Origin of the sequence: Nonomuraea terrae (assembly GCF_044465245.1) — a bacterium.
GTDB lineage: Bacteria > Actinomycetota > Actinomycetes > Streptosporangiales > Streptosporangiaceae > Nonomuraea > Nonomuraea terrae.
This window is the reverse complement of the sequence record NZ_JBITLL010000001.1, coordinates 846,943-959,430: the sequence shown is the minus strand read 5'-3', so window position 1 is coordinate 959,430 and position 112,488 is coordinate 846,943. Positions and strand designations below refer to the sequence as shown.

Below are 112,488 nucleotides of genomic sequence, written 5' to 3'. Positions count from 1 at the left end.
CGGCACGCCGTAGAACTCGTCCAGCTCACGCGCGTAACAGAAGTCGAAGACCCGCCGGTCCAGCACGCCGAAGTCGGCCCCGTCCCAGGAGAGCGACAGCGCGAACGTCCAGCCGGGTGCGTGCGGGCCCACCCACAGGATGGGGGTGGGCGAGCCCACACCCATCCAGCGCAGCGCGGTGGTCAGGTCGCACTCGAGTGTCGTGGTGGGGTCGACGTGGAGCTCGGCGGCGATCGCGTCGCGGTCGTCGCCCTCGATCCACGCGGCCTGGAAGTCGTTCCGCAGGCCTGCGGCGGTCAGCAGCTCCCACTGACTCTCTTCGGGCAACAAAGGCATTGATCGGATATATCAGGATTCAGTCGTCGGTGTAGCCGTACGGCGGGGTGATCGGTCTGCCTTCGGCGAAGCGGTTCGGGGTGAAGGCGGAGACGTCCACCGTCTGCGGCTCGCCCAGGGCCATCTCGGCGAGCGCACGGCCGACCGCCGGGCAGATCTTGAAGCCCATGCCGGAGAAGCCCGCCGCGACGATCAGCCCGTCGATACCGGCGACCGGGCCCAGCAACGGCCGCGCGTCGGGCGACATGTCGTAGATGCCGGTCACGCCGCGGGCGATGCCGGCCTCGGCGAGCGCCGGGATCCGGTGCGCGGCCCGCTCGACCATCGCCATCACGCTCGGCTCGCCGGGGTTCTGAGGGAAGTCGTCGGGGTCGATCCCGTCGCGCGGGCCGACGAACTCGCCCAGCAGCAGCCCGCCGCCCTCGGGGCGGAAATAGGTGCCGGTGACCGAGTCGATGCACGCCGTACGGGCGAGCGGTCCGTCCGGACCGTCCCGCATGACGACGACCTCGTGGTACTCGGCCTCGATCGGCAGGTCCACGCCCAGCGCGGCGACCAGCGGCCTGGTCCACACCCCGGTCGCCAGGATGACGAGGTCGGCCGTCAGCTCGCCCTCGTCGGTGAGCACGCCGCGCACCCGGCCCCCGTCGTGGAGCAGGCCGCGGACGGGCGTGTTGGGCCGGTAGGCGACGCCCAGCTCCCGCGCCCGCGACAGGAAGTCGCCCGCCACGACGGCGCCGTCGCCGTAACCGGCGCGCGGCTCGTAGGCGGCGGCCACCACGTCGCCGGCATACCACCCCGGCTCCAGCTTCCGTAGGTCGTCGGCCGTGATGACCTCGGCCTCCGCGCCGCACGCCCGCTGCATCTCGACGTTCTTGCGCAGCAGGTCGGCCTCGCCGGGGCTCACGATCCGCACGAATTCGCACGCGCGGAAGACCGGGGGCCGCCCGACCCGTTCCGGCCAGTCGCGGAAGTAGGCGAGGCTGTCGACCGCCAGGCGCACTTCTGGCTCGAACGTGTAGTGCATCCGGACGAGCGCGGACGAGCGGCTGCTCATCCCCTCGCCGGCGCGGCGCGCGTCCACGACGGTGACGGAACGCGCGCCCCGTTCGGCGAGATGGAACGCGGTGGACGCTCCCATGACGCCGGCGCCGACGATGATGACCTCGGGCACTGCTGACGACCTCCAATGACCAGAAAAGGGATTACGCGAGGACCTTGGACAGGAACGCCCTGGTGCGCTCCTCCTTCGGGTCCACCAGGCATTCGGCGGGCGGACCTGACTCGATGATCACGCCGCCGTCGAGCATGGCGACGTTGTCGGCGACCTCCTTGGCGAACCCGATCTCGTGGGTGGCCACGATCATGGTCATGCCGCGCCTGGCCAGGTCCTTCATGACGTCGAGCACCTCGCCCACCAGCTCGGGGTCGAGTGCCGAGGTCGGCTCGTCGAACAACATCAGGTGCGGCTTCATCGCCAGGGCACGCGCGATGGCCACCCGCTGCTGCTGGCCTCCGGACAGCTGCCCCGGGTAGGCGTCGAGCTTGTCGCGCAGGCCGACCCGGGTCAGCAGCTGCTCGGCCTCCGCCTCGGCCTGCGCGCGGGACAGGCCGAGCACGCGCCGCGGGCCGAGCATGACGTTCTCGATGGCCGTCATGTGCGGGAACAGGTTGAAGCGCTGGAACACCATGCCGATGCGCACCCGCTGCCGGCACAGCTCGCGCTCGGTCAGCTCGTGCAGCCGGCCGTCGTGCTCGCGCAGCCCGACCCGCGCGCCGTCCACCTCCAGCACGCCGGAGTCGATCCGCTCCAGGGCGTTGACGCAGCGCAGCAGGGTCGACTTGCCGCTGCCGGACGGCCCGAGCAGGACGAGCGTCTGCCGCGGGTGGACGGCGATGTCGACGCCCTTGAGCACGTCGGTGGCGCCGAACCACTTCCACACCTGCTCGGCCCGCACCATCGGCTCGCCGTCGGGACGGGCGGGCTCCGGCATGTCCTCGGCGGACGCCGCGACCGGCCTGGCCTTCGCCCGGTTCGCCGCCCGGCGGGCCATGCGCCGCTCCGCGGCGGCGGTGTGCCGGCTGCCGAATCCGCGGCCGAAGTACCGTTCGACGTAGTGCTGGCCGACCGTCAGCAGCGAGGTCAGCAGCAGGTACCACAACGACGCCACGACCAGCAGCGGCATGATCTTGAAGTTCTGCTGGTAGATCTGCTGGACGCTGGTCATCAGGTCCAGCCCGGAGATGACCGACACCAGCGAGGTCATCTTGAGCATCGAGATGACCTCGTTGCCGAGCATCGGGATCAGCACCCGCATGGCCTGCGGCAGGATGACGAACCTCATGCGCTTGCCCGAGGGCATGCCGAGCGACTGGGCCGCCTCGCGCTGCCCCGAGTCGACCGAGATGATCGCCGCGCGTACGAGCTCGGCGCAGTAGGCCGCCTCGTTCGTGGCCAGCGCCAGCACGGCCGCGGTCGCCGCCCCGATGACCGCGCTCGTGGGCACGGACCCGAAGACGACACCGGTCAGCGGGATCCCGAGGAAGAGGTTCGGGTAGAGCGCGCCCAGGAACCCCCAGAAGATGATCTGGACCAGCAGCGGCGTGCCGCGGAAGAACCAGATGTAGCCCCAGGCGACCGCCGACAGCACCGGGTTGGCCGACAGCCGCATCAGCGCGAGCAGCACGCCACCGACGAGGCCGGCGACCATCGCGATGACGGTCAGCTCGATCGTGACGGCGAGGCCGTGCATGATCGAGGGCGCGAACAGGTACTGCCGGATCGTCGCCAGGTCGAGGTTGGGGTTGTGCCACAACGACCAGCCGAGCGCGAACAGCAGGTACGCGACGAGCGCCGCCGCGACCCAGCGGCCGTACCGGCGGACCGGCACCACGGCGAGGCGGTCCGGCCGCGCGCGGGTGCGGGGGGAGGTGGTGTCGGCGGGTGCCACGGAGCTCACAGCGCCTTTCTTCTCTCGCGGCCGTCAGCGGCCCTACTCGGTCCCCTGGTTGATCTCGGCCTTGGTCAGCGCGATGTCCTCGACGCCGTACTTGGCGAGGATCTTCAGGTATGTCCCGTCGTCCATCAGCGCCTGCAGCGCCTGCTGCAGCGCCGTCCTGAGCTCGCCGTCGGACTTCGCGACGCCGATGCCCTCGATGCCGCCGCCGAACTGCTCGGTGACCGACGGCGCGTTGACCAGCTCGAACGCGTTGCCGTTGTCGAACGTCTTGACGGCGTACGCGGCGGCTGAGGTGGCCTGCACGCGCGCGACCGCCTTGCCACTCTTGATCGCCAGGAACGCCTCGCTGTCACCGGGGAAGCGCAGCACCGTGACGCCGGGCTTGCCCTCGGACTCGAAGCGCTTGCTCAGCTTGTCGAGCGAGGCCTCCTCCGAGGTGGAGCTCTGCACCGCGACGGTCTTGCCGGACAGGTCGGCGACGTCCTTCAGGCCCTCGGGGTTGCCCTTGGCGACGAGCATCGAGTAGCCGTCCTCGGCGTAGTCGACGAAGTCCAGCGACTGCCGCCGCTTGGGGGTGTCGAAGAGCCCCGCCATGACGATGTCGGCCTTGCCCGCCTGGATCGCGGGGATCATGCCGTCGAAGGACATGTGGTCGAACGAGGCGCGTACGCCGAGCTTGGCGCCCAGCGCCTGGGAGAGGTCGTAGTCGATGCCGGTGGGCTGCTGCCCGCCGGCGGTCGTGTACATCTCCCACGGCGGATACGGGATGTTCGTCGCCACCCGGATCACGCCGGCCGACCTGATCCGCTCCGGCAGCAGGTCGTGCAGGGCGCTGTCGGCCGCCACCGAGGGCTCGGCCGCCGCGGTGCTGCTCGCCTGTCCGGCGGCGGAGGCGGTGGTGGTCGTCGGCGGTTCGGAGGTCAGGGCGCACGCGCCGAGCGAGAGGATCGCGATCACTGTTGTCAGGAACGGTGCCGCCTTCATGCAGGTGCTCCTTGCTCACTAGGCACCGGGATCAGGGAGGACGCCAGGTCCCGTACGAGGACGGAGCTGTCGTCGGCGGAGGCCACGTTCGCCAGGGCGTCCAGCAGCCGTGGGACCGACGAGGACGCCAGGTGGCCGGAGGCCAGCCAGGCGAATTTGCCGTGCATCTCCTCGCGAGTCCACCCGGGCTCCGGGTAGAGGACGTGGTCGACGCGGCCCGACGACAGGACGGTGCCGTCGGTGAGCGTGACGGTGACCACGGCGGAGTCGCTGCCCTCGGGGTCGTTGACCTCCGAGAGGTAGTAGCGGCGGGTCATCTCCTCCGACACCACGACGTCGATGCGTTCGCACAGCGCGACGATCTCGGCCGAGCCGAGGCGGGCGTCGGCCACCTGCTCGGGCCCGACGCGGCCGTCGACCAGCATCGCGGCCACCGGCCAGGCCAGGTTGAACTGCGCCTCCTCGGTCGTCGCGGGAAGGCGGGTGCCCAGGCGGGCGGCGTCGGGGTAGGTCTCGATGACGACGCGGTCGATGTCCGCGGCGGGCAGCGGGTGCCGGGTGCGCAACTCCTCGATCGCGAGCAGCGCCGGGTGCGTCCAGGCGCAGCTGGAGAACCGCTTCCAGGTGATGCCGTGCGGCAGGTAGTAGTCGCGTCCGAGGTCCTCGACGAACGGGCGGAACTGCTTGGAGTCGACGCCGGGCATGATCCCGGTGAACCCGCGCCGCGCCAGGTCGGCCGAGAGCAGGCCGGTCAGCGCGCCGAACCCGACGCCGTGCTTGACCATGCCGGGTGTGTCGATGGCGCGCATCATCGGCAGGTCGGGCGAGTCGTACTCCGCGATGCCGAGCGCGTGGCGGGTGGTCGCCTCGTCGAGCCCGTGGACGTGGCAGGCCATCGCGGCGCAGGCCACGGCGCCCCATGACCCGCAGGCCCGGTAGGTGCGCTCCGCGGAGTGGATCGTGCTCTGCTCGTGGTTGACGCAGCGGCCGGCGCGGAAGGCGACCTCGTACCCGACCACGATCGCGGTGATCAGCTCGCGGCCGGTGAGGCGCCGTTCCTCGGCGAGAGCGAGCGCGGTGGGGATGACCTGGGCGCCGGGGTGGCCCCAGGTGTAGATGCCGCAGTCGTCGATGTCCACGGCGTTCGCCGCGACCGCGTTGGCGAACGCGGCGCCCGGGGCGGCGAGCCGGTCGCCGGTGACGATCGACGTCGCCGGGCCGGACGGCCACCAGGCGTGCGCGAGGTCGGCGGCGGCGCGGGCGGATCGGGCCGTCCGGCCGGCGAGCATGGCGGCGAGCGTGTCGGTCAGGCACATGACGGCCCGCTCGATCACCTCGGCGGGCAACTGGTCCCACGTGAGGCGGGTGATGAACTCCGCCGCCGGGGAGCCGCCGCTCAGCCAGGCCGTCCCGGCATCACTGTCCGTGCGCACGGGCGCCCTCTCCCCGGCGAGAACGGCGAAACAGGTTCGTCATTTATTTCACCGATGTTTCTAGAGGTATATCTTTGATGCGGAGAACAATCCCATTCGCCAAGATGTCCTGTCAAGGAATGATTTACCTTGCATTTACCGAGAGTCGGAGACGTGAACATACCTGCAGAAGCAAGTAAGGGCCGACCGGCTCAGGACGCCCGCCGCGAAGAGGCCGCACTGGCGCTGTTCTGGACCGTCGTCCACGCCCCCGACGGCGCCACCTCGTTCTGCCGCAGGTGCGCGGCGCAGCGTACGTTCCACCGGATCTCGCGGCGGCGGGCGTACGCGTGCGACAGCTGCGGCGCGCACGTCTACCCGGCCTCGGCCACGCCCTTCGCGGGCTCGCCGGTGCCGCTCGCGGCCTGGCTGGACGCCGTCGTGACCGTCATGGAATCACCCGGCAAGGCCCGGCCGAAGCAGGTGGCCAGGGCGCTCGGCGTCGACTACCGGCGCGCCTGGCGGATGACGCGGCGCATCGACGAGATCGTCCAGGCCGGGGGCGACGACGCGGAGCTGCTGCGCCGGCTCGCCGGCCGCTGGACGGACCAGGGCCACAGCCGCGCCGAGCGCACCCCCGACCCGGGCAGCCCTGAGGACCGCATCCGCATCGCGGCCTGCCGCATCATGGCCGAGCGCGGCATCGAGGCGACGCGCATCTCCGACATCGCCCGCGAGGCGGGCGTCTCGAACGCGAGCATCCACTATTACTTCAGGAGCAAGGACGAGGCGCTGCTGGCCGCGTTCCGCTGGGCGGGCGACCAGCTGCACGCGACCCTGCAGCACCTGCGCGACGAACGCCTGGGCACCGTCGAACGGGTCCGCCGCCTGCTGGAGCTCAGCATCCCGAGCGACCAGGGCACCTTCGAGGAATACCTGTTGTGGCTGGAGGTGTGGGGGCGGGTCAGGCGCCATCCCGCCTTCCTCGACGAATGCGTCCGCATGTCGAGACGCTGGGCGGACGCGGTGCTGGAGGTGTTCGGCCGCGGCGTCGAGGACGGGACGCTCACGCCGGTCGCCCCGCTGCCCGAGGTGTGCGAGCGATACGTCGCCATCTCCGAGAGCCTGGCCCTGCGCACCACCCTCGGCTACAGCGACATGTCGGCGCCGACGGCCCGCCGCGTGCTCGCCCGCTTCACCGCCGAGCAGCTCGGCGTGCCGGTCGGCCGGCTTTTCCCCGACCGTACTTGGCTCAACGGTCATTCGCCGGACGGCGAATGACACGGCGATTGACAGCGATTCTCGGACGTGGCGACAATCCCTGATCGCCGCCAGCGGAAGGAAACCCCATGCCCGTTCCCGCCGACACCGTCGTCCTCGACGCCTCCGTGCTCACCATGGATCCCGCACGCCCGCACGCGGCGGCGCTGGCCATGAACGACGGCGTGATCAGCCACGTCGGCGGCCGGGTCGAGATCGTCCAGCGCATCGGCCCGGACACCGAGGTCATCGAGGCGGGCGGGCGGATCGCCGCTCCCGGATTCGTCGACATCCACACGCACACCGATCTCGACCTTTTCCGGGATCCGGAATACCTGCTTTTCAAGAACTATTTGATGCAGGGGATCACGACCGTTCTCGCGGGCAATTGCGGAATGGCGCAGACGGAGCCCGGAGATCTCCTTTCCCGGCTGGAACAGCGGCCTCCCGCGGTGAATTTCGGCATCCTCGTGGGCCACGGGTTCGTCCGCACGTCCTGCGGAATTCCGGCCGATCAGGAAATCCTCTCCGGCGAGCAGGTCGAGGCCATGAAGGGCGTGATCGGCAAGGCGATGGCCGACGGCGCGTTCGGCATGTCGACGGGGCTCGAATACGTTCCGGGGCTCTCGTCCCGTACCGAGGAGCTGATCGCGTGCGCCACGGTCGTGGCGGAGCACGGCGGCTTCTACGCCAGCCACATGCGCAGCGAGGGTGACCACCTGCTCGCCGCGGTCGAGGAGGCGATCAGGATCGGCCGCGACTCGGGCGCGCGGATCCAGCTCTCCCACCTCAAGTCGGACGGCGCCTGCAACTGGTGGAAGACCGAGGCGGTGATCAGCGCGATCGAGGCGGCGCGGGCCGACGGCATCGACGTGGCCGGCGACCAGTACCCGTACCCCTACTTCGGGTGGAACCCGTCCATCTTCATCCCCGGCGAGCACCTCGCGGCGGGCAAGGCGACCTTGATCGGCACGTACCTGCGCGACCCCGACCGCCGCGGGCGGATGAAGGCGGGGATCGTCGACCGAATCACCCGCTACCACGGCGGCGACGGCGACCTGGTCGTGGTGTTCGACTGGACCGACGGCCAGGGGCGCAACTGGCGCGGTATGTCGCTGGCGGAGATCCTCACCGAGCGCGGCGCCGCCCCGACCCCCGAGGCGGTGGCGGAACTGATCCTGGAGATGCTGCCCGACGAACGCGACGACGCCGTCATGGGCACGGATGTGAGCAGCAGCGACGACGCCGTCCGCCGCTACCTGTCCCTGCCGTACGTCGCGGTCTGCACCGACGGGTTCAACCAGCCGTGGCTGGCCCCGTGCCACCCGCGCAGCTACGGCGCCTTCCCGAAGGTCCTCGGCGAGTACGTACGGGAGAAGCGCGCCCTGCCCCTGGAGGACGCCCTGCGCAAGATGACCTCCGTGCCCGCCGCCCTGATCGGCCTGCCCGACCGCGGGATCCTGCGGCCGGGCATGCGCGCCGACGTCGTCGTGTTCGACGAGGCGACCGTCGGCGAGCACGCGACGTTCGACGCGCCCGCCGCGCCCGGCGGCATCGAGGTCGTGCTCGTCAACGGGGTGGTCGCCGTCGACCGCCGCACGGCGGACGGCGACGGCTTCCGGCTCGCCGCCGGGACGGACGGCCCCGGCATGGTGCTGCGGCGACCCTGACGGGCGGCTACTCCACCTCCGTCACCGCCTCGGCGAACTGGGCGGAGTACAGCCGGGCGTAGGCGCCGTCCGCCGCCAGCAGCGACTCGTGCGTGCCCTGCTCGACGATGCGGCCGTTCTCCATGACCAGGATCATGCTGGCGTCGCGGATGGTGGACAGCCGGTGGGCGATCACGAAGCTCGTGCGCCCCTCGCGCAGCGAGCTCATCGCCCGCTGGATGAGCACCTCCGTCCGGGTGTCGACCGAGCTGGTCGCCTCGTCCAGGATCAGGATCGCCGGCTCGGACAGGAACGCCCGGGCGATCGTGATGAGCTGCTTCTCGCCCGAGCTGACCGTCGCGCCCTCCTCGTCGATCACGGTGTCGTAGCCGTCGGGCAGCGTGTGGGCGACGCGGTCCACGTGGGCCGCCGCCGCGGCGGCCTCGACGCGCTCGCGGGTGGCGCCCTCGGCGCCGTAGGCGATGTTCTCCGCGATCGTGCCGCCGAACAGCCAGGTGTCCTGCAGCACCATGCCGATGTTGGCGCGCAGCTCCTCTCGCGACATCTCGGCGATGTCGACGCCGTCGAGCGTGATGCGCCCGCCGGTCACCTCGTAGAAGCGCATGATCAGGTTGACCAGCGTCGTCTTGCCGGCCCCGGTGGGGCCGACGATGGCGACGGTCTGGCCGGGCTCCACGGTGAGCGACAGGTCCTCGATCAGCGGCCGGTCCTCCGTGTAGCGGAACGAGACGTTCTCGAACGCCACCCGGCCCCTGACCCGCTCGGGCCGCGCCGGCTCGGCGGGCTCGGGAGACTGCTCCGGGGCGTCCAGCAGCTCGAAGACCCGCTCGGCCGAGGCGACGCCCGACTGCACCAGGCTCGCCATGCCGGCCACCTGGGTCAGCGGCTGGCTGAACTGCCGGGAGTACTGGATGAACGCCTGCACGTCGCCCAGCGAGATCGAGCCCGAGGCGACCTTGAGCCCGCCCACCACGGCGACCAGCACGTAGTTGAGGTTGCCGATGAACATCATCGCCGGCTGGATGGTGCCGGAGATGAACATGGCGCGGAAGCTCGAGTCGAACAGCGCCCGGTTGTGCTCGGCGAAGGTGTCGGCCGCCTCCTGCTGCCGGCCGAACACCTTGACCAGCGTGTGGCCGCCGTACATCTCCTCGATGTGGCCGTTGAGCTTGCCCGTCGACGCCCACTGCTTGATGAACTGCGGCTGCGACCGCTTGCCGATGGCGGCGGTCACGACGATCGACACCGGCACGGTGACCAGCGCGATGAGCGCCAGCACCGGCGAGATCCAGAACATCATCACCAGCACCGCCACGACCGTCAGCACCGACGTGATGAGCTGACTCAGCGTCTGCTGCAACGTCTGGGCGATGTTGTCGGTGTCGTTGGTGGCGCGGCTGAGGATCTCGCCGCGCGGCTGGCCGTCGAAGTAGCTCAGCGGCAGCCGCGCCAGCTTGGCCTCGATCCGCTCGCGCAGCCGGGACGCCGCCCGCTGCACGACGACCGTGGTCAGCCGGAACTGCGCGATGCCGAGCGCCGCCGCCACCAGGTAGATCGCCAGCACCCAGGCCAGCACCTGGGCCAGCTCCGTGAAGTCGATGCCCTGGCCGGGCACGACGTCCATCGCGGCGACCATGTCGGCGAACGTGGCGTCGCCGCCGGCGCGCAGCCCCGCCACGGCCTGCTCCTTGGTGACCCCGGCGGGCAGCTGGGCGCCGATGATGCCGGAGAAGATCACGTCGGTGGCGTAGCCCAGGATCTTGGGCCCGATGACGGTCAGCGCGACGCTGGCCGTGCCGAGCACCAGCACGACGATCAGCAGCGCGCGCTCGGGGCGCAGCAGGTGGAGCAGCTTGCGCAGCGTGCCGCCGAAGTCGTGGGGCTTCTCCACGGGCGCGCCCATCATCCTGCCCGGGCCCGGCCCGGCCGGGGGACGGCGCTCGGTAGCCTGCGCGCTCATGCCGCGGCCTCCTGTTCGGTGAGCTGGGACAGCACGATCTCCCGATAGGTCGGGCACGTGGTCATGAGCTCGGCGTGGGTGCCGCTGCCGACCACGCGGCCCTCGTCGAGCACGAGGATGCGGTCGGCGTCGCGGATGGTGTTGACCCGCTGGGCCACGATGACGATCGTGGCGTCGGCGATGTCCTCGGCCAGCGCGGCGCGCAGCCGGGCGTCGGTGGCGTAGTCGAGGGCGGAGAAGGAGTCGTCGAACAGGTAGATCTCGGGCCGGTGCACCAGCGCCCTGGCGATGGCCAGACGCTGACGCTGACCGCCGGAGACGTTCGTGCCGCCCTGGGAGATCGGCTCCTCCAGGCCGCCGGGCATCGCCTCGACGAACTCGCGCGCCTGGGCGATCTCCAGGGCCCGCCAGAGCTCGTCGTCGGTCGCGTCCGGCCGGCCGTAGCGCAGGTTGGAGGCGACGGTGCCGGAGAAGAGGTAGGGCTGCTGCGGCACCAGGCCGACCGCGCGGGAGAGCACCCCCGGGTCGAGCTCGCGTACGTCGACGCCGTCGACCAGCACCTCGCCGGCGGTCGCGTCGAACAGCCGCGGGATGAGGTTGAGCAGCGTCGTCTTGCCGCTGCCCGTGCTGCCGATGATCGCGGTCGTCCGGCCGGGCCGCGCGGTGAAGGTCACGTCGCTCAGCACCGGCTCCTCGGCGCCCGGATAGCGGAAGCCCACCGAACGCAGCTCCAGCTCGCCGATGCGGCGTTCCGGGGTGACGGGCTTCACGGGCAGGATCACGGTCGGCTCGGTGTCGAGCACCTCCCGGATGCGCTCGGCGCAGACCTCGGCGCGCGGGATCATCATGAACATGAACATCGCCATCATCACCGACATGAGGATCTGCATCAGGTAGGAGATGACGGCGGTCAGCGCGCCCACCTCCATGGCCCCGTCGGCGATGCGGTGGCCGCCGAACCACACGACGGCGACGCTGGAGACGTTCACCACGAGCATGACCGTGGGGAACATCAGCGCCATCAGCCGCCCGACCTTCAGCGACACGTCGGTCAGCTGCTCGTTGGCCACGGCGAACCGCTCGCGCTCGTGCCGGTCGCGGACGAACGCCCTGATGACGCGGATGCCGGTGATCTGCTCGCGCAGCACCTGGTTGATCCGGTCGATGCGCTCCTGCATCGTGCGGAAGTGGGGGCGCATCCGCATCACGATCGCGCCCACGATGACGATCATCACGGGCAGCACGACGAGCAGCAGCGACGACAGCGCCGCGTCCTGGCGCAGCGCGAGCACGATGCCGCCGACGCACATGATCGGCGCCGCCACCATCAGCGTGAACGTCATCAGCACGAGCAGCTGGATCTGCTGCACGTCGTTGGTGGTGCGAGTGATCAGCGACGGCGCCCCGAACTTGTTGACCTCCTGGGCGGAGAAGTCCTGCACCCGGTGGAAGATCGCGGCCCGCAGGTCGCTGCCGAGCGCCATCGAGGTGCGGGCGCCGTAGTAGACGGCCACGACCGAGCAGATGATCTGGACGAGCGTCACACCGAGCATCACCAGCCCGACGCGGACGATGTAACCGGTGTCGCCGGTGACGACGCCGTGGTCGATGATGTCGGCGTTGAGCGTGGGGAGATAGAGCGTGGCCAGCGTCTGCACGAACTGGAAGAGGACGACGAGCGTGATCTCTTTCCCGTACGGTCTCAGCTGGCCCCGCAGGAGGCGGAGCAGCATCAGGGGGAGCTTTCTGTGAAGGGGGCGGGGGCGGGCCGCACGAGCAGCCCGTCGAGCAGGACGGAGACGATCTCCTCGTCGTCCATGTCGCCGAAGTCGCCGCCTTCGCCGAACCCGCGGTGCACGCTCACGGCGACGAGCATGAGCAGCAGCTGCGCCACGGCCTCAGGAGAGCGGCGCATGCGGTCGCGGTCGGGGGCGACCACGGCGGCGACCGCGACGGCGATGCGGCGACGGGAGTCCATCAACCACTCGAGGAACCCTGGGTCGGTGGCGATCGGATCTTTGGGCAGGCCCATGAGGGTGGCGTTGTCGGTCATCCGGGCTCGCAGCACCGCGGCGGCCTCGCGCAGCCGTACGCGAACGTCGAGCTCGGCGGGGATGGCGGCCAGGGCCTCTTCGGCGGGCCCCGGGTCGAAGGCGTGCATCAGCGTGGCCCGCAGCAGCGAGGCCTTGTCGGGGAAGACGCCGAAGATCGTGCCCTCGGCGACGCCGGCGGCCTCGGCGATCTGACGGGTGCTCACGGCGGTGCCGTGCTCGCGCAGGAGGGGAAGCGTGGCGCTGATGAGCGCGGCCCGCCGGTCTTCCGGCGCCATGGCCGGCACTCTACGCCTTTTACCCATGTCGGGCAGCCTACTGAGCGAGCACTCACTCGTTCAAATGGTTTTTCCACGACCGTGAGGGATAGGCGGCTGTCACCTCCCATGGACAGCCCAACTTTTCTCCAGTTACTTTGAGTAGTAAGTCAAATGCAAAGCGTGACAGATCTTGGGAATTCACCATGCGCCGCGTCTCCCGTCCGCTGATCGTCGCCGCTCTGGCAGGCGGTCTCCTCGCCCTGTCCGCACCCGCCGCGTCCGCCAACCCCGACGACCACCGTCCCCACGGCAAGGGTTTCCACTCGGGCCTCGACGCCGGCTTCGGCGCGGGCGCCGACCACGCCGGCATCGGCCTGGGCGGCGGCCTCCGCGGGGGCCTCGGCCTCTAGGAACCGGCCACGACCCCGCGGCCTCCCCCGGGGTCGTGGCGTTCTCCTCGGGGCGGCGGCTCAGCCGCGCAGGTCCATCGTCATCGTGCAGCCCCATGGAGCGCGCCGCGCCTCCTGGAAGCCCATGGCCAGGTAGAAGGCGAAGGCCCGGGGATTGCCGCTGCCGACGCCCAGGTGCAGGCCGGGCACGCCCCGGGCGCGCAGGGCCTCGATCAGGGTCGTCATGAGGCGGCGTCCCAGCCCCGCGCCCTGGCCCCGGGGCAGGAGGTCGATGTGCAGATGAGCGGGGTGGGCGTGGAGCATGTCGGCAGGGGTGCGCGGCGGATCGTGCAGGTGGGCGACGCGCCGCCAGTCCTGTGTGCCGTCGCCCGGGTCGGCGGCCAGCCGCCGTGAATACCGTGCGCGCAGCCCCGGCCACCACGCCTCCTCCAGCCACTCCTCGAACGCGGCCGTGTCGGCGGTGGCGACGACGTATCCGAGCAGCCCCTGGTCGTCGTACGCGACCCAGGTGAGCCCGGGATCGGCCATCGGGTACGGCCCCGCGTAGACGTGCCCGAGCAGCTCGGGGTCGCGGTACAACCGGGTGGCGTCCCGCCCGGAGTCTCCCGTCTCCAGGCACACGCGGTACATCCCGGCCAGGTCGAACGGCTCGAAGGGACGTATCACCGCATCGCTGACACCGCTAGCAGGAACCAGGCGCTGTGCGGGATCCACTGCTCGGCCCACCTCCAGGACTCTCCGCCGGCGCGGTGCGCCGGCGGCATGAACGCGATGTCGTGCTCGTCGTCGAAACCACTGGTGATCCCGTTCAGGATGCCACCGGGAACGTTCTGGAAGGCCGTGGAGTACTCCACGTTGTTCCTGCCCCGCCCCTGGAGCATGGACGCGTCGAAGGGGTTGAGCCCGATGATCCACTGCACCTGGTCCTCGGCCAGCACGTGCAGCCGGTCGCGCAGGCTGGGCGGGCAGCCGGGCAGCCCGGCGGCGAGCAGCGCGGCGTACGCGGTCGAGCTGATGCCCGCGTTCTCCCCCTGCCACCAGTAGCCGGTCTCGTTGTCGTGCGGGTAGAAGAAGCTCGTCCTGGGCGACGCGCCGAGCGGCTGGGTGTACTGGCGGGGATAGCCGAAGGGGTTGTGCACCTCGTCGGTCATGGTGACCGCGTCCCGCAGCAGGGTGAGGGCCAGGTCGCGGGCCCGTCCCGCCTCCGGGGACGCCGGGAGCACCTCGGCGAAGCGCATGAGCGCCACCGCGGGCAGCCCGGGCTCGGCCGCGTGGAAGAACGGCCGGTCCGCCACGTCGCCCCGCAGGTGGCCGAACCCCTGCCCGGAATCGGTGTACCGGGCGGCCAGCGAGGCGGCCCGGCGCTCGGCCGCCGCGATATACACCGGCAGGTGTTCCGCGCCGAACCCGTGCCGGGCGGCGCCGGCGAGTTCGGTGGCGGCCATCAGGGCGCAGTAGTCGTCGATGACGGACTCGTGGCCGTCGTAGAGGTAGTCGGCGTTGTGCCGTTCCAGGTGCGTGAACCCCCGGTGGGCGGCCGCGAAGTAGTCCTCCGGCGCGAAGTCGCCGTGGGCGTCCTGGACGGCGGCCCTGGCCAGGGCGGCGATGGCCATGCCGCCGCCCTGGCGGTAGGCGGCCTGCCAGCGGGTGGTGCGCACGCTGTTCTGCAGCGGCGCGTTGATCACCCGTTCGTCGAGCTTCTTGGTGAGCGCGTCGAAGACGGCCGTGTAGAAGTACCCCTCCTCGGACTGGAAGCGCACCAGGAAGTCCGCGCCGTAAAGCCCTTCGTCGCGCATCCTGGCGCCGAGCGCGCGGGACAGCTCCGGGTGCGCCGCGCGCAGGTGGTCGCGGGCGGCCAGGAACGCCCACGCGCACAGCGGGGTCTGCTGCGGGTTCATCATCCGGGTGTAGTTGAGGTGGCTGAGGAACTTGCTGTGGTCGCCCGAGGCGTCGAGCCAGCCGCCGCTTGCGTCGACCGTGCGGCCGGAGTCGTCGAGGTGGAACCGGGCGTGCCGGTCCTTGCGCTCGATCTCGCCGCTGGAGCGCACGGCCTTGAAGTAGTACAGGACGTCGGAGAGCGTCTGGTGGTGGACGCGGCGCTCGGCCACCTCGAACGGCGCCGAGCGGACGCCGTCGACCTCCACGTGGTAGGTGCCCGCCGCCCGCACGTGGTCGAAGTCCAGCCGGGCGAACCGGCCGAGCGACCACCCGTCGACCCGGTGGAGCGGGCCGGGGGCCAGCTCGGCCCTGGCGCCGTCGGCGGCGACCAGGCACGCCGACCGGATCTCGGCGGGCCCGCGGGCGAGCACCACGGCCTTCTTCGACCCGGCCGTGTTGTAGCCGAGGTGGCTCGTCAGGACGCTGATCACCGTGGCGCCTTCTCGGCCGCGATGCGCTCGGCGTAGTAGCGGGCCGAGCGCTTCGGGATGCGTTGTTGCGTCGCGTAGTCCACCCGGACGATGCCGAACCTGCGGTCGTAGCCGTAGGCCCACTCGAAGTTGTCCAGCAGCGACCAGGCGAAATAGCCCCGCAGGTCGACGCCCTGCGCTCGGGCCGCGAGCGCGGCGTCGATGTGGGTGCGCAGGTAGCGCTCACGGTCGGCGTCGTCCACGTAGCCGTGCTCGTCGGCCACGTCGGGATAGGCGGCGCCGTTCTCCGTGATGTACCAGACCGTGCCCGGATAGTCGCGCTCCAGGCGCAGCAGCAGGTCGGTGAGCGTCTCCGGGGTGACCTCCCAGTCCATCGCGGTGCGCTCGACGTCGCGCGCGACCGTGGCGGACGCCGGCCAGCCGTTGTCCCCGGTCGGCGCGGCGCGTACGACCCGGGAGGTGTAGTAGTTGACCCCGAGTACGTCGACCGGCTGGCCGATCAGTTCCAGGTCGCCGTCCCGCACGGGGAGCGGGCACCCCAGCTCGGCCAGCTTGCCCGCGATGTCGTCGGGGTAGCGTCCGCGCAGCAGCGGGTCGAGGTAGAGCCGGTTGCTCATGCCGTCGTCCCAGTGGGCCGCGGCCAGGTCGGCGGGCGAGTCACTGGCGGGGATCTTGTGCGACAGGTTGAGCGTGATGCCGACCTCCAGGCCGTCGGCGCGCCCGGCGGCGGCCGCCCGGTCGCGGATGACCTTCGTGGCCAGGCCGTGCCCGAGCAGGAGGTGGTGGACGGCGGCCATGCCGGCGCGGGCGTCCTTGCGGCCGGGCGCGTGCTGGCCGTGGACGTAGCCGAGCATGGCCGAGCACCACGGCTCGTTCATGGTGGTCCACTGACTCACCCGGTCGCCGAGCGCGTCGTAGGCGATCGCGGCGTAGTCGGCGAACCGGTGGGCGGTGTCACGGGCCGGCCAGCCGCCGGCGTCCTCCAGCTCCTGGGGCAGGTCCCAGTGGTACAGGGTGATCCACGGCAGGATGCCGGCCGCGAGCAGTTCGTCCACCAGTCGGTCGTAGAACGCGATCCCCGCCGGATTGCCCGGGCCCTTGCCGCCGGGCTGGATGCGCGGCCAGGCCAGCGAGAACCGGTAGACGTCCACCCCCAGTTCCTTCATGAGCGCGACGTCCTGCGGCATGCGGTGATAGTGGTCGCACGCGACCGCGCCGGTGTCGCCCGCGAACACGGCGCCCGGGGTGGCGCAGAAGGTGTCCCAGATGGACGGCGTGCGCCCGTCCTCGTCCACGGCTCCCTCGATCTGGTACGACGAGGTGGCCACGCCCCAGAGGAACTTCTGTGTCATCGGTTGTGCACTCCTAGATCGGTGAAGGGTCACGGCTCGCGAGAGATCGACTCGACCCACTTCTTCGTCTCCTCGATCCGCCCGGGGCCGGAGCGCCGCCAGACACCCGTGCCACCGGTCTGCCAGGGGCGGGGCCCGCCGAGCGGACGATATTCCACGCCGAGGGCGTCCAACCGGGTCAGGTGCGCCCGCAGGCGGCTCTCGAACTCAGCGAGGTCGTCGACGCCGCCCCGCCACAGCACCTCGGCGAGGGCGCAGGCCCGCGGGAAGGCCAGGTGGTCCAGGTGCCGCTCGTGGGGAACCCACTCGCTCCACACCTGCCACTGGCCGCCGAGCACCCGCGAGCGCCGCTCGTCCGGCCATCCGGGCGGCGCCGGGGTGAACGCGGCCACGTCGGCCAGGGTGATCGGACCGCCTTCCGAACGCCGCTCCTCCGGCAGGTCCGACTGGTCGAAGTTGAAGTAGGTGGGAAAGAGCGGGGCGCGGACCACGTCATGGGTACGCGCGGCGCGCTCGGCGACCTGGTGGCCGCGCCAGGCCATGACGATCGTGTCGGGCAGCACGCCGCCGGTGACGAAGGCCTCGTCCCACACCACCATGCGCACGCCGCGGCCGGCGAGGAAGCCGCCGAGCTCGCGCAGGAAGTGGCCGTGCATCTGGCGCGGCTCGGTGTATCCGTGCGCCGCCATCTCCGCCGCGATCGCCGGGTCTCCGGCCCACCAGCTCATGTCGCACTCGTCGCCGCCGAGATGGACGTACGGAGCGGCGGTCGCGTCGAGGATCTCGCCGAGCACGTCCCGCAGGAAGGCCACCACCGGCTGGGTCGGGCTGATCGAGGAGCCGCCCGCCCAGACGGTGTCCAGGACGGCCTGCTCCTCCCCCGGCCGGCCCAGCTCGGGGTAGGCCGCGCGCAGCGCGGAGGTGTGCCCGGGAACGTCGATCTCCGGCACCACGACGATGCCGTGGGAGCGTGCGTAGGCCGAGATCTCCGCGAGGTCGTCGAGGCTGTAGTAGCCGCCGTGCGGGGTTCCGTCCGGCACGCCGTCGGGGCCGAGCCGGGTGGACGGCCGCCAGGCGCCGATCTCGTGCAGGCGCGGGTGGCGGCGGCTCTCGACCCGCCAGCCCTGGTCGTCGGACAGGTGCAGGTGCAGCCGGTTGTAGCGGTGGGCGGCCAGCAGGTCGACGTAGCGCAGCACGGTGCTCTTGGGGAAGAAGTGCCGGGCCACGTCGAGCATCGCGCCGCGCCAGCCGTACGCCGGGGCGTCGGTGACCCTGCCGCACGGCACCGTCCAGCCGCCGGGCGGCGCGCCGGCGCTGCGCCAGGTCTCGGCCGGAAGGAGCTGGCGCAGGGTGGTCAGGGCCCCGGACACGCCTTCGAGATCGCCCGCCTCGACGGTGAGCCCTCGCTCGGCGATCCGCAGCTCGTAGCCGCCGGCCGGCATCTCCTCACGGACGCGTACGGCGAACCGTGTGGTCTCAGTGGTATTGCGTGGCTCGCCTCCCGCCGTGAACGGGGCCGGGCGCAGGCCGGCCAGGAACCGCCGGGCGAGCGCCGCCACCTCCTCCGGGCCGTCGACCACGAGCGGCATTTCCCCAGTTAAACGACACATTCCGGGGTGAGGCTCGACCGTCGCCGGGCGCGGGAGCAAGGAGGACCAGCCGTTCACCGCACATTCACCCCATCAAATCGAAAGACCGACTTATCACGGGCGAAGGTACTGGTTGTCTTACTTTGGTGCAAGTGGTATCTTCCCGGTACTTCACTGGTATTTCGCCCTGGTCGGGGACGTCTTCCGCGGTACCCCGGCCCATGAAGAGGTGATCATGGCGGTCAATCAGACCCTGCCTCGAGTGAACCCACCACCCGAGAACAAGCTCCCCGCCCAGCGGAAAATGCCCTTCCTGAGCCGGCTCTGGCGCGACTCGCCCTTGCTCGTCATGGTCGCGCCCGCCGTGATCATCCTGCTGCTCTTCACCTACATCCCGTTGCTGGGCAGCGTGATCGCGTTCATGGACTACGTCCCCTTCCTGGGCTTCACCGGGTCGGAGTGGGTGGGCTGGGCCAACTTCAGCTCGCTCTTCTCCGACTCGGCGTTCTGGAACGCGCTGTGGAACACCGCGCAGATCACCTTCCTGCAGATCGTGCTCTTCTTCCCGGTGCCGATCGTGCTGGCGGTCCTGCTGAACACGGTCGCGATGCCGCTGGCCAAGCGGTTCGTGCAGTCGGTGATCTACCTGCCGCACTTCCTGTCGTGGGTGATCATCGTCGCGCTGTTCCAGCAGATCCTCGGCGGGAACGGCGTGCTGAACCGCTTCCTGATCACGCACGGGATGACGCCGCTCGAGATCATGTCCAACCCCGACACCTTCAAGCTGCTGCTCACCACGCAGGCCATCTGGAAGGACGCCGGCTGGGGGACGATCATCTTCCTGGCCGCCATCGCGGCCATCAACCCCGGCCTCTACGAGGCCGCCACCATCGACGGCGCGGGAGCCTGGCAGCGCTTCTGGCACGTCACGCTGCCCGGGATGCGGCCGATCATCGTGCTGATGCTGATCCTGCGACTCGGCGACGCCCTGACCGTCGGCTTCGAGCAGATCCTGCTCCAGCGGGACGCGGTCGGCCCCGGAGCGGCCGAGGTGCTGGACACCTTCACCTACTTCAACGGGGTGGTCGACGGGAGCTGGGGCACCGCGACCGCCGCCGGCCTGCTCAAGGGCGTCGTCAGCCTCCTGCTCGTGCTCGCCGCCAACAAACTCGCCCACCGGCTCGGAGAGGAGGGCGTCTACCGGCGATGAACTCCCGTCCCGTATGGCTGGGCAAACCCAAGCCGATCGCCATCGCCCTGAAGGCCCTCGCGCTCGCGCTCATCTGCGCGGTGGTCATCTTCCCCTTCCTCGTCGTGATCTCCACCAGCCTGGCCACCAAGCAGCAGATCGACGCCAACGGCGGCTACGTCATCTGGCCCACGGAGATCTCGTTCGAGGCCTACAAGCAGATCTTCAACGGCACGCAGGTCTCGCGCTCGATCGTGATCAGCGTGGGCGTGACGGCGGTCGGCACCGCCTTCAGCCTGGCCTGCACCGTGCTGGCGGCCTACGGGCTGAGCCGCAGGCAGTCGCTCTTCCAGCGCGGCCTGCTGTCGTTCGTGCTCGTCACGCTGCTGTTCGCGCCGGGCATGATCCCGGTGTACCTGATGGTCAAGCAGCTGGGCATGCTCAACACGTACTGGTCGCTGATCATCCCGACCGCGGTGAGCGCGTTCAACATCGTCATCGTCCGCGGTTTCATCCAGGCGATACCGCACGAGCTGTTCGACGCGGCGCGCATGGACGGGGCCGGCGAATGGCGCATTCTCCGGTCCGTCGTGCTGCCCAATTCCAAAGCGGTCGTCGCGGTCGTGGGGCTTTTCATCGCGGTCGGCTACTGGAACAACTATTTCGGCCCGCTGCTGTATTTGAACGATACGGAGATGTGGCCGCTCCAGCTCGTCATGCGCACGTTCGTGCTGGAGAACAACGTCACCACCACCGCACAGGCCATTCCCGGATACGTGGCGCCCCCCGCGCAGTCCGTGCAGATGGCACTCGTGGCGATCGCCACGCTGCCGATCCTGTGCGTCTATCCCTTCCTGACCAAGCACATGTCCAAGGGAATGCTCACCGGGGCCATCAAGGGTTAACGGATCACCGTAAAGGAAGACATCATGGCTAGCAGAATCCCCGGCGAAGGGCTCACCCGCAGGTCGCTGCTGCGGAACGCGGGTCTGGCCGCGGCGCTCGTCCCCATCGGCGGCGTGCTCGCCGCGTGCGGCTCCGGCTCTTCAGGCGGGAGCACAGGCGGCGCGGCGGGCGGTGGCGAGATGGCGCCGATGCCGGCGTACGTGCCGCCGAACAAGCCCAAGCCGCTGCTGGAGGGCAACGCCCAGGGCGTCATGGACGTCTACGAGTCCTTCCCCATGGACGGGCCGAGGACGGTGACCGGGACGATCGGCGACGGCGGCGACTTCAACGTCATGATCATGACGTACGGGCAGCCGGCCCCGCCGCTGAACGAGAACGTCTACTGGCAGCTGCTGAACAAGGAGCTCAACCTCAACGTCAAGCCGTTGCAGGTGCCCTTCGCCGACTTCCAGACGAAGTTCCCGGCGCTGGTCGCCGGCGACGACCTGCCGGAGTTCGTCTCCGTACCGATATTTCAGAACATCTCCCGGCTGCCGCAGCTCGCCGAGGCGCAGTTCACCGACCTGAGCGAGTTCCTGTCCGGCGACGCGGTGAAGAAGTATCCGAACCTGGCGGGCATCCAGGAGGCGGGCTGGCTCAACGGCTATCTCAACGGCCGGATCTACGGCGTCCCCCGCTCCGACCCCATCTTCACCACGCAGATCTACACCAAGACCGACGTGATCGAGGCGGCCGGGGCCGACCCCCAGCCGAAGAACCTCCAGGAGTTCCGCGACCTGGCCAAGGCGGTCACCGACCCCAAGGCGGGGGTGTACGCCTTCGGCGGCAACATCGCCGACTTCCTGATGATGATGTTCGGCGTCCCGAACGAGTGGACGCGCAAGAGCGACGGCACGTTCGTCTCCGCCTACGAGCACGAGGCGTTCGTCCCCGCCATCGCGGAGCTGGCCGCGCTGTACAAGAGCGGCGTCTTCCACCCGGACACGGCCACGCTGATCAACAACAAGACGCAGCGCGACGCGCTCTTCCGGTCGGGCAAGCTCGCCATGGTGCACGACGGCAACCGGGCGTTCGGCATCGTCGCCGACGACAGGAACCTCGTGTTCGACATCATGACGCCGTTCGGCAAGGACGGCGGGAACGCCGTGCACTGGACCGGCAACGGCGCCTACGCGATCACGATGATCAAGAAGACGACCGACAAGAAGAGGATCGACATGTTCCTCAAGGTCCTCGACTACATCGCGGCCCCGTTCGGCTCCAGGGAGTCGTTCGTGATCAACCACGGCGTCGAGGGCGAGGACTACACGGTCAAGGACGGCGTGGCCGTGCTGACCACCCGCGGGCAGCGCGAGCAGGACCTCGGCCTGGCCTACATCGCGGGCGGCCCCCAGGTGCTGTGCAACCCGCAGGGCGCGCCGGGCGTGGACAAGCTGAACTACGAGTGGCAGCAGAAGGTGGTGCCGACCCTGCTGGACAACCCGGCCGCACATCTGTACTCGCAGACCTTCAACACCAAGGGCGCCGCCCTGGAGAAGCAGATGCAGGACGCGATCGTCGCGGTGTTCCTCGGCCGCGAGCCCGCCTCCAGCCTGACCTCCGCGGTCCGGAAGTGGAAGTCCGGCGGCGGCGACCAGATGGCCAGAGAGTACGCCGAGGCCCGCTGACCCGGGAAAGGAAGTCATCCGGAATGAAACTCAGGAACGGGCCCTCGGCGCTGGTCGTCGTCGAGGGCACCGACCTCCACCACGATCTGCTGGGCGCGGCGCTGGCCCTGCAGGAGATCGTGGTCGAAGGCGGGCTGCCCGCGGCCCGCGCCGTCGGCCTCGACCGGTTCGTCGACCCGATGCCGGCCACCGCCGAGGCGGACGTCTACGTGCTGTACCGCTCGTCGGTCACCTTCGACCCCGCGCAGCAGGAGGGGCTGTCGGCGCTGGTGGCGGCGGGCAAGGGGCTGGTCGCGGTGCACGCGAGCAACCTGTTCGGCTTCGGGCCGGGCGGCCTGGACGCCGACCGGGCGGCGTACGAGCTGGTCGGATCGCGCTACGTCTCGCACGGCGACGCGGGGTCGGAGGGCCGGATCGAGGTCTCGGTGCGCGACGGCCACCCCGTGACCGCGTACCTGGACGGCTTCGCCATCGACGACGAGTACTACGTGCTGGAGTACGCCCCGGACGTCCAGGTGCTGGCCGAGCGAGGCGCAGGAGAGGGCACCGAGCCGGTCGCCTACGTGCGCGAGCACGGCGCGGGCCGGGTGTTCTACACCTCTCTCGGCCACGACGCGCGGGCCTGGGGCAACCCGTGGTTCCGGCAGCTCGTCCGGCAGGCCACGTTGTGGGCGGCGGGGGTCGGCGACGAGCTGATCGAGTCGTGGTCCACCCGCTGGCCGCTGGGCAACGCGCGGTTCATCGGCGGCCGGGCATGAGCGATCGACTGGCGCCGCCCATCGCCGCCCAGCTCTGGTCGCTGCACGAGGACGCCGCCCAGGACCTGCTCGGCGTGCTGGAACGCGTCGCGGAGATCGGTTACACCGCGGTCGAGCCCATCAGCCTGTACGGCCACGCGCCGTCGGCCGTACGGGCCGCTCTCGACCGGCTGGCCCTCGGCGTGTGCAGCATGCACGTCCCGTTCCCGTCCGGCGAGGACGCCCCGGCCATCCTGGACGCCTGCCAGGAGCTGGGCGTCGAGACGCTGGTGTGGAGCCTGGAGCCGGAGGAGTTCGGCACGCTCGACGGCGTCCTGGCGGGGGCCCGGCGGATCAACCGGGCGGCGGCCAACGCGGCGGCGCGCGGCATGCGGATCGCCTACCACAACCACTTCGCCGAGTTCGTCAACGTCTTCGACGGCCGCCGGGCCTACGACATCCTGCTCGCCGAGCTGGATCCCGCGGTGGTCGTCGAGCTGGACGCCTACTGGGTGGCCGTGGCGGGGCTGGACCCCGTGCCGGTGGCCGCCGGGCTCGGCGACCGGCTGGAGTTCACGCACCTCAAGGACGGTCCGGCCACCGGCATGGACGACTACATGGTGCCGTTCGGCGAGGGCACGGTCGACGTGGCGGCCGTCGCGCGGGCCAACCCGGCGGTCAGGTGGCCCATCGTCGAGGCCGACCGCTCCCACCAGGACATGTACGCGCTGCTGCGCGCCTGCTACGACTTCCTCGTCGGCGCGGGCCTGGCGGCCGGACGCCGTCCCGTGGACGCCGGGGGTGCGTCATGAGCGGGCTCCGGGTGCTCATGCTCGGGGGCACCGGGGTGATCAGCGCCGCCTGCGCACGCCGGTTCGCCTCCGAGGGGTTCGACGTCACCGTCCTGACCAGGGGACGCACCACCGTGCGGCCGCTGCCGGAGGGCGTGCGCCGCCTGACCGCCGACGTGCACGACGACGCGTCGATGCGCGCCGCGCTGGGCGGCGAGACCTTCGACGCGGTCGTCAACTTCGTCGGCTACGTCCCCGCCGACATCACCGCGGACGTGGCCAGGTACGCCGGCCGCACCGGGCAGTACGTGTTCATCTCGACCGGTTCGGTGTACGCCCGCCCCGTGCCGGACCTGCCGGTCACGGAGTCGTCGGCGCGGCGCGCGGGGGACTTCGACTACCCGGCGCAGAAGCTGCGCTGCGAGGAGGAACTGGAGCGGGCCTTCCGCTACGAGGGGTTCCCCGCGACGATCGTGCGGGCCGCGCACGTCTACGACGAGACGGTGTTCCCCACGCTGGCCGGCTGGACGGTGATCGACCGCTGGCGGCGCGGCAGACCGGCCATCGTGCACGGGGACGGCACCTCGTTGTGGAACCTCACCCACGCGAGCGACTTCGCCGCCGGCCTGGCCGGTGTCGTCGCCCGTCGCGCCGCCGTGGGGGAAAGCGTGCACATCACCTCCGACGAGATGCTGACCTGGGACGGAATCCACCACTGCCTGGCCAGGGCCGCCGGTGTGGAGCCGAGGATCGCGCACCGGTCCAGCACGGACATCGGCCGGGAAATCGGCTGGATGGGCACCGTTCTGCAGGAAGATTTCCGGCATTCGATGATTTATGACAATTCCAAGATTAAACGGCTTGTTCCGGGTTTCTCGGCCCGTGTGCCATTCGAGAGGGGCGCCCGCGAGATTCTCCGATGGTTCGACGCGGATCCGTCCCGGCAGCAGGTCGACGCCGAGCTGGACGCGGCCTTCGACCGCCTTGCCGGAGATTGTGATGGATAATGGTATCCGGCACGGGTCCAGGGCGAGAATGCCGCTAGGTTCGGCGAGGAAACAGAAGCTGGGGACAGGAAAAGACATGGACGCGGTGAACACGTCGCCTCACAGGCCCCTCATCGCGCCGGAGAATCCCGAGCCCTTGTGGGCGCAGGCCGCCGAGCTGATCGAGCGGCAGGTGCGCGAAGGCGTCCTTCCCGCCGGCAGCCGGCTGCCCGCCGAGCGGGAGCTGTGCACCCAGCTCGGCATCAGCCGGGTGACGCTCCGGCGCGCCCTGCAGCACCTGGTCGAGCGCGGTGTCATGCGGTCCTCGCACGGTCGCGGGTGGTACGTCGCGGCCCGTTCCGACCGTGAATGGCCGAACTCCCTGGAGTCGTTCACCGAGACGGCCCGCCGCAAGGGCCTGGTGCCGACGTCGCGCGTGCTGCGCGCCGAGATCAAGCAGGCGTCCCTCGACGAGGCGGAGGAGTTCGGCGTGGCGGCCGGGGCCGATCTGTTCCTCCTGGAGCGGGTGCGCATGCTGGACGGCGTGCCGATCGCGGTCGACTCCTCCCGCGTGGTGGCGAACCTCGTGCCCGGGCTCTCCTCGGTCGACTTCACCCGGGCGTCGCTGCTGGAGGAGCTGGCGGCGGCGGGGGCCGAACCGGTCGTGGCCGAGTCCACCATCGAGTCCCGGGGCTGCGCGGAGGATCTCGCCGAGCCGCTGGAGCTCAAGCCGGGCGATCCGGTCCTGATCATGACCCAGACCATGCTGGACGCCGCGGACCGCGTCGTGCTCGTCTCGGTCATCACCTACCGGGGCGACCGCTACCGGCTGCGTACGTCGTTCGTGCGCGGTTCCTGACGCCGGACACCCTCCCACTCCATCCACGGTCTCGCATGGCCTTCTGTGGTATTATGTGGTCTTAAGATTGATTTAAGTGATTTCTTACTGGTACGCCCCCGAGAGGAAACCACCGATATGACCGGGGTGAGAATCCCCTATCTGGAAGGACGAGCGCGCCAACCGGCCGCGCTGGAGCGGATCGCGGCCAGGGTCGCGGCTCAGCTCCCCGCGCTGGGCGGAGTGCTCGCCCCGGCCGAACGGCCGGTGTTCGTCGGCATCGGGGCCAGCTACGCCGCCCTGACCCTGCCGGTCGGACTCCTCGCCGAAGGCGGGATCCTCGCCCGCAGGGAGCTCGCCGGCGAGCTCGGCCCCGGTCTGGCCCTCACCGACGCCGACCTGATGCTCGCCGTCTCGCAGTCGGGACGCAGCACGGAGACCCTGGAGTCGTTGTCCCTGATGCCGGGCGGCCGCCGGGCGGCGGTGGTCAACGTCGTGCCCTCGCTGCTCAGCCAGGCCGTCGACCACTGCGTCGACCTCGGCAACGAGCCTGACAGCTACGCCTCCACCATCGGCTACACCGGCACGCTGGTCGCGCTGGCCATGATCGCTCGCACGCTGCTCGGCACGACGGCGGCCGAGGCCGCCGAGGAGTGGGACGGGATCGGCGCCCTGCTGGAGCGGCACGAGTCGGCACTGGCCCCGGTGGTGGACGAGGTGGCCCGCCGGGCCGCCGGCGTGGCGGCCGCCGACGTCGTCTCCTCCGGAGCCTTCCGCGCCGTCTCCGAGTCCGGCGCGCTGCTGCTGCGCGAGGTGTGCCGGGTGCCCGCCTCCGCGCTGGTCACCCGTAACTACCTGCACGGCGAGATGGAGTCGGCCGGGGACACCCTGCACGTCATCATCGGCGACGGCCGGGAGCTGGAGCTGGCCGGGAGCCTGGCGGCGGCCCGTCACCACACCCTCTGCGTGACCTCGGCCGACCTCTCCCCCACCGAGCACCTGCACGTGGTGCCGATCCCGGCCGCGGCCTCCCTCCCCGTACGCGTCGTCCTCGCCGCCGCCGTGCTGCAGCGCCTGGCGGGCTCGCTGGCGCAGGCACGCGGGGTGGAGATCGAGGACTTCGTCTTCCACAACAGCGACACCAAGATCGAGGAACCGGTCTGATGAACCGGGTCGTGGCCGGCGTCGACGTCGGCGGCACGAAGACGCGGATCCGGCTGCTCGACCTGGCCGCCGGCGAGGTCGTCGCCGACCGTACGGTGCCGAGCACCGACTGGCAGACCCGGTCGCTGCCCGCGGCCGCCACCTGGCTGGCCGAGCGGCTGGCCACCTTGCCCCGCCCCGGCGACGAGGTGGTGCGGGTGGTGGCCGGAGCGCACGGTTGCGAGACGCCCGAGCAGTGCGACCGGCTGGGGCGCGAGCTGGAGACGTCCCTCGGCGTGCCGGCCACGGTGGTGAACGACGCCCAGTTGCTCGTCCCCGCGGCGGGGCTGAGCGCGGGGATCGGGCTGGTGGTGGGCACCGGCTCGATCGCCGTGGGCAGGCACCGCGACACCGGAGCCCATCTGTCGGCCGGCGGCTGGGGCTGGGTGCTCGGCGACGAGGGCTCCGGCTCGGCGCTCGTACGCGACGCCGCCCGCGCGGTGCTCGCCCGAGCCGACGACGGCGCGCCGCTGGAAGCGCTCGGCCGGGCCCTGCTGCGCTCCTACGGCGTGTCCGGCCTGCCCGAGCTGGCCGCCGCGATGAGCTGGGACGGCGGCGTGGAGACGTGGGCCGAGCACGCGCCCGCCGTGTTCGCCGCCACGGCCGAGGGCTCCGCCCTGGCGGTCGACGTCATCCGCCAGGGCGGAGCGGCGCTGGCGAAGCTGGTGGCGCGGCTGGCCGGGCGCGGCGCGCAGACCGACGCCGTGGTCGCGGCGGGCGGCGTGATCCTCGGCCAGCCGTCGCTGTTCGCGGCGTTCGAGGAGGAGCTGGCGTCCCTGCTGCCGGGGGTGACCGCGACGTTGCTGCGTGAGCCGCCGGTCGCCGGGGCGGTCGAACTGGCCCGCCGCCTGGCGGCCTGAGCCCCGCATGAGTTGAGGAGGACGCGTGAGATACGCGCAAGTGGTCTCGGCCGGTCACTCGGAGATCGTCGAGGCCGCCGACACGCCGCCGGGGGCCGGTGAGGTACGGGTACGGACCCTGGCCTCCGGAATCTGCTCCTCGGAGGCGCCCGCGTGGGCCCGCCACGAGGGCGCGCCCCTGCGGCTGGGACACGAGCTCACCGGCGAGATCGAGGCCGTCGGGCCCGGGGTGTACGGCTGGTCGGCGGGCGACCGGGTGACCGGATTCGCCTCGCCGGCCTTCGCCGACGTGGTGAACACCCCCGCCGCGGCGCTCCTGCCGGTGCCGGCCAACGTGCCGGCCGTGGCGGCCCTCGGGGAGCCGCTCGCCTGCGTCGTCGAGGCGCTCACCCGCTGTCCCAGCGCCGCGGGGCGGCGGGTCGCCGTGGTCGGGCTCGGCTTCATGGGGCTCATCGCGGTGCAGGCCGTGGCCGAGGCGGGACCCGTCCGGCTGATCGGCGTCGACCCGCTGCCCCACGTACGCGACCTGGCCCTGGCTCTGGGGGCCGGGGAGGTGTGCACGCCGGAGGAGGCGGCCGGGCTCGCCGGGAGCTTCGACGTGGTCGTCGAGTTCACCGGCAAGGCCGCCGGCCTCAAGCTGGCGGGCGACCTGGTGACCCGGCACGGCACGCTCTGCGTGGCCGGCTACCACCACGACGGCCCCCGGGAGCTGGACGTCGAGCTGTGGTATCGCGGAGTGACCATCGTCAACGGGTTCAGCGGCGAGCGCCGGCGGACCATGGCGGCGCTGCGCGAGGGCCTGCGGCTGATGGCCGACCGGCGGCTCACCCTCGAACCGCTGATCACCCACACCGTCTCTCTCGACGACGTCGACCGCGGCTTCGGCTACCTCGCCGACCGGCCGGCGGGCTTCGTCAAGTGCGTCGTCACGCCGGAGTGAGCGCAAAACATGCACGACATGCATGTTTGCCCAATGTGCACGGTTGGGTAGTGTGGTCGGCGACCGACGGCCTGTGGCAGAGGATGTGGCGATGACGGCTTCCGACCAGCAGCGCACGACGACCGAATCACCCACCGCGATGCGGCGGCTGTTGCCGGCGGACATGGTGGAGCGGGGCGGGTGCCCGTTCGATCCGCCGGCCGGGTTGCGGGAGCGGCGCGGCGAGGGGGCGGTGCAGCCGCTGAGGCTGGCCAACGGCGCTTCGACCTGGCTGGTCACCGGCCTGGAGGAGGCCAGGGCGGTGCTGAGCGACCTGCGCTTCAGCTCCGACCGCGTGCGCCACCCCGACGCCACCCAGCTGCAGGCGCACGAGGTCGAGCAGCTGGCCGCCGGTGGCGGTGCGGCGCCGAACGTGGAGAGCCGTACCGACGGGATGTTCGTCTTCATGGACCCGCCGGAGCACACGCGCCTGCGGCGCCTGCTGACCGGCCAGTTCACCGTCCGGCGGATGAAGGCGCTGGAGTCGCACATCCGCGAGATCGCCGTGGAGCACATCGAGGCGATGCGGGCGGCGGGCACCGAGGCGGACCTCGTGCCCGCGTACGCGCTGCCGATCCCCTCGCTGGTGATCTGCGAGATGCTCGGGGTCGACTACGCCGACCGCGCCCGGTTCCAGGAGAACACCCGCATCTCGCTCGACTCCACCAGCGGCGACGACGAGCGGGCGCGTGCCGGCCTCGAGCTGTACGGCTTCATCCAGGAGCTGGTGGCGGCCAAGCGGGCCGAGCCGGCCGACGACATGTTGTCCGGGCTCATCCACGACGCCGACCCGCCGCTGACCGACGCGCAGCTGGTCGACATGGCGCTCGTGCTGCTCGGCGCCGGCCACGAGACGACGGCGAACATGCTGGGCCTGGGCATGTTCGCGCTGCTGGAGCACCCCGACCAGCTCGCCGCGCTGCGCGACGACCCGGCCCTGCTCGACAACGCGATCGAGGAGCTGCTGCGCTATCTGTCCATCATCCAGATGGGCGTCAGCCGGGTGGCCACCGAGACCGTCACGGTGGGCGGCGTGGAGATCCCCGCGGGCTCCACCGTGATCATCGCGACGCCCGAGGTCAACCGCGACCCCCGCCACTGGGGCGAGCCGGACCGGCTGGACGTGCGCCGGCCCCGCGCCTCCCACCTGGCCTTCGGGCACGGCGTGCACCAGTGCATCGGCCAGCAGCTGGCCCGGGTGGAGATGCAGGTCGGCCTGGGGGAGCTGGTGACCCGGATGCCGGACCTGCGCCTGGCCGTCCCGGCCGAGCAGGTGCCGCTGCGCAACGAGATGCTGATCTTCGGGGTCCACTCCCTGCCGGTCACCTGGGCGTGACGGAACGTGCTGACGGGCGCCTGAACGGCAGGCGCCCGTCAGGACAAAACGGATGTTCCGGTATAAGGGACTTTCGTGGCTCGTTCCCAACACCTTCTCGATGTGCTCATGGCGGAGTTCGGGCCGTCCATCGAGCGTGACCCCGCGGCGTTCCGGCGCAAGTTCCGCAAGATGGCGGCCTCGCCGTTCGCGTTCTACCGCGGCAGCGCGTGCGTGTTCTACGCCGACTTGACCGGCGCGTTCGCCGACGACGCCTACCTGGACGCGCAGACCGGCCGGGTGTGGATCCACGGCGACCTGCACGCCGAGAACTTCGGCACGTACATGAACGCCACCGGCGAGCTGGTCTTCAACGTCAACGACTTCGACGAGGCCTACGTCGGGCCGTACATCTGGGACCTCAAGCGGCTGGTGGCCAGCCTGGCGCTGATCGGCTACGCCAAGGCGCTGTCCGACGACGCGATCACCGCCCTGGTACGCGAGTTCGCCGAGGCGTACCTGGCCGAGCTGGCGGCCATCGTGCACGGCGGCGACGACGCGATCGGCTCGCTCACGCTGGCGACCACCACCGGCGTGCTCCACCACGTGCTGCAGCGGGCGCGGCTCAACACCCGGGTGGCGCTGCTCGACCTGGAGACGACGATCGAGAACTTCGACCGCCGCTTCGGCGTGATGGAGGGCCGTTTCCCGGTCGACGAGCCCACCCGGCGCCTGGTCGAGGCGGCCTTCGACGGCTACCTCGGCACGCTGCCGCAGGTCTCCGGCATCGAGTACGAGATCAAGGACATCGCGCTGCGCACCGGGGTGGGGATCGGCTCGGCGGGGCTGCCGTCGTACAACCTGCTGCTGGAGGGCCACACGCAGGCGCTGGAGAACGACGTCATCCTGTACATGAAGCAGGCCCAGACGCCCGCGGTCGCGCGGCACATCGACGACGAGCGGGTGCGGTCGTACTTCCGCCACCAGGGCCACCGCACGGCCGAGTCGCAGCGGGCGCTGCAGGCCTACGCCGACCCGTGGCTCGGCTACACCGAGCTGAACGGCGTGGGCCAGCTCGTCGCCGAGGTCTCGCCGTACGCGGCGGACCTGGACTGGGACGACGTCAACGAGCCGGAGGAGTTCGCCTCCGTGGTGCGCCACCTCGGCGTCGCGGCGGCCCGCATGCACGCGGTGGCCGACGACGAGTCCGCCCACGACCTCGTCGACTTCTCCACCGAGGACGCCATCGCCGCGGTCATCGGCGACGACCGGGCCGGGTTCGTCCAGGCCCTGGTGGACTTCGCCCACGCCTACGGCGCCCGCGCCCGGGCCGACCACCAGCTGTTCGTCGACCTGTTCCGCAACGGCCGGCTGATGCCCGGGCTGTAGGTCAGGCGTCCAGGACGGCGGTCGCGACGGCCTCCGGCGTCATCGGGATCCGGTCGAGCGCGGCAGCGGCGGCGGGCCCCACGGCGTCCCTGATGGCCGCGGCGATCGCGGCCGGCGCCGACAGCAGCGGCGGCTCCCCCACCCCGGTCAGCCCGTACGGCGAGTCCGGCCGCGGCAGTTCGAGGATGTCGAGCACGGTCGGCGGCATGTCCATCGTGGTCGGGATCAGGTAGTCGGTGAACGACGGGTTGAGGATCCGGCCGTCCCGGAGCCTGATCTCCTCCATCACGGCCAGCCCGAGCCCCTGCGCGATGCCGCCGTGCATCTGGCCCTCGACCGCCACCGGGTTGATCGCCCTGCCGACGTCCTGGGCGCAGGCGATCTCCACCACGCGCACCGATCCGAGCTCCGGGTCCACGTCCACGACGGCCCGGTGCGTGGCGAAGGCGTAGGCCACGTGGGCGTCGCCCTGCCCGGTCGCCGGGTCGAGCGCCTCAGTGGTTCGGTGACGGAAGACGGCCGTCTCGTCCACGTCGCCCTCTGCCAGCAACTCCACGAGCGGGACGGACCGGGCGGACGACGTCACCGCGCCGCCGCCGATGGTGAGCGCGCCGGCGGGCTCGCCGAGCAGCGCGGCCGCGCGTTCCAGCAGCCGGGCGCGGACGGCCAGGCACGCGGCGCGCACGGCGCCGCCGGACATCCAGGTCTGCCGCGAGGCCGACGAGGTGCCGGCGTCGCCGACCTCCGTGTCGGCGGGCAGGATCGTGACGCGCGCGACCTCCAGCTCGGTCCGCGCGATCTGCGCCTGCACGGTGACGAGCCCCTGGCCGACCTCGGCGGCGGCGGTGTGCACCTCGGCGACCGCCTCGCCCTCGTGGGCGAACAGGCGCACCCGGGCGGTGCCGTAGTCGTCGTACCCGGCGGACTTGCAGATGTTCTTCACCGACAGCCCGTAGCCGACGCCGCGTACGAGCCGGTCGGCGCGCGTGGAGTTGGAGGTGCCGCCCGGCAGCAGCCGGGGATCGTCCGCGGCGGGCGGCGGCAGGGGTCTGTCCGCGACGCGGCGCAGCAGCTCGGCCACGGGGGCCGGCCCCTCGACGCGCTGCCCGGTCGCCATCGTCGAGCCGGTGCTCACGGCGTTGCGCAGCCGCAGCTCGACCGGGTCCATGCCGAGCGCGGCGGCCAGCTTGTCCATCTGCGACTCGTGCCCGAAGCAGACCTGGACGGCGCCGAAGCCGCGCATCGCCCCGGCGGGCGGGTTGTTGGTGTAGACGGAGCGGCAGTCGATCTCGACGGCCGGCACCTCGTACGGTCCGGTCGCGAAGCAGGCCGCGTTCCCGGTCACGGCGGCCGACGTGGAGGCGTACGCGCCGCCGTCGAGCAGGATGTCGGCCTTGACGTAGAGCAGCCTCCCGTCGCGGGTGGCGCCGTGCTCGTAGCGCATGCGGGCCGGATGGCGGTGCACGTGACCGGCGAACGACTCCTCGCGCCCGTAGCTCATCTTCACCGGCCGGCCCAGCCGCAGAGCCAGCAGGCAGGCGTGGGCCTGGACGCTGAGGTCCTCCCTGCCGCCGAACGCGCCGCCCACGCCGGAGAGCGTGAGCCGTACGCGCTCCTTCGGCAGGGCGAGGCAGCCGGCGAGCTGGTCCTGGTCGACGTGCAGCCACTGCGTCGAGCAGTAGAGCTCGACGCCCTCCCCGGCGGGCACGGCCAGGCAGGACTCGGGGCCGAGGAAGGCCTGGTCCTGCATGCCGACCTCGTACTCGCCGGTCACCACCACGTCGGCCCGCGCCGGGGCGCCGCGGCGGATGCGCACGTGGCGCACGAGGTTGCCGCCGTCGTGCAGGGCGGGGCTCTCCAGCGCGCGCTCGGGCTCGGTCAGCGCGGGCAGCGGCTCGTACGCGACCTCGACGAGCCCGGCCGCGTGGCGGGCCAGTTCGGGGGTGTCGGCGGCGACCACGGCGACGGGCTCGCCGGCGTAGCGGACGACGTCCTCCGCCAGCACCGGCTGGTCGCGCTTCTCCAGCCCGTACCGGTTGACGCCGGGCACGTCGGCGGCGGTGAGCGCGGCGTGCACGCCGGGCAGCGCGAGCGCCGCGGACGCGTCCACGGACACGACGCGCGCGTGCGGGTGCGGGCTGCGGACGGTCGCGCCCCACACCATCGCGTCGTGCCACAGATCGGAGGAGTACGCGAAGTCGCCGCGCACCTTCGCGTCCGCGTCGGGGCGGCGGGCCGAGGCGCCCACGCCGTCGGCCGTGAGCGGCTGCGTCATGGTCATCGCGACCGCCCCGCGGCCAGGCGTACGGCGTCGAAGATCTTCTCGTAGCCGGTGCAGCGGCACAGGTTCCCGGCCAGGGCCTCGCGGATCTGCGGCTCGTCCGGGTCGTCACACCGGGCGAGCAGATCGTGCACGGCCACCAGCAGGCCGGGGGTGCAGAACCCGCACTGCACGGCGCCCGCCTCGACGAACGCCTCCTGCACCGGATGCAGCTCGTCCCCGTCGGCCAGCCCCTCCACGGTCACCACCTCGCAGCCCTGCGCCTGCCCGGCGGCCACCAGGCAGGCGCACACCGGCGTCCCGTCGAGGTAGACCGTGCACGAGCCGCATTCGCCCTGCTCGCAGGCGTTCTTGGCGCCGGGCAGCCCCACCCGCTCGCGCAGCAGGAAGAGCAGGCTCTCGCCGGCCTCCACATCGTCGAGGCTCCGGGGAGCCCCGTTCACCCGCAGATCGACCCTCACCTGTTCAGCTCCTCCACAGTTCCTGCCAGGCCCACGTCAGCGTGCGCCGGGCGAGCACGGCGACGGCGTGCCGGCGGTAGCCGGCGCTGCCCCGCACGTCGTCGATGGGCGACGTGGCCCCCGCCACGAGCTCGCCGAATCGGGCGAGCACCGGCGCGGGCAGCTCGCCGCCGGTCCAGTCCAGCTCGGCGGCGGCGAACTCCTCGGCCTCGGCCGCGGCGACCGGCGTCGGGGCCGCCGAGCCGGCCGAGCAGCCGACGCGGCGGTGTCCCGGATCGAGCGTGAGCGCCACGGACGCGACGGCGATCACCATGGCGTTGCGCGGCCCGAGCTTGGCGAACTGCTGCGGGCCCGCGGCCACCGGCAGCCGCACCGCCGTCACGATCTCGTCCGCCTCCAGCGCCGAGCGCCCGGGGCCGGTGAAGAACTCCCTGGCCGGGACCGCGCGTGTGCCCCGCGATGAGGCGACCTCGACCGACGCCCGGGCGGCCAGCAGCGGCGGCAGCGCGTCGCCGGCGGGCGAGGCGGTGCCGAGGTTGCCGCCCACGGTCGCCCGGTTGCGGATCTGCGCGGAGCCGATCGTCCGCGCGGCCCGCGCCAGGCCCGGCAGCTCGCCGCCGAGCTCCTCGACGATCCGCGTGTACGGCACGCCCGCGCCGAGCCTGACCGTGTCGCCGTCACGCGACCACTCCCGCAGCTCGGCCACCCGCGAGATGTCGATCAGCCTGGACTCCTGGCGGTGCCCGAAGTTGAGCCCGACCATGACGTCCGTGCCGCCGGCGATCAGCGTGGCCTCGGGGTGGGCGGCCTTGAGCTCGATGGCGTGCCGCAGGTCCGCGGCGGAGAGGAACTCCGTCACGCCGGCGCCCCCTCCATCGCCGGTTCGACGCCGGCCCGCTCGGTCAGGAACAGCGCGGCCACCGTCCCGACGACGCCGGCCGCGGTCATGTAGAGGGCGATGGCGGTCCAGGAGCCGGTGCCGTCGTACAGCCAGGTGGCGATGATCGGTGCCAGGCCGCTGCCGAACACCGTGCCGAGCGTGTAGCCGACCGACATGCCGGTGTAGCGCACGGCCGGCGGGAAGACGTGGGCGAAGAACGCCGGCATGGTGCCGTAGTTGGCGGCGTACGGGATGAACAGGATCACGAAGCCGAGCAGCATCAGGCCGAACGAGCCGCTGTCGAAGAGGGAGAACCACACGTACGGCAGCGCCGCCATCGCCACGATGCTGACCCAGAAGATGCGCTTGCGGTCCACCCGGTCCGACAGCCAGCCGAAGAACGGGATGGCGACGATGGTGAACACGTTGATCAGCAGCACGAGCTGCAGGATCATGTCGCGGTCCATGCCGAGCTGCTTCTCGCCGTAGCTGAGGGAGTAGACGGTCGCGATGTAGAACGTGATGCCGGCCGGGATGTAGGCCAGGCACATCAGCAGCACCCGCGGCCAGTGCTTCGTCAGCACCTCGGCGAGCGGGGCCTTGCGCACCTCGCCGCTCGCCTTGACCCGCTCGAAGTCGGGGCTCTCGGCCAGCTTGAGCCGGATGAGCAGGCCCAGCCCGACCAGGACCGCGCTCAGCAGGAACGGCACCCGCCAGCCCCAGGCCATGAAGGACTCGTCGGACATCTGCGAGGTGAGCAGGAACACCAGGTTGGCGAGCAGCATGCCCCAGCCGGCGCCGGTGTTGACCAGCGCGCCGAAGAAGCCGCGCCTGCCGGGGCCGGCGTGCTCGACGCTCATCAGCACCGCGCCGCCGTACTCGCCGCCCAGCGACATGCCCTGCAGCACACGCAGCAGCACCAGTAGGATCGGCGCGGCCACGCCGATCGTCTCGTACGTCGGCAGCAGGCCGATGCAGAGCGTGGCGCCGCCCATCAGGGTGAGCGTGACGACCAGCATGGACTTGCGGCCGAGCCGGTCACCGAAGTGCCCGAACAGCGCGCCGCCGATGGGCCTGGCCACGAACGCCAGGGCGAACGTCGACAGCGACAGCAGGGTGCCGACCAGGGCGTCGTAGCTGGGGAAGAAGAGCTGGTCGAACACCAGCGCGGCGGCGGTGCCGTAGATGAAGAACTCGTACCACTCGATCGTGGTCCCGGCCAGGCTGGCCAGGACGACCCGGGTGGAGCTGGACCGTGGTGCGGCGTGTGCGGCTTTGGCGGGTTGCGGCATGGTGGTTACTTCCTCAGGAAGCGGGTGACGGTGTCACGAAGCACGGCGGCTTCGTCGCGTACGGCGGACAGCCGTACGAAGTCGTCGCCGAGGAGGTCGCCCTCGGCGGGTACCCCGAACATGACGGTGGGGATGCCGCGCTCTGACGGCCCGCCCGCGTCGAAAGAACCCCCGTAGACGCCGTGCCGGGGGTCGCCGAGGCGCTCCCTGATCGCGGCGTCGAGCGCGCCCAGCACCTCGCGGCGCTCGGGCGGCAGATAGGCCGGCAGCATGGTGACGCCCGGCCTGACCTCGCAGCCCTCCAGGCCCTCCAGCGCCGCGGCGATCTCCGCGGCGGCCTGCGCCGGGTCGGTGCCCGGCAGCAGCCGCCGGTCCACGACGATCCGCGCGGAGGCGGGCAGCGTGTGCGGGGCCAGCGGCTCGTAGCTGACGAGGTACGGCACGACCTGCTCGCGGCCGAGCGCGGGATGCTCGGCGCGGGCCCGTACGACCGCGTCGAGCTCGCGCAGCCGCACGACCGCGTCCGCGACGACGTCGATGACCCTGCCCCCGTCCGGCGGGTTCGACGAGTGCGCGGCCGTGCCGTGGACGTCGACGATCACGTCGATCCTGCCCCGGTTGCCGATCGACACCTCGAACCCGGTGCAGAACAGCTGGATGACCAGGTCGGGGCGGTACGGGAGGGCGTCGAGGATGGCGCGGGAGCAGTCGTGGCTGCTGCGGCCCTCGTTGTTGACGCACAGCAGCAGCGTGCCGTGCAGCTCGACCCGCTCGGAGACGATCCACCGGGCCAGGTCCAGCAGGCACGCCTGGTGCGCCTTGTTCTGCGAGACGCCCTGGCCGAACAGGCACGGCTCGTCCACGCCCAGCTCCATGGGTGTGCGGACGCGGCCGGACCACGGGTCGGCCATGAGGTTGTGGTGCTGGGTCGGCGTGTACGCCATGAGCGCCAGCGTGGGCCCGTCGCCGTCGCCGAACCGCACGGCGAACTGGTTGGCCGGCAGGTCGATGACGTCCGTCGCGCCCGTCGCCAGGAACGCCGGCCGCAGGTGGTCCTGGACGTAGCGCACGAGCGTCGGGTGGTCGGGCTCGATGAGCGTCCGCGCGCCCAGCGGCACGGCGGACGGCACGCGCGCCAGGGCGGCCAGCGTGTCGACCAGGTACTCGCTCATCGGAGCTCCCGCAGCCGCGGCAGCACGTCGCCGCCGAAGCTCTCGATCAGCTCGCTCGGCAGCGTGTAGTTGCCGACGTGGCGCAGGTAGAAGCCGGTCGCGCCCAGCTCGACCGCCCGCCTCGCGCGCTCCACGATGTCGTCCACGGTGCCGAACAGGCAGAACGTCCGGGCGAACTTGACCGCCATCTCGTCGGTGACCCACTTGGAGGCGTGCCGGATGGCCAGCTTCCAGTCCTCGGCGTGCACCATGTCGGGGTAGACCTCGGGCACGTGCGGCGGCGGCGCCAGCTCGATGCCGGCGATGCGCAGGAAGTCCTGGCCGCCGATGGTCGCCATGTGCAGGCAGATCGGCTTGAGCACGGCCGCGTCGCGTTCGAGGTCGTCGGTGACCTTGCAGAACGCGCCGACCGTGAACTCGAAGGGCCGATCCGATCCGTCCAGGCCCTTGCGCACGGCCTTCGTGGTCTGGTCGAGCGTCTCGGGCGAGATGCCGGCCAGGGTGACCACGCCGTCGGCGATCTCCCCGGCCAGCTCCAGCGTGCGCGGGCCGCTGGCGGCGATGTGCACGGGCACGGCGCCGCCGGCGTCACGCAGGCGCAGCCGCCGTTCGCCGTACTCCCACTCGCCGCCGCCCTGCAGCGCGCGGATCTGCTCGATGGCCGCCCGCAGCTCTGCCCGCTTGGACGGGCGGATGCCCATGGGCTTCACCGAGCTGTCGCCGCTGCCCACGCCGAGGATGACGCGTCCCGGAGCCAGCTCCGCCACCGTGTTGACGGCCGAGGCGACCACGGTCGGGTGGCGGGTGACGACGTTCGTCACCGCGGTGGCCAGCTCGATGCGCTCGGTCCGGGTGGCGGCCACGGCCATGACCGCGTACACGTCGCGCCAGAGCAGTTGCGAGTCGGCGATCCAGGCGACGTCGAACCCGTACCGCTCGGCGCGGCGCACCTCTTCGGCGATCTGGTCCGCTCTGGTCGCCGGGGGGAAACGGACACCTACTTTGATCAAGGAGATCACCTTCTTCGGTATTAATCCGGACAAGCTAGTCTGTTGTCTGACATCAGTCAACGGGTGTGGCAGAATGTCCCGGTGAATACGGAGCAGACGCGTGCCCCCGTCCAGTACGAGCCGCTCGCTCGCACGCCCCTCCCGGACGTCATCGCCGAGCAGTTGCTGGCCGAGATCGACTCCGGCGCCCTCCGGCCGGGTGACCGGCTGCCTTCCGAGCCCGAGCTGGCCCGGCAGCTGCAGGTCGGCCGCAGCTCGCTGCGCGAGGCCATCCGCAAGCTGCACACACTGGGCGTGGTCGAGGTCGTCCGGGGGCGCGGCACGTACGTCCGGCACCGCACGGAGCCGGAGCCGACCCCGCAGTTCGTCAACTGGAGCGCCGACCAGGGGCCGGCCGTCGCCGAGTTGCTGGAGGTCCGCATCGGGCTGGAGCTGGCCGCGGCGGGGCTGGCCTGCGTACGCGCCACCCAGGCCGACATCGACGAGCTGGCGGCGCGCTGCCGCGAACACGAGGCCGCCCGGCGCAAGGGTGATCTGGCCGTGCTCGTGCGCACCGACGAGCAGGTCCACGAGGGTCTGATCCGGGCCGCGCACAACGACCTGCTGCTGCAGGTCTATCTCGCGCTGGTGCCGGAGATGGCGGAGTTCCGCGAGCACACGCTGGCGCTCCGGCGCGCCGACGAGCGCTTCGACCCGCACCACCGATCCATGCTGACCGCGCTGGTCGAACGCGACGCGGCGGGCGTGCGCAAGGCCGTGCTGCAGCACGTGGCGGCGCTCTACGGCGAGGTCAAGGCGGCGGGCACCGCGAAGACGGGCCGGCCGCCCGCGGGCCGGATGCTCGACTACGCCACGATCGTGGCGACCTTCAGCTGAAGGCCCCGCCCCCGTGAGGGGACGGAGCCCGATCGGGTCATCGCAGGGCGAAGGCCCGCTTGATCGTCTGCTCGACCGTGCCGCCGGAGCGGTCCCAGGCCGTGACCTTCAGCGACACGTGGCCGGTGCGGCCTCGGTGGTCGGTCTTGACGCGGTACGCGTCCTTGTGCCGGCTCACCTTCGCCTGCGTCCAGCTCACGCCGTCGTCGTACGACACGTACGCCGTGGCCCCTGCCGCCCGTGCGGGGGCCGCGCCGTGGGGCGTCCTGACGGAGAACGCGAACGTGTGCTGACCGCGCGCCGGCACGCCGCCGCGCAGGTCCACGCCGAGGTCGTAGTCGATCGTGAGCAGCGGCAGCACCTCCCGACCGACGGTGCGGGCCGAGGTGAACGTCCACGTCGTGGCCGTCTCGGTGGCGGTGCCCCACCACGGCGCGGTACGCAGGGCGCGCAGGTCGAGTCGGTAGAAGGCCCGTTCGGCGGGAAGCGCGAACGTCTGGTTGTACAGCTCCGCCCCCGACGCGATCACCTCGTCCCCGCGGGACAGCGCGAACGACGCCTCGTCGCCCAGAGCGTGGACGAAGCCGAAGTGGTCGGGGTCGGAGTCGCCGAACGCGGGCGCCGTGATCCGCAGCGCGTCGCCGGTGCGCTGCGCCGGCAGGCCGAACTCGGCGTACGCGCTGGACGGGTCGCGCGGCTGGCCGGGCCCGCCGGCCGCGAACCAGTGCTCGGCGACCCGCTGTCCTGCCCGGTAGGAGCGGTCAGCGCTGATCAGCTCGGCCCCGTCGACGGACCGCTGGAACTTGGCCCGCACGACCAGGTCACCGGGAGTCGCCCACTCCACCCGCCGCATCGCGCCGACGATCGGCGACGGCTTGAGCATGATGCCGCCGACGTCCGGCAGGAAGCTGGCGCGCGTGCCGTAGCCGGCCTCGTCCGTGGTGCCGTGGTAGCTGGCGTCGATGCGGGCCATGGTCCGCGGTGAGACCTCGTAACGCAGGTTCCGCGGCACGGCGTCGTGCCAGCGCAGCACGTCGTACCAGTACGGGCTCACCGAGCTGCCCTGGAGGCGCACCCGGCCCGCCGCGCGCAGCGCCGCCGCGTCGTCGAAGCCGGTGGTGAAGGCGGGCGTGCGCAGGCCGCTGCCCCAGTAGGCCAGGGTGCCGTCCGGGTCGTGCGCCGCCACCACGACGACGGGGGCGCCGGCCGCGCCCGCGCTCTCGACGGTGGCGAGCATGTCGGCCCCGGGCCGGTAGGTGAGCAGCGCCAGCTTGCCGCGCAGGTCGAGACCGGTGAGGTCCTCGCGGGTGCCGGCGTCGTACACCTGCAGGTCGAGCCGCCCGTCGAAGGCCGGCCCGTAGTCCATGAGGACCAGCCGCACGTCCTCGCCCCTGGCGTCGACGGCGGCGAACGGCCGGTACAGGTCCCAGTGGTGGTACATCCGGAACACGCCCGTCTCCGCCGCGGCGATGGGCGTCACGTAGGCGCGTTCGGTCGCGGCGGTCATCGTCCACGACGAGTGCAGGCCGGGCGCGTCCGTGTCGCCGTAGCGTACGTGGCCGATCGTGATCTTCGTGTGGTCGGCGTCCTTCTCCGCGGTGTCCAGGTCGATGCGGGCGGCGGAGCGGGCGTCGAGCGGGACCGTCGCCGGGCCGGTGATCTCGACGTCGGCGTCGCCGGCGAGGACGACCTCGGCGGCGCCCAGGGTCGGATCAGTGCGGTCGAAGAGCGTGGCCATCATGGAGTAGCGGCCGGCGGGCAGGTCGGCGACGAGCCTGCCGTCCTCCGGCACCGCCAGGTCGCGGAACTCTCCCGTGTCCAGGTCGAGCACGTCCACGCTGGACGAGCTCCCGGGAGCGCCGCCGTCGCGGTAGGTCACGGGGATCTCCACGCGGTGCAGGGTCGGACTGATCGTCTGCACGACGGCGACCGTCACCTCGACGCCCGGCCCTGTCGCGCGCAGCCGTCCGGTGTAGCGGCCCCGCTCACCCTTGCGCGGGTCGACGGTCACGGCGACGCGCGCCGTGCCGCCCGCGGGCAGCTCGACGCGGCTCGTGCCGAGGGTGAACATGCCGCCGGGGGCCGGCTCGCCGCGCCGGTCGCGCACGTCGAGGGCCAGGTCGAGCCGGACGGGCGCGTCGCCCGCGTTGACCAGGTCGACGGCCGAGGTGCCGGGCTCGGCGTCGGCGGAAGCGGTGGCGCCGTTGATCGCCGGCGGGCTGGCGTACACCTGCTGGGTCACCGCGCGGCCGGCGTCCAGGCGGCCCGCGCCGATCCCGTCCAGGTCGCCCTCGACCGGCTTCGCGGTGGAGACGAGGGCGGCCTTGAGCTGCTGGGCGCTCCAGTCGGGGTGGCGCTGGGCGAGCAGCGCCGCGGCTCCCGCGACGTGCGGGGTGGCCATGGAGGTGCCGTTCAGCGAGCTGTAGCGGTCGTCCACGGGCGTGCCGATCGACGTGCCCGCGGCGCGCGCGGCCACGATGGCCACGCCGGGGGCGCTGATCTCCGGCTTCAGCGCGTCGTCGCCCTGCCGGGGCCCGCGCGAGGAGAACGACGCGATCTCGTCCGCCTTGCTGACGGCGCCGACCGTCAGGGCGGCGTCGGCGGCTCCGGGCGCGGAGACGGTGCCCGGCTCGGGGCCGGAGTTGCCCGCCGCTACCACGAACAGGGTGCCCGTCTGGGCGGACAGGGTGTTGAGCGCCTGGCTCACCGGATCCTGACCGTCGGAGAAGCCGTCGGTGCCCAGGCTCAGGTTGACGACGTCCGCCTCCTGGGCCGCCGCCCATTCCATGCCGGCGACGATCCACGACAGGTAGCCCTGGCCGTTGTCGCCGAGCACCTTGCCGACGTACAGGGAGGCGCCGGGGGCGACGCCCTTGTGCCTGCCGCCGCCGGCCGCGCCGCTGCCCGCGATCGTGGCGGCCACGTGCGTGCCGTGCCCGTTGCGGTCCACGGTGTCGCCGGACCCGGAGAAGTCGGCGCTCCCGGCGATGCGGCCTTCGAGGTCGGGGTGGGCGGGATCGGCGCCGGTGTCGAGCACGGCGACCTTCACGCCCTTGCCGTCATAGCCGGCCTGCCAGGCGGCCGGCGCGCCGATCAGCGGCACGCTGGTCTCCAGCGTCGCCCGCACCGGGCGGTCGAGCCAGATCTTCTGGTACGGCGCCGCGGCCGAGATCGTCTTCTCCGCCGGGCGGAGCGCGTTCCAGAAGGCCGCGGCCTGGGCACGCGGGCGCTCGACCGCGGCGGCGCCCGCGCTGGCGAGCACCCGGGTCCTGCGCGCGCCCGCCGGCACCGGCCGGGCGGACGGCGCGCTCCTGGCCGCCTGGCCGTAGCTGACGATCAGCGGCAGCGAGGCGCGGCCGGCGTCGTCGTAGCCGGCCTCGATGAGGGTGGTGACGTTGAACAGCTCCGTGTCCAGCCGGTTCGCGGCCAGCAGCGGGCGAGCCGTCTCCGGGATGACGTACAGGTCGCCGTCGCGCTCCACGGTCTTGAACGCGGGCTGCGTCCGGCCCGGGGACGGGCGCGGGGTCACGGCGCGGCGGCCGTCGGGGTAGGTCTGGACGTCGATGACGTCGCCGGTGATCAGCGTCAGCGCGTGCGCGGCCGGCGGCCCAGCTGGTGGGGCGCTCGACGGAACGCTCGGTGGGGTCGGCGGCGGGTCGCCGGCGGCGGCGCTCGCGGGGACGGCCGGCCCGAAGGCGAGCACGGCCGCGGCGAGGACCGCTCCGAGGGCACGGTGGGGTGGGGGCATCCTGGGGCTTCCTTCGAGGGGTCCGCGCACGTCACGGGTCCGCGCACGTCAGAGGTCCGCGCGGTGATCATCACGCGCAGGACAACCTGTCAGGAAGCCGGCAGGGGAAGCAAGAGATCTACGAGGCGTAGGTACGCCACGTCGTGTTTCCGCCACCCATGATCACGATCAGCCGAACGCCGGCATGATCCGGTCGTGGATCAGCCTGAGCTGGGTGTCCACGTCGGCGACCTCGGGCAGCTCCCTGCCCATGAACTGCTTGACCAGGGTCGCGTCGGTGACGGCCAGGATCATGTGGTTGACGCCCGCGGGCTCGATCTCCCGCTTGATCTTCTCCACGCACTCCTCGGGCGTCCCGGCGATCGACAGGCGCTCGCCCAGCTCGGGCGCGGTGAGCTCGATCGCCCTGCCCAGATCTCCGGCCCCCAGGGCGTCCACGACGGGCTTCATGGCCGACGGCTCGACCCCGTTGCGTTCCAGCTGCTCCGCGGGCATCGAGGACGCGTACAGCCCGACCATGCTCCGCGCCGCCTCCTTCGCCACGGCGGAGTCGGGCCCGGTCGCGAAGACCACCCACGCGCCGATGTCCATGGAGGCCCAGTCCTTGCCCGCCCGCTCGGCGCCGATCCGGAAGTTGCGCACCGCGTAGTCGTACGCCTCGCGGGTGTAGCTGAGCGCGTGGTGGACGCCGTCGGACAGCTCGCCGGCCGCCTGGAAGGACTTCGGGCCGCGCATCGCGCCCAGCTTCACCGGCACCCGCTCCTGCACCGGGCGGGCGAAGGTGAACAGCCCGTCGTAGGTGAAGAACTCGCCCTCGTACGTGATCGCCCCTTCGTCGAGCAGCGTGCGTACGACGTGGGCGGCCTCCTTGACCCTGGACAGCGGCTTGGTGGTGGTCCAGTCGATGGCGTACTGCGCCAGCAACCCGAAGTTGCCGCTGGACAGCACGACCTCGGCGCGGCCGCCGCTGAGCTCGTCGAGGGTCGCCGTCGCCTGTGCGATCAGCGACGGCTCGCGCAGCACCACGGAGGAGACGCTGGGCCCGAACCTGATCCTGTCGGTCTGCAGCGACGCGGCGGCGAACAGCAGCCACAGATCCTTGTGCCAGGTCTCGTCGGCCGCGTAGCAGGCGTAGAAGCCCAGCTCGTCGGCCAGCCTGATCGAGGCGAGGGAGTCGCGCAGGGGGTAGTCGGGGAGCATCACGTAGCTGAACTTCATCGTTCCTCCTGGGGGTGCCCGCCCCACGCTATGACGTGCCATGTCGAAGGGCAATACAGAGCCTGTCAACGGGCATCACGCCCTTCAGCGGACATTCCGGACGGAGCGGAGTCGCGCACGAGACAGGTCAAGCCGGGGTTCGCCGGGCCGGAATGAACATTAAAGATTTTTCATGTGCGGCTCATCTCCAGGCACCGCATCGAGCCCGACACTAAGACCATGAACATTCTGCGACGCATTGCGGTTCTGGGTGGGATCGTCGCATTCCCCTTGGGGATTGCCGCCATCAGTCACGCCTTGTCCGATACTTCGGGGCGGCCTGAGACGCCGGCGAGCGTCTCGCCGGCCAGCGTGCAGGTCAGCACCCAGCCGGCCACCCCCAGCGGCACGCCCACGGGCGCCCGCCCCTCGGTGAGCGAGACCCCGTCCGCCACGCCCAGCGCCGCCCCTTCCGGCACACCCGCGCCGGCCCGCGTGGCCACACCCTCCGCTCCCACGGCGGACGAGGACGACGACGACCTCGACACCGAGACGGACACGGAGACGGACACCGACACCGACGACGAGCGCGACTCCGAGCGCGACGACGACTGAGGCGGCCCGTCATCCCGGGCGTTTACGACGCTCCGGACAAAAAGGGGGAAATTCGCCGTCGCGACGGTGTCAAGTCGTTCGCGGATATCGGGCGGCCCGCATTTCACATCCTTTTCTGTACGAGGGTGAGGCCGGCCGCCCATGCGGTTCCGAAGATGAAAGTTCTCTCATAGAGGGTTCATTTTCGCCTAACCACCCGTCCCCACCCTGGACACGGTCACCCAAACCGTGCGAGTCGATAGGGGTTCCGTGGCAGAGGCGAAAACTGCGGCAAGTTCCACCTCACCCGAGGAGCGATCCGGCGGTCCGGGCGGAAAGGACCGATCGGCGGCCAGAAGCACCCGGCGGCGCGTGCTGCTCGGCTGCGCCGCCGTCGCGGCCTGCGCCGCCATCGGGCTCGGCGCCACCGACCTGGCGATGGGCGGGCGCATCACCCTGGCGGTCTTCGTCGTGGCCACGCTGCTGTGGATGTTCACCTCGGTCGACGACACGTTCATCGCCCTGGGCGCGGGCCTCGTGCTGGTGGTCACCGGGGTCCTGGAGGTCGAGGTGCTCTTCGGCAGCCTCGGCGATCCGACGATCTGGCTGCTCATCTTCTCGTTCGTGATCGCGGCGGGGGTCTCCAGGTCGGGGCTCGCCACCCGGGCCGGCGCGTTCCTCGTCTCCGGCGCCAGGACGGTCCGTCAGCTCACCCACCTGACGACCGCCGCGCTGGTGATGACCGCGTTCGCGATCCCGGCGACCTCGGGGCGGGCGGCGCTGGCGCTGCCGATCTTCCTCGCGCTCGCGCGGGCGCTCGGGGATCGCCGCCGGGTCATCCTCGCGATGGCCCTGATCTTCCCCACGGTGATCCTGCTGTCCGCCGTCGCCACGCTGATCGGGGCGGGCGCCCACCTCATCACGGCCGAGATGCTGGCCCGGACCACGGGGCACCAGATCGACTTCGTGCAGTGGCTGGTGCTGGGCGTGCCGCTGGCGATCGTCTCCTCCCACCTCGCGGCCGAGCTGGTGCTGATGCTCACCACCCGCCGCGCGGACCGCAGGGAGCCGGTGCGCATCACCGCCGAGTCGATCGGCGAGGCCACGAAGACGTCGGTCACCGGGCGGATGAGCGAGGCCCAGACCCGCTCCGCCACGCTGCTCGCCGTGATCGTCGTCCTGTGGTGCAGCGAGCCCCTGCACGGCGTCTCCCCCGCGGTGGTCGCCTGTGTCGGCGCCCTCGTCACCGCCTCCCCCGGGCTCGGCACCATCCGGCTGAAAGACTCCTTCTCCACCGTTCCGTGGCCGATGTTGCTCTTCATGGCCGCCACGATGGCGATGGGCGTGGCGCTGACCACGTCAGGCGCGGCGGCGTGGATCACCGGCCGCCTGTTCGGGCCCGGGCAGGGCCCGGCGCTGCCGGCCTGGCTGTTCCTGGGCGTCGTCATCGCCCTGAGCACCGCGGCCCATCTGGTGCTGCAGTCCCGCTCGGCCCGCTCCAGCGTGCTCGTGCCGCTGGTGATCGCCGCCGCGTCGGGCACGGGCGTCTCGCCTGCCGCCGCCGCGTTCGCCTCCACCGCGGCCGCCGGGTTCTGCCAGACGCTCCCGTCGTCGGCCAAGCCGGTGGCGCTCTTCCACCAGGTCGACGGCGTCACCACCTACACCCCGCGCCATCTGCTGCGCGTGGCGGCCGTGCTGGCTCCGCTCTCGGCCGGGCTCGTCCTGCTCTTCTCTCTCATGGTGTGGCCGTACCTCGGCCTGCCGGTCCACTGAATCCCTCCAGTGCGGTTCAAAGGAGAATCATGCTGCGCATCGTCGTCGCCCCGAGCGGTTTCAAGGAGTCACTTTCGGCCGAGGAGGTCGCGGAGGCCATCGCCGGCGGAGTACGCCGCGTCGTTCCCGACGCGGCGATCGACACGGTCCCGCTCATCGACGGCGGCGAGGGCACGGCCGAGTCCCTCGCCCGCACCACCGGCGGCCGTCTCGTGCCGCGCGTCACCACCGGGCCCACGGGAAAGCCGGTGCGCTCGCACTTCGCCATCACCGGCGGGTCCGGGCCGCGCACGGCCGTGGTCGAGATGGCGGCCACCGCCGGCTTACGCCTGGTGCCGGGTGACGAACGCGACCCGGGCCGTACGACCACGTACGGCGTGGGCGAGCTCATCACGGCGGCGCTCGACGCGGGGGCCCGCCGGATCCTCGTGGGGTGCGGCGACTCCGGCACCTCCGACGGCGGCGCGGGCGCCCTGCAGGCGCTCGGGGCCAGGCTGCTCGACGCCGGCGGCGACGAACTCCCGCGCGGTGGCGCCGCGCTGGCCCGGCTGCACCGCATCGACCCGACCGGGCTCGACCCGCGGCTGCCCGAGACCGAGATCCTCGTCGCCTGCAACCCCTTCAACGTGTTGTGCGGCGAGAGCGGGGTGGCCCGGGTGTTCGGGCCGCAGAAGGGCGCCACGCCCGAGCAGGTGGAGCTGCTCGACCAGGCGTTGTCGCGATGGGCCGACGTTCTGGAACGTGACATGGGCGTGCAGGACATCGACATCCGCACGGGCCCCGGCACGGGCGCGTCGGGCGGCCTCGGGGCGGGCCTCGCGGCGCTCGGCGCCCGGCTGCTCCCCCGTTTCGACGTGCTTCTCGACTACGTCGATCTCGACCGGCTGCTGGCCCGTTGCGACCTGGTGTTCACCGCGGAGGGTGCGATCGACTTCCAGACCTCGCGCGGCAAGATCCCCGCCGAGGTGGCCCGGCGGGCCAAGCGCTACGACAAGCCGGTGCTCGCGCTGGCCGGCACCATCGGCGTGAACGCCCACCTGGCCTACGACTGCGGCATCGACGCCTTCACCAGCATCCTGCCCGCGCCGGTGGCGCTGGCCGAGGCGATGTCGCGCGGCGCGGAGTTCCTCAGCGACGGCGCCGAACGCGCCCTGCGGGTGCTGCTCCTCGGCACGTCACTGACCTTGGCCGCCCGCGAGCGCCTGGCGCACTGGCCGGGCCGGCGGGTGGCCCTCGACCTCTGACCTCGCGCGGGTCCGGCCGGCTCTTGATCGTGTCGCGTGCACACGAGGCAACCTGTTATACAGGTCAGCGCCCTGTCATATAGGTTGCGAGGAGCCATCAGGTGACCGTACGAGGATCCGAGACCGGCTACGACGTGGTGCTGGTGGGCGGCGGGATCATGAGCGCCACCCTCGGCGTGCTGCTGCGCCGCGCACAACCGGACTGGTCAATCCTCGTGCTGGAACGGCTCGACGGCCTCGGCCTGGAGAGCTCGTCGGCCTGGAACAACGCCGGCACCGGCCACGCCGGGCTCTGCGAGTTCAACTACACGCCGCTCACCGGCGCCGGCTCGATCGACGTCGGCAGCGCCATCGCGGTCAACGAGCAGTTCCAGCTGTCGCGGCAGTTGTGGGCGCGGCTGGTCGAGCAGGGCACGCTCGGCGACCCGGCGGGGTTCATCCGGCCGGTGCCCCACTTCGGCTTCGCCCACGGGGCGGCCGGGGTGGAGCACCTCCGCCTGCGGTACGAGGCGCTGCGGGAGCATCCGCTGTTCGACGGGATGGAGTTCACCCGCGACCGGGAGGTCATGGCGCGGTGGCTGCCGCTGATGTTCGGCGGCCGGCGCGACGGCGAGCAGGTCGCCGTCTGCCGCACCCGCGGCGGCACGGACGTCGACTACGGGGTGCTCACCCGGCGGCTGTTCGCCGCTCTGGAGCGTGACGGCGTCGAGGTGCGGACCGGCCACGACGTGCGCGCCCTCAGGCACGACCGGAAGTCGTGGCGCCTGCGGGTGCGTGACCTGGCCGGATCGCGTGACTACGTCGTAGGCGGTTCGTTCGTGTTCCTCGGGGCGGGCGGAGGCACGCTCGCGCTGCTCCAGAGCGCCGGCGTACCGGAGACACGGGACTACGGCGGCTTTCCGATCAGCGGGCAGTTCCTCCGCACGGCCGACCCCGAGCTGATCGCCCGCCACCACGCGAAGGTGTACAGCCATGCGGAGCCAGGTGCGCCGTCGCTGTCGGTGCCGCACCTCGACACCCGTGTCGTGGACGGTCGTACGTACCTGATGTTCGGGCCGTTCGCCGCCTTCTCGCCGCGGTTCCTCAAGCGTGGCCGCCTCACCGACCTGCCGCGGTCGGTGAACAGCCGCAACGTCGGGACGCTGCTGGGCGCGGCGCGCACCAACGCCGACATGTTGCGCTACCTCGTCGGGCAGCTGGCGCAGACCCGCGGCGGCCGGTTCCGGGCGCTGCGGCGGTTCGTCCCGGACGCGCGGCCGGGCGACTGGGACGTCATCACCGCCGGCCAGCGGGTGCAGGTGGTCAAGCGGGTGAACGGCCGAGGGGCGATCGCCGGTTTCGGCACCGAGGTCGTGACGTCCGCCCACGGCGGCCTGGCCGCCCTGCTCGGCGCCTCTCCCGGCGCCTCCGCCTCAGTGGGAATCATGCTGGACGTGCTCGAACGCGGTTTCCCCGACCGCCTGCCGGCCTGGCGCCCCGCGCTCCAGAGCCTGGTCCCCGGCTACGGCGCGCCGCTGTCCGGACGCCCGGACCTGCTGGCGGAGCTGACCCGGCGCAGCGCCGCCGCGCTGGGCCTGGACGACGCCGCCAGCCACGGAGCCGGCCGGGTTGACGAGCATGGGTGACGGCATGGGCGACGGCATGGGCGACGGCATGGGCGACCAGCATGGGTGACCAGCACGGCGCGAGCCTGGCCGACCGGGTGGAGGACGAGCTGCGGCGCGGCATCGGGCACGGCGCCTGGCAGCCCGGCGACCTGTTGCCCTCCGAGGGAGAGCTCGCCACCCGGTTCGAGGTCAGCCGCACCGTCGTACGCGAGGCCATGTCGCGGTTGCGCGCGGCGGGCCTGGTCGAGACGCGGCGAGGACGCGGGTCGTTCGTGCTGACGAGGCCGGCGGCGCAGGACTTCGCCCACTCCCTCGGCACCGTCCGCAGCCTGCACGACCGGCTGCAGCTGCTCGAACTACGCCGCGGCATCGAAGTGGAGGCCGCGGCGCTGGCCGCCGCCCGCCGTACACCCGCGACCCTGGCCGCCGTCGACACCGCGCTGCGCCGGACGGCGGCGGTGCGGGGCAGCGCCAGCGACGCGGTCGAGGCCGACTTCGCCTTCCACCGCGCCATCGCGGTCGCCGCCGCCAACCGCTTCTACCTGGACCTGCTCGACACGCTGGGCGCCGGCGCGATCACCCGCCCGTACGCCGCCGGCCCCGATCCGGGTCACCTGGACAAAGTCTTCGACGAGCATCGCAGGATCCGCGACGCGATCTTCGCCGGGGACGCCCTGAGCGCCGCCGCGGCCATGCGCACCCACCTCGACGCCTCCAGGGCCCGCCTGACCGGCTGACCTCGGGCGAGCACAACGAAAGCCGGGCCTGCACCCCCGAGGGGGTACAGGCCCGGCTCATGCCGCGCGCCTGGTCAGGCGGCGACGATGTTCTCCGCCTGCGGGCCCTTCTGGCCCTGAACGACGTCGAAGGACACGCTCTGTCCCTCGGTCAGCTCGCGGTAGCCGCCGTTGGCGACGATGTTCGAGTAGTGCGCGAAGACGTCGGCGCCGCCGCCGTCCTGCGCGATGAAGCCGAAGCCCTTTTCGGAGTTGAACCACTTCACGGTGCCAGTAGCCATGTCGATCTCCTTCAGATAGCGCAAACAGGATCCGCACTTTGCGAAACCCCGGTCGCCGCAATGAGCCCATCCGGAAATGACCGGCCAACAAAAACGCGCCCGTAGATCACAATCTGCAGGCGCGCAAAAAGTTTTTATGGGTACCACAACTGCAACGCTGTACAGCCTAGCACACGGCTGCGGCGAACCGCGCCCGGCAACATCCGCGGGAATTTTTACCCGCGCGACAGGCCCGGTGTGACAGCCTGGGGTAGACACCGTCGGCCCGCTCCGCGAGACCCTCGCAGCCCCGGCAGGTGGGGCGTTCGCACTGGTCAGGAGGCACTTGAGGGGCCCGTTCCGCGAGTCAGCAGCGGGGGCCGAGGAGGCGGGAAATCCATCCACGCCTCCTGCTGGAGGTCGATTTATTGGACTGAGAGGCGCATACTCGTACAAATGAGGCCTACACGAACCGGTACCCGGCGCCGACTGCCCGGAAGCCCCTTCAACACCCCTGAAATCCCTCCGCCTCCCGTCGAGGTATTCGCGGTGCAGGACTGGGTGAGCCACGACAAATACGGCCTCGGCCGGGTCATCCACGTGGAGCAGAACTCCACTGTTCTGGTGGATTTCGGCGCCGAGACATACCGCATAGTCCCGCCGTACACGAAGCTCATCAAGCTGTGATCGCCTAGCGGTTCACCAGGAGCGGTTGGCGTAGTCGCTCCAGTCGTAGTGGCCGACGCGGCCTTCGCCGATACGGAACTTGTAGCCGTCGAAGCCGCCGTGGGCACTGTAGCTGAAGCGGAACTTGCCGTGCCCGCCGGTGACCAGCCGGTGGCCCTGGTGCCAGCCGCGGCCGTCGTGGTACCAGAAGTCGACGTAGGTCTTCTCGCGGTCGCCGTCACGGTCCCACACGTCCACGTCGAAGTAGTAACGGCCGTTCGCGGCGTAGTAGAAGCCCTTGTAGTAGGAACGGTGGCCGCGGATCTCCCCGCGGCCGTAGCCGGAGTAGCCCTCGAACCAGTGCTTCGTGTACGACACCGTGGTCGTACTGGCAGTGGTGATACTGGTGGTGGTCGCACTGGTGGTGGCCGCCTGGGCGGGAGCCGCCGCGACACCGGCCACCACGGCGCCGGCCAGGACCGTACCGGCGAGAAGGCTACGAAGCTTCGACATGACATCCATCCCTGGCTGTGAGGAGAACCTCCGGAGCGATCTCTCCGGACGACCCTCAATCTAGGCAGCCGCGATCTTTCGTTCTGCGTACAAACGCACAGATCAGCGCCGGCGTGCACAACGACACACAGGGCCCTTGGCAACCAGGCGCCATGGGATCGCCGCCAGGCTGAGCACGACCTGCCGCCTCGGCCGGCGGGGGCCGTCGCCGCAGGACGCCTCCCAGCTGAGCTCAGGGCTCGGGGAGGAGACGCCGAGGTCGATGGCGTTCGTGTGCTGCACCCCGATCGTGCCGTCCTGGCCCGTGGCCTGGTCGCGGGCGGTGCCGTGCGAGACGACGAAACGGTCCGCGCGGATGTTCAGGTCCAGGGGGCCGCGTACGGCCTGACGGGCCCGCCGTCGCGGCGCCGCGCCACTGTGGCCGGTCCCGCCCCGATCGCCTGGGCCGCCAGCTGCGGCATCTCACCCAGCCCTGGTCGGCATCGTCACGGTGTCGTACACCTCCAGGCCAGGCAGGGCTACCGTGTCGGGATGGCTCTTCTCTCCCACCTCGAGCGGTTCAACGCGCGGCACCCCTGGAGCCACAACGACTTCTACGGACGCTGGGTGGCCCGGCAGGTCGCCGGCGCCCGTCACGTCCTCGACGTCGGATGCGGCACGGGCAACCTGATCGACCTGCTCCGGCCGCGCGCGGTGTCGGTCACCGGCCTCGAACCGGACCCGGCCACGGCGCGCGTCGCGGCGGCCCGGTTCGCCGGCGTCGAGGGGGTGGTGATCGAGCAGGCGGACTTCGGCCGGCGCGACCCCGACCGCCGCTGGGACGCGATCACCCTCGTGGCCGTCCTGCACCATCTCCCGTTGGCGGAGACGCTGCGTGAGCTGCGCGAAAGCCTCTTCCCCGGCGGCCGTCTGGTCGTCATCGGCTGCTATCGGGAGGCGAGGCCGGGCGACTTCCTCGTCTCCACGGCCGCGGTCGCCGCCAACCCGCTGATGGGCCTCGTCAAGCACCCGGCCCCCGCGCGATCCCTGCCGGTCCAGATGACCGCGCCGACCGCGCCCGCGCGCGAGACCCTCGCCGAGATCCGCGCGCAGGCGGCCGCCGCACTGCCAGGCGCGAGCATCCGCCGCCGCCTGTTCTGGCGGTATTCACTGGTCTACGACCGGCCATGACGCCCTGATGGAGCGTTCGATCGTCAGGGCCGTCACGATGAAGGCGCGGACCTGCTCGGAGTCGAGGTCGCGGTGGGTGGTGTCTTCGAGCGTGGCCCACATGCGTTCGATCGGTTCGCGCATCGCGCGACCCTTCTCGGTGAGCCGGACCAGGGTGGCACGCCGGTCGTGCGGGGCCTGTTCGCGGGCGACCAGGCCGGCCTCCTGCATGCGGCGCAGGGACTTGGAGACCGTCGAGTGGTCCAGGCCGACGCTCTCCAGCAGCTCCGACTGCGTCTGCCCATCGCGGTCCATGAGCTGCATCAGCAGGAGCTCCTGCCCGGGATGCAGCCCCAGCTCGCGCAGCAGACCGGCGGCGTAGCCGCGGTGGGCCCGGGCGAGGCTGAAGATCGCGTAGCTCAGCGGGCCGGCCTGGGCGGTGCTGGGCAGCCGCTGGTCGGAAGCGTCGGTCATCGGGAACTCCTCAGGTGACGGGTGTCTGCAGCGCGGGATAGTCGGTGTATCCGGCCGCGCCACCACCGTAGAAGGTGGCCCGGTCGGGTGTGTTGAGCGGGCCGCCCAGACGCACCCGTTCCGGCAGGTCGGGGTTGGCCAGCGCCATGGCGCCGACGGTGACGACGTCGGCCAGCCCTTCCTCGACGTCCCGCACGCGTGCCGCCAGCCCGGCGCCGGCCCGGTTCAGCACGAGCGCGGTGGGCCAGGCCGCCCGCAGGCGCCGCAGCAGGTCGTCGTCACCGCCGTGGGCGACGTGCAGGTACGCCAGGTCCAGCGGCGCCAGCGCGGCCACGAGGGCGGTGTACAGGTCCGCGGTGTCGTCCTCGGCGATGTCGTTGTACGGGTTGCCGGGCGAGACGCGCAGGCCGGTGCGCCCCGCACCGATCTCGTCGGCGACCGCGGCCGCGACCTCGACGGCGAAGCGGATGCGGTGGGGGATCGAGCCGCCGTAGGCGTCGTCGCGCTGGTTGGCGTTGCTGGACAGGAACTGGTGCACCAGGTAGCCGTTGGCGCCGTGGATCTCCACCCCGTCGGCGCCGGCGTCGATGGCGGCGGCGGCGGCGCGGCGGAAGCCCTGAACCGTCGCGGCGACCTCCGCGGCCGACAGCGCGCGCGGCACCGGCATCTCCTGCGGCCCTGCGGCGGTGAACATCTGACCCGCCGGGCGGACCGCCGAGGGTGCGACCGGCCGCCGGCCGTGCGGGGTGTTGTCCGGGTGGGCGATCCGCCCGGCGTGCATGAGCTGGATCACGATGGTGCCGCCCGCCGCGTGCACGGCGTCGGTCACCTTCCGCCATCCGGCCACGTGTTCGGCGGTGTGCACGCCGGGGGTCAGCAGGTAGCCCTGACCGTCGGCGGAGGGCTGCGTGCCCTCGGTGATGATCAGGCCCATGGACGCGCGCTGGGCGTAGTACTCGGCGTTGAGCTCGGTCGGTGTGCCCTCGGGGGTGGAGCGGCTCCGGGTCATCGGGGCCATCGCCAGGCGGTGCTTCAGGTGGAGATCCCCCATGGAGACGGGGGACCACAGGGCGGGGAACGCGGTCATTCGAACCTCCGACAAGTGGCCGGCCACATGAACGGAACGCCGATGCGGCCAGGGTCGAGTGTCGGCCCCTTCGTAGGTATGTGGCCGACCACTTAATAATGCCACTTATGTGGCCAGCCACGCAAATGCTCGGGTCGCGGCCTGCCGCGCCGCCCGGTCCAAATCGGCGACCAGCAGGCGCCGCCACCACTGTTGCTTAAAAGGATTAGGTATATTCATAACGTCTGTAGGCAAAGGAGAGGGAACGCCATGGCCTCGCACCGGCAACCGATCACCACACCCGTCACCGCGGACCTGCTGCGCGGCGCCCTCGACGTGGAACGCACGGCGCACGGCCTGCTGCCGCACCGGCTGCCCGCCCGGGCTCGGCGGCAGATCCCCGACGAGCAGCTGGCCGTGGCCGAGGCCCAGCCGTCCGGCGTGCGGCTGGCGTTCCGCACCCGGGCCACGGTCATCGAGCTGGACACGCTGCCCACCAAGCGGGCCTACCGAGGGTTTCCGGCGCCGGCGGACGGCGTGTACGACCTGCTGGTCGACGGCCGGCTGACCGCCCAGGCCACGGTGGCGGGCGGCAGAGTCCGCACGGCCGACCTGACCACCGGCTCCGCCGACCTGCGCGAAGGGCCCCCCGGCACCGCCCGGTTCGCCGATCTGCCCGCAGGTGACAAGGACGTCGAGATCTGGCTCCCGCACAACGAGGTCACCGAGCTGATCGCCCTGCGTACCGACGCCCCGGTCAAGCCCGCGCCGGCCGGCGGGCGCCGGGTGTGGCTGCACCACGGCAGCTCCATCAGCCACGGCTCGAACGCCACCCACCCGACCGCCGTCTGGCCGGCCCTGGCCGCGGCGCGGGGCGGGGCTGAGCTGGTGAACCTGGGCTTCGGCGGCAGCGCGCTGCTCGACCCGTTCACCGCCCGCGCGATGCGCGACACCCCCGCCGACCTGATCAGCGTCAAGATCGGCATCAACGTCGTCAACGCCGACGTGATGCGCCTGCGCGCCTTCACCCCCGCCGTGCACGGCTTCCTCGACACGATCCGCGAGGGGCATCCGGCCACGCCGCTGCTGGTCGTCTCCCCCATCCTGTGCCCGGTCCAGGAGGACACCCCCGGCCCTCTCGTGCCCGACTTCGACGGCACGACGTTGCGGTTCAAGGCCACGGGTGACCCGGCCGAACGCACCGCCGGGCGCCTGACGCTCACCGTCATCCGCGACGTGCTCGCCCGGATCGTCGCACAGCGGTCGGCCGACGACCCGAACCTGCACTACCTCGACGGCCGCGACCTGTACGGCGAGAAGGACTACGCCGAGCTGCCGCTGCCCGACGAGGTCCACCCCGACCCCGCGGGCCACCGCCGCATCGGCGAGAACTTCGCCCGCCTCGCCTTCGGACCCGGCGGCCCCTTCTCTGTCGACGGTGACCGGACGCGTCAGTCCGGCACCTCGCGGCCCGCCACCCACTGAAACGTCGAGGAGGGGCCGGTCCAGGAGAAGCACGCTGTACGCCCGGGCCCCGGACGCCGCCCGGCCCGCTCCGCCGGGCCGGCCCCCGCGCTCGCCTACGACTGCGGCGCCCTGGTGCCCACCACGAGGTTCATCCGGTCTCCTGGTTCAGCGTCCGCTCATGCGTCACGCGGTGCTGCCGGGCCGGCACCCCGAGTGTCGGGTTGGCGACGCTCCACGCGGCGCCCTTGCAGACCAGTTCCTTGTAGGCGGCGGCCGGCCGGCCGCGCAGGACCACCTGCTTGGCGCGGTCGTCGGCTGTGACGTACTGGATCAGGCCCTCCTTGCGGCCCAGGGAGATGCACTGGTTGGCGTAGCCGATCGTCTTGTCCGGGACCTTCCGGCCGGTCAGGCGCGCCGCGATGACGTCGGCGGCCAGCCAGGCGGCCGGGACTCCCGAGGCGCACGACATCCGTAGCGGCTTGTCTCCGGCGCCCATCGCCAGGGCCGCGTCGCCGACGGCGTACACATCGGGGTGTGAAACCGAGCGCATGGTCCGGTCGACCACGATCTGGCCGGTGCCGGAGACCTCCAGGAAGGTCGCCTTCGCGATCGGGTGGACCGCGAAACCGGCGGTCCACACGGTGACCGCGGCGGGGATGACCCCGCCGTCGGCGGTGGTGACGCGGTCGGCTTCGACCCCGGTGACGGCGGTGTGCTCGTACACGGTGATGCCGAGCTTGCCGAAGACCTTCCGTACATGCTCGCGGCCCCTGGGTGAGAGCCAGTCGCCGAGGCTGCCGCCGGCGGCGAGGGCGACGTCGAGGTCCGGGCGGGCCTCGGCGATCTCGGTCGAGGCCTCCACGCCGGTGAGCCCGCCGCCGACCACCACCACGGTCTGCCCGGCATCGAGGCTCGCCAGGCGCTCGCGCAGCCGGAGTGCTCCGGCACGGCCGGAGATCTGGTGGGCGTGCTCGGCGGTCCCGGGCACGGCCTGGCTGTTCCAGTCGCTGCCGAGGGCGTACACGAGGGTGTCGTACTCCAGCTCTTCCGCGCCGTTCGCGCCGCTGATGGCGACGGTCTTGCGGTCGACGTCGACGCCGGTGACCTTCGCGATCCTCAGTGCGACGCCGGTGCCGGCGTAGATCTCGCTGAGTGGCCGGGGCCTGAGGTCCTGGCCGGTCGCCAGCTGGTGGTTGCGGATGCGTTCGACGAAATCAGGCTCGGCGTTGACGAGGGTGATGGTGACATCCTCGCGGCGCAGCCGCTTGGCGAGGCGGCCGGCGGCGCCGGCTCCGGTGTATCCGGCTCCGAGAACGATGATGCGGTGCTGCATTTCGGGCTCCTGTCCGGTGCGGGTTTGTCACTTGAACCGGATGGCCCGCGGTTTCCTGACAGGAGCGCCATGTGAGACAGGTCACATGACGAGCAGGGGCTCCCCATGGCTCAGCGCCGCCCATTGCTCGGTCGCGCGTTGGAGCTTGTCGGGGTTCGCCTGGGTACGGCAGGCGGTGATGCCCTCGGGGGTGACCTCCAGGCACATGATGGCGACGACCCGGCCCGCCACGACGGCCACGACGGCGGGTTCGCCGTTGGCGGTCCAGGCGTACACCTCGGGCGAGCCGCCGACGACGGCGCGCTTGGCCTCGGCGGGCTTGAACATGCCCCACAGGAACTTCGCGACCGCGACGGCTCCCTCGAACGCCTTGGTGCGTGCCGGAACCTTCCCTCCGCCGTCGCCGATGGAGACGGCGTCCTTGGTGAGCAGGCGTACGAGCTCGTCGGTCCGGCCACTGGTGGCGGCGGCGAGGAACTCCTCGACGATCCGCCGGGCGGCGGCATCGTCGATCTCGGCGCGGGCTTTGCCGTAGGCGACATGCTTCTTGGCGCGGTGAAAGATCTGCTGGCTGGCCGCCTCGGTGATGGCGAGGATCTCGGCGATCTCCCGGTGCGGGTAGTCGAACGCCTCCCGCAGCACGTACACGGCCCGTTCGTTGGGGGACAGGCGCTCCATGAGGGTGAGCACCGCGTACGAGACCGATTCGCGCTGCTCGGCGGTGTCGGCCGGGCCGAGCATCGGGTCGCCGGCGAGCAGCGGCTCGGGAAGCCATCGGCCCACGTAGGTCTCGCGGCGCGCCCGCGCGGAGGTGAGCTGGTTGAGGCACAGGTTGGTGAGCACCTTCGTCAGCCAGGCCTCGGGGACCTCGACGCGGTCGACGTCGGCGGCCTGCCAGCGCAGGAACGTCTCCTGCACGACGTCCTGCGCCTCGTCCGCGGAGCCGAGGAGCCGGTAGGCGATGGCCTCCAGACGGGGCCTCGACAGCTCGAACCGGTCGACGTCGTCCACCGTCAAAGGCATGACTCGATCGTAGCCGGGCTTCATGGCGTGGGCATGGAATCGGGCGCTCGATGGATGTGCCGAGGGCTCGATCGTCGTGGGCCGGTTACGCGGACGTCAGGACCCGCGTCAGAGCGTGCAGAAGTTCCCTGCCGGCGGCCACAACGGGGTCCATCAGCGATGTGGTCCGCGCCCTCGCGCCGGCAAGGACGTACGGGACGAGTGGTCCATGGAAGCTCCCGAGGGGCGGAGGTGCATACCGTATGCCAGTTAAGAGGCACTTTTATCGGCGGTCAAGCAGAAGATCGCCGGGCTCCGTCGTATCGGTCGCCGCCCGGTTGGGCCGCCGGCGCACCCCGGGCATGACTCAGCGGGCGCCCGCGGCGCCGTGACCCTTTAGCCAGATATAAGCGGAAGTACGGGGGATTTCAACGTAACTTCTTGACATTGCGCCAAAAAAGGCGCGTACTTCCATCGAAAACCACCCTCACCGCACCCCCACAGCATCAGTGATCACGATGCGACGCCCAGTCGTCCGCGCCGGCCCACCGCCGGCACCCGAGCAGCTGCACCTCGCCCTCACGCAAGTGAGGCGCCGTCACCGATTGGGGAACCATGACCGAGGTAGGCAGAGGCATGGCGAAAAGCCTGTTCTCCCGGCGTGCCTTCACCGCATCCGCGGCGTTCGCCGCGTTCGCACCATTAGTCGTATCGAGCCAGAGCGAGGCGGCGGTCGACAAACCCGCCGACAAGCCGGGCAAAGGCGGCAAGGACCCCGTCGTCCGCCGGATGACCCTCTACGCCGAGCAACTGCCGGACGGCCAGCTGGGCTACGGCCTGGAGCCCGGCAAGGCCACGATCCCCGGGCCCCTGATCGAGATGGTCGAGGGCGAGACGCTCGAGATCGAGATGGTGAACAACCTGAGCGTGGCGGCCAGCCTGCACGTGCACGGGGTGGACTACGACCAGGCCAGCGACGGCACGCGGCTGACCAACAGCTTGGTGGAGCCCGGCGGGCGGCGTACGTACGTCTGGCGCACGCACGCGCCGGGCCGGCGCCCCGGCGGGAGCATCGAGCCGGGCAGCGCGGGCTACTGGCACTACCACGACCACGTCGTGGGCACCGACCACGGCACGGGCGGCATCCGGCAGGGGTTGTACGGGCCGCTCATCGTCCGCCGCAAGGGCGACACCCTGCCGGACAAGACGTTCACCGTGGTCTTCAACGACATGATGATCAACAACCGTGCCGGCCACGAGGCGCCCGAGTTCGTGGCGAAGGTCGGCGAGCGGGTCGAGTGGATCGTGATCACGCACGGCGATTTCTACCACACGTTCCACATCCACGGGCACCGCTGGGCCGACAACCGCACCGGCCTGCTGGAGCACCCGCAGGACCAGAGCCGGATCATCGACACCAAGATCACCGGACCGGCCGAGTCGTTCGGCTTCCAGGTGATCGCCGGCGAGCGCGTCGGCCCTGGGGCCTGGATGTACCACTGCCACGTCCAGAGCCACTCCGACATGGGCATGGCCGGGATCTTCATGGTGACCGACGAGAACGGCAACGTCCCGGACCACTCGGGCGGCGGCCACTCCGGCCACGCGGGCCACTGACGCGCCCCGGCAGGACCCGGCGGCGAGAACACTCCCCCGCTGCGACCGACCCCTCAGCCCTTCCCAGCAGGTCCCGAATCACCCTCACCGCGAAGGAGCGAACGATGGCCGGAAAAGGCCTCTTACCGCCCCGACCACCCGCCTGGCGCCGCGCGCTGATCACGATGTCGAGCGCCGTGCTGCTGCTGGGGCTGGCCACCCCGGCGGCCGTACCGGCCCTGGCACAGGAACAGGCACAGGAACAGGCACAGGAACAGGCACAGGCGCAGGTCGCGCCGCCGAAGCCGCCCGGGAAAGACTCTGTCAGCGTGCTCGTCTTCCACGGCCCGGCCGACAAGCAGGACGACCCGGTCGAGCAGGCCGCGGCGGCGATCAAGGAGCTGGGCCAGAAGAACGGCTTCTCCGTCGACGTTTCGCAGGACCCGGCCGTCTTCACCGCCGACAATCTGGCGCGCTACCGCGGCGTGGTGTTCCTGTCCGCCGAGGGCGCGCCGCTGAACGACGGCCAGCTGGCCGCCTTCCAGGCCTACATCAGGAACGGCGGCGGCTTCGTCGGCGTCCACGACGCCGCGCGCGCCCAGGCGGACTCCGCCTGGTTCACCGAGCTGGTCGGCAGCCGCCCCGCCGGCAGCCTGCCCCCGCCGGAGAAGGTGGTGGAGAGCTCGGCCAGCGGCGACAACCCGCCGAACGAGACCAAGGACAAGCTGTTCGACGGGAGCAACGACAGCAAGTGGCTGGCCAGGACGCCGACCGGATGGGTGCAGTTCAGGCTCGAGGAGCCGGTCGCGGTGGCCCACTACGCGCTGACATCGGCCAACGACTTCCCCGGCCGCGACCCGAAGGACTGGACCCTGCAGGGCTCGCAGAACGGGACGAACTGGACCGACCTCGACCGGCGGACCGGGGAGAGCTTCCCACAGCGGTTCCAGACCAAGGAATACACGTTCGAGAACACCACGGCGTACCAGCACTACCGGCTCAACATCACCGCGAACAGCGGCGAGCCCCTGATCCAGCTCGCCGAGCTGCGGCTGTTCGGCCCCACCGCCGGAGAACCGCCGGAGAGCAAGCCGCAGGAGGCGGTCGTCGACCTCGTCGACCGGCAGCACCCGGCGAACAAGGGCCTGCCGTTCACCGTGAAGCGCACCGACACGTGGATGAACTGGAGCCCGAACCCGCTGGGCAAGGTCCACACGGTGGCGCAGGTCGGCGAGCACACCTATGACGCGGGCCTGAACGGCAACGGCGCGTTCCACCCGATCTCCTGGTGCCGTGACTACGACGGCGGCCGGTCGTTCTACACCGGCATGGGCGGCACGCGGGCGAGTTACACCGGCGACGAGCACTTCCGCAGCCACCTCGGCGGCGCCATCAAGTGGGCGGCCGGGCTCGTCCGCGGCGACTGCCAGGCGACCATCGCCGCGAACTACACCATCGAGCGGCTGACCGCGCAGAACAAGCAGGGCCAGCTCGACCAGATCGGCGAGCCGCACGGCCTGACCGTCGCGCCGGACGGCAAGGTCTTCTACATCGGCAAGGCGGCCTGCGCCACCGGCCCGATCGCCGACTGGAACGACCCCAAGGTCGGCCTCGGCTGCGGCACCATCCACCAGTGGGATCCGAAGACCAAGCAGGTCAAGCTGCTGACCACGCTGCCCGTCATGGGCAACCGAGGCAGCGGCGACGAGCTGGTCAAGAACGAGGAGGGCCTGGTCGGCATCACGCTCGACCCGAAGTTCGCGGAGAACGGCTGGGTCTACGCCTACTGGATGCCGCACGAGTCGATCGACAGGGACCGGCGGATCGGCAAGCGCACGGTCTCCCGGTTCACCTATGACGCCGCCGCCCAGACGATCGACCAGAGCACCCGCAAGGACCTGCTGCAGTGGGACACCCAGATCCACAGCTGCTGCCACGCGGGCGGAGGCATGACGTTCGACGAGGACGGCAACCTCTACATCGGCACCGGTGACAGCAACTCCTCGGGCGGCTCCGGCGGTTACTCCGGCAACAACTGGACCGCGGACTACAAGGGCGTGTCGTTCCAGGACGCCCGGCGCACCTCGGGCAACACCAACGACCTCAACGGCAAGATCCTGCGGATCCACCCGGAGCCCGACGGCACGTACACGATCCCCAAGGGCAACCTGTTCACCGGCGAGGAGGAGGGCGGCGGCAAGACCCGCCCGGAGATCTGGGTGATGGGCGTGCGCAACATCGCCCGCCTCGCCTGGGACAACGTGAACAACTGGATCACCGCCGGCTGGGTCGGCCCGGACGCCGGCGCCCCGAGCGAGACGTGGGGCCCGGCCAAGTACGAGACGGCGACGATCCTCACCTCCGCCGGCAACCAGGGCTGGCCGTACTGCATGGGCGACAAGCAGCCCTACCGCGACCGCAGCAACACCGACGCCACCCAGCCCGCCGAGTGGTACGACTGCGACAACCTGAAGAACACCTCGCCGCGCAACACCGGCCTGGTGGACATCCCGCCGGCGCGCGCCAACATGATCTGGTACTCGCCGCAGGGCGGCGGCCCCGTCTACCCGAAGCGGGACGACGACAGCGGCCTGCCCACGTACAAGCTGGGCGACGAGACCTTCACCATCCCCTACCTCAAGGGTGGCGGCCAGGCCGTCATGTCGGGGCCGACGTACCACCGCTCCGAGGTCGACACCGACAGCGGTGTGGCGTGGCCGGCGTACTGGGACGGCAAGTGGTTCATCGGTGACCAGTCCAACGCCAACAACCGCGTCGCCGTGACCGTCGACCCGAAGAAGGTCCCTGAGGCGGGCGCGCCCGTCTTCGGCGAGGACCTGCGCCACATCATCCAGACCGGCGGCGGCACCACCCAGCTCCAGTCGTGGATGGACGCCAAGTTCGGCCCGGACGGCGCGCTGTACATGCTCGACTACGCGGGCGGCTTCTTCAGCCTGCACCCCAACCAGAAGCTGATCCGCGTCGCCTACAAGGGCGGTCCGGCGACGCCGGACCCGAGTTACGCGGTGGCGCGCCCGGTGCGGCAGAGCGACCCCAGGACGGTGGCGTTCTCCAGCACGAAGGCCGGCGGCGTGTCGTGGGAGTGGGACTTCGGCGACGGCGGCAAGCCGTCGAAGGAGGCGAACCCGACGCACACCTACAAGGACTTCGGCACCTACAAGGCGACGCTGAAGGTCACCTACGCCGACGGCGAGTCGGCCACCGGCACCATCGACGTCAAGGTGGACTGCACCGCGCCGGACGCCCGGCCGACGGTCCGGCTGCTCGACACCGACACCGGCGTGCCCAACCGGGTGGCCGCGGGCGCCTGCACGCTCAACGACCTGATCGACGACGAGCGCCAGTGGAAGAACCACGGCGAGTTCGTGAGCCACCTGAACGACGTGGTGAACGACGCCCGCAAGGACGGCGTCATCGACAACCGCGAGGCGTCCACGCTGAAGAAGGCCGCCGCCCAGTCGCAGATCGGCAAGACCAACGGGTACGAGACGATCTTCGACGGGACGGCCCGGTCGCTGCAGGGCTGGACCCAGGCTCCGTCCGGGCAGTTCACCCTGCAGCCGGACGGCTCGATCCGCTCCTCAGGCGGTCTCGGCATGCTGTGGTACTCGGAGAAGGCGTACGCCGACTTCTCGCTGAGGCTGCAGTTCCGTGACATCGCGCCGGGCACGGGCCGCGCCAACACCGGCGTCTTCGTCCGCTTCCCCGACCTGAGGACGCCGCTCGACCAGCGTCCTTCGGGAAGCTGCGGAACGGTGGGCTCGGCCCGCACGTCGCCCGCCTGGGTCGCGATCTACTGCGGTCACGAGATCCAGATCTACGACGGCGACACGGGCGAGCCGCAGAAGACCGGCTCCGTCTACAACTTCTCCACCAACGGCCTGGACAAGGCGGGGGTCACCCCGAAGGGCCAGTGGAACGACTACGAGATCCGGGTGGTCGGCCAGCACTACACGATCATCCGCAACGGCAAGGTGATCAACGAGTTCGACAACACGCCGGGCAAGCAGTCGTCCCGCGCCGGCGACCCGCCCACGGACCTGCGCCAGTTCATCAGCGGGTTCGTCGGGTTGCAGAACCACGGCAACAACGACCTGACCGAATTCCGCAACATCCGGGTGCGCGAGCTCTAGGCCGGTCCACCGGCCGGGCGCCGGGCCGGGGGCGTTCCGCCCCTGGCCCGGTGCCCCACCCCAGCCGGAGCGTGCCCTTCGCCGGCACGCGCGCAGACTTTGAGAGGTGCATCGTCCATGCATGTCCCCTTGATCAGTGCCTTACGGCGGGCGCTCAGAGCGGCCGCCACGGCACCGGGCCTGGCCGTGCTGCTGCTGGCCGCCGGGCTCCCGGCGCTCTTCCTGTCGTCGGGCCAGGCCGCCGCGCAGCCCCGCCTGCAACTGACCGCCTCGGCGGACCAGGTGCTCACCTGGACCGCCGACGACAGCATGACCGCGTACAAGTCGGCGCCGACAGAGGCGACGGCGGGTCCTACCACCATCGTCTTCGAGAACAGCGTGGCGACCGGCAACGTCACCGGCATGACCCACACCCTGACCTTCGACGTCTCCACCCCGGGCTACAACCACGACGTCAGGGTCAACATCCTCGCCAGCCCCATCGACGCGAACGGCGGCCGGCACGAGGCGCAGGTGAACCTCACGCCGGGCAAGTACCGCTTCTTCTGCGCGATCCCCGGTCACGGCCAGATGGTCGGCGAGCTGGTGGTCACCGAAGGCGGCGGCTCGGACACGACCGCGCCGCAGGTGTCGGCGCAGGTGGCGGGCGACCAGGACGAGGACGGCAACTACGTCGGCTCCGCGACCGTGACCGTCTCCGCGAGCGACACCGAGTCCGGGGTCGAGACGGTCGAATACGCCCTCGACGACGCGGCGTTCGCGCCCTACACCGCGCCGGTGACGGTCAACGAGATCGGCGCGCACACCGTGCGCTACCGGGCCACCGACACGGCCGGCAACACCTCGGAGGTCGGCTCGGTGGCGTTCACCGTGGTGGCCCCGCAGGAGGAGGACACCACTCCCCCGCAGGTGACGGCGGAGGTCGGGGGTGACCGGGACGACGACGGCAACTACGTCGGCTCCGCGACGGTCACCATCACCGCGAACGACGCCCAGTCCGGGGTCGACACGGTGGAGTACTCGCTGGACGGCCAGCCGTACGCGGTCTACACGCAGCCGCTCACGGTCGGCCAGCCCGGCGCGCACGTCGTGACCTACCGGGCCACCGACAAGGCGGGCAACACCTCCGACGCGGGCACGACGGAGTTCACCGTGGTGGCCGAGCAGGAGGAGGACACCACTCCCCCGCAGGTGACCGCGCAGGTGGCGGGCGACCAGAACGAGAACGGCGAGTACGTCGGCTCCGCGACGGTCACCGTCACCGCTGACGACACCGAGTCCGGGGTCGACACGGTGGAGTACTCGCTCGACAACGCGGCGTTCGCGGCCTACACGGCGCCGGTGACGGTCAACCGGGCGGGGGCGCACACCGTGCGCTACCGGGCCACCGACGAGGCGGGCAACACCTCGGAGGTCGGCTCGGTGACGTTCACCGTCGCGGCTCCCCAGGGCGGGGACACCACCCCGCCGCAGGTGACGGCGGGCATCACCGGCAGCATGGACTGGGCGTGGAACTACGTGGGCTCCGCGACGGTGACGATCACGGCGAACGACACCGAGTCCGGGGTGGACAAGGTGGAGTACTCGCTGGACGGCCAGCCGTACGCGGTCTACACGAAGGCGCTGGCGGTCTCCCAGCCGGGAGCGCACACGGTGACCTACCGGGCCACCGACAAGGCCGGGAACACCTCCGCGGTGGGCACGGCCACCTTCATGCTCGTCAAGGCGGCGTCCGGCGGGGACGACAACCCGCCGGGCGAGCAATGCCCGAAGCCGGGCAAGGGCAACGGCAACGGCAACGGCAACGGCAACGGCAAGGATTGCAAGAAGCCCTGATCTGATCGGCCGGGCGGCCTGTCTCCTTTGCGAGAGAGGCCGCCCGTGCGTCATCGCTCGCCGGTGGGTCGCGTCTGGCGGACCCCGTGCCGCCAGACGTCCACGATCGAGCGCGTCGCGGCGATGTCCTGGAGCGGGTCGCCGTCGACGAGCACGAGGCTGGCCGGCAGCCCGGGGGCGATGCGGCCGCGGCCGGGCAGCCCGTGGTGCCGGGCGGGCAGGCTGGTCGCGGCGGCGACGAGCCGACGCGGTCGTCCGGGGACAGCTCCAGGGCGCCGGATCCGCCGGTGATCGCCTCGATCCAGGAGTTGAGGCACAGGTTCGTGACGACGGTGGTGAGCCACGCGCCGGGGACGGCGACCCGCGTGCCGCGCTGCCAGCCGATGTAGGCCTCCTGGACGACGTCCTCGGCCTCGCCCGCGACCCCGAGCAGCCGGTACGCCAGGCCCAGCAGCCGGGGACGGTCCGCCAGGAAGACCTCCGGGGAGTTCCTCGCCCGGTCAGCGCGGCCCGGCCGCTCGGAGGAGACGGACCGGCAGGTAGGGGGAGACGACCTGGACGTCCCAGCCGCGGCGGCGCGCGTGGCAGGCCAGGGCCAGGACGTCGAGGTTGATCGCGGCCTCGGAGTCGTCCGCGCGGTCGGCGACCCCGTAGTGGTCGCGGTGGGCGTCGAGGGCGTCGAGCAGTGCCAGGTTGAAGCTCTCCTGGTCGCCCTCGACCAGCTGCGCGAGCAGCACGGCGGGCGGCGGGCGGAATCCCCAGGTCCTGGCCTTGTCGCAGTCGTGCAGGGCCTGGTCGGTGGCGGGTTCGGGGTCGGTGCCGCGCAGGTAGTCGTGCAGGGCTCTGCGGTAGGAGGCGAAGGCGGAGCCGTCCTGCCGGAGGGTGTCGGAGCCGGCCACGACGACCGGGGCCAGGTCCTCTCGGGTCCCGGTGATCAGCGCGAAATTCACGGCGGTGTGCCAGGTGCCGGGCTCGGCCGCGCGGTGGGCCGGGTAGGTGAGCGTGCGGCCGTCGATCGTCACCTCGACGCCGGCGCCGGGCTCGGCGAGCGCGACGCGGAACAACGCGGCCCCCAGCTGGGAGGCCAGGCGCAGGTTCGCCAGTTGCACGTCCGTGACGTCGTCGGACAGCCCGGCGCGGGCCACGAAGAGCAGCTCCTGATACCGCAAGGCGGTCGACAGTCCTCGCGGGTTCAGCGGCTTTCCGTCCTCCGGGGTGAACGCCTCCCTGGTGTACTCCTCGAACAACGCCTCGCTCTCCGGGTGCAGGAAGCCGGGCGGCCCCGGCCGCCGCACCACCACCGGCCCGGCGGCCAGCTCGGCGACCGCGTCAGGTCGTCTCTCCCGGCCGTACGCCCGGACCCTCGGGCCCGCGGTCGCGAAGCCGGTCACCAGCGCGCGCGGCAGGTAGCCGGTCTCGGGCGGCGGCCAGCCGTGACGGCGGTAGGCCAGGGCGGCGAGGGCCAACGGGAGGAGCGGGAGCAGGGTGCGGGGCCGGTCTGCGGGCCCGTGCAGCGCGCGGTGGCGGAGGAGCAGCTCGGCCAGAGCGGTGCGGAACGTCTCCTGGTCGCCGGCTTCCAGGGCGCGCAGCGCGTGGACCGCTGTGGCGTGCGGGAGAGTTGCGTCGGTCGCGGCGCGCGGTTCCTCCGTGTCGCCGATGACGTACGCCATCAAGCCGTCGACGAGCTCCTCCTGGGCCGTGCCGCGGGCGAAGTGGAACGCCTCCCCGTGCCGTTCGGCCGTGCCCGCCAGGACCGCCAGGCAGAACGCGTCGAGCCAGCGGTCCGCGGTGATCGGCTGCGGCGTGCCCCCGGGCTCGGGCTCGTAAGTGATGCCGAAGTCGACGTAGTCGAGGTAGACCGAGAAACCGGCGAACGGGTGGTACGCCGCGTACGCGACCGCTCCGGCGGCGGCCTCGGCGGCGTTGCCGAAGGCGGCCCTGGCCTCGGGGGTGTCGAGGTCGGGCGTCCCGGCGGAGAGCGCGCCCAGGTAGTCCAGGAACTCCTCGCAGATCAGCCACCACTCGTACGCGGTCATCGGGCCGGCTTTCGCCATCGACCTGACCATCGAGCCGATCCTGCCGGCGAACCCCTCACGGGCCGCCGCCACCGTTGCCTCGCGCACCTCGTGACGCTGTCCCCCGGAGATCACAGCACCCCACCTTAAACCGAAATATCGGGATATGGCGCTACCTGTGGGCCTTCGCCCGGCGGATGAGCGAGGCGGCCGCGGAGACCAGCGCCATGGCCGTGGCCAGCGCGAAGACCACCCCCAGGCCGTTGTGGAACGGGTGCGAGATCAGCTCCGGGAAGAACCGGCGGCCGGTGAGCACGTCGACGTGGGCCGCGGGCAGGTGGCCCAGCAGCCCCGGCCCGAGAAGGTGCCCGATGGGGTTGTAACCGAGGAACGCGGCGAACAGCACCCCCACCGGCGGCAGCCCGGCGATGGAGTGGGCGGCCTGGGCGGGCACCCCCTGCTCGGTGAGCCCGACGCTGAGGACGCCCGGCAGCGAGTCGGACAATCCGGCCACCATGAGGCAGAAGAAGACCCCCATCGACAGCACCGTGCCGGCGTTCTGGAAGGTGGAGCGCATGCCGGAGGCTGCGCCGCGGGCCTCCGCCGGGACGCTGGACATGATGATCGAGGTGTTCGGTGCGGAGAACAGGCCGCCACCGACCCCGTTCAGGAAGACCAGCACCGCGAAGGCCGGATAGCCGAAGTCGGTGGGCAGCAGCAGGAGCCCGACGAAGGAGACCGCCATCACCAGGCAGCCGGCGGCGGCGAACGGCCGGACGCCGTAACGGTCCGACAGGTGCCCGGAGACCGGCCCGGCCGCCAGGAAGCCGATCGTGAGCGGCAGCAGGTAGATGCCCGCCCACAGCGGGGTGTCGGCGTAGTCGTAGCCGTGCAGGGGCAACCAGATGCCCTGCAACCAGATGATCAGCATGAACTGCAGGCCACCGCGGGCCATGGCGGTCAGCAGGGTGGCCGCGTTCCCGCCGGCGAAGGCCGTGCTGCGGAACAGGCTCAGCCGGAACAGGGGCTCGGCCGTCCTCGTCTCGACCAGGCAGAAGACCGCCAGCATCGCGACGCCGCCGGCGAGGGCGGCCAGCACCCACGGGTTCGTCCAGCCCATGGTGTGGCCGCCGTACGGCTGGATGCCGTACGTGATGCCGGCGAGCAGGGCCGTCAGGCCCACGGCGAAGGTGATGTTGCCCCACCAGTCCATGCGCCCGGGCGCGCGCTTGCCGGTCTCGTGCAGGGAGCGGTACGCCCAGACGGTGCCCGCGACCCCGATCGGGACGTTGACCCAGAAGACCGAGCGCCAGTCCCACTCCGCGAGCACCCCGCCGAGCACCAGGCCGAGGAACGAGCCGGCGATGCCCGCCACCATGTTGACGCCCAGCGCCATGCCGCGTTGCCGGCCGGGGAACGCGTCGGTGATGATCGCGGCGGAGTTGGCCATGAGCATGGCGCCGCCGACCGCCTGCACCACCCGCCACCCGATCAGCCACAGCGCGCCGCCCTCGCCGTGGAAGGGATCCAGCGAGAGCACGACCGACGTCAGGGTGAAGATGACGAACCCGCTGTTGTAGATGCGGACCCGGCCCCACATGTCGCCCAGCCTGCCGAGCGTGACCACCAGGACGGCCGTGACGAGCATGTAGCCCATGAGCGTCCAGAGCAGATAGCCGACGTTCCCGGGCTGAAGCGGGTCGAGCCGGATGCCGGTGAAGATCGCGGGCAGCGAGATCAGCACGATGGAGCTGTTGATGGAGGCGATCAGGACCCCGAGGGTGGTGTTGGTCAGCGCCACCCACTTGTAGTGGGGGTGGTCGGCGGCGATCCAGGTGCGGCGGGCGCGTGGCGGACCGGTGTTCCGGCCTGTCGTCCGGTGGGTCACCATGTCACGGGCAGCTCGTAGACGCCGTAGATGAACCCGTCGTGCTTGAACGGGATGCGATCGAGGTCCACGGCCGGTCGCAGCGAGGGGATGCGGCGGTAGAGCGTGCCGTAGACGACCTGCAGCTCGACGCGGGCCAGCGGCTGGCCGAGACACTGGTGCACGCCGAAGCCGAACGCGACGTGGTGGCGCGCGTTGCGGTGGAGGTCGAGCCGGTCGGGGTCGGGGAAGGCGGCCGGGTCCCGGTTCCCGGCGTCGGTGGCCAGGATGACGCCCTCGCCGGCGCGGATGGTCTGCCCGCCGATCTCGATGTCCTCCAGGGCCACCCGGCGCCGTCCGGTCGCCACGATGGTCAGGTAGCGCAGGAGCTCCTCGACCGCCCCCGCGACCAGCGCCGGGTCGTCGGTCTCCCGCAGCTCGGCCAGCCGGCCGGGGTGGTGCAGCAGCGCGAGGGTGCCCAGCGCGATCATGTTGGCGGTGGTCTCGTGGCCGGCGATCAGCAGCAGCCGCCCGATGGACGCCGCCTCCCCCCGGGTCAGCTCGCCGGTGGCGACCCGCTTGACGGCCAGTTCCGAGAGCAGGTCGTCCCCGGGGCGCGCGAGCTTGTCGCCGACCAGCTCGTCGAGGTAGTCGACCAGCCGCCGCTGGGCCAGCCTGGCCTGCTCCGGAGGCGTGTCGTTCTTGACCAGGATCCGGCTCTGGGCCTGGAAGAAGTCATGGTCGGCGTACGGAACGCCGAGCAGCTCGCAGATCACCCGCGACGGCACCGGCAGCGCCAACGCCTCGACGAGGTCCACGGGGTTCGGGCCGGCCAGCATCTCGTCGATCTGGCCGGCCACGATCGCCTGGATGGCCGGGCGCAGTGCCTCCACGCGCCTGATGGAGAACGGCGCGGTGACCGTCCTGCGCAGGCGGGCGTGCTCGGGGTTGTCCATGGTGAGGAACGTCTGCGTCTGCCGCTGCAGCTCCTTCTGGGACGGGCCCTGATGCGGGTAGCGCGGGTTGCCGCTGTCGGCGCTGATGCGCCGGTCGGCCAGCAGCGCCCGCTGGTCGTCGTACCGGGTGACCAGCCAGGGGGTGCTGCCGTCCCAGATGCGTACGCGGGTGATGGGCGCGGCGGCCTGCAGCTCCCGCAGGCGCGGCGGCGGGTCGAACGGGCAGCCGGGCGCGCGCCGCATCGGGTAGTCCTCGGCCACGGGGGGCGTGGTGGTGGTTTCCGGGTTGGCGGTCATGATGCCTTGCCCCTTCTCCGGTGGTGAACGTCCTCGGTCGTGAACGTGATCGAGGCCTGGGCGCCGCAAAGCCGGCGCCGCCTTCTCCGCCGCGCTTCAGGCGCCGGCGGTCGCCTGCTGGGGCGGCGCGGGTCGGGCGCCGGCGGGAGTCTTCTGGGCCGCGGCGTTGGAGAGCAGTCGCCTGATGGCGGGGCGCGCGGCCCGCATCGCCGTGTCGAGGACCTCCTGGTCCTCCGGTGGGAGCTCCGACAGCAGCTCGGCCAGCCGGTCGCGCTGGGCCTGCCGGTGCTCCTCCAGCAACCGCCGGCCGGCGTCGGTGACGGCGACCATGACCACGCGCGCGTCCTGGGGCTCGTCCACCCTCCGCGCCAGCCGGAACTGCTCCAGCCGCTTGACCACCTGGGTCATCGACGGCTGGGCGATGCCCTCGGCGGCCGCGAGCGTCGTCAGCCGGAGCGGCCCCTGGCTGTCGAGCCTGGAGAGCGTGGACAGTGCGGTGATGTTGAGGTCTCCGTACACCGACAGGTGACGCAGCACCAGCCGTGCGACCTCTCTGAACGCGTCGGCCATGTCCGCGGCGTCAGGGCCCATGCTCTCCGGCCTTCCTGCGACATGTCAGGCTCCAGGCGGGCCGAGCCTCGACACGCCGGTCACCGTGACCACGGGTGCGGGCGTGCATAACAGCACCACGTCCTCCAGTCTCGGGTGGTGCCCTCCGGACCCTCGTCCGGGGAGACGCCTACTGCCGTCGTATCACCGGCCTATATAGGACATCTATCTAAATTAGGCAAAAACCGGATAAATGCCCCAATGCAGTGCTTCGTACGGGCAGGGCAGGGCGGTCAATCGCCGGTCAGATACCGCCATTTGGTCATACGGTGCCGGAGGTCCAGGGTGGCGGCGTTCGCGGAGAACGTGCCGTCGCCTCGGTGATGGAACTCGCCCGCGCCCCGCTTGGCGGCGTCGTACCAGGCCCGCTCACCCTGGAGGATCCACAGGCCGTGATCCTCGACGAGCCGGTCGTCGGCGACGGTGCATTCGATGTTGGCGAAGCACTCCATGACGAGAGGCGCCCGCACCACCGCACCGGGCGCCGGGGTGAAGCCGAACCGCTGCCATTTGTCGACGTCGCCGCCGGAGACGTTGCCGACGTCGACCACCCGCTCGGCCAGGTCGACGGAGGGGATCGCGATGACGCACTCCCCCGTGGCGGACAACGCCTCGTAGCTGTGGTCCCAGGGGCCGAGGACGAGCGCGATGAGGGCCCCGTGCGCCACCGGCATGTTGAAGGCGTTGGTCATCAGGTTGGCCCGCCGCCCGTCGAACGTGGACACCATGACGACCGGCCCGGGCTCGATCAGCCGATGCACGTTCTCCACCGGGTACTCCACGAAACCGCCGGCAGTGCTCATGGTTCGTTCCTTCCCACCGCCGGCGCACCGTCTCGTCATGGCCGGATCGAGGGCTGTACCGCGGCGGACGGAGGACGCGCACCTCCAGGCCGTCCGGGAGCGCCGTCATGACCGTCCGCCCCCCGCTCGTCGCCACACTGCCGCTGCCCGCCACCGCCGCACAGCCCGCGTCACGCGACGCCGTACCGGACTGCGGACGCAAAGACACGCACCGGGTCGAAGGGAAAATCAACGTCATCATGCGGCCCGGTTCGCAGGTGCGAAACGAGGGGCAGCTCATCGTGGCGGGCTACCCTGAATACGTCGCCGCCGCATGGCTTTCCCGCCGGGCCGCTGATATCAGTCGCAGTCAGATCGGATCGAAAGCCCGTGTCGAAGACAGAGCTGATTTCCCTCACCCTCGACGGTGCGCGGCCCATGGCGCGACAGCTCCCTCCCGCAGGGCAAGTCGTCGCCGTCGCACGCTGGCGCACCGTCCAGGGCCTGGGCGCAGTGCTGTTCATCAGGCACCGCCGAGACGGATCGCCGGCGTCCGAGCTGTCCATCGCCGTCCGCGACCACGCAGGACGATGGCGAAACCTGGAGCTGGATTCGGGGGCGAGCGGCTATCCGGATATATTCTCCGAGCCCGCCGGCCCGTCCGACGCCGTCTGTCTGGGAATGACCGAGACCCTCATTTCGGAGACGGATTTCCAAGGCGGCGCGACGACGACCGTACGCCTTCTTGAGATATCCGTCGGCAGTGCGATCACGTCCATCACCTGTCGAACAGGTTCCGCCGCGACCGAACAGGAGATATCGCCGCCGGGCATATGTCTCGCAGGCGTGCTGGGAGACGAAGACGCGACCGTCGAAGCGAGGTCCGGCGGCGACGTCGTGCACGTCATTCCCCTACCTGAGCCCACCGTCGGATGAGCAGCGCCGGAAGAGGTCACTGGTGCGCGTCGTTCCAGTACCTGTACCAAGGGCCCCGCAGGTGGCGCGTATCACTCGGCCTGTGCTCGGGGCTCCAGACGTACCCGTAGGAGTCCCCGTCCCAGCCTTGCTCGCCTCGGTGGAAGTAGACCAGGTCGTCCTCCCGGCGGACGAACTCGAACGTGAGGCTTCCGATGCTCCGGCCCCTGAGCTCGACACCCTCCCCCAGCGTGCGGGCGACCGCCTCCATGTCCCCCGCCGAGTGAGCGAAACGCAGCCGCTCACCGCAGATCAGGGCCACGAGGACGGCTGCGACGAGCGCCGCCCCCACGTACGCGGCTCTGCGTATGGCGGGCTTTCCCCCGCGGATCGTGCCGGGCATGCGGTCATCGTCGCACGTGCCGTGACCCCGCCGACGGCCGTCTCAGTGCAAGGTGGCGAGTTGGGCGCGGTCGAAAGGTCTGAGGTCGGCGGTGCGGCCGGTCAGGATCTTGGCGGCCCAGCCGGGGTCGCCCAGCAAGGCGCGGCCGACCGCCACGAGGTCGAACTCGTCGCGCTCCATCCGGTCCAGCAGCCGGTCGATGCCGGCGACGCCGCTCGGCTCGCCCTCCACCGCCCTGGTGAACTCGTTGTCGAGCCCCACCGAACCGACGCCGATGGTGGCCTTGCCGGTGAGCTTCTTCGCCCAGCCCGCGAGGTTCAGGTCCGAGCCCGCGAACTCCGGCAGCCAGTAGCGCCGGGTGGAACAGTGGAACGCGTCCGCCCCCGCCTCGGCGATCGGCGTGAGGATCGCCTCCAGCTCCCGCGGCGACGCGGCGATCCTCGCCGTGTAGTGACCCACCTTCCATTGGGACATCCGCAGGACGATGGGGAAATCCGCCGACACGGCCGCCCGGCAGGCCGCCACGATCTCGGCGGCGAACCGCGCCCGCGACGCGGGGTCACCGCCGTAGGCGTCGGCGCGCCGGTTCGTACGCGCCCAGAGGAACTGGTCGATGAGGTAGCCGTGGGCTCCGTGCAGCTCGACGCCGTCGAAGCCGAGCGCCTCGGCCGCGGCGGCTCCTGCGGTGTAGGCGGCGATCACGTCGTCCATGTCGGCCGTCGTCATCGCCCGGCCCGGCTCCGAGTCATCCAGGGGAACGCCCGAGGGGCCGATGCGGGGTGCCCCGGGAACCGGCGGGGCGCCCGCGACCCGCGCCATGCCGACGTGCCACAGCTGCGGCATGATCAGCCCGCCGGCCCGGTGGACGGCGTCCGCCACCCGGGCCCAGCCCGCGAGCGCGTCCTCGCCGTAGAAGCGGGGAACGCGGTCACGAGTGCCCGCCGAAGGATGGCCGACGTACGCCCCCTCCGCGATGATCAGCCCGACCCCGCCCTCGGCCCTGCGGGCGTAGTACCGCGCCACGTCCGCGCCGGGCACCCCACCGGGACAGAACTCCCGGGTCATCGGCGCCATCGCGATCCGGTTGGCGACCACCCGCCCTCCCAGGAAGAACGGTCGCAGGAGCACATCTCTCGCACGCACGGCAGAACTGCTGGACATCGGCATCATCACTCTCCGCAACAAGACTGCCACGTGAGGTGACGGTGCCGGTCCACGTCTCATGGCCGGCATGGGATGACCGTGATCACCGCTCCGGGCGACCCCCTTGAGCACGGCCGTGGCGGCGTCGCCGTCGCCCGGCAGCGCCGCCCGGAAGGTGAGCGCGGCGCCAGGATCTCCGCCTCATGCGTCCTTGGTCCCCGCGGCAGGCGGCTGCCAGGGCCAGCGGCCCTCCAGCTCCACCTCCAGGGAGAAGCTGAGAAACGTCCGCACGAGGACGATCACCGCGAGGACGCCGACGCTCGCGAACGTCGGAGAGATCGCCACCGTCCGGATGATGTCCGCGGCGACGAGGAACTCGAGCCCCAGCAGGATCGCCCGCCCGAGCCCCTTGCGGTACCTCTGGTAGGCGTCGTGAGCGGGACGCCGCAGCAGCAGCCGGTAGCCGAACCGGCAGGTCGCCACCAGCGCCCCCACCACGATGGCGGCGACGCCGGCCATGTCGACCGCCTGGCCGGCCATCTCGATGACGGGCTTCAGATCCATCGTCAGTCCTCTGGCCGGTGCTCCCCCGGTTGCCTTGCTCGCGAGCGAGCCGCGCGCCGGGGTTCCACGGTGTACCGCCGATGGGTCAGCTGATCGCGTCGAGGAGGCGCCGGCAGTCGCTCGCGCAGCCTCGGCACGCCTGGGCGCACAGCCGGCAGTGCTCGTGCATGCCGGCGTGACGTTCGCACTCCTCCGCGCAGCTGGTGCAGGCCTGGATGCACGCCTGCAGCTGGGCGCGGGTGATGGTGGCGTCGTAACCCGTGTGGCGCGACAACACGCGGGCGGTCGCCTCGCAGATGTCGGCGCAGTCCAGGTCGGTGCGGATGCACTTGCGCAGCCGGTCGATCTCCTGCTCGCTCAGGCAGGCGTCGGCGCAGGCCGTGCACGCCTGAGCGCAGTCGAGGAGCGCCTGGACGGTGTCGGCGATCTGGCCCCGGTCGAGGTTGATGTCGGCGGGATAGGTGTCGATCATTTCGCGTACCGGCATGGCTGGACATCCCTTCTCTGCTTCCGAGCCTGCCCTACCCCCGCCGGCCGGCTGAAACGGTGAAGCGGCACGTGATCAGGCGAGCCCGTCCCGCGGGTCTGCGGGGGCGTCGCAGTCCATGGTGGCGGGGCCGGCGAGGCGCAGGGCGAGCAGCGCGACGTCGTCGGTGAAGTCGTCGCCGCGGTGCTGCAGCAGGCGATCGCACATCTCCTCGATGGGCAGATGACGCAGCTCGGCGGCGGCCCGGGCCAGGCTGGCCATGCCCTCGTCGAGGCCGTGCACGGGATCCTCGATGAGCCCGTCGGTGTACATCACCAGAATGGATCCGGCGCGGATGATCTGCTCGCAGTCCGGCCGGGACAACTCGGGAGTGACCCCGAGGGGATGGCCCCCGTCGCTCCACAGGTAGCGGACGGGGCCGTCGGGGGGAACCAGCAGCGGAGGCGGGTGCCCGGCGCTCCCCCACCACAGCCGCCACTCACCGCCGGTGTGCTTTTCCAGGCGAGCCAGCAGAACGGTGGCCATCGGTCCGCCGTGCAGGCCGTGCAGCACCTCGTCGAGCCGTTGCAGGATGCGGGAGGGCGGCCGGCACTGTTCGTAGGCGATCACCCGCAACATGTTGGAGATCTGGCTCATGACGGTGGCCGACCTCAGGTCGTGGCCCATCACGTCGCCGACCATCAGGCAGGGCACGCCGTCGGGCAGCATGATCGCGTCGTACCAGTCGCCGCCGATCTGCGGGACGGTGCCGGAGGGGCGGTAACGCGCGCATGCCTGCAGGCCACGCAGATCGGGCAGCTTGGGGAGCAGGCTTCGCTGGAAGTCCTCGGTGCTGCGCCTGATCCGCTCGTACAGGCGGGCGTTCTCGATGGCGACGCCGGCCGCGCTCGCCAGCGCCGCGATGATCCGCTCGTCGTCGTCGGTGAACGGCCCGCCGGAGCGTTTGTCGGCGACGTACAGGTTGCCGTAGACGGTGCCGCGGACCAGGATCGGCGTCCCGATCAGGGCGTGCATCACCGGGTGCCCGGGTGGGAACTCACGGAAGCTCGGATGGGCCTGCACGTTCTCCACGCGCAGCGGCCGGGGGTACTCCACCAGCTCCGCCAGCAGTCCATGGGCGGTCGGCAACCGGCCGACAGCGTCGTACACCTCTTGCGAGACGCCGCACGTGAACAGGTCGGAGAACTGGCCCTCCTCGCTCAGCACGCCGAGGGCGCCGTACCGGGCGTCCACCAGGTCGGCGGAGACCTCCACGATGGTGCGCAGCGCCGCGTTCAGCTCCAGCTCGGAACTGATCGCCAGCACGGCCTCCAGCAGGCGCGCCATCCGGTCGTGCAGGTGCTGGATCTGCCTCAGCCCTTCCTGCATCCGCTGCAGATCCTCGGCACCCAACGGCTGCAGACTCCCGCCGAACGCGCCGCCGTCCCGCTCCCGCGGTCGCTGCCCGCCCACCTCACCCCCCGAGATGCCGTCGCCCCCCTCATGCCCTCGGCCGTCCTCATGACACCTGGTCCGGGCCGCGCCTCATCCCCGAAACGGGCCCGTACCCTGGGCCGCGGCTTCCCGTACGGCCGCGGCGCTCTCGCATGAGTCGAGCCGCCCGGCCTGACAGTCCTTCTCCCCCGTCGCCAGCAGCAGGGCGACGCCGAGCATGCAGATCGCGCAGGTCAGCAGCATCAGCATGCACCACACGCGGAGGGTCGAGCGGCTCTTCAGCCGGCGCCTCCTCGATCCGGCGAGCAGCGCGTCGAGTTCTGGCTCCTCCGTGGCCAGTCGGGTCTCGATCGCGGACAGCGCCTGGCGCTCCTCCGGGGAGAGGTTCATGCCCTCATGCCTCATTCCTTACTGCCCCATCGGGCGAACGCGACGACGGATGACCATTCCAGCCCGGGACGAACGCCCCCTGCACAATGCAATCGTTGCCTACTGCAACAGATATGTGATGCGCCGTGGTGCTCGGCCTGCGTGCTGGGTGCCCCACCCCGCCGGCGCGGCGCGTCCAGGCCTGAGGGCGACCGCCGGTGGTGCGTCCGCTGCTCAGACGAGCTCCAGTCCTCCGTCGACGGTGAGGATCTGGCCGGTGATCCAGGTGGCGGCGGGGTCGGCGAGGTGCACGATCCAGGCCGCCACCTCCTCGGGGGCGCCGCGGCGGCCGAGCGGGATGCGGGCGGACTCGTCCTGCTTGATCTGCTCGACGACCGCGTCGGGCAGGCCGGCGGCCGCCAGGGCCTCGCTCTCGGTCGGGCCGGGGGCTACGGCGTTGACGCGTATGCCGACGGGGGCCAGCTCCAGCGCCCAGCTCCGGGTCAGCTGTTCCAGGGCGGCCTTGGTGGCGGCGTAGTGGGCGCCGCCGGGCAGGGGACGGTGACCGAAGGTGCTGGAGACGTTGATGATCGTGCCGCGGCCGGTACGCAGGTGGGGCAGCGCGGCGTGGGCGAGCATGCTCGGGGCGGTGACGTTGAGTGCCAGCAGGCCGGCGACGCGTTCGGCGTCGGTGTCGGCCAGCGGCATGACGGCGGTGGCGCCGGCGTTGTTGATCAGGGCGTCCACGCGGCCCCAGCGGTCCACGGCCGCCTGCACGACGGCTCGCGGCGTGCTTTCTGCGGTGATGTCGGCGGCCAGCGCGACGATGCCGGGGTGCTCGGCGGCGGTCTGGCCCAGAGGTTCGGCGCGGCGTCCGACGCCGAGCACGTGCGCTCCGGCGCGGGCGAGGGCGACCGCGGTGGCGCGGCCGATCCCGGACCCGGCACCGGTCACGATCGCGACCTGGTCCTTCAGGCGGCCGGTGTGCTGGTCGGTCATACATCCCCCAAATTTCGGATATATCGCTTCAAGCGGGCTGGTCAGCGTACGAGCGGAAGGCGGAGCACGAAGCGGGCGCCACCGTCGTCCGCGTTCTCGACGTGCAGGGTGCCGTGGTGGGCCGCGGCGATGTCGCGGGCGATCGCCAGGCCCAGACCGGCGCCTCCGCGGTTGCGGCTGCGCGCGGTGTCCAGGCGGGCGAAGCGCTCGAAGATCCGCTCCCGGTCGGCCGGCGGGACGCCCTGCCCGTCGTCGGTCACGGCCAGCTCCGCCCGGCCGCCCACGCGGCGCACGGACACCTGCAGGGTGTGCGCGACGTGCCGCCGGGCGTTGTCGAGCAGATTGGCGAGGAGCCGGGCGATCAGGCAGGGGGCGGCCTCCACCGTCACCGCGGGTTCGAGATCGAGCCGCACGCCATGAGCCGCCGCCGTCTCGACCAGCGTGGTCAGATCGACCTCCTCCAGCCTCCCGTCGAGGCCGGTCTCGATCGTGGCCAGCAGGAGCAGGTCGTCGACGATGCCCTCCAGCCGGTCGAGGTCGCCCGTCACGTGGTCGAGCAGATCGGGCAGGTCGATGTCGCCGGGGTGCAGCCGCGCCTCCTCCACCCGCACGCGCATCGCGGTGAGCGGCGTACGCAGCTCGTGCGAGGCGTCGGCGGCGAACTGGCGCTGCCGCTCCAGCAGCAGCTCCGCGTACCTACGCGCCTCCCTGAGCTCCTGCCCCGGCGACTCCTCGTGCCGGCGGGGGCAGGGCGTGACCAGGGCGGCGCAGTCGGCGTTCTGTCTCATCAGGTCTTTCCTTCCTGCGTACGAGGGCCCGCGAGAGGAAGCCGCAGCACGAAGCCGGCGCCGCCCGTGTCCGCCTCCACGGCGCGCAGGCTGCCGATGTGGGCCCGGGCGATGTCGCGGGCGATCGCGAGGCCCAGGCCGGTGCCGGTGCGGTCGAGGCGGCGAGCGGCCTCCAGGCGGGTGAAGCGCTGGAAGATCCGTTCCCGTTCGGACTCCGCGATGCCGTCTCCGTCGTCGGCGACTGTCAGCTCGGCGTGGCCGCCGCCGCGGCTCAACCGCACCTCGACCAGGTGCCGGCCGTGCCGCTGGGCGTTGTCCAGCAGGTTGGTGAGCAGGCGGCCGATCCGGATCGGGACGGCCTGGACGATCACGCCCGGTTCCAGCCGCAGCCGGACGGCGATGCGGTCGCTCCTGCGCGCGGCCTCGTCACGGACCAGCTCGGCGAGGTCCACCCGCTGTGGTGTCATCGGCGGACCGGACTCCATCTCGGCGAGCGCCCGCAGGTCGGCGATGATCGCATCCAACCGGTCGACGTCGCGCAGCGCCCGGACCAGCAGGTCGCCGAGGTCGGTCTCGTCAGGATGCAGGCAGGCCTCCTCCAGCTCCGCGCGCAGCCCGGCCACCGCCGTGCGCAGCTCGTGCGAGGCGTCGGAGGCGAAACGCCGTTTCTTCTTCAGCTCGCGCTTCAGCTCGCGCATCCTGTCGGTGGGCGCCTGGATCGTCAGCGCGTTCCTGCCCGCGCCGGGCAGGTGAGGGGCCTCGCAGTCGAACGCCGTCACAGCACACGTTCCTTCCTTCGCGTCAACAGTCCTTACGTGGACGTCCGCGGACGTCCACCAGCTAAGACAGGACAGCTTGACGAGTTGTGACAGCGTGTTGTCACGACTCCGAGCGGGACACGGCAGTGATCTTGACCGGGTTCATCATCCACAGCACCTGGTCGATGCCCTGCTCCGAGGCGGTGACGGTGATGACGGCGAACACCTGGCCGTCGCGGCGCAGCAACGCCGAGGCCTGGCCGTTCGTGTCCGCCCAGTCCACCTCGACCCCGGCCCAGAACGGGACGGCGAACGCCTTGATGACCTTCGCCACCCGCGTCGCACCCACCACGGGGAACCGGGTGGCGCGCACGGCGCCGCCGCCGTCGGAGTAGCTGGTCACGTCCGCGGCGAAGAGCTCCTCCAGCATGGTCAGGTCGCCGGAGCGGGCGGCGGCGACGAACGCCGTCAGCAGCCGGCGTTGCTCCGCCTTGCTGACGGGCGTGCGGCGCTGACCCGTCACACGCTTGCGTGCCCTGCTGACCAGCTGGCGCACCGCCGCCTCGTTGAGCTGCACGATGTCGGCGATCTGCCGGTAGGGGTAGTCGAACGCCTCCCGCAGCACGTACGCCGCCCGCTCGGTGGGCGAGAGCCGCTCCAGGAGCAGCAGCACCGCGAACTCCAGCGCCTCCCCTCGCTCGGCGCCGAGGTACGGGTCCGCGCCGGTGTCGACCGGCTCGGGCAGCCACGGGCCGACGTAGGTCTCGCGGCGCACGCGCGCGGACTGGGCGGCGTTGATGGCCAGCCGCGTGGTCACCGTGGCGAGGAACGCCGCCGGGTCGTGCACCGTCGCGCGGTCGTAGGCCTGCCAGCGCAGCCAGACCTCCTGCACGAGGTCCTCGGCCTCGGCGACGCTGCCCAGCATCCGGTACGCGATCCCGAACAGGCGCGGCCGCACACCGGCGAAGACCGCCGCGGCCTCGTCGAGATCTCCCCGGCCACCGGATCCAGCATCCGCCACTGCCATCGCCCCCTGACCGGCCGGTGCCCCGTGCACCGCCGGCAGGTCCATTCTCCGGCCCCGTGCCGAACCGTCGTCCGCCGCCCACCCCTTGGGCGGTAAGGGCAGGCCGGCGACGGTTTTCCGCCCGGCCGGCGGGTCAGCCCTGGATGGATTTCACCTCGAGGTACTCCTCCAGGCCGTAGCGGCCGAACTCCCTGCCGTTGCCGGACTGCTTGTATCCGCCGAACGGCGCCAGGACGTTCCAGCCGCCGCCGTTGACGTCCACCTGCCCGGTACGCAGCCGGCGGGCGACCGCCATCGCCCGGTCGTGACCGCCGAACACGGCGCCGGTGAGTCCGTACGCCGTGCCGTTGGCGATCTCCACGGCCTGGTCGTCGCCGGTGTACGGGATGATCGTCAGGACGGGGCCGAAGATCTCCTCCTGGGCGATCACCGCGTCCGGCGCCACGTCGGCGAAGATCGTCGGCCGTACGTACGCGCCCGCGTCGAGCCCGGCGGGCCGTCCCGGGCCGCCGAAGACCAGCCGGGCGCCGTCGGCGATCCCCCGCTCGATGTAGCCGTTCACCCGCCGCCGGTGCTGCTCGGAGGCCATGGGTCCGATGTGGGTGGCCTCGTCCGCCGGGTCGCCGACGACGTACGCGGAGGCGGCGGCCACCGCGAGCTCCACCGCCTCCTCCTGCCGCGCCGCGGGCACCAGCATCCGCGGCCACGCGCCGCAGACCTGACCGCCGTTGGTGAAGGTCATCGCTACGCCACGGGAGACCGCCTCGGGGAAGTCGGCGTCGTCGAGGATGACGTTGGCGGACTTGCCGCCGAGCTCCAGCGTGACCCGTTTGACGGTCTCCGACGCGGCCGCGGAGACCTGTCTCCCCGCGCGGGTGGAGCCGGTGAAGGACACCATGTCGATGCCGGGATGCGCCGCGATCGCCGCGCCGACGGCCGGGCCCGTGCCGTGCACGACGTTGAACACGCCGGCGGGCACCCCGGCTTCGGCCACGACCTCGGCCAGGATCGGCGCGGTCAGCGGCGCGATCTCCGACGGCTTGAGCACCACGGTGTCGCCTGCCACCAGCGCGGGCGCCAGCTTCGAGACGACCTGCTGGAGCGGGAAGTTCCACGGCGTGATGGCGCCGACGACGCCGATCGGCTCGCGTACGACCAGCGAGCCGGCGATCCGCTCCGTCCACGCGTAGCCGGTGGCGAGCTCGGCGAAGGACGCCGCCACCGCGACGGGGAAGCCCGCCTGCGCGGTGCGTGACAGCGTGATGGGGGCGCCCATCTCGCCGGTGATCGTGGCGGCGATCTCCTCGGTCCGGGCGCGCAGACCTTCCGCGACGCGCCCGACGATGCGCCCGCGTTCGGCCGGGTCGACGGCGGCCCAGCCGGGGAAGGCGGCCCGCGCCGCGGCGACGGCCCGATCCACGTCGGCGGGGGTGCCGTCCGGCACCTGGGCGATGACCTCGCCGGTCGCGGGGTCGACCACGTCGATCATGTGACTGGACCCGGCGGCGTGGCGGCCGCCGATCCAGTGGGTTGCTCTGTTCATGGAACGACCGTCTCAGCGCGCCGCCGCCGGGGGAATGTGCTCTCGATCCCTGGATCGAGCCGGCCTCGCGACCGGATCGATCCAGGGATCGGCAGTACATGGATACGGCGGGCCCACACCTCGATACTCGAGGCCGCGGGGAAACATTCCTGGCCAGAGGGTGTTTCCCCGCCAACGTACGGAGGAGGACGACCATCGTGGACCGGCCCAGGCTCGCCGAGTTCCTGCGCAACCGCCGGGAGGCGTTGCAACCGGAGGACGTGGGGCTGCCCCGTGGCGGGCGGCGGCGCACGGGTGGGCTGCGGCGCGAGGAGGTCGCCGTGCTGTCCGGCATGTCGGTCGACTACTACAACCGGCTGGAACAGCGACGCGGGCCGCATCCGTCCGAGCAGATGCTCGCCGCCCTCGCCAGTGGCCTGCGCCTGTCCCTCGAGGAACGCGACCATCTGTTCCGGCTGGCCGGCTACGCCATCCCGCAGCGCGCCCTGCGCGCCGACCACGTCAATCCCGGCATGATGCGCATCTTCGACGGCCTGGACGACGCCGCCGCCCAGGTCGTGAACTACCTCGGAGAGACGCTGATGCAGACCCGGCTGTCGAAGGCGCTGACCGGCGACGAGAGCGTCCGCACCGGACTTGCCCGCAGCATGCACTACCGGTGGTTCACCGACCCCGGCACGCGTGCCCTCCATCCCGAGGAAGACCATCCGGAGCACAGCAGGCTCATCGCGGCGAACCTGCACGACCTCTACACCCGCGACCCCACGGACCCGAGAGTGACGGCGCTCGTCGAGGCGCTGCGCGCCGAGAGCGACGAGTTCGCCGCGATGTGGCGCGAGCACCCGATCGCCGGCCTGTACTGTCCGCTCAAACGTATCCGGCACCCGCGGCTGGGGCTGCTCGAACTGCACTGCCAGACGTTGGTCGATCCCGACCAGTCGCAGCTGCTCGTCGTGTACACCGCGCCGGCGGGCAGCGAGAGCCACGACAAACTGCGCCTGCTGTCCGTCATCGGCGATCAACGAATCTGACAGTTGGACTTGGTGAATTTCGCGGTAGCTGTCACAGGCCCGGAGGCTGCCCTGTCTTAGCTGGCGACCGGTCGGCACAGAGCCCCGGCGTACAGAAAGGGTTTGCCATGAAGATCGTGGTCATCGGCGGAACCGGCCTGATCGGGTCGAAGGTCGTCAGGAAGCTGAACGAACAGGGCCACGAGGCGGTGGCGGCGTCGCCGAACACCGGCGTCAACACGCTCACCGGCGAAGGGCTGGCCGAGGCGCTCGCGGGCGCGTCGGTGGTGGTCGACGTGTCCAACTCGCCGTCGTTCGAGGAGAACGCGGTGATGACGTTCTTCCGGACCTCCACCGGCAACCTGCTCGCCGCGGAGGCGGCGGCCGGCGTGGGTCACCACGTGGCGCTGTCGGTGGTGGGCACCCACCTGATGCCGGAGAACGGCTACTTCCGGGCGAAGATCGCGCAGGAGGAGCTGATCGAGAAGTCGTCGATCCCGTTCTCGCTCGTGCACGCCACCCAGTTCTTCGAGTTCGCGCGGAGCATCGCCGACGAGGCCACCCACGAGGGCGCGGTCCGGATCGCGCCGGTGCGCTTCCAGCCCATCGCGGGCGACGACGTCGCCGAGACGGTCACCGAGGTCGCGCTGGGATCGCCGCTGAACGGCCGGGTGGAGGTCGGCGGGCCCGAGCAGTACCGGATGGACGAGTTCTTCCGCCAGGCGCTGGCGGCGTGGGGCGACCAGCGTGAGGTGGTCACCGACCCGAACGCGCACTACTTCGGGTCGGTGCCGGGCGAGCGCACCCTGGTGCCGGGCGGCGACGCGCGCACCGGCCGCATCCACTACCGGGACTGGCTCGCCCAGGCCGGGAAGTGATCCGCCCTCGCCCGCACGAAAGGAAGCTCCATGTCCACTGACCGCGAACCGCGATCGACCGCCTGGCAGACGGCGCTGACCGTGCTGCAGGAGGCCGAGCCGCCGTTCATCCCGGCGGGCGCGCACGCCATGACCATCGTCATCGAGTACCCGCCCGGCGATCCCGGCACGCCACCGCACCGGCACTCCGGCCCGGCGTTCGGCTTCGTGCTGGAGGGCGAGATGCTGCTGGAGCTGGAGGGCGAGCCGGAGCGGGTCGTACGCGCCGGTGAGGCGTTCTGGGAGCCGGGCGGCGACGTCATCCACTATCAGGACGGCAACAACCGCGACGACGTCCGGCTCCGCTTCACCGTCACCATGCTGTGCGAGCCGGGCAAACCGATGCTCACCCTGGTCGAGGAGGAGGAGCTGGCCCAGCGCCAGGACCGCCGGGCACCTCGCCCGTCCTGAAGCGCGCGGCCCTGTTCCGGTGGCTGATTCCCGGCGTCCGGCCCTGGGGCGCGCCGCCGTCCGGCGTCACCGTGACGGGCGCGACGGCGCGCGCCGGGCGGCGGGTGCGCTTCGTGCACCACTGGGCCTGGGAGCCGGTGGAAACCTCGCCGTGACCGGCACCGGCCGCACGCCCCGATCAGTGGCCGCCGGCCGCCGGTGCGGTCTGGGGCTGGTCGGTGTTCAGTGAATCGACGAGCGCGTCCGCCTCGGCGTCCCGGGCCGGCGCGACCAGCCCGACGATCACGAACACCGCCAGCGCGGACAGCACCGGGGCGGCCACCTCCACGGTCTGGCCCTGGCCGGGGAAGACGTACTTGACCAGGGCGAAGACCACGAGCCCTGTCGCCCAGGACCCGATCGCGGCGGCCGGGCCGCAGCGGCGGAACATCGGCAGCATGCCGAGCAGCATCGGGATGGCGATCGGGCCGACCAGCGCGCCGAACCAGAGGATCAGCAGGCCGAGCACGCCGCCGAAGTTGTCCGCGCTGAGCGCGATGCCCATCGACAGCGCGATGAACAGGAACGTCGAGACCCGGCCGGCCAGCAGCTCCGACGCGGACGACATCCGCTGCGCCCGCTTCCAGACCGCGGGGATGATGTCCCTGATCACCACCGAGGAGATCGCGTTGGCGTCGGAGGACGTCATCGCCATCGTGTGGGCGAACATCCCGGCGAGCACGAGGCCGATGAGCCCACCGGGCAGCAGCTGCTCGGTCAGCAGCGCGTACGACTGGTCGGGCTCGGCCAGGTTCGGCAGCAGGACCGGCGCGGCCCACATCGGGAAGAACAGCACGAGCGGCCAGAAGAGGTAGAGGCCCGCGGAGAACAGCGCGGCGCGCCGGGCCGAGTCGCCGGTCGGCGCCGCGATGAACCGCTGGGCGAGGTTCCAGGTGCCGCCGTTGTAGGACAGCGTGTTGATCAGCAGGTAGACCAGGACGAAGCCCACGGTGTAGTTGCCGTTGAACGGCTGGCCGTGCCCTTCGGGCAGCCGGTCCCACAGCGTCCAGATCGCGGACACGCCACCGAGCTGAGACAGCACCGCGACGAACATCGTGATGCCCGCGACGAGCTGGATGACGAACTGGCCGAGGTCGGTGAGCGCGTCGGCCCACAACCCGCCGATCGTGGAGTAGATCAGCGTGACCCCTCCGGTGAGCAGCACGCCCCAGGCGATCGGCACGCCCGCGAACACCTGCAGCAGCAGCGCGGTCGCGGCCCACTTGGCGCCCACGTCGAAGACCTTGAGCGCGGTGCCGCTCCAGGCGAGCACCTGCTGCGCCGGCACGTTGTAGCGGGTCGCCAGGTACTCCAGCGGCGAGATGATCCCGAGCCGCTGCCGCAGCCGCGGCCAGCGCGGCGCGAACAGGACCGACCCGACCAGCATCGCGAACGTGATCCCGATCGCCCACCAGACGTACAGGGTGAAACCGGCGGTGTAGGCGATGGCCGCGTAGCCGACGAAGACCGCCGAGCTGTAGCCGGACATGTGGTGGGAGATCCCGGACAGCCACCAGGGCATCTTGCCGCCCGCGGTGAAGAAGTCCTTGGCGTCGCGGATGCGGGACTTCGCCCAGACGCCGATCGCGATCATCACCACGAAGTAGCCGCAGATCACTAGCCAGTCGAGAAAACCCATGAGATCTCCCAGGTGGGGGTGGGGAGCTGGTGCAGGTCGGGGGGTCGGGGGGCTGCCGGTACGGGACGAGGAGGTTCAGGGTCGGGAGCGGTGCGGTCAGGTGGTGTGGACGGGGGTGCCGTTCACGAAGGTGCGCAGGACCGACAGGCCGGGAGTGGTGACGATCAGGTCGCCGGGCGCGCCGGGCGCGATGCGGCCGCGATCGATCCCGAGCAGCCGCGCCGGGTTCGCGGCGGCCAGGCCCACCGCCGTGCCGAGCCCGGCCTCGGTACGCGTGACCGCCCAGGCCAGGCACTCGATCAGCGAGCTGCCCGATCCGGCGAGCAGCTCACCGCCGGGCAGCGTCACCCGGCCGTCCTCGCGCACCGTGATCCGCCCGCCGACGGGCGTCGTGTAGTCGCCCGGCGCGCACCCGGCCAGCGCCACGGAGTCGCTGACCAGCAGCGTGCGCCCGGCCCCCTTGGCGCGGAGCATCACGGTGAACGTGTCGGCGGGCAGGTGGTGCCCGTCCGCGATGAACGTCGCGGCGAGCCGGTCCTCGGCGAGCTGCGTCCAGATGTAGTTGGGATGCCGGCGGATCACCGCGTGCGCGCCGTTGCCGAGGTGGGTGGAGAGCCGCGCGCCCGCCCGTACGGCCGCCTCGATGTCGGCGGGCGCGGCGGCGGTGTGCCCGATGGCCGCGACGACGCCGTGCCGGGAGAGCTCGGCGATGTAGCCGGCGGCGCCGGCCCGTTCGGGGGCCAGGGTGACGATCTTCACCAGGCCACCGCTCGCCTCCTGCCAGCGCCCGAACTCGGCGACGTCGGGATCGCGCAGGTGCTCGGCGTCGTGCGCGCCCCGCGGCCCGTCCTCGGCCGCCAGGTAGGGCCCTTCCACGTGCACACCGGGGATGGCGTGCCGGACCAGTGGATCGGCTTCCCGCGCCGCCGCGATCACGCGCAGGTTCCGCACGATCTTGTCCTCGGGCGCCGTGATGATCGTGGGGCACAACGTCGTGGTGCCGCGCTTCCAAAGCTCCCGTACGAGCTCGGCCACGTCGCCGGTCGAGAGGTCGTCGGCGTTGAAGTCGCGCCCGCCGTACCCGTTGACCTGGAGGTCCACCAAGCCGGGGAGGACGAGCGCGTCGGGCGCGTCACGGACCTCGGTGACCGCGGCGATCCGCGGGCCGTCCAGCTCGACGCGTACGGGACGTCCGTCCGCGAGCCTGCCCTCGATCGTCATCCCGCCTCCCCCGCGAGCGCCCGGGCGGCGGCCATCACCAGCCGGCCGGCCTCGGGTGTGAACGCGGCCCGCAGCCCGTAGGCGCGATGGGCCTCGCAGATCTCGTACCCGCCGTCGGCGTAGTGCGTCTCCGGGTAGGGCAGGTAGCCGGGCACCCCGCCGGTGTATCCGGCCACGAGCAGCGCGGGATCGCCGAGCGCGGCCCGCAGCTCCACGGCGAACTCGACGAACGGCTCGCAGGGCAGGAGGACGAGCGGCACGCCGCCCCACCGGTGCACGGCGACCTGCACCTCGACCGCCGCCGGGCCTGGGTCGGCCAGCTGCGCGAGCGCCCACTGCGTCCACAACCCGTCCGGTTCGCCGGCGAGCGCGCGCAGCTCGGCGGGCGTGAGCGGGTCGCCGAGCGGCAGCTCGACGCGGGTGGCGGCCACCGACACCGGGCCCGCGGCCGGTTCCGTGGCGGTGGCGAGCGCGGTCTCGCCCACCAGGGTCCCGAAGCGCCGCGCGGCCTCGAACGTCCTGCCGGGCCGCGGCTCGGCGCCGCGCAGGCTGTCGAGCGCGGTGTGGCCGGTGTTGAGCTGGCCGCAGCAGCCCTGCAGGAACAGGGCCACGCCGCCGATCCCCGACTCCAGGTGCCGCCGCGCGTAGCCGGGCCAGTCGGCGGTGATCCGCAGGTTGTCGGGGCCGAGCGTCACCGGGTGGCAGGCGTGCGAGAACACGGTGGCGATCGGCTCGCCGTCCGGGCGTTCCAGCCGGACGACGGGGACCGCGGGGTCGGTGAGGGTCCCGCCGCGCCGGTTGTGGGCGACGCCGTGGAGGGTGCCGCAGCCGCGGCGCAGCACGGCGGGGGCCAGCGCGGCGATCGCCGCCTCGCCGGCGCCGGCGATCCGGGAGCAGGCGTCCTCGACGTAGCGGGGGTCGGCGACGCCGCCGATGCCGCCCCCGGTCACCGCGGGCCCGGCGTGCGTGTGGGTGACCGCCACCGCCACCGCCTCCTCCGGGATGCCGGTGCGTTCGCGCAGGTCGCGGGCGATCCGCCGGGTGGTGTCCGGGTCGAGTGCGATGAGGTCGGCGCAGATCACGACGGACGTGGCCGTGCCGTCGGAGACCGCCACGGCGGTGGCCCGCAGCGGGTCGTGCACCGCGGTGGAGGCGGAGGTGCGGGCGGCGTAACCGGCGAGGGAGCCGCCGACCGGCGGCGTGATGTCGGCGACCGCGGCCCCGGCGAGCAGCCCGTTCACAACCATCGGACCCGCCCGCGGAAACGGTCGAGGAACAGCCCGTTGCGCTCGTCACCGCCCGGCGCGTTGCCGCTGCGCCAGATCTCGGGGACCGTGCCGCGCGCCGCCAGCTCCGCGATCGCCGCGGCCACCACGCAGTTGAGCGTGTACGCGTTGGCGAACGTCGAGATCGCGCCGACCCGCTCGGGAACGCCCTCGATCTCGATCACGGCGTCGCCGATCGGCACCTTCGTGTCGATGTGCAGGTCGACGAGGTCGTGCAGGTTCAGCTTGGTGGGGTGTCGGGCCGGGTGGCCGGGCGCCGTCCGGTCGGCGTGTTCCCTGGAGGAGACGCCGATCACGGTGACGCCGCGTTCGCGGGCGGTCAGCGCGGCGTCGATGAGCGCGGCGTTGATGCCGTAGGCGTTGACCAGGATGAGCAGGTCGCCGTCGCCGAGCCGGTTGTCCTCGATGACGACGCGGCCGTAGCCGGGGGTGCGTTCGATGGCCATCGAGCGCAGCGCGCCGCCGGACAGCAGCGTGCCCTCGTCGAGGATCGCGCTGACGTTGACCAGGCCGCCGGCGCGGAAGAACACCTCCTGCGCGGCGAGGTTCGAGTGCCCGCCGGGGCCGTAGACGTAGATCAGCCGGTCGGTCCCGTGCCGGGCGATGTGGTCGGCGATGAGCGTGGCCGCCGCCCCGACGGCGTCGGCCTCCTCGGTTTCGATCCGGCCGATCAGGCTCACGACCTGCTCGGCGTACGTCCGCATGAGGGACGTGTGCGGTCCGTTCTGCACCTGCAGGCTCCTCGTGACCGATGAAAGCGATTGCAGGCATTCAAGACCATGGCCGCATATCGGTCAAGAGCCGGACCGCGGCCCGGTGGAGTCGCGCGCGACGAAGACGCCGGGCAGCCTGACGTGCTCCGGCGCGCCGCCCGGCGCCTCGATCTGCCTGGTCAGCACCTGTACCGCGGTCTCGCCGAGGTCGTCCATCGGCGCCGTCACCGTGGTCAGGCTCGGCGTCACGGTCTTCGCGAGCAGCACGTCGTCGCAGCCGACGACGCTGCGCTCCCCCGGCACGGCGACGCCACGACCGGCCAGCTCGGCGAGCACCCCGCACGCGGTGAGGTCGTCGAAGGCGAAGGCGGCGGTGGCGGCGGTCTCGAGCAGCGCGGCGCCGGCCTGCCTGCCGCCCTTGAACGTCGCCCGGAACGGCCCGAGCTCGGTGAGCTCGACCTCGCGGCCCCGCGCCCACCTGCGGATCGCCTGCGAGCGCCGGGCCGCGGCCCACGACGCGCTCGGCCCGGCCAGCAGCGCGAAGGAGCGGTGACCGTGCTTGTAGAGGTGCTCGCCCGCGTCGAACAGCGCGCTGGTGTTGTCGCAGATCACCGAGGACAGGTCGCGCAGCGGGCGGTTGAGCAGCACGCACGGCAGGCCCCGCGCGGCCTCGCGCAGGGCCCCCGACGACGAGCGCGGCGAGGCCACGATCACGCCGTCCACCCTGCTGCGCAACCGGGCGACGTGGGCCACCTCGGCCGCCGCGCTCTCCTCGGCGTCGACCAGCATGAGCGCGCTCCCCATGCGCTCGGCCGTGCGCTGCACCGCCCGGACGAGCAGCGGGAAGAACGGGTTGGTGATGTCGGAGACGATCAGCCCGATCGTCTCGGCCCGGCCCGTGACGAGGCCGCGCGCGGCCGAGCTGGGCTGGTAGCCGAGCTCCCGGGCGGCGGCCATGATCTGCTTCCTGACCGGCTCGCTCACCAGCTCGGGGCGGTTGAAGGCACGCGAGACGGTCGCCGCGGAGACGCCGCACCGCTGGGCGATGGAGTAGATCGTCGGCTTGCTCACACCGCGCTCCTCGGCATTGTGCTCTCCCGGCTTGACCCCAGCACTCTAGCGAAGCCAGAATCCATGCAATCGCTTTCATTCCCCGACGGAAGGACGGCATGGGTTCCGCGCAGCCCGAGCAGATCGCCCGCAGGCAACTGGAAGACGTCATCCTCCCCTTCTGGCTCGAGAACGGGATCGACACCGAGCACGGCGGGTTCTTCACCTGCTTCGACAACCGCGGCCGGCGGCGGCTGTCGACGGACAAGTTCACCTGGTCGCAGGGCCGGTTCGTCTGGCTGCTCGCCCGCGCCGCCCGCCTCGCCGAGCGCGGCCTGCTCGCGCTGGACCCGGCCGCGCTCGTCCGGCACGCGGAACGCGGCGCGTCCTTCCTGCTGGAGCACGCCGTCGGGCCTGACGGCCGGTGCGCGTACGTCCTGGACGAGAAGGGCGAGCCGCTGGCCGGGGAGCGCAGCGTCTTCGCCGACGCCTTCGTGGCCATGGGGCTGGCCGAGCTGACCGTGCACACCGGCGCGCCCGACCATCTGGCCACGATCGACCTGATCGTCCAGCGGATCGCGGACGACGTGGCGGCGGGCGATCCCCCGACCCCGCCGTACCCGCTGCCGGCCGGCTGCTCGGGGTTCGGCGCCCGCATGATCGTGCTCAACGCCCGGCTCGACCAGGTACGCGCGCACCAGGCGGTGTCCGGGCGGAAGCCCTACCTGGACGAGCTGCGCGCCGCCCGCGCGGCCATGCTCGCGCACCGGGAGGACGGCGGCCTGTTCACCGAGACGTTCGTCGCCGATCCCGGCATGCGTGACACGATCCTGGCCCGCCACCGCACCCCCGGCCACGCGCTGGAGGGGACCTGGATGGCGCTGGAGGCGGGCGACCTGCTCGGCGAGACCGGCGACCACGCCGACCTGGTCGCCGGGGTGTCCGCCCTGTGCGCGGCCGGGTGGGACGACGAGCACGGCGGGCTGTTCCGCTACACCGGCGTGTCCGGCCGGCCGTACGGCGGGCCGTACGAGGACCTGGTCAGGCGGACCTGGTCGACCAAGCTGTGGTGGGTGCACACGGAGGCCGCCTACGCCACCCGGCTGGCCGCCGTGCGCTACGGCGACGCGGAGGCGGCCGGCTGGTTCGACCGGATCTGGGCGTACACGCTGCGCACGTTCCCCGGCGGGGCCGACGGCGAGGAGTGGATCCAGATCAGGGACCGGACCGGGGCCCCGCTGGACGAGGTGGTCGCCCTGCCGGTGAAGGACCCGTACCACATCTCCAGGAACCTCATGCAGATCGTCGCGCTCGGAGACCACCGATGAACACCGGCCCTGTGATCACCCGGGTCGCCGGACGCCTCGACGTCCGGATCCATCCCGACAGGGCGGCGTCAGGCGCCGCCGCGGCGCGGGCCGCGGCCGCCGCGTTGCGCGCGGCGCTCGCCGCCCGCGGCGAGGCCAGAGTGGTCTTCGCTGCCGCGCCCTCCCAGCGGGAGATGCTGGCCGGGCTGCGCGCGGCCGAGGGCGTCGACTGGTCCAGAATCGTCGCCTTCCACATGGACGAGTACATCGGCCTGCCCGCGGACGCGCCCCAGCGGTTCGGCCGCTTCCTGCGCGACGAGCTGTGGGACGCGGTGCGGCCCGGCGCCGTCCACGTGATCGACCCGGGCGACGACCCGGAGGCGGAGAGCGCGCGTTACGCCGAGCTGCTCGGCCGCGGGCCGATCGACCTGGTCTGCCTGGGCATCGGCGACAACGGCCACCTGGCGTTCAACGATCCGCCGGTGGCCGACTTCGCCGACCCCCTCGCGGTCAAGGTCGTCGAATTGGACGACGCCTGCCGGCGGCAGCAGGTCAGCGACGGGTGCTTCGCCACGCTCGCGGACGTGCCCGAGCGGGCGGTCACGCTGACCGTGCCCACCCTGATGGCCGGGCGCACGCTCGTCGCCACCGTGCCCGGCCCGAACAAGAAGGCCGCGCTCGCCGCCGCGCTCGACGGGCCGATCGCCGAGAGCTGCCCCGCCTCGGTCCTGCGCACCCACCCGGACTGCACCCTCTTCGCCGACCTGGAGGCCTACCAGTGAAGATCACCGACGCCAAGGTCATCGTCACCAGCCCGGGCAGGAACTTCGTCACCCTGAAGATCACCACCTCGGACGGCGTCACCGGCATCGGCGACGCCACGCTCAACGGCAGGGAGCTCGCGGTCGCGTCCTACCTGCGCGACCACGTCTGCCCGCTGCTCATCGGCCGCGACCCGGCGCGCATCGAGGACACCTGGCAGTACCTCTACCGCGGCGCGTACTGGCGGCGCGGCCCCGTCACGATGACCGCGATCGCGGCCGTCGACACCGCCTTGTGGGACATCAAGGGCAAGGTCGCCGGCCTGCCGGTCTACCAGCTGCTCGGCGGGCGCTCCCGCGAGGGCGTCACGGTGTACGGCCACGCCAACGGCGAGACGATCCCCGAGGTGCTCGACGAGGTGGCGCGCTACGTCGATCTCGGCTACCGCGCCGTCCGCGTGCAGTGCGGCGTCCCCGGTCTCGACGCGACCTACGGCGTCGGCAAGGACAAGATGTTCTACGAGCCCGCCGAGACGAACCGGCCGAGCGAGGCCACCTGGTCGACCGAGCGCTACCTGCGCGTCGTGCCCGAGCTGTTCGCCGCCGTACGCGACCGGTTCGGCTACGACCTGCACATCCTGCACGACATCCACCACCGCCTCACCCCGATCGAGGCTGGCCGGCTCGGCCTGACGCTGGAGGAGTACGCGCCGTTCTGGCTGGAGGACCCGGTGCCGGCCGAGCTGCAGGAGGGGTTCCGGCTCATCAGGCAGCACACCAGGGCGCCGATCGCGGTCGGCGAGGTCTTCAACTCGATCTGGGACTGCGAGCAGCTGATCCGCGAGCAGCTCATCGACTACATCCGGGCCACCGTCGTCCACGCGGGCGGGATCACCCACCTGCGCCGGATCTTCGACCTGGCCGCGCTCCACCACGTGCGCACCGGCTCCCACGGCGCCACCGACCTGTCCCCCGTGTGCATGTCGGCCGCGCTCCACCTGGACATCGCCGTCCCCAACTTCGGCATCCAGGAGTACATGCGGCACACCGAGGCCACCGACGAGGTCTTCCCGCACGGCTACCACTACGCCGACGGCTACCTCCACCCGGGCGAGGAGCCGGGCCTCGGCGTCGACATCGACGAGAAGCTCGCCGCCCGCTACCCGTACGAGCCGGCGTACCTGCCGGTCAACCGCCTGATGGACGGGAGCATGCACCATTGGTGAGACTCAGCCGCGCGACCCTGGCCAGGGTCGCGCCCGAGGCGCGACCGCTCGCGGAGCCGCGCGTCACCGGCGTCGTGCACCTCGGCATCGGCGCCTTCCACCGGGCCCACCAGGCCGTCTACACCGAGCGCGCCATGGCCGCGACCGGTGACGACCGCTGGGGCATCTGCGGCGCCAGCCAGCGCAGCACCGACGTGGCCGACCGACTGCGGCCCCAGGACTGCCTGTACGGGGTGCGCGCCGGCGAGGAGACCCGCGTCGTCGGGTCGGTGCGTGAGGTGCTCGCCCCCGATGACGACCTCGCCGTACGGCTGGCCGCGCCGGAGACGGCGGTCGTCACGCTGACCATCACGGAGCGGGCGTATCGCCGCGCATCGCATCCCGGCGCGATCGGGAGGCTCGTCAGCGGGCTGCGCGCCCGCGCAGCCGCGGACGCGGGCCCGCTCACCGTCATCTCCTGCGACAACCTCCCCGGGAACGGAGCGACGCTCGCGGGGCTGGTGGCGGACCTGTGCGAGCCGCCGCTGCTGGACTGGGTCGAGCGGAACGTCACGTTCCCCGCGTCCATGGTGGACCGGATCGTGCCCGCGACCACGCAGGCCGACCTGGACGACATGGCCGCCCGGCTCGGCGTGACCGACCTCGGCGCGGTGGTCACCGAGCCGTTCACGCAGTGGGTGATCGAGGACTCCTTCGCCGGTGACCGACCGGCGTGGGAGAAGGCGGGCGCGCTCCTGGTGGCCGACGTCCGGCCGTACGAACGCATGAAGCTCCGCCTGCTCAACGGCAGCCACTCCGCCATCGCCTACCTGTCGGGTGCGACGTACGTGTCGGAGGCCGTCCGCGATCCGGCGTTCGCCGGGTTCCTCCGCCGGCTGATGGACGAGGACCTCTCCCCCACCCTGGGCGGGCTCGACGGGTTCGACCTGGCGGGATACAAGGAGTCGTTGCTGGCCAGGTTCGCCAACCCCGGCCTGCGGCACCGCGTCGCGCAGATCGCGGTGGACGGCTCGCAGAAACTGCCGCAACGCCTGCTCGACCCGGCCCGCGACCGGCTGGCCGCCGGGCACGAGCCCCGCTGGATCGCGCTGGCGGTGGCCGGCTGGATGCGCCACGTCACCACGGCCCCCGACCTCGACGACCCCCTCGCCGACCGCCTGCGCGGCAACGGACCGTCTTCGGCCGCGGCGACCGTGAACCGCCTGTTGTCCATCGACGAGATCTTCACCCCCGACCTTCGCGAGAACGAGACGTTCCGCGCCCTGCTCACCGACTCCCTGCAAGGCCTCACCACCCGGAGGTGATGGCGCCATGGGGGCCTTGGCAGACTTGGGCGTCCGACGATGAGGAGCTGCCCATGCTGACCGGAGAACGTGTTCGACTGCGAGCCCTTGAGCCGGCCGACAGCGAGGCGATGTGGCGCTGGTACCACGACCCGGAGGTGGGCCGGTGGATGGGCGGCGATCCGCCCATCTCGCTTGCTCAGAACATCGAGAAAGGGCAGAACAGGCCGCGCAACACGTTCGAACAGATGCTGCTCGGCATCGAGACGCTCGACAGCCGGAAGCTGATCGGATACGTCGCCCTCGGCGACACCGACTTCGTGCACGGCGAGGCCACGCTGCAGAGCGTCGCCATCGGCGAACGCGACCATTGGAACGGCGGCCACGGAAGCGACGCCGTCCGGGTGATCTGCCGGTACGCGTTCGAGGAGATGGGCCTGCACCGGGTGATGCTGTGGGTCGTCGCGGAGAACACCGGGGCCGTGCAGGCGTACAAGAAGGTGGGTTTCGTCGAGGAAGGCCGGCGGCGAGAGGCGTTCCGCACCGCGGGCAAGCGCTACGACTACCTCATGATGGGCCTGCTGGACACCGAACTGAGGTGAACCCCGCGGGCGGCGCGTCCCGCGTGAAGGCGAACGCCAGGAGCTCGCCGCCGGGCGCGGCCACGGCGGCGAGCCTTCCTGCTGCTACTCGGCGGGCTCGGGTTCCGAGACGGGCGGCGCGGGGCTCCGGCGGGCGTCGCGCTTGGACTTGAGCACGCTGAGCACCGTCGTGACGGCCAGCACGGTGACGATGACGCCCAGCGAGACCCAGTTGTTGATCTCAGGGACCCAGGTGACGTGCTCGCCGCCGTTGATGAACGGCAACTCGTTCTCGTGCAGGGCGTGCAGCACGAGTTTCACGCCGATGAAGCCGAGGATGACCGCCAGACCGTAGGACAGGTAGACGAGTTTCTCCACCAGTCCGCCGAGCAGGAAGTACAGCTGTCTCAGCCCCATCAGCGCGAACGCGTTGGCCGCGAAGACCAGGTACGCGTCCTGGGTGATGCCGAAGATGGCGGGGATCGAGTCGACCGCGAAGACCAGGTCCGCGCCGCCGATGGCGATCATGACGATGAACATCGGGGTCAGCCAGCGGCGGCCGTCCCGTTTGATGGTCAGCTTGGAGCCGTGGTACTCGTCGGTGACCGGGAACAGCTTGCGCACCAGCCGTACGACGCCGCCGTTGGGGTCGTACTCGTCGTCGTCCTTGTTGTTGAACGCCAGCTTCCACGCGGTGTAGATGAGGATGCCGCCGAAGAGCCAGAAGACCCAGCTGAAGCGCTGTACGGCCTGCGCGCCCACGCCGATGAAGATCCCGCGCATGACCAGCGCCATCAGGATGCCGATGAGCAGCACGCGGTGCTGGTGGATCACGGGCACGGCGAAGTTCGCCATGATCAGCATGAAGATGAACAGGTTGTCGACGCTCAGCGAGTACTCGGTGATGTAGCCGGTGAAGTACGCGGCCGCTTGGTCGTCACCGCCGAAGACCCACACGCCGGCGCCGAACGCGATGGCACAGCCGATGTAGAAGGAGATCCACCGGGCGGACTCGGCGATCGTGACCTTGTGGGGTTTCCTGTTGACGATGACGAGGTCGACGAGGATGAGCCCGAGCAGGGTGGCGATGGTGGCGGCCCAGAGCCACGCGGGCACGGACATGGGTGGGGGCATAAGTGCTCCTCCGACTTAGGCGTTGACACGTCTGTCGGAGGTCTTCTCCGCCCGCGCCGTCGCGGACCGACCGCGCCGGGCCCCGAGGCGGGTCCGTGATGACGACGCGGCCGCGAAGGAGTACTCCCCTCCACTTCGCTGCGATCGTACATACAGAATGCTGTATCCCAAAGCCCCAATCAATGTGGCATGGCCTACAGGCAGCCGATCCAGGCGACGAACGTGTGGCCGTCGCCGTCGGGCATCTCCAGCTGCCGGTATCCAACCTTCACCCGGGCCTGGGTCGCGCACCCTCATTCTGCCCGTCCGGGAGGCAGTCCGGGCGGCCGCCCATGTGAGAACCGCCACTGGCGTCCGTCCATGGGATGCCGGCGGGGATGAACGCCGACATGCTCTCGTCGTCGGTGACGAAGGTGCCCGAACCATCGCTCGTCAGAACCGCGCGCCCTTCCGCGACATGAACGGGCACGTCACCGGAGGGCAGCAGGCTCGCCGCGACGCCGCCCACGAGCGCCGACACGACAACGATCAGGACGATCGACACCTTGCTCACGGTGACGCCGGCCTTTGACGATCCATCGGAAGGAGACACCCCCGAACGGTCTTGTCCGGGTCGGTTCACGGCAGGACAGGGGCGATGCGGTCGTTGCGGAGGTGCTCGTAGACGATCGAGGTGCGGACGTCGGCGACCTCGGGGCGCTCGGTGAGCTTGTCGATGACGAACGCGTACAGGCCGGCGTTGTCGGGCACCGCGACGTGCACGATGAAATCCTCGGTCCCGGTGGTCACATAGACGCCGAGCGTGTCCGGCAGGGCGCTGACCCAGTTGCGAAAGCCCTCGATGTTGCGCCGCGACGGGGGGCGTACGCGGATGGCGATGAGGGCCTGGACGGGGCGGCCGATGGAGGGCAGGTCGACGTCGAGGATCGCCCCGCGGATGACGCCCCGCCGGCGCAGGGCGCGGGTGCGGTCGAGCGCGGTGGTCGGGGAGACGCCGACCGCCTCGGCGACGTCGCGGTTGGTCTTCCGTGCATCTGACTGCAGTTCCGCCAGGATCGCCGTATCAAGTTCGTCCATACCCGCTTCAACCTCACTCCATCCGAATCAAATACGGATTGCTTGTTCATCTGGTGAATGAACGCCTAGTATATCGAACTAGTTCCGTATGGATGAGTAGAGGAAGTCAGGATGTCCGACCCGAGCACCATCCCAGGAGGCGTCGGTTTCGCGCCCGAGGAGATCGACCCCACCGCCCCGACCCGAGCGGCACGCCTCAAGTGGGTGGTCGTGATCAACGACGACCTGCCCGCCGGCCGCGCCGTCAACGCGGCCGTCTGTGTGGCGGCCGCGACCTCGGACGCGGTGACCGGCATCCTCGGCGACGACGCGATCGACGCGGACGGTCACGCCCACCCGGGCCTGCCCTGGGCGGGGTGCTCCATCCTGACCGCCGACGCCGCCACGTTGCGCGCGATCCGCGCCAAGGCCGCCTCCGCCGGCAACTGCTTCGTGGCCGACATGCCGGCCGCCGCCCAGCACACGCGCGTCTACGCCGAATATCTCGACACCGTGAAAGAGACCGCCGCCGAGGACGTGGAGTACTACGCCGTCAGCATCGTCGGGCCCCGCAACCGCGTCGACAAGATCGTCGGCAAGCTGCCGCTGATGCGGTGAAACCGCACAAACGCGGCGCGACTGCCCGCACGGGCGCGGCGTGCGCTGTAAGGCCGGGCGTCTGGGCGCTGCCACTCTCCGCTGCCGGCCCGGGGGCGACAGCGGAGAGCCCGCTGGCTCAACGGCCGGGAAGACGCTCGGTCACCTCCTGCAGCACGAAGCCGTTGCCGTCGGGGTCGCTGAACGAGGCGAAGGAGCCGTACGAGCGCCGCCCGGGGTAGAGGCCCGGCACCCGCTTCTCGGTCCCGGCGTGGTGGAAGACACCGCCCTCGTCGTGGAAGATTACGCTCACCTCGACGCCGCGGCCGACCAGGTCGGCCCTGGCCTCCTCGATGTCGTCCACGACGAGGTGCACGTTCTGCACGGAGCCCGGCTCGGCCGTGCTGATCCCGGCGCCCACGATGATCGAGCACGGGGAGCCCGGCGGGGTGAAGTGCACCACCCGGAAGCCCGCGCCGTCCACGTAGTCGAGATCCTCCCGGAAGCCGATCCTCGTGTAGAAGTCCTTGGCCCTGTCGACGTCCGCGACCGGCAGGACGATCACCTCAAGCTTGTAGTCCACCATGTTCGCTCCTCGGCGCTGTGCGGATGCCGCGCGGCATCCGGCATCCACGATCGCCGCCGAAGCGGTGACCCCGCCCCAGGGAGACTCCCTGGGGCGGGCCCGGAGGTCACTGGTCGCGCAGCGCCGCGGCGAGCTCGCGGCGTGATCCGATGCCGAGCTTGATGAAGACCTTGCGCAGATGCCATTCGACCGTGCGCGGGCTGAGGAACAGCACGGCGCCGATCTCGGGATTGGTCCGGCCCGCCATGGCCAGGCGGGCGATCTGCGCCTCCTGCGAGGTGAGCTCCTCGCGCGCTTCCATGGTCCGTTTGCGGACGGTCTCCCCGGTGGCGGCCAGCTCCCGTCCCGCCCGCTCGGCGAAGCCCTCGGCGCCCATGGTGGTGAACGCGTCGTGGGCGGTGCGCAGCTCGGCGCGGGCGTCACCACGGCGGTTGTCCCGGCGCAGCCACTCGCCGTAGAGCAGGCGGGCCCGGGCCAGTTGCAGCCGCATCCGGGTGGCGGACAACCGCTCGATGGCCTCGCGGTAGCGCTCCTCGGCCTGTTCCGCCGGTCCGGCCAGCGCGTCGGCCACGGCTTGCACCCCGAGGGCCCAGTCCGTCCCGGCGGCCGAGGTCCGCTCCGCGAGCCGTTCGCGCGCCTGCGTCGCGGTCGCCGGCTCGCCGCTGCGCACCGCCGCCTCGACCAGCTCGCCGAGCGTCCAGTTGAACACGGCGATGTCCGCGTACTCGACGGCCTGCCGGGCGGCCTCCAGAGCGGCCGGGTAGCGGCCCAGCCCGTTGCAGAGCGCCGCCTTGGCGTAGCCGGCCAGCCCGAGCAGCCGGCCTTCGCCGCGGGCGGCGGCGTCCTCGACCGTGGTCTCGATCAGCTCCGTCGCGGGAAGCTCCTGGCCGCGGTGGGCGGCCAGGGTGAGCGAGGCGGACGGATACGCGGCCAGTCCGGTGGCGCGTCCCAGGCCGGCGGCCTCGTCGAGCAGGTCCGCCGCGTCGGCGAACCGGCCCTCGTACACCAGCGAGCCGGCGCGGAAGGCCAGCGCGGTGGGCAGCACGGACAGCGCCCCGGTGGCACGGGCGAAGCCGACCGCCTGCGCGGTGAGGCGGTGCCAGGTCTCGTCCCGCCACACCTCGTGCGCCACAGGTCCGGCCAACCACAGCAGGGCCAGGTCGTCGTTCGTGGTGAGCGCGTCCAGCGCCCGGCGCAGAAGGGGCACGGCGGGCGCGTACCCGTCCAGGCTCCACGTCGTGAGGCCGGCCAGCAGGAGCCCGGCCATGGACTCGCCCGCCGGGACGGCTCGGGCGGCCTCGGCCGCCCGGAGCAGATCGTCCCCGCCGAGCCGGCCGCTGTGCATGGCCGCGCCGAGCGCCGAGAGATAGGTCGCCCGCGCCGCGTCGGGGTCGAGCGTCTCCAGCCGGCGGGCGGCCGCGAGCAGCGGCGGGCCGGCCTGACGCCCGGGGTTGAGCGCGAAGGCGACCTGCGCCCGCAGGCGCTCGACGTCGGCCTGCTGCAGCAGGTCGAGCGGGCCCAGCTCGGCGGCGGCCAGGAGGTCGGGCACCAGGGCGGGGGCGCCGGCGGCGAAGCGGGCATGTGCGGCGGCCAGGGCCAGCGTCGCCCGTCGTTTCGGGTCCGCGGTCAGCTCGGTGGCGCGTTCGAGGAAGGCCGCCGCCGCCGCTCGGCCGCCGCGAGCCAGTGCGCGGTCGGCCGAGCGTTCGAGTTCGGCCGCGACGTCCTCGTCCGGTCCCACGGCGGCGTGCGCCCGGTGCCAGGCGCGCCGGTCGGGGTCCTGCTGCGGGTCGGTCACCTCGGCGAGCGCGCGGTGCACCTCACGCAGGTCGGCCGCCTCGGCCGACCGCCAAGCGGCCGAGCGCACCAGCGGATGCCGGAAGCGGACGCGCGTGCCGATCTCGACCAGCCCGGCGGCCTCCGCGGGCACGACGGCGTCCGGCCCGACTCCGAGCCGCCCGATCGCCCGCCACAGCAGGGTCACGTCGCCGACCGGTTCGACGGCGGCGGCGAGCAGCAGGCGGCGGGTGGCCGCCGGCAGCGCCGCGACACGTCGCTGGAAGTCCTCCTCGACCCGGCTCACCAGAGGTGTCGTGCTCCGCCCGCCGAACCCGAACGCCAGCTCCGCCGGCGTGCGGCCCTGGGGCAGTTCGAGCAGGGCCAGCGGATTGCCGCGCGTCTCGGCGACGATGCGATCGCGTACGCGCGCGTCGACCGGGCCGGTGAGCACGGAGTCCAGCAGCGCCCGCGCGTCGGCGTCGGGCAGCCCCTCGACGCGCAGCTCCGGCAGGCCGCCGAGCAGCTGCTCGTCTCCGGGGCTCCGTGCGGCGAACACCAGGGCGACCGACTCGGCGTCCAGCCGGCGGGCCACGAAGGTGAGGATCACCTCGGACATGCGGTCGATCCACTGCACGTCGTCCACCACGCAGACCAGCGGCCGCTGTGCCGCGGCCTCGGCGAACAGCCCGAGCACGGCCAGTCCGACGAGCAGCCCCTCCGGCGGAGGGCCGGGGGTGAGCCCGAAGGCGGTGGCGAGCGCGGCCCGCTGCGGCTCGGGCAGCCGCTCGATCCGGCCGATCAGCGGCGCGCAGAGCTGCTGCAGCGCGGAGTAGGCGATCTCGGCCTCCGGCTCGACCCCGGCCGTGCGGGTCACCTGGCCGGTGGGCGCACGCTCGACCAGGTAGTCGAGCAGCGCCGTCTTGCCGACGCCCGGCTCACCGCGCAGGACGAGCACGCGGCTCCGGCCGTCGCGGACGTCGCGCAACAGGCGGCCGATCGTGTCCCGTTCGTGTCGCCGGCCGTGCAGCCGGATGTTGTTCAGCACCTCGCCCTCCCCCGCCAGGCACCGTACACACCTGTGACAGCAACGAGTGCCGCCGGGCCCCCGGAGTGGCACAACGACGCCAGTGACCGCCCAGGGAGCCTGCCTGGGGCGAGGCCGGGACCCGGCCCGTGACAGTGGACGGCATGAAACGTCTCATCATGCTGGTGGCGGCGGTGCTGCCGCTGTCGGCCCTGGCACCGGCGGCCGCCGACGCGGCCACCCGCCATCCCACGGTGTGCTCCCCGCTTCCCGTCTCCGCGCCGCCCGGCGCCGAGGTCGAGTCGGTGACGGCGACCGCGCACGCCGCGGGAACGGTCACCTTCCCCGGCATCCCTCCGCTGCCCACACCGGCGCCGATCGCCGACGTCCCGGCGCGGTGCGACATCACCGTCACACTGACCCACCCGGAGGCGGACGACCACGTCACCATCCAGATCTCGCTGCCCCAGGACCGGGACGACTGGACCGGACGGTTCCAGGGCACCGGCGGCAGCGCGTACCTGGCGGGCGACTTCGGCGCCCCGCTGATCACCGCGGTCAAGGCCGGTTACGTGGCGGCGGCCACCGACGCCGGGATCGGCCGCTCACCGGTCGACGTGAGCGGATGGGCGCTGACCGCCGACGGCGAGGTGAACAGCCCGCTGCTGAAGAACTTCGCCTCGCGGTCGGTCCACGACATGGCGGTCGTCGGCAAGGACGTGGCGCTGCGGTTCTACGGCGACCCGGTGCGGTACGCGTACTGGAACGGCTGCTCGACCGGCGGCCGGCAGGGCTTCGCGGAGGCGCAGGACCACCCGCGGGACTTCCAGGGCGTCCTGGCTACCGCGCCGGCGATCAACTGGGACAGGTTCGCGGTCGCCACGCTCTGGCCGCAGGTCGTCTTCAACGAGGAACGGACCTACCCGACCCCGTGCGAGCTGGAGGCGTTCAACAGCGCCGCCGTCAAGGCCTGTGACACCCGCGACGGCGTCAAGGACGGTGTCATCGCCGACCCGCAGGACTGCCGCTGGGACCCGCGGCGCCTGATCGGCGCCAAGGTCGTGTGCGAGGGCAGGACCGTCACCGTCTCCGCCGCCGTCGCCGACGTGGTCAGGAAGATCTGGGCGGGTCCTGTCTCACCGCGCGGCGAGAAGCTCTGGTACGGCCCCGCCAAGGGCGCGAGCTTCGGCTACCTGGCCAAGGTCGGCGAGCCGTTCTTCGTCGCGGACAGCTGGGTCAGGTACTTCGTGGAGCAGGACCCGCGGTTCGACACGAGCAAGCTGACCTACCGGCAGTTCGCCCGCGTCTTCCAGGAGTCGCAGCGTGCCTTCAACACCGTCATCGGCACCGACGATCCCGACCTGTCCGCGTTCCGCGACGCCGGCGGCAAGCTGCTGAGCTGGCACGGCCAGGCCGACGAGCTGATCCCCACCCAGGGCAGCGTGGACTACCGCGAACGCGTCAACTGGCGCATGGGCGGCGACCAGAGGGTCGACGACTTCTACCGGCTCTTCCTGCTGCCGGGCGTGACCCACTGCGGCGGCGGCCCGGGCCCGCAGCCGGCCGACGCCCTGGGCGCGCTGGTGGACTGGGTCGAGAAGGGCAAGGCGCCGGCCACCCTCGCCACGGCGAACGCCGACAGGACCGTCATCCGCGACGTGTGCCGGTACCCGCGGGTGACCCGCCGCGTCGGGCACGGCGACCCGGCGGCGGCCGCCGGATACCGCTGCGCGAACGGCTGATCAAAGCCGATACCAGGGGTCCGGCCAGTGACCTCCCTGGGGTCAACGGGCCGTCCGGCCCAGGAGAGTGATCTGGTGACCCGCAGACGACGTGAGAAGAAATTCGGCCACGTGGCCGCGAGGCTCGGTGAGTCGTGAGCAAGAGCGACCCGCCCATCGCGCGCCGGGTGATGCTGTCGATGTTCGGCCTGGGTGCCGCCGGTCTCGCCGCCGCGCCCTTCGTCCAGAACGGCTGGGAGCGGTTCCTCGGAGCCGTCTCCCAGAACGACCCCACCGGGCTCAGCGGGCTGCTGCCGAACCCGGGCGGCTTCCGGTACTACAGCGTCGCCGCCTCGGTGCCGAGGAAGACCGCGGCCGACTACCGGCTGGAGATCGGCGGCCTGGTCGAGCGGCCCGCGACGTACACGCTCGACGAGCTGCGGGAGCTGCCCCGGACCCGGATCGTCGGCGAGGCGCGGTGCACGGACGGCTGGCGGGTGCCGGACGTCCCCTTCGCCGGGGTGCCGCTCTCGGACCTCCTCGACGTGGCCGGGGTGCGTCCGGAGGGCAGGGCGGTCCGCTTCACCTGCTTCGACGGCGTCTACAGCGAGAGCCTGACGCTCGATCAGGCCCGCCGGGCCGACGTGGTGGTGGCCCTGGACATGCTGGACGAGCCGCTCACCCACGAGCACGGCGGCCCCGTACGGCTCTACGTGGCGCCGATGTACTTCTACAAGTCCGCCAAATGGCTGTCCGGCATCTCCGTCACCGACAAGGTCGTCCCCGGTTACTGGGAGGAGTACGGCTATGACGTCGACGGCTGGCTCGACCGGACGTGAGCTGCCGCGGTTCAGCCGTACGCAGCGCCTGGTCCACCGCGCCACCGCCGGTCTCATGCTGCTGTGCGCCGGGGCGGCGGCCTGCCTGTACTTCGCACCGCTGGCTCAGCTGGTCGGCCGCCGCCACCTGGTGGTCGTCGTCCACGAGTGGTCGGGGCTGCTGCTGCCCGCGCCGGTCCTCCTCGGGCTCGCCTCGCGGGCGTTCCGCGCCGATCTGCGCAGGCTCAACCGGCTGGCGCCGTACGACAGGCAGTGGCTGCGCGCGGTACGCGGGCGCACGCCGGGACCGCGCCCGGCCGGCAAGTTCAACGCCGGGCAGAAGGTCTACGCGGGCTGGATCGCGGGAGCGGTGCCGGTCATGACGTTCACCGGCCTGCTGATGTGGTTCACCGGAGCTCTCCCGTCGATCCCCCGGTCGAACGCGATCTTCGTGCACGACGTGACGGCGCTGGCCATCGCCGTCGTCGTCCTCGGGCACGTCCGGCTGGCGTACCTGGACCCCCAGGCGCGGCGCGGGATGCGCACGGGCTCGGTGACGACCGCGTGGGCCACCAAGAACCATCCCCAATGGGTTGAAGAACGACGAGACGACTCGTCATAGCGCTCCTTATGCATGGAAGGTCGATGAATTGAACAGACGTACGTTCTCCAAACTCCTGGTGGGGGGAGCCGCGGCCGCGGCCCTCCCGGCGGCGACCGCTTCGGCGCACGCGTTGAAGCACGTCGAGGCCGGTGTGCTGAACGTCGGCTACGCCGAGTCCGGGCCATCGCGCGGGCCCGTGGTCATCCTGCTCCACGGGTTCCCGTACGACATCCACAGCTATGCGGGAGTGGCGCCCCTGCTGGCGGCGCGCGGCTACCGGGTGATCGTTCCCTACCTGCGCGGACACGGTGCGACGCGGTTCCTGTCCAGCCGGACGTTCCGCAACGCCCAGCAGGCCGCGATCGCCCTCGACGTTGTCGCGCTGATGGACGCGCTGAAGATCGAGAAGGCGGTCATCGGCGGCTTCGACTGGGGGTCGCGGACGGCCGACATCGTCGCCGCGCTCTGGCCCGGGCGCTGCAAGGCCCTCGTCTCGGTGAGCGGCTACCTGATCACCGACCGGGAGGCGAACAGGGAGCCGCTGCCGCCGGCGGCCGAACACGCCTGGTGGTACCAGTACTACTTCGCCACGGAAAGGGGCCGGCTCGGCCTTGAGAGGCATCGCGACGAGTTCGTCCGGCTCCTCTGGAAGGACGTCTCGCCGACGTGGGACTTCGACGACGCGACGTTCGCGCGGACCGCGGCGGCGTTCACCAACCCCGACTGGGTGCCCGTGGTCATCCACAACTACCGATGGCGGCTGAGCCTGGCCAAGGGCGAGCCCCGCTACGACGCCATCGAGCGGCGGCTGGCCACGGCCCCGAAGATCGCCGTGCCCACGATCACCCTTGACGCCGAGCTCGACCCGTTCACCCCCGCGGGCGGCGGCGCCTCCTACCGCGACCACTTCACCGGGGCGTACGAGCACAGGACCCTTCTGGGGATCGGCCACAACGTCCCGCAGGAGGCTCCGGAGGCGTTCGCCAAGGCCGTCGTCGACGTCGACCGCTTCTGACCGCGAAGGGAGACAAGACCATGCCCGCCATCGATCCGGCGTCGGGCCGGCAGATCGAGAACCTGATCGCGCGGTACTCCGAACTCGTCGACGACGGAGACTTCGCCGGTGTCGGCGACCTGCTCGCCCATGCCGTGTACCGGGGCAGTGGCGCGCCGCTGGGCGGCCGGGAGGCGATCGAGAGATGGTTCCGCGACACTCTGATCGTCCATCCCGGCGGCACACCCCGGACCCAGCACATCACCACCAACATCGCCGTCGAACTCGACGACCATGCGGACACCGCCCGCGCACGTTCGTACGTCACCGTCCTGCAGGCCCTTCCGGGCCGGCCGCCCCAGGTCATCGCCGCCGGCCGGTACCACGACCGGTTCGAGCGCCATGACGGGACCTGGCGTTTCATGGAACGACGCGTCGACATCAGGCTCGCCGGCGACCTGAGCGGTCATCTCCGGCCTTCAGCCGGGGAAGCTCATGATTGATACAGCGATGTCGGCGTACGGACACCGCTGCGGTTCGGTGTGACGCCCGGTCCGCGACCTGCCCATCTGGCTCGGCGCGTACCAGCCGAGGATGTTGCGGGTGGCGGGCAGAATCGCGGACGCGTGGGTGTCGAGCTCGCCGTACCTGTCTGCGCGGGGGCCGGCGGCGGGGAACCGGCTGATCGACGAAGCCGCGGTGGAGGCCGGGCGTACGCCGCTTCGGCCAGGAGGTCGCCCCGCCGTACACGAGCTGGCCGTGCAGGCTCCTTATGACGGCGGCAACTGTTCATGTGGAGACGCATCCCAGTTCGTCCCGTCGGCACCCCTGACGATGATCGTTGACGGGTTCCGCACCCCCTCACGATGGGAGCCCGACACCGATGCGACGTCTCTTCCCCCTGGGCGCTGTGTTCCTGCTGGCGGCGACGGTCACCGCCGCGCCCGCCGCCGACGCGGCGACCGTGGACTGCCGGTCGATCGACGACCCCGTCTACCACCGCGTCGATCCGAAGACCGGTGACAGTGTCTACACCACGTCCGGCCGCGAGTCGGAGAACCTCGAGAAGGTCGGCGGCCACACCGACGGGGCCGAGGCCTTCACCGTGTCGACGTCGGGGCGCGGCGGTGGCAGGCCGGTCTTCCGCCTGTACGACCGGGTCAACGACCGCCACGCCTGGACCCTCTCGCGCACCGACCGCGCCGCCCTGATGGACGCCGGCTACGACAACGAGGGCGCCGACTTCTTCGCGTTCACCGAGCCGGCCGACTGCCTGGTGCCGGTGCACACCTACACCGACGACGACGGACGTCGCCGGCTCGCCGCGTCCCCGCGGGAACGCGCCGGGCTGGCGGCCGACGGCTGGAGCGACCGCGGCCTGGCCTTCTACGCCAAGCCGGCGCAGGTGGACCCGACGTTCACGTTCGCCGTCATCCCGGACACCCAGAACGAGGTGCTGAACGACCCCAGCCGGTTCGTCGACCGGACCGAGTGGCTGGCGGCCAACGCCGACGACCTCGACCTGCGCTACGTGACCCACATCGGCGACGTGGTCAACTGGGACACCCCGACGCACGACCAGTACGTGCGCGCCGACGCCGCCACGGACGTCCTGGAGGCCGCCCGCGTGCCGATCCCGTTCTCGTACAGCATCGGCAACCACGACACCGCGGCGGTGAAGGAGGGCGGTTCCGCGGCGCCCGGTGACGTCAAGGCGAACCTGCGGATCACCGACACCTTCAACCGGTACTTCCCGACCACCCGCTCGACCTATCTGGCCGGCGCCTACCAGCCCGGCAAGATCGACAACTCCTTCCACACCTTCACCGCCGGCGGCCTGGAGTGGATGGTGCTCAACCTGGAGCTGTGGCCGCGGACCGAGGTCGTCGAGTGGGCGCGGACCGTGGTGGCGGAGCACCCGCACCACAACGTCATCGTCAACACGCACTCCTACCTGACGGCGTCCGGGGCGATCAAGCAGGACAACGGCGGTTACGGCGCCAACAGCCCGCAGTACCTGTTCGACCGGCTGATCTCGCAGTACGCCAACATCCGCTTCGTGTTCTCCGGCCACGAAGGCACGACGGCGCACCGCGTGGACACCGGGGTGCACGGCAACACGATCCACTCGATCCTGAACTGCTACCACGACGTGTCGAACCCGACCCGGCTGGTCGAGGTGGACACCGAGGCGGGGACGTTCAAGACCTGGGTGTACTCGTCACTGACCGACGAACTGAAGAACGACGGCTCCGGCTTCACCGTCACCGGCGTCGACTGGGTCCGCTGACCCCGGGCCCGAGCTGAGGGCGGTCCGCCTCCCCGGCGAACCGCCCACCCCCTCCCTGGCCGCGCGGCCCCTTATCCAGCAAGCTGCCGAGAAGGCTCACCCCCGCTTTCGGATGGCACTTTTTCCCGACATATACGCCTTACAAAAGGTAAACGCGATCTTCACTAGATCGCCAGGAAGCCCTGCGAACGTCCCCTTTGGCCGCTTCCTCGCCCCGACCAGGATCACCCCTCCCTGGCCGAGGACGCCGGCCAGAAAGGGACTCGCAGGCCATGCGCCGAGTCGTGTCTGTCATCTCCGCCACCCTCACCGCCTTCGCCCTCGCCGCGATCACCACCGCCGGTCCGGCCTCCGCCACCCCGCCCGGCATCCCCTCGGCGAGCACCGCCGCCTCCCGGCTGGCCGCCCTGACCGTCGCCGCCGAGTCGCACGGCTCCACCTACGACCGCGACCTGTTCCCGCACTGGATCACCATCTCCGGCGCCTGCGACACCCGCGAGCAGGTGCTCAAGCGCGACGGCACCAACGTCGTGACCAGCTCCTCCTGCGCCGCCACCGCCGGCCGCTGGCACTCCCCGTACGACGGCGCCACCTGGACCGCCGCCTCCGACGTCGACATCGACCACATGGTCCCGCTCGCCGAGGCCTGGGCCTCCGGCGCGTGGAACTGGTCCACCTCCCGCCGCCAGTCCTTCGCCAACGACCTCGACGGCCCTCAGCTGTGGGCCGTCACCGACAACGTCAACCAGTCCAAGGGCGACCAGGACCCCGCCCAGTGGAAGCCGTCCGTGACGTCCTTCCGCTGCACCTACGCCCGCGCGTGGATCCAGGTCAAGTACACCTGGGGCCTCAGCGTGGACAGCGCCGAGAAGTCGGCGCTGAACAGCATGCTCGGCTCCTGCTGATCGCCCACCTTCCCGACTGAGCCGCCCTGCCCGTCACCGCACCGGCAGGGCGGCGCTTTCACGCGTCGGAACCCGGCTGAGCTGAAGGAGGCTCATGCCGAACATCAGCGCGCCCAGCGGGACGTGCAGGGCCGTCAGGTGCGCGATGCCCAGGGCTATCTGCGCCAGCGTGAGCCCCAGGAACACGGCCGCGTACAGGATGGGCCTGGGCGAGCCGCCGCCCGGCCGCCACACCAGGACCGCGGTGACGAGGTGCACCACCGCCACGGTGAACACCCCGTACGCCGTTACGCTGTGCGATGTCCGTCCGGCGGGCGAGGTCAGCAACAGACCGGCGGTGATCGGCGCGGCGAAGAGGGCAACGGTTTGCAAGGCGATCGCGACACGCAAGAACATGGGTGGGCTCCTTGACGATGCTGGATGGTGTCTCAGTAGTCCGACGACACGACCGCCGTGAATGTCAGGCGACGGAACCTCACACTTCGGTGCGCTGTCACGTCGTTCTGGTGAGGGCGATGCGACCGAGGGAGTCGTCGGCACCATGACCGAGCCAGAACACAGCGGGCCCGATCCGATCACGGGCGAAGGACGTCGGCTGATCGGTCTCGCGTACCGGCTGCTGGGCTCCCTCGCCGACGCGGAGGATGTCGTGCAGGAGACGTACGCCCGCTGGTACGCCATGTCGCGTCGGCAGCAGGAGGTCATCGAGTCCCCCGGCGCCTGGCTGACGAAGGTCGCCGGCCGCATCTGCCTCGACGTGCTCGGCTCGGCCCGGGCCCGGCGGGAGCGCTACGTGGGCGAATGGCTCCCGGAGCCGCTCCCCGAGGACCGTACGGAGTGGATCAACGGGCGGTCGGGCGGCGCCGTCGACCCGGCCGACCAGGTCACCCTGGACGAGTCGATCAGCATGGCCTTCCTCGTGGTGCTGGAGTCGATGACCCCGGCCGAGCGCGTCGCCCTCATCCTCCACGACGTCTTCCGCTACTCCTTCGCGGAAGTGGCCGAGATCGTCGGCCGTACGCCGGCGGCGTGCCGCCAGCTGGCCTGGTCGGCCCGCCGCCGCGTCCGCGAGTCGCAGGCTCCCCCGGCTCCGGCGGCCCGGCGCTCCGGCATCGTCAGGGAGTTCAAGCAGGCCTGGGAGGCCCAGGACATCGACGCCCTCATCGGCCTCCTCGACCCCGACGCCACGGCGATCGCCGACGGCGGCGGTGTCGTCGACGCCGTACTCCGCGCAGTCGAAGGCGCCGAGCGGATCGCACGCTACGCCGTGGACATCGCCGGCCGGGTGCCCGACCTGACGCTCCTGGAACGCACCGTCAACGGTCAGCCCGGTCTGGTCGCCCGGCGAGACGGCGTCACCGTGATGGTGGTGGCGTTCGACGTCGCAACCGACCGGATCAAGCACATCTGGGCAGTACGCAACCCCGAGAAACTCCGGCCCTGGACGGTGGGCCCGGCGCGTCACCTGACATTCCCCGCGGTGGTGCCATCGGACTACTGAGACACCGGCTCAGGCGCGGGACGCTCCGACGACCACGCAGGCCATGACGACCGGTTCCGTGCCGCGGTTGTGCCAGCGATGGCGGGTGCCGTTCTGGACGATGACGTCCCCGGGATACAGCGTCTTCTCCACCCCGTCGTCGAGTTCCAGGGTGAGCTCGCCCGAGATCACCAGTTCCATGTCGACGGTGTCGGTACGGTGCATGCCCGGGTCGTCCGGCTCGAGCAAGCCGGTGATGCCGGGCAGTTTCTCCTCCATCTCGCGCAGCCCGGCCTCGACGTCGACCTCTCCGGACGCGCTGTGGTCGCCGGGCGGCAGCGTCATGATGAAGAACCGGTAACCGCCCCTGGGCGGGAAGAACGTGGTCTTGGGGCCGTTGACGCCCTCATCGGGAAACGTCGGCGGAGCGTCCGCCCGCCATAACTCGTGATAGCTGGAGGTGAACAACTGGACGGTGGTCGCCTCGACCTGGGCGTCCGAGACGAACACCGCATGCCCTTCGTGGTCGTGGCCCGTGACGACACGCCTTATGCCCATGATCGGAATCCGTTCTCGTTTTCGCCGGTCGTTCGGTCAGAAGTCGTCCGTGAGGTGCGGTATTGCGGCTTCGCGGAAGGCGGCGGCCGAACCCGGCTCAGCCGCAGCTGCCCCAGGACTTCCAGCGCGATTTGCCTTCGGCGGCATTGCGGCCGTCATCCCGGATCCTCCCCATGTAGCTGACGCACCGGCCCTTGCCGTAGGTCTTCACCGGTCCCAGGTAGTGCTTGACGCTCCGGCCCTCGTTCTCGCCGCTCGCGCGTGAGTTGGCCCCGCGCGTCTGCGTCGTGATCGTGGCCATGACGAAGGTGCGGGTGCCGACGTTCGAGGTCTTGATCGTGGTGACGCAGTTGTAGCCGGTCCTGCGGTTGTACAGCAGGTAGACGTAACCGAGGACACGTTGGGAGGAGGTCTTCACGGCCTGCTTGCTGTGGGCGACCCGGGCGAAGCCGGAACCGCACACCCGCTCCGGGGTGACGGCGGAGGCGGCCGCGTACGCAGGATTGACCATGAGCCCTCCGACCGACAGTGCCGCGCCAAGGAGGATCGTCGTCGACTTGCGCATGCAGCCACCCTTCTCAACCGTCTCCCGCCACCCTGGGGACCAACGGTTGATCATCCTGCCGGATGATTCCGCATCAAATGACCGAATGGTCAAATTAGTCCGCCTGCGCCCCGCCGATC

102 protein-coding genes and 2 pseudogenes (1 of these 104 only partly in view) are annotated in these 112,488 nt (G+C 71.5%); 45 read left to right on the top strand and 59 right to left on the bottom strand.

The window, feature by feature from the left end; genetic code table 11:
• From ACIBP6_RS04565 to ACIBP6_RS04540, 6 genes and pseudogenes are all read right to left on the bottom strand, one after another.
• Nucleotides 1–336, bottom strand: partial view of a hypothetical protein gene (locus ACIBP6_RS04565; RefSeq protein WP_397048705.1) — the 5' portion only. The gene continues 165 nt to the left of window position 1, outside the view; only the first 336 of its 501 coding nucleotides appear in the window; the start codon lies at nt 334–336; its stop codon lies beyond the left edge, outside the window.
• 19 nt (nt 337–355) lie between these two features.
• Nucleotides 356–1,510 carry an NAD(P)/FAD-dependent oxidoreductase gene (locus tag ACIBP6_RS04560; protein WP_397048703.1) on the bottom strand — a complete coding sequence of 385 codons (1,155 nt, stop codon included), beginning with the start codon at nt 1,508–1,510 and terminating at the stop codon, nt 356–358.
• 31 nt (nt 1,511–1,541) lie between these two features.
• On the bottom strand, nt 1,542–2,330 hold the full coding sequence (locus ACIBP6_RS04555) for an amino acid ABC transporter ATP-binding protein (protein WP_397049306.1): 789 nt from the start codon (nt 2,328–2,330) through the stop codon (nt 1,542–1,544).
• 171 nt (nt 2,331–2,501) lie between these two features.
• Nucleotides 2,502–3,047: pseudogene (locus ACIBP6_RS04550) on the bottom strand (amino acid ABC transporter permease); the annotation flags it as partial.
• A gap of 282 nt (nt 3,048–3,329) precedes the next feature.
• Nucleotides 3,330–4,280 (bottom strand): ABC transporter substrate-binding protein, encoded by a 951-nt coding sequence (locus ACIBP6_RS04545; protein ID WP_397048701.1) that lies wholly within the window; start codon nt 4,278–4,280, stop codon nt 3,330–3,332.
• Nucleotides 4,277–5,713, bottom strand: a complete 1,437-nt coding sequence (locus ACIBP6_RS04540) for an MmgE/PrpD family protein (protein ID WP_397048699.1) — start codon at nt 5,711–5,713, stop codon at nt 4,277–4,279. Before ACIBP6_RS04540 ends, ACIBP6_RS04545 begins: the two co-directional genes overlap by 4 nt.
• Nucleotides 5,714–5,866: 153 nt before the next feature.
• On the opposite strand from ACIBP6_RS04540, the gene ACIBP6_RS04535 reads away from it, so the two are divergent.
• Nucleotides 5,867–6,973 carry a TetR family transcriptional regulator gene (locus tag ACIBP6_RS04535; protein ID WP_397048697.1) on the top strand — a complete coding sequence of 369 codons (1,107 nt, stop codon included), beginning with the start codon at nt 5,867–5,869 and terminating at the stop codon, nt 6,971–6,973.
• A 68-nt stretch (nt 6,974–7,041) separates the two neighbouring features.
• Nucleotides 7,042–8,622: an amidohydrolase family protein gene (locus ACIBP6_RS04530; RefSeq protein ID WP_397048695.1), complete on the top strand. Its 1,581-nt coding sequence runs from the start codon at nt 7,042–7,044 to the stop codon at nt 8,620–8,622.
• A 7-nt stretch (nt 8,623–8,629) separates the two neighbouring features.
• On the opposite strand, the gene ACIBP6_RS04525 is transcribed toward ACIBP6_RS04530, so the two are convergent.
• From ACIBP6_RS04525 to ACIBP6_RS04515, 3 genes are read right to left on the bottom strand one after another with little or no spacing between them, the layout of a single operon-like run.
• A complete protein-coding gene (locus ACIBP6_RS04525; RefSeq protein ID WP_397048693.1) occupies nt 8,630–10,582 on the bottom strand; it encodes an ABC transporter ATP-binding protein in 1,953 nt (650 codons plus the stop codon).
• Nucleotides 10,579–12,315 carry an ABC transporter ATP-binding protein gene (locus tag ACIBP6_RS04520; RefSeq protein WP_397048691.1) on the bottom strand — a complete coding sequence of 579 codons (1,737 nt, stop codon included), beginning with the start codon at nt 12,313–12,315 and terminating at the stop codon, nt 10,579–10,581. Before ACIBP6_RS04520 ends, ACIBP6_RS04525 begins: the two co-directional genes overlap by 4 nt.
• The gene (locus ACIBP6_RS04515) at nt 12,315–12,911 is read right to left on the bottom strand and encodes a TetR/AcrR family transcriptional regulator (RefSeq protein ID WP_397048689.1); all 597 of its coding nucleotides are present in this window, start codon (nt 12,909–12,911) and stop codon (nt 12,315–12,317) included. The genes ACIBP6_RS04520 and ACIBP6_RS04515 overlap by 1 nt, the downstream gene beginning before the upstream one ends.
• Before the next feature lie 185 nt (nt 12,912–13,096).
• Between ACIBP6_RS04515 and ACIBP6_RS04510 the strand changes: the two genes are divergently transcribed.
• The gene (locus ACIBP6_RS04510; RefSeq protein WP_397048687.1) at nt 13,097–13,303 is read left to right on the top strand and encodes a hypothetical protein; all 207 of its coding nucleotides are present in this window, start codon (nt 13,097–13,099) and stop codon (nt 13,301–13,303) included.
• 60 nt (nt 13,304–13,363) lie between these two features.
• On the opposite strand, the gene ACIBP6_RS04505 is transcribed toward ACIBP6_RS04510, so the two are convergent.
• The 4 genes from ACIBP6_RS04505 to ACIBP6_RS04490 are packed head-to-tail and all read right to left on the bottom strand — an operon-like array spanning nt 13,364 to nt 18,691.
• On the bottom strand, nt 13,364–13,969 hold the full coding sequence (locus ACIBP6_RS04505; protein WP_397048685.1) for a GNAT family N-acetyltransferase: 606 nt from the start codon (nt 13,967–13,969) through the stop codon (nt 13,364–13,366).
• Nucleotides 13,966–15,672: a glycoside hydrolase family 9 protein gene (locus ACIBP6_RS04500; RefSeq protein ID WP_397048683.1), complete on the bottom strand. Its 1,707-nt coding sequence runs from the start codon at nt 15,670–15,672 to the stop codon at nt 13,966–13,968. The genes ACIBP6_RS04505 and ACIBP6_RS04500 overlap by 4 nt, the downstream gene beginning before the upstream one ends.
• Nucleotides 15,669–17,024, bottom strand: coding sequence for a GH1 family beta-glucosidase (locus ACIBP6_RS04495; protein WP_397048681.1), 1,356 nt, complete (start codon nt 17,022–17,024; stop codon nt 15,669–15,671). Before ACIBP6_RS04495 ends, ACIBP6_RS04500 begins: the two co-directional genes overlap by 4 nt.
• 29 nt (nt 17,025–17,053) lie before the next feature.
• Nucleotides 17,054–18,691, bottom strand: coding sequence for a beta-N-acetylhexosaminidase (locus ACIBP6_RS04490; RefSeq protein ID WP_397048679.1), 1,638 nt, complete (start codon nt 18,689–18,691; stop codon nt 17,054–17,056).
• Nucleotides 18,692–18,875: 184 nt separating this feature from the next.
• On the opposite strand from ACIBP6_RS04490, the gene ACIBP6_RS04485 reads away from it, so the two are divergent.
• The 12 genes from ACIBP6_RS04485 to ACIBP6_RS04430 all read left to right on the top strand — a co-directional run bounded on the left by ACIBP6_RS04485 (nt 18,876) and on the right by ACIBP6_RS04430 (nt 31,473).
• A complete protein-coding gene (locus ACIBP6_RS04485) occupies nt 18,876–19,823 on the top strand; it encodes an ABC transporter permease (RefSeq protein WP_397048677.1) in 948 nt (315 codons plus the stop codon).
• Nucleotides 19,820–20,707, top strand: a complete 888-nt coding sequence (locus ACIBP6_RS04480) for a carbohydrate ABC transporter permease (RefSeq protein WP_397048675.1) — start codon at nt 19,820–19,822, stop codon at nt 20,705–20,707. The genes ACIBP6_RS04485 and ACIBP6_RS04480 overlap by 4 nt, the downstream gene beginning before the upstream one ends.
• Nucleotides 20,708–20,731: 24 nt before the next feature.
• Nucleotides 20,732–22,375, top strand: coding sequence for a hypothetical protein (locus ACIBP6_RS04475; protein ID WP_397048673.1), 1,644 nt, complete (start codon nt 20,732–20,734; stop codon nt 22,373–22,375).
• Nucleotides 22,376–22,398: 23 nt separating this feature from the next.
• Nucleotides 22,399–23,133, top strand: a complete 735-nt coding sequence (locus ACIBP6_RS04470) for a ThuA domain-containing protein (protein ID WP_397048671.1) — start codon at nt 22,399–22,401, stop codon at nt 23,131–23,133.
• Entirely contained in the window at nt 23,130–23,924 is a 795-nt protein-coding gene (locus tag ACIBP6_RS04465) for a sugar phosphate isomerase/epimerase family protein (RefSeq protein WP_397048669.1), read from the top strand. The genes ACIBP6_RS04470 and ACIBP6_RS04465 overlap by 4 nt, the downstream gene beginning before the upstream one ends.
• Nucleotides 23,921–24,910 (top strand): NAD-dependent epimerase/dehydratase family protein, encoded by a 990-nt coding sequence (locus ACIBP6_RS04460; protein ID WP_397048667.1) that lies wholly within the window; start codon nt 23,921–23,923, stop codon nt 24,908–24,910. The genes ACIBP6_RS04465 and ACIBP6_RS04460 overlap by 4 nt, the downstream gene beginning before the upstream one ends.
• Nucleotides 24,911–24,986: 76 nt before the next feature.
• A complete protein-coding gene (locus tag ACIBP6_RS04455; protein WP_397048665.1) occupies nt 24,987–25,748 on the top strand; it encodes a GntR family transcriptional regulator in 762 nt (253 codons plus the stop codon).
• A 117-nt stretch (nt 25,749–25,865) separates the two neighbouring features.
• Nucleotides 25,866–26,891: an SIS domain-containing protein gene (locus ACIBP6_RS04450; RefSeq protein ID WP_397048663.1), complete on the top strand. Its 1,026-nt coding sequence runs from the start codon at nt 25,866–25,868 to the stop codon at nt 26,889–26,891.
• Nucleotides 26,891–27,790 (top strand): N-acetylglucosamine kinase, encoded by a 900-nt coding sequence (locus ACIBP6_RS04445; protein WP_397048662.1) that lies wholly within the window; start codon nt 26,891–26,893, stop codon nt 27,788–27,790. Before ACIBP6_RS04450 ends, ACIBP6_RS04445 begins: the two co-directional genes overlap by 1 nt.
• A 25-nt stretch (nt 27,791–27,815) precedes the next feature.
• The gene (locus tag ACIBP6_RS04440; RefSeq protein WP_397048660.1) at nt 27,816–28,730 is read left to right on the top strand and encodes an alcohol dehydrogenase catalytic domain-containing protein; all 915 of its coding nucleotides are present in this window, start codon (nt 27,816–27,818) and stop codon (nt 28,728–28,730) included.
• 91 nt (nt 28,731–28,821) lie between these two features.
• The gene (locus ACIBP6_RS04435; protein ID WP_397048658.1) at nt 28,822–30,105 is read left to right on the top strand and encodes a cytochrome P450; all 1,284 of its coding nucleotides are present in this window, start codon (nt 28,822–28,824) and stop codon (nt 30,103–30,105) included.
• Between the two features lie 75 nt (nt 30,106–30,180).
• A complete protein-coding gene (locus tag ACIBP6_RS04430; RefSeq protein WP_397048656.1) occupies nt 30,181–31,473 on the top strand; it encodes a DUF2252 domain-containing protein in 1,293 nt (430 codons plus the stop codon).
• Between the two features lies 1 nt (nt 31,474).
• On the opposite strand, the gene pucD is transcribed toward ACIBP6_RS04430, so the two are convergent.
• From pucD to ACIBP6_RS04400, 6 genes are read right to left on the bottom strand one after another with little or no spacing between them, the layout of a single operon-like run.
• Nucleotides 31,475–33,748: a xanthine dehydrogenase subunit D gene (pucD, locus tag ACIBP6_RS04425; protein WP_397049304.1), complete on the bottom strand. Its 2,274-nt coding sequence runs from the start codon at nt 33,746–33,748 to the stop codon at nt 31,475–31,477.
• Nucleotides 33,749–33,750: 2 nt separating this feature from the next.
• A complete protein-coding gene (locus tag ACIBP6_RS04420) occupies nt 33,751–34,215 on the bottom strand; it encodes a (2Fe-2S)-binding protein (protein ID WP_397048654.1) in 465 nt (154 codons plus the stop codon).
• Nucleotides 34,216–34,219: 4 nt separating this feature from the next.
• Nucleotides 34,220–35,074 carry an FAD binding domain-containing protein gene (locus ACIBP6_RS04415; protein WP_397048652.1) on the bottom strand — a complete coding sequence of 285 codons (855 nt, stop codon included), beginning with the start codon at nt 35,072–35,074 and terminating at the stop codon, nt 34,220–34,222.
• Nucleotides 35,071–36,387: an MFS transporter gene (locus ACIBP6_RS04410; protein WP_397048650.1), complete on the bottom strand. Its 1,317-nt coding sequence runs from the start codon at nt 36,385–36,387 to the stop codon at nt 35,071–35,073. The genes ACIBP6_RS04415 and ACIBP6_RS04410 overlap by 4 nt, the downstream gene beginning before the upstream one ends.
• A 5-nt stretch (nt 36,388–36,392) precedes the next feature.
• Complete coding sequence (locus tag ACIBP6_RS04405) at nt 36,393–37,559, bottom strand: peptidase dimerization domain-containing protein (protein WP_397048649.1); 1,167 nt, start codon at nt 37,557–37,559, stop codon at nt 36,393–36,395.
• Complete coding sequence (locus ACIBP6_RS04400; RefSeq protein WP_397048647.1) at nt 37,556–38,569, bottom strand: LLM class flavin-dependent oxidoreductase; 1,014 nt, start codon at nt 38,567–38,569, stop codon at nt 37,556–37,558. Before ACIBP6_RS04400 ends, ACIBP6_RS04405 begins: the two co-directional genes overlap by 4 nt.
• 81 nt (nt 38,570–38,650) lie before the next feature.
• Between ACIBP6_RS04400 and ACIBP6_RS04395 the strand changes: the two genes are divergently transcribed.
• Nucleotides 38,651–39,445 carry a FadR/GntR family transcriptional regulator gene (locus tag ACIBP6_RS04395; RefSeq protein WP_397048645.1) on the top strand — a complete coding sequence of 265 codons (795 nt, stop codon included), beginning with the start codon at nt 38,651–38,653 and terminating at the stop codon, nt 39,443–39,445.
• A 37-nt stretch (nt 39,446–39,482) separates the two neighbouring features.
• Here the strand turns inward: ACIBP6_RS04395 and ACIBP6_RS04390 are convergent, their stop codons facing one another.
• The 3 genes from ACIBP6_RS04390 to ACIBP6_RS04380 form a co-directional block, all read right to left on the bottom strand.
• Nucleotides 39,483–43,193: a S8 family serine peptidase gene (locus tag ACIBP6_RS04390; protein ID WP_397048643.1), complete on the bottom strand. Its 3,711-nt coding sequence runs from the start codon at nt 43,191–43,193 to the stop codon at nt 39,483–39,485.
• Nucleotides 43,194–43,361: 168 nt separating this feature from the next.
• Complete coding sequence (locus tag ACIBP6_RS04385) at nt 43,362–44,411, bottom strand: LLM class flavin-dependent oxidoreductase (RefSeq protein WP_397048641.1); 1,050 nt, start codon at nt 44,409–44,411, stop codon at nt 43,362–43,364.
• A gap of 290 nt (nt 44,412–44,701) precedes the next feature.
• Nucleotides 44,702–44,893, bottom strand: coding sequence for a hypothetical protein (locus tag ACIBP6_RS04380; RefSeq protein ID WP_397048639.1), 192 nt, complete (start codon nt 44,891–44,893; stop codon nt 44,702–44,704).
• A gap of 463 nt (nt 44,894–45,356) precedes the next feature.
• Here ACIBP6_RS04380 and ACIBP6_RS04375 point away from each other — a divergent pair, with 463 nt between their 5' ends.
• The 4 genes from ACIBP6_RS04375 to ACIBP6_RS04360 all read left to right on the top strand — a co-directional run bounded on the left by ACIBP6_RS04375 (nt 45,357) and on the right by ACIBP6_RS04360 (nt 50,345).
• Nucleotides 45,357–46,757, top strand: coding sequence for an SLC13 family permease (locus ACIBP6_RS04375; RefSeq protein WP_397048637.1), 1,401 nt, complete (start codon nt 45,357–45,359; stop codon nt 46,755–46,757).
• A 29-nt stretch (nt 46,758–46,786) separates the two neighbouring features.
• On the top strand, nt 46,787–48,001 hold the full coding sequence (locus ACIBP6_RS04370) for a glycerate kinase (protein WP_397048636.1): 1,215 nt from the start codon (nt 46,787–46,789) through the stop codon (nt 47,999–48,001).
• A 101-nt stretch (nt 48,002–48,102) separates the two neighbouring features.
• The gene (gene mqo / locus ACIBP6_RS04365; protein ID WP_397048634.1) at nt 48,103–49,626 is read left to right on the top strand and encodes a malate dehydrogenase (quinone); all 1,524 of its coding nucleotides are present in this window, start codon (nt 48,103–48,105) and stop codon (nt 49,624–49,626) included.
• The gene (locus ACIBP6_RS04360; protein ID WP_397048632.1) at nt 49,623–50,345 is read left to right on the top strand and encodes a FadR/GntR family transcriptional regulator; all 723 of its coding nucleotides are present in this window, start codon (nt 49,623–49,625) and stop codon (nt 50,343–50,345) included. The genes mqo and ACIBP6_RS04360 overlap by 4 nt, the downstream gene beginning before the upstream one ends.
• Nucleotides 50,346–50,419: 74 nt before the next feature.
• Here ACIBP6_RS04360 and ACIBP6_RS04355 read toward each other — a convergent pair whose 3' ends face one another.
• Nucleotides 50,420–50,626, bottom strand: a complete 207-nt coding sequence (locus ACIBP6_RS04355) for a cold-shock protein (RefSeq protein ID WP_132609601.1) — start codon at nt 50,624–50,626, stop codon at nt 50,420–50,422.
• 540 nt (nt 50,627–51,166) lie between these two features.
• Between ACIBP6_RS04355 and ACIBP6_RS04350 the strand changes: the two genes are divergently transcribed.
• Nucleotides 51,167–51,292, top strand: coding sequence for a hypothetical protein (locus ACIBP6_RS04350; protein WP_397048630.1), 126 nt, complete (start codon nt 51,167–51,169; stop codon nt 51,290–51,292).
• A 12-nt stretch (nt 51,293–51,304) separates the two neighbouring features.
• Here ACIBP6_RS04350 and ACIBP6_RS04345 read toward each other — a convergent pair whose 3' ends face one another.
• Complete coding sequence (locus ACIBP6_RS04345) at nt 51,305–51,784, bottom strand: hypothetical protein (protein WP_397048628.1); 480 nt, start codon at nt 51,782–51,784, stop codon at nt 51,305–51,307.
• 136 nt (nt 51,785–51,920) lie between these two features.
• Here ACIBP6_RS04345 and ACIBP6_RS04340 point away from each other — a divergent pair, with 136 nt between their 5' ends.
• Both ACIBP6_RS04340 and ACIBP6_RS04335 read left to right on the top strand, forming a co-directional pair.
• A complete protein-coding gene (locus ACIBP6_RS04340; protein ID WP_397048627.1) occupies nt 51,921–52,172 on the top strand; it encodes a hypothetical protein in 252 nt (83 codons plus the stop codon).
• Nucleotides 52,173–52,315: 143 nt separating this feature from the next.
• A complete protein-coding gene (locus tag ACIBP6_RS04335; protein ID WP_397048625.1) occupies nt 52,316–52,954 on the top strand; it encodes a class I SAM-dependent methyltransferase in 639 nt (212 codons plus the stop codon).
• Here ACIBP6_RS04335 and ACIBP6_RS04330 read toward each other — a convergent pair.
• Nucleotides 52,931–53,407 (bottom strand): MarR family winged helix-turn-helix transcriptional regulator, encoded by a 477-nt coding sequence (locus ACIBP6_RS04330; RefSeq protein WP_397048623.1) that lies wholly within the window; start codon nt 53,405–53,407, stop codon nt 52,931–52,933. The genes ACIBP6_RS04335 and ACIBP6_RS04330 overlap by 24 nt on opposite strands.
• A 10-nt stretch (nt 53,408–53,417) precedes the next feature.
• Nucleotides 53,418–54,494, bottom strand: a complete 1,077-nt coding sequence (locus tag ACIBP6_RS04325) for an alkene reductase (protein ID WP_397048621.1) — start codon at nt 54,492–54,494, stop codon at nt 53,418–53,420.
• 249 nt (nt 54,495–54,743) lie between these two features.
• On the opposite strand from ACIBP6_RS04325, the gene ACIBP6_RS04320 reads away from it, so the two are divergent.
• On the top strand, nt 54,744–55,958 hold the full coding sequence (locus ACIBP6_RS04320) for a GDSL-type esterase/lipase family protein (protein ID WP_397048620.1): 1,215 nt from the start codon (nt 54,744–54,746) through the stop codon (nt 55,956–55,958).
• A gap of 130 nt (nt 55,959–56,088) precedes the next feature.
• Here the strand turns inward: ACIBP6_RS04320 and ACIBP6_RS04315 are convergent, their stop codons facing one another.
• Both ACIBP6_RS04315 and sigJ (ACIBP6_RS04310) read right to left on the bottom strand, forming a co-directional pair.
• On the bottom strand, nt 56,089–57,273 hold the full coding sequence (locus tag ACIBP6_RS04315) for an NAD(P)/FAD-dependent oxidoreductase (protein ID WP_397048618.1): 1,185 nt from the start codon (nt 57,271–57,273) through the stop codon (nt 56,089–56,091).
• Nucleotides 57,274–57,354: 81 nt separating this feature from the next.
• Nucleotides 57,355–58,296, bottom strand: a complete 942-nt coding sequence (gene sigJ, locus ACIBP6_RS04310; protein WP_397048616.1) for an RNA polymerase sigma factor SigJ — start codon at nt 58,294–58,296, stop codon at nt 57,355–57,357.
• A gap of 615 nt (nt 58,297–58,911) precedes the next feature.
• Here sigJ (ACIBP6_RS04310) and ACIBP6_RS04305 point away from each other — a divergent pair.
• The 3 genes from ACIBP6_RS04305 (at nt 58,912) to ACIBP6_RS04295 (ending at nt 65,861) form a co-directional block, all read left to right on the top strand.
• Complete coding sequence (locus ACIBP6_RS04305; RefSeq protein ID WP_397048614.1) at nt 58,912–59,892, top strand: multicopper oxidase domain-containing protein; 981 nt, start codon at nt 58,912–58,914, stop codon at nt 59,890–59,892.
• Between the two features lie 104 nt (nt 59,893–59,996).
• Nucleotides 59,997–64,025, top strand: coding sequence for a ThuA domain-containing protein (locus tag ACIBP6_RS04300; protein WP_397048612.1), 4,029 nt, complete (start codon nt 59,997–59,999; stop codon nt 64,023–64,025).
• A 117-nt stretch (nt 64,026–64,142) separates the two neighbouring features.
• Nucleotides 64,143–65,861 carry an OmpL47-type beta-barrel domain-containing protein gene (locus tag ACIBP6_RS04295; protein WP_397048611.1) on the top strand — a complete coding sequence of 573 codons (1,719 nt, stop codon included), beginning with the start codon at nt 64,143–64,145 and terminating at the stop codon, nt 65,859–65,861.
• A gap of 50 nt (nt 65,862–65,911) precedes the next feature.
• Here the strand turns inward: ACIBP6_RS04295 and ACIBP6_RS04290 are convergent, their stop codons facing one another.
• The 7 genes and pseudogenes from ACIBP6_RS04290 to ACIBP6_RS04260 all read right to left on the bottom strand — a co-directional run bounded on the left by ACIBP6_RS04290 (nt 65,912) and on the right by ACIBP6_RS04260 (nt 72,408).
• Nucleotides 65,912–66,178 carry an amidohydrolase family protein gene (locus ACIBP6_RS04290; protein WP_397048609.1) on the bottom strand — a complete coding sequence of 89 codons (267 nt, stop codon included), beginning with the start codon at nt 66,176–66,178 and terminating at the stop codon, nt 65,912–65,914.
• A 44-nt stretch (nt 66,179–66,222) separates the two neighbouring features.
• Nucleotides 66,223–66,294: pseudogene (locus ACIBP6_RS04285) on the bottom strand (hypothetical protein); the annotation flags it as partial.
• 67 nt (nt 66,295–66,361) lie between these two features.
• Nucleotides 66,362–68,011 (bottom strand): immunity 49 family protein, encoded by a 1,650-nt coding sequence (locus ACIBP6_RS04280; RefSeq protein ID WP_397048607.1) that lies wholly within the window; start codon nt 68,009–68,011, stop codon nt 66,362–66,364.
• A gap of 37 nt (nt 68,012–68,048) precedes the next feature.
• A complete protein-coding gene (locus ACIBP6_RS04275; RefSeq protein ID WP_397048605.1) occupies nt 68,049–69,767 on the bottom strand; it encodes an MFS transporter in 1,719 nt (572 codons plus the stop codon).
• Nucleotides 69,761–70,996, bottom strand: a complete 1,236-nt coding sequence (locus ACIBP6_RS04270) for a cytochrome P450 (protein WP_397048603.1) — start codon at nt 70,994–70,996, stop codon at nt 69,761–69,763. The genes ACIBP6_RS04275 and ACIBP6_RS04270 overlap by 7 nt, the downstream gene beginning before the upstream one ends.
• Before the next feature lie 96 nt (nt 70,997–71,092).
• Nucleotides 71,093–71,587, bottom strand: coding sequence for a MarR family winged helix-turn-helix transcriptional regulator (locus ACIBP6_RS04265; RefSeq protein ID WP_397048601.1), 495 nt, complete (start codon nt 71,585–71,587; stop codon nt 71,093–71,095).
• Between the two features lie 251 nt (nt 71,588–71,838).
• On the bottom strand, nt 71,839–72,408 hold the full coding sequence (locus ACIBP6_RS04260) for a flavin reductase family protein (protein ID WP_397048599.1): 570 nt from the start codon (nt 72,406–72,408) through the stop codon (nt 71,839–71,841).
• A 369-nt stretch (nt 72,409–72,777) separates the two neighbouring features.
• On the opposite strand from ACIBP6_RS04260, the gene ACIBP6_RS04255 reads away from it, so the two are divergent.
• Nucleotides 72,778–73,323, top strand: coding sequence for a hypothetical protein (locus tag ACIBP6_RS04255; protein WP_397048597.1), 546 nt, complete (start codon nt 72,778–72,780; stop codon nt 73,321–73,323).
• Nucleotides 73,324–73,339: 16 nt separating this feature from the next.
• Here ACIBP6_RS04255 and ACIBP6_RS04250 read toward each other — a convergent pair whose 3' ends face one another.
• From ACIBP6_RS04250 to ACIBP6_RS04200, 11 genes are all read right to left on the bottom strand, one after another.
• On the bottom strand, nt 73,340–73,705 hold the full coding sequence (locus tag ACIBP6_RS04250; protein ID WP_397048595.1) for a hypothetical protein: 366 nt from the start codon (nt 73,703–73,705) through the stop codon (nt 73,340–73,342).
• Between the two features lie 42 nt (nt 73,706–73,747).
• The gene (locus ACIBP6_RS04245; RefSeq protein ID WP_397048593.1) at nt 73,748–74,848 is read right to left on the bottom strand and encodes an NADH:flavin oxidoreductase; all 1,101 of its coding nucleotides are present in this window, start codon (nt 74,846–74,848) and stop codon (nt 73,748–73,750) included.
• A 201-nt stretch (nt 74,849–75,049) separates the two neighbouring features.
• The gene (locus ACIBP6_RS04240; RefSeq protein ID WP_397048591.1) at nt 75,050–75,412 is read right to left on the bottom strand and encodes a DUF1622 domain-containing protein; all 363 of its coding nucleotides are present in this window, start codon (nt 75,410–75,412) and stop codon (nt 75,050–75,052) included.
• 85 nt (nt 75,413–75,497) lie between these two features.
• Entirely contained in the window at nt 75,498–75,899 is a 402-nt protein-coding gene (locus tag ACIBP6_RS04235; protein ID WP_397048589.1) for a four-helix bundle copper-binding protein, read from the bottom strand.
• A 75-nt stretch (nt 75,900–75,974) separates the two neighbouring features.
• Nucleotides 75,975–77,267 (bottom strand): PP2C family protein-serine/threonine phosphatase, encoded by a 1,293-nt coding sequence (locus ACIBP6_RS04230; RefSeq protein ID WP_397048588.1) that lies wholly within the window; start codon nt 77,265–77,267, stop codon nt 75,975–75,977.
• A 156-nt stretch (nt 77,268–77,423) separates the two neighbouring features.
• Nucleotides 77,424–77,723, bottom strand: a complete 300-nt coding sequence (locus ACIBP6_RS04225; protein WP_397048586.1) for a DUF3040 domain-containing protein — start codon at nt 77,721–77,723, stop codon at nt 77,424–77,426.
• Nucleotides 77,724–77,936: 213 nt separating this feature from the next.
• Entirely contained in the window at nt 77,937–78,701 is a 765-nt protein-coding gene (locus tag ACIBP6_RS04220; RefSeq protein WP_397048584.1) for an SDR family NAD(P)-dependent oxidoreductase, read from the bottom strand.
• A gap of 41 nt (nt 78,702–78,742) precedes the next feature.
• The gene (locus ACIBP6_RS04215; RefSeq protein WP_397048582.1) at nt 78,743–79,489 is read right to left on the bottom strand and encodes a sensor histidine kinase; all 747 of its coding nucleotides are present in this window, start codon (nt 79,487–79,489) and stop codon (nt 78,743–78,745) included.
• Complete coding sequence (locus ACIBP6_RS04210; protein WP_397048580.1) at nt 79,489–80,268, bottom strand: sensor histidine kinase; 780 nt, start codon at nt 80,266–80,268, stop codon at nt 79,489–79,491. The genes ACIBP6_RS04215 and ACIBP6_RS04210 overlap by 1 nt, the downstream gene beginning before the upstream one ends.
• Before the next feature lie 100 nt (nt 80,269–80,368).
• Complete coding sequence (locus ACIBP6_RS04205; RefSeq protein ID WP_397048578.1) at nt 80,369–81,268, bottom strand: RNA polymerase sigma-70 factor; 900 nt, start codon at nt 81,266–81,268, stop codon at nt 80,369–80,371.
• A 139-nt stretch (nt 81,269–81,407) separates the two neighbouring features.
• Nucleotides 81,408–82,817: an aldehyde dehydrogenase family protein gene (locus ACIBP6_RS04200; protein WP_397048576.1), complete on the bottom strand. Its 1,410-nt coding sequence runs from the start codon at nt 82,815–82,817 to the stop codon at nt 81,408–81,410.
• A 197-nt stretch (nt 82,818–83,014) separates the two neighbouring features.
• Here ACIBP6_RS04200 and ACIBP6_RS04195 point away from each other — a divergent pair, with 197 nt between their 5' ends.
• The 3 genes from ACIBP6_RS04195 (at nt 83,015) to ACIBP6_RS04185 (ending at nt 85,155) form a co-directional block, all read left to right on the top strand.
• Nucleotides 83,015–83,848 (top strand): helix-turn-helix transcriptional regulator, encoded by an 834-nt coding sequence (locus tag ACIBP6_RS04195; protein WP_397048574.1) that lies wholly within the window; start codon nt 83,015–83,017, stop codon nt 83,846–83,848.
• A 107-nt stretch (nt 83,849–83,955) separates the two neighbouring features.
• A complete protein-coding gene (locus ACIBP6_RS04190) occupies nt 83,956–84,705 on the top strand; it encodes an SDR family oxidoreductase (protein WP_132621071.1) in 750 nt (249 codons plus the stop codon).
• Nucleotides 84,706–84,735: 30 nt separating this feature from the next.
• Nucleotides 84,736–85,155 (top strand): cupin domain-containing protein, encoded by a 420-nt coding sequence (locus ACIBP6_RS04185; RefSeq protein WP_132621069.1) that lies wholly within the window; start codon nt 84,736–84,738, stop codon nt 85,153–85,155.
• 178 nt (nt 85,156–85,333) lie between these two features.
• On the opposite strand, the gene ACIBP6_RS04180 is transcribed toward ACIBP6_RS04185, so the two are convergent.
• From ACIBP6_RS04180 to ACIBP6_RS04160, 5 genes are all read right to left on the bottom strand, one after another.
• Nucleotides 85,334–86,833: a sodium:solute symporter family protein gene (locus ACIBP6_RS04180; RefSeq protein WP_397048572.1), complete on the bottom strand. Its 1,500-nt coding sequence runs from the start codon at nt 86,831–86,833 to the stop codon at nt 85,334–85,336.
• A 96-nt stretch (nt 86,834–86,929) separates the two neighbouring features.
• On the bottom strand, nt 86,930–88,054 hold the full coding sequence (locus tag ACIBP6_RS04175) for an N-acetylglucosamine-6-phosphate deacetylase (protein ID WP_397048570.1): 1,125 nt from the start codon (nt 88,052–88,054) through the stop codon (nt 86,930–86,932).
• Nucleotides 88,051–89,301, bottom strand: a complete 1,251-nt coding sequence (locus ACIBP6_RS04170; RefSeq protein ID WP_397048568.1) for a neutral/alkaline non-lysosomal ceramidase N-terminal domain-containing protein — start codon at nt 89,299–89,301, stop codon at nt 88,051–88,053. The genes ACIBP6_RS04175 and ACIBP6_RS04170 overlap by 4 nt, the downstream gene beginning before the upstream one ends.
• Nucleotides 89,292–90,071, bottom strand: coding sequence for a sugar isomerase domain-containing protein (locus ACIBP6_RS04165; RefSeq protein ID WP_397048566.1), 780 nt, complete (start codon nt 90,069–90,071; stop codon nt 89,292–89,294). The genes ACIBP6_RS04170 and ACIBP6_RS04165 overlap by 10 nt, the downstream gene beginning before the upstream one ends.
• Nucleotides 90,072–90,134: 63 nt before the next feature.
• Nucleotides 90,135–91,124, bottom strand: a complete 990-nt coding sequence (locus ACIBP6_RS04160) for a LacI family DNA-binding transcriptional regulator (protein ID WP_397048564.1) — start codon at nt 91,122–91,124, stop codon at nt 90,135–90,137.
• A 98-nt stretch (nt 91,125–91,222) separates the two neighbouring features.
• Between ACIBP6_RS04160 and ACIBP6_RS04155 the strand changes: the two genes are divergently transcribed.
• Genes ACIBP6_RS04155 through ACIBP6_RS04135 form a run of 5 tightly spaced genes read left to right on the top strand, consistent with a single transcriptional unit; the run spans nt 91,223 to nt 96,282 of the window.
• Complete coding sequence (locus tag ACIBP6_RS04155; RefSeq protein WP_397048562.1) at nt 91,223–92,431, top strand: AGE family epimerase/isomerase; 1,209 nt, start codon at nt 91,223–91,225, stop codon at nt 92,429–92,431.
• On the top strand, nt 92,428–93,192 hold the full coding sequence (locus ACIBP6_RS04150; RefSeq protein WP_397048560.1) for a 6-phosphogluconolactonase: 765 nt from the start codon (nt 92,428–92,430) through the stop codon (nt 93,190–93,192). The genes ACIBP6_RS04155 and ACIBP6_RS04150 overlap by 4 nt, the downstream gene beginning before the upstream one ends.
• On the top strand, nt 93,189–94,397 hold the full coding sequence (gene manD, locus ACIBP6_RS04145) for a D-mannonate dehydratase ManD (protein WP_397048558.1): 1,209 nt from the start codon (nt 93,189–93,191) through the stop codon (nt 94,395–94,397). The genes ACIBP6_RS04150 and manD overlap by 4 nt, the downstream gene beginning before the upstream one ends.
• Nucleotides 94,394–95,701 (top strand): mannitol dehydrogenase family protein, encoded by a 1,308-nt coding sequence (locus ACIBP6_RS04140; RefSeq protein ID WP_397048556.1) that lies wholly within the window; start codon nt 94,394–94,396, stop codon nt 95,699–95,701. Before manD ends, ACIBP6_RS04140 begins: the two co-directional genes overlap by 4 nt.
• A gap of 53 nt (nt 95,702–95,754) precedes the next feature.
• On the top strand, nt 95,755–96,282 hold the full coding sequence (locus ACIBP6_RS04135) for a GNAT family N-acetyltransferase (protein ID WP_397048554.1): 528 nt from the start codon (nt 95,755–95,757) through the stop codon (nt 96,280–96,282).
• Between the two features lie 84 nt (nt 96,283–96,366).
• Here the strand turns inward: ACIBP6_RS04135 and ACIBP6_RS04130 are convergent, their stop codons facing one another.
• From ACIBP6_RS04130 to ACIBP6_RS04120, 3 genes are all read right to left on the bottom strand, one after another.
• Nucleotides 96,367–97,383, bottom strand: a complete 1,017-nt coding sequence (locus ACIBP6_RS04130) for a TerC family protein (RefSeq protein WP_397048552.1) — start codon at nt 97,381–97,383, stop codon at nt 96,367–96,369.
• A gap of 280 nt (nt 97,384–97,663) precedes the next feature.
• Nucleotides 97,664–97,939, bottom strand: a complete 276-nt coding sequence (locus ACIBP6_RS04125; RefSeq protein ID WP_397048550.1) for a hypothetical protein — start codon at nt 97,937–97,939, stop codon at nt 97,664–97,666.
• Between the two features lie 74 nt (nt 97,940–98,013).
• Complete coding sequence (locus ACIBP6_RS04120; RefSeq protein ID WP_397048548.1) at nt 98,014–98,472, bottom strand: Lrp/AsnC family transcriptional regulator; 459 nt, start codon at nt 98,470–98,472, stop codon at nt 98,014–98,016.
• A 111-nt stretch (nt 98,473–98,583) separates the two neighbouring features.
• On the opposite strand from ACIBP6_RS04120, the gene ACIBP6_RS04115 reads away from it, so the two are divergent.
• Nucleotides 98,584–99,069: a DUF2000 domain-containing protein gene (locus ACIBP6_RS04115; RefSeq protein ID WP_397048546.1), complete on the top strand. Its 486-nt coding sequence runs from the start codon at nt 98,584–98,586 to the stop codon at nt 99,067–99,069.
• Nucleotides 99,070–99,187: 118 nt separating this feature from the next.
• Here the strand turns inward: ACIBP6_RS04115 and ACIBP6_RS04110 are convergent, their stop codons facing one another.
• Both ACIBP6_RS04110 and ACIBP6_RS04105 read right to left on the bottom strand, forming a co-directional pair.
• Complete coding sequence (locus ACIBP6_RS04110; RefSeq protein WP_397048544.1) at nt 99,188–99,634, bottom strand: VOC family protein; 447 nt, start codon at nt 99,632–99,634, stop codon at nt 99,188–99,190.
• A 106-nt stretch (nt 99,635–99,740) separates the two neighbouring features.
• Entirely contained in the window at nt 99,741–102,455 is a 2,715-nt protein-coding gene (locus ACIBP6_RS04105; RefSeq protein WP_397048543.1) for a helix-turn-helix transcriptional regulator, read from the bottom strand.
• A gap of 143 nt (nt 102,456–102,598) precedes the next feature.
• Here ACIBP6_RS04105 and ACIBP6_RS04100 point away from each other — a divergent pair, with 143 nt between their 5' ends.
• From ACIBP6_RS04100 to ACIBP6_RS04070, 7 genes are all read left to right on the top strand, one after another.
• Complete coding sequence (locus tag ACIBP6_RS04100; protein ID WP_397048541.1) at nt 102,599–104,176, top strand: tannase/feruloyl esterase family alpha/beta hydrolase; 1,578 nt, start codon at nt 102,599–102,601, stop codon at nt 104,174–104,176.
• A gap of 134 nt (nt 104,177–104,310) precedes the next feature.
• Nucleotides 104,311–104,994, top strand: a complete 684-nt coding sequence (locus tag ACIBP6_RS04095; RefSeq protein WP_397048539.1) for a molybdopterin-dependent oxidoreductase — start codon at nt 104,311–104,313, stop codon at nt 104,992–104,994.
• Entirely contained in the window at nt 104,963–105,595 is a 633-nt protein-coding gene (locus ACIBP6_RS04090; RefSeq protein WP_397048537.1) for a cytochrome b/b6 domain-containing protein, read from the top strand. The genes ACIBP6_RS04095 and ACIBP6_RS04090 overlap by 32 nt, the downstream gene beginning before the upstream one ends.
• A 28-nt stretch (nt 105,596–105,623) precedes the next feature.
• Nucleotides 105,624–106,592, top strand: coding sequence for an alpha/beta fold hydrolase (locus tag ACIBP6_RS04085; RefSeq protein ID WP_397048535.1), 969 nt, complete (start codon nt 105,624–105,626; stop codon nt 106,590–106,592).
• Nucleotides 106,593–106,612: 20 nt separating this feature from the next.
• Nucleotides 106,613–107,074 (top strand): nuclear transport factor 2 family protein, encoded by a 462-nt coding sequence (locus ACIBP6_RS04080; RefSeq protein ID WP_397048533.1) that lies wholly within the window; start codon nt 106,613–106,615, stop codon nt 107,072–107,074.
• A gap of 380 nt (nt 107,075–107,454) precedes the next feature.
• Nucleotides 107,455–108,861, top strand: coding sequence for a hypothetical protein (locus ACIBP6_RS04075; RefSeq protein ID WP_397048531.1), 1,407 nt, complete (start codon nt 107,455–107,457; stop codon nt 108,859–108,861).
• Between the two features lie 284 nt (nt 108,862–109,145).
• Entirely contained in the window at nt 109,146–109,766 is a 621-nt protein-coding gene (locus tag ACIBP6_RS04070) for an HNH endonuclease family protein (protein ID WP_397048529.1), read from the top strand.
• Nucleotides 109,767–109,799: 33 nt separating this feature from the next.
• On the opposite strand, the gene ACIBP6_RS04065 is transcribed toward ACIBP6_RS04070, so the two are convergent.
• A complete protein-coding gene (locus ACIBP6_RS04065; RefSeq protein ID WP_397048527.1) occupies nt 109,800–110,162 on the bottom strand; it encodes a hypothetical protein in 363 nt (120 codons plus the stop codon).
• A gap of 145 nt (nt 110,163–110,307) precedes the next feature.
• Here ACIBP6_RS04065 and sigJ (ACIBP6_RS04060) point away from each other — a divergent pair, with 145 nt between their 5' ends.
• Nucleotides 110,308–111,267, top strand: coding sequence for an RNA polymerase sigma factor SigJ (gene sigJ, locus ACIBP6_RS04060; RefSeq protein ID WP_397048525.1), 960 nt, complete (start codon nt 110,308–110,310; stop codon nt 111,265–111,267).
• A 9-nt stretch (nt 111,268–111,276) separates the two neighbouring features.
• Here the strand turns inward: sigJ (ACIBP6_RS04060) and ACIBP6_RS04055 are convergent, their stop codons facing one another.
• Nucleotides 111,277–111,804 (bottom strand): cupin domain-containing protein, encoded by a 528-nt coding sequence (locus tag ACIBP6_RS04055; RefSeq protein WP_397048523.1) that lies wholly within the window; start codon nt 111,802–111,804, stop codon nt 111,277–111,279.
• Between the two features lie 97 nt (nt 111,805–111,901).
• On the bottom strand, nt 111,902–112,369 hold the full coding sequence (locus tag ACIBP6_RS04050; protein ID WP_397048521.1) for a hypothetical protein: 468 nt from the start codon (nt 112,367–112,369) through the stop codon (nt 111,902–111,904).
• Nucleotides 112,370–112,488: the final 119 nt, after the last annotated feature.

Excerpts from the sequence above, each read along its gene's own strand:
- ACIBP6_RS04305 (WP_397048614.1), top strand. The coding sequence starts at position 58,912 with ATGGCGAAAAGCCTGTTCTCCCGGCGTGCCTTCACCGCATCCGCGGCG.
- ACIBP6_RS04450 (WP_397048663.1), top strand. The coding sequence starts at position 25,866 with ATGACCGGGGTGAGAATCCCCTATCTGGAAGGACGAGCGCGCCAACCG.
- ACIBP6_RS04470 (WP_397048671.1), top strand. The coding sequence starts at position 22,399 with ATGAAACTCAGGAACGGGCCCTCGGCGCTGGTCGTCGTCGAGGGCACC.
- ACIBP6_RS04525 (WP_397048693.1), bottom strand. The coding sequence starts at position 10,582 with ATGAGCGCGCAGGCTACCGAGCGCCGTCCCCCGGCCGGGCCGGGCCCG.
- ACIBP6_RS04055 (WP_397048523.1), bottom strand. The coding sequence starts at position 111,804 with ATGGGCATAAGGCGTGTCGTCACGGGCCACGACCACGAAGGGCATGCG.
- ACIBP6_RS04215 (WP_397048582.1), bottom strand. The coding sequence starts at position 79,489 with ATGAGACAGAACGCCGACTGCGCCGCCCTGGTCACGCCCTGCCCCCGC.
- ACIBP6_RS04270 (WP_397048603.1), bottom strand. The coding sequence starts at position 70,996 with ATGACCGCCAACCCGGAAACCACCACCACGCCCCCCGTGGCCGAGGAC.
- ACIBP6_RS04455 (WP_397048665.1), top strand. The coding sequence starts at position 24,987 with ATGGACGCGGTGAACACGTCGCCTCACAGGCCCCTCATCGCGCCGGAG.
- ACIBP6_RS04150 (WP_397048560.1), top strand. The coding sequence starts at position 92,428 with ATGAACACCGGCCCTGTGATCACCCGGGTCGCCGGACGCCTCGACGTC.
- ACIBP6_RS04180 (WP_397048572.1), bottom strand. The coding sequence starts at position 86,833 with ATGGGTTTTCTCGACTGGCTAGTGATCTGCGGCTACTTCGTGGTGATG.
- ACIBP6_RS04355 (WP_132609601.1), bottom strand. The coding sequence starts at position 50,626 with ATGGCTACTGGCACCGTGAAGTGGTTCAACTCCGAAAAGGGCTTCGGC.
- ACIBP6_RS04075 (WP_397048531.1), top strand. The coding sequence starts at position 107,455 with ATGCGACGTCTCTTCCCCCTGGGCGCTGTGTTCCTGCTGGCGGCGACG.
- ACIBP6_RS04385 (WP_397048641.1), bottom strand. The coding sequence starts at position 44,411 with ATGAAGTTCAGCTACGTGATGCTCCCCGACTACCCCCTGCGCGACTCC.
- ACIBP6_RS04325 (WP_397048621.1), bottom strand. The coding sequence starts at position 54,494 with ATGACCGCGTTCCCCGCCCTGTGGTCCCCCGTCTCCATGGGGGATCTC.
- ACIBP6_RS04265 (WP_397048601.1), bottom strand. The coding sequence starts at position 71,587 with ATGGGCCCTGACGCCGCGGACATGGCCGACGCGTTCAGAGAGGTCGCA.
- ACIBP6_RS04275 (WP_397048605.1), bottom strand. The coding sequence starts at position 69,767 with ATGGTGACCCACCGGACGACAGGCCGGAACACCGGTCCGCCACGCGCC.
- ACIBP6_RS04480 (WP_397048675.1), top strand. The coding sequence starts at position 19,820 with ATGAACTCCCGTCCCGTATGGCTGGGCAAACCCAAGCCGATCGCCATC.
- ACIBP6_RS04065 (WP_397048527.1), bottom strand. The coding sequence starts at position 110,162 with ATGTTCTTGCGTGTCGCGATCGCCTTGCAAACCGTTGCCCTCTTCGCC.
- ACIBP6_RS04080 (WP_397048533.1), top strand. The coding sequence starts at position 106,613 with ATGCCCGCCATCGATCCGGCGTCGGGCCGGCAGATCGAGAACCTGATC.
- ACIBP6_RS04135 (WP_397048554.1), top strand. The coding sequence starts at position 95,755 with ATGCTGACCGGAGAACGTGTTCGACTGCGAGCCCTTGAGCCGGCCGAC.
- ACIBP6_RS04410 (WP_397048650.1), bottom strand. The coding sequence starts at position 36,387 with ATGCCGCAACCCGCCAAAGCCGCACACGCCGCACCACGGTCCAGCTCC.
- ACIBP6_RS04475 (WP_397048673.1), top strand. The coding sequence starts at position 20,732 with ATGGCTAGCAGAATCCCCGGCGAAGGGCTCACCCGCAGGTCGCTGCTG.
- ACIBP6_RS04515 (WP_397048689.1), bottom strand. The coding sequence starts at position 12,911 with ATGGCGCCGGAAGACCGGCGGGCCGCGCTCATCAGCGCCACGCTTCCC.
- ACIBP6_RS04300 (WP_397048612.1), top strand. The coding sequence starts at position 59,997 with ATGGCCGGAAAAGGCCTCTTACCGCCCCGACCACCCGCCTGGCGCCGC.
- ACIBP6_RS04555 (WP_397049306.1), bottom strand. The coding sequence starts at position 2,330 with ATGCCGGAGCCCGCCCGTCCCGACGGCGAGCCGATGGTGCGGGCCGAG.
- ACIBP6_RS04320 (WP_397048620.1), top strand. The coding sequence starts at position 54,744 with ATGGCCTCGCACCGGCAACCGATCACCACACCCGTCACCGCGGACCTG.
- ACIBP6_RS04370 (WP_397048636.1), top strand. The coding sequence starts at position 46,787 with ATGCTGCGCATCGTCGTCGCCCCGAGCGGTTTCAAGGAGTCACTTTCG.
- ACIBP6_RS04220 (WP_397048584.1), bottom strand. The coding sequence starts at position 78,701 with ATGACCGACCAGCACACCGGCCGCCTGAAGGACCAGGTCGCGATCGTG.
- ACIBP6_RS04390 (WP_397048643.1), bottom strand. The coding sequence starts at position 43,193 with ATGCCCCCACCCCACCGTGCCCTCGGAGCGGTCCTCGCCGCGGCCGTG.
- ACIBP6_RS04435 (WP_397048658.1), top strand. The coding sequence starts at position 28,822 with ATGACGGCTTCCGACCAGCAGCGCACGACGACCGAATCACCCACCGCG.
- ACIBP6_RS04155 (WP_397048562.1), top strand. The coding sequence starts at position 91,223 with ATGGGTTCCGCGCAGCCCGAGCAGATCGCCCGCAGGCAACTGGAAGAC.
- ACIBP6_RS04120 (WP_397048548.1), bottom strand. The coding sequence starts at position 98,472 with ATGGACGAACTTGATACGGCGATCCTGGCGGAACTGCAGTCAGATGCA.
- ACIBP6_RS04115 (WP_397048546.1), top strand. The coding sequence starts at position 98,584 with ATGTCCGACCCGAGCACCATCCCAGGAGGCGTCGGTTTCGCGCCCGAG.
- ACIBP6_RS04345 (WP_397048628.1), bottom strand. The coding sequence starts at position 51,784 with ATGTCGAAGCTTCGTAGCCTTCTCGCCGGTACGGTCCTGGCCGGCGCC.
- ACIBP6_RS04260 (WP_397048599.1), bottom strand. The coding sequence starts at position 72,408 with ATGAGCACTGCCGGCGGTTTCGTGGAGTACCCGGTGGAGAACGTGCAT.
- ACIBP6_RS04100 (WP_397048541.1), top strand. The coding sequence starts at position 102,599 with ATGAAACGTCTCATCATGCTGGTGGCGGCGGTGCTGCCGCTGTCGGCC.
- sigJ (WP_397048525.1), top strand. The coding sequence starts at position 110,308 with ATGACCGAGCCAGAACACAGCGGGCCCGATCCGATCACGGGCGAAGGA.
- ACIBP6_RS04185 (WP_132621069.1), top strand. The coding sequence starts at position 84,736 with ATGTCCACTGACCGCGAACCGCGATCGACCGCCTGGCAGACGGCGCTG.
- ACIBP6_RS04240 (WP_397048591.1), bottom strand. The coding sequence starts at position 75,412 with ATGGATCTGAAGCCCGTCATCGAGATGGCCGGCCAGGCGGTCGACATG.
- ACIBP6_RS04460 (WP_397048667.1), top strand. The coding sequence starts at position 23,921 with ATGAGCGGGCTCCGGGTGCTCATGCTCGGGGGCACCGGGGTGATCAGC.
- ACIBP6_RS04090 (WP_397048537.1), top strand. The coding sequence starts at position 104,963 with ATGACGTCGACGGCTGGCTCGACCGGACGTGAGCTGCCGCGGTTCAGC.
- ACIBP6_RS04175 (WP_397048570.1), bottom strand. The coding sequence starts at position 88,054 with ATGACGATCGAGGGCAGGCTCGCGGACGGACGTCCCGTACGCGTCGAG.
- ACIBP6_RS04405 (WP_397048649.1), bottom strand. The coding sequence starts at position 37,559 with ATGAGCGAGTACCTGGTCGACACGCTGGCCGCCCTGGCGCGCGTGCCG.
- ACIBP6_RS04330 (WP_397048623.1), bottom strand. The coding sequence starts at position 53,407 with ATGACCGACGCTTCCGACCAGCGGCTGCCCAGCACCGCCCAGGCCGGC.
- ACIBP6_RS04545 (WP_397048701.1), bottom strand. The coding sequence starts at position 4,280 with ATGAAGGCGGCACCGTTCCTGACAACAGTGATCGCGATCCTCTCGCTC.
- ACIBP6_RS04530 (WP_397048695.1), top strand. The coding sequence starts at position 7,042 with ATGCCCGTTCCCGCCGACACCGTCGTCCTCGACGCCTCCGTGCTCACC.
- ACIBP6_RS04190 (WP_132621071.1), top strand. The coding sequence starts at position 83,956 with ATGAAGATCGTGGTCATCGGCGGAACCGGCCTGATCGGGTCGAAGGTC.
- ACIBP6_RS04110 (WP_397048544.1), bottom strand. The coding sequence starts at position 99,634 with ATGGTGGACTACAAGCTTGAGGTGATCGTCCTGCCGGTCGCGGACGTC.
- ACIBP6_RS04465 (WP_397048669.1), top strand. The coding sequence starts at position 23,130 with ATGAGCGATCGACTGGCGCCGCCCATCGCCGCCCAGCTCTGGTCGCTG.
- ACIBP6_RS04235 (WP_397048589.1), bottom strand. The coding sequence starts at position 75,899 with ATGCCGGTACGCGAAATGATCGACACCTATCCCGCCGACATCAACCTC.
- ACIBP6_RS04335 (WP_397048625.1), top strand. The coding sequence starts at position 52,316 with ATGGCTCTTCTCTCCCACCTCGAGCGGTTCAACGCGCGGCACCCCTGG.
- ACIBP6_RS04295 (WP_397048611.1), top strand. The coding sequence starts at position 64,143 with ATGCATGTCCCCTTGATCAGTGCCTTACGGCGGGCGCTCAGAGCGGCC.
- pucD (WP_397049304.1), bottom strand. The coding sequence starts at position 33,748 with ATGACGCAGCCGCTCACGGCCGACGGCGTGGGCGCCTCGGCCCGCCGC.
- ACIBP6_RS04130 (WP_397048552.1), bottom strand. The coding sequence starts at position 97,383 with ATGTCCGTGCCCGCGTGGCTCTGGGCCGCCACCATCGCCACCCTGCTC.
- ACIBP6_RS04250 (WP_397048595.1), bottom strand. The coding sequence starts at position 73,705 with ATGCCCGGCACGATCCGCGGGGGAAAGCCCGCCATACGCAGAGCCGCG.
- sigJ (WP_397048616.1), bottom strand. The coding sequence starts at position 58,296 with ATGCCTTTGACGGTGGACGACGTCGACCGGTTCGAGCTGTCGAGGCCC.
- ACIBP6_RS04520 (WP_397048691.1), bottom strand. The coding sequence starts at position 12,315 with ATGCTGCTCCGCCTCCTGCGGGGCCAGCTGAGACCGTACGGGAAAGAG.
- ACIBP6_RS04170 (WP_397048568.1), bottom strand. The coding sequence starts at position 89,301 with ATGGTTGTGAACGGGCTGCTCGCCGGGGCCGCGGTCGCCGACATCACG.
- ACIBP6_RS04200 (WP_397048576.1), bottom strand. The coding sequence starts at position 82,817 with ATGAACAGAGCAACCCACTGGATCGGCGGCCGCCACGCCGCCGGGTCC.
- ACIBP6_RS04225 (WP_397048586.1), bottom strand. The coding sequence starts at position 77,723 with ATGAACCTCTCCCCGGAGGAGCGCCAGGCGCTGTCCGCGATCGAGACC.
- ACIBP6_RS04495 (WP_397048681.1), bottom strand. The coding sequence starts at position 17,024 with ATGACACAGAAGTTCCTCTGGGGCGTGGCCACCTCGTCGTACCAGATC.
- ACIBP6_RS04230 (WP_397048588.1), bottom strand. The coding sequence starts at position 77,267 with ATGCAGGAAGGGCTGAGGCAGATCCAGCACCTGCACGACCGGATGGCG.
- ACIBP6_RS04445 (WP_397048662.1), top strand. The coding sequence starts at position 26,891 with ATGAACCGGGTCGTGGCCGGCGTCGACGTCGGCGGCACGAAGACGCGG.
- ACIBP6_RS04510 (WP_397048687.1), top strand. The coding sequence starts at position 13,097 with ATGCGCCGCGTCTCCCGTCCGCTGATCGTCGCCGCTCTGGCAGGCGGT.
- ACIBP6_RS04050 (WP_397048521.1), bottom strand. The coding sequence starts at position 112,369 with ATGCGCAAGTCGACGACGATCCTCCTTGGCGCGGCACTGTCGGTCGGA.
- ACIBP6_RS04315 (WP_397048618.1), bottom strand. The coding sequence starts at position 57,273 with ATGCAGCACCGCATCATCGTTCTCGGAGCCGGATACACCGGAGCCGGC.